At 50.4% G+C, this 115,343-nt stretch carries 105 protein-coding genes and 1 pseudogene (1 of these 106 cut by a window edge); 17 read left to right on the forward strand and 89 right to left on the reverse strand.

Annotation, left to right across the window (positions count from 1 at the left end):
* Positions 1 to 157 precede the first annotated feature (157 nt).
* The 8 genes from ABEA66_RS08325 to ABEA66_RS08360 all read right to left on the reverse strand — a co-directional run bounded on the left by ABEA66_RS08325 (position 158) and on the right by ABEA66_RS08360 (position 13,435).
* The gene (locus ABEA66_RS08325; protein ID WP_345587191.1) at positions 158 to 1,102 is read right to left on the reverse strand and encodes a TRM11 family SAM-dependent methyltransferase; all 945 of its coding nucleotides are present in this window, start codon (positions 1,100 to 1,102) and stop codon (positions 158 to 160) included.
* Positions 1,103 to 1,346: 244 nt separating this feature from the next.
* Positions 1,347 to 2,357 (reverse strand): galactose/methyl galactoside ABC transporter permease MglC, encoded by a 1,011-nt coding sequence (gene mglC, locus ABEA66_RS08330; protein ID WP_079912158.1) that lies wholly within the window; start codon positions 2,355 to 2,357, stop codon positions 1,347 to 1,349.
* A 238-nt stretch (positions 2,358 to 2,595) separates the two neighbouring features.
* The gene (locus ABEA66_RS08335; protein ID WP_345587192.1) at positions 2,596 to 4,113 is read right to left on the reverse strand and encodes a sugar ABC transporter ATP-binding protein; all 1,518 of its coding nucleotides are present in this window, start codon (positions 4,111 to 4,113) and stop codon (positions 2,596 to 2,598) included.
* Between the two features lie 216 nt (positions 4,114 to 4,329).
* Positions 4,330 to 5,391 (reverse strand): galactose ABC transporter substrate-binding protein, encoded by a 1,062-nt coding sequence (locus tag ABEA66_RS08340; RefSeq protein ID WP_079912156.1) that lies wholly within the window; start codon positions 5,389 to 5,391, stop codon positions 4,330 to 4,332.
* 210 nt (positions 5,392 to 5,601) lie between these two features.
* The gene (locus ABEA66_RS08345; RefSeq protein ID WP_345587193.1) at positions 5,602 to 8,706 is read right to left on the reverse strand and encodes an efflux RND transporter permease subunit; all 3,105 of its coding nucleotides are present in this window, start codon (positions 8,704 to 8,706) and stop codon (positions 5,602 to 5,604) included.
* A 308-nt stretch (positions 8,707 to 9,014) separates the two neighbouring features.
* On the reverse strand, positions 9,015 to 9,989 hold the full coding sequence (locus ABEA66_RS08350) for a substrate-binding domain-containing protein (protein WP_345587194.1): 975 nt from the start codon (positions 9,987 to 9,989) through the stop codon (positions 9,015 to 9,017).
* Positions 9,986 to 11,770, reverse strand: a complete 1,785-nt coding sequence (locus ABEA66_RS08355) for a sensor histidine kinase (protein WP_345587195.1) — start codon at positions 11,768 to 11,770, stop codon at positions 9,986 to 9,988. The genes ABEA66_RS08350 and ABEA66_RS08355 overlap by 4 nt, the downstream gene beginning before the upstream one ends.
* 18 nt (positions 11,771 to 11,788) lie before the next feature.
* Complete coding sequence (locus tag ABEA66_RS08360) at positions 11,789 to 13,435, reverse strand: response regulator (protein WP_192703802.1); 1,647 nt, start codon at positions 13,433 to 13,435, stop codon at positions 11,789 to 11,791.
* 176 nt (positions 13,436 to 13,611) lie between these two features.
* Between ABEA66_RS08360 and ABEA66_RS08365 the strand changes: the two genes are divergently transcribed.
* Positions 13,612 to 13,983 (forward strand): hypothetical protein, encoded by a 372-nt coding sequence (locus tag ABEA66_RS08365; RefSeq protein WP_079912152.1) that lies wholly within the window; start codon positions 13,612 to 13,614, stop codon positions 13,981 to 13,983.
* A 102-nt stretch (positions 13,984 to 14,085) separates the two neighbouring features.
* Here the strand turns inward: ABEA66_RS08365 and ABEA66_RS08370 are convergent, their stop codons facing one another.
* The 4 genes from ABEA66_RS08370 to ABEA66_RS08385 all read right to left on the reverse strand — a co-directional run bounded on the left by ABEA66_RS08370 (position 14,086) and on the right by ABEA66_RS08385 (position 16,010).
* Complete coding sequence (locus tag ABEA66_RS08370; protein ID WP_079912151.1) at positions 14,086 to 14,478, reverse strand: cytochrome-c oxidase; 393 nt, start codon at positions 14,476 to 14,478, stop codon at positions 14,086 to 14,088.
* Positions 14,479 to 14,551: 73 nt separating this feature from the next.
* Positions 14,552 to 14,689 carry a hypothetical protein gene (locus ABEA66_RS08375; RefSeq protein WP_179136104.1) on the reverse strand — a complete coding sequence of 46 codons (138 nt, stop codon included), beginning with the start codon at positions 14,687 to 14,689 and terminating at the stop codon, positions 14,552 to 14,554.
* An 80-nt stretch (positions 14,690 to 14,769) separates the two neighbouring features.
* Positions 14,770 to 15,243, reverse strand: a complete 474-nt coding sequence (locus tag ABEA66_RS08380; protein ID WP_345587196.1) for an MEKHLA domain-containing protein — start codon at positions 15,241 to 15,243, stop codon at positions 14,770 to 14,772.
* A 56-nt stretch (positions 15,244 to 15,299) separates the two neighbouring features.
* Positions 15,300 to 16,010, reverse strand: a complete 711-nt coding sequence (locus ABEA66_RS08385) for a Crp/Fnr family transcriptional regulator (RefSeq protein ID WP_345587197.1) — start codon at positions 16,008 to 16,010, stop codon at positions 15,300 to 15,302.
* A gap of 143 nt (positions 16,011 to 16,153) precedes the next feature.
* On the opposite strand from ABEA66_RS08385, the gene ABEA66_RS08390 reads away from it, so the two are divergent.
* The gene (locus ABEA66_RS08390) at positions 16,154 to 16,507 is read left to right on the forward strand and encodes a DoxX family protein (protein WP_345587198.1); all 354 of its coding nucleotides are present in this window, start codon (positions 16,154 to 16,156) and stop codon (positions 16,505 to 16,507) included.
* A 148-nt stretch (positions 16,508 to 16,655) separates the two neighbouring features.
* A complete protein-coding gene (locus tag ABEA66_RS08395) occupies positions 16,656 to 17,813 on the forward strand; it encodes a HEAT repeat domain-containing protein (protein ID WP_345587199.1) in 1,158 nt (385 codons plus the stop codon).
* A gap of 338 nt (positions 17,814 to 18,151) precedes the next feature.
* Here ABEA66_RS08395 and ABEA66_RS08400 read toward each other — a convergent pair whose 3' ends face one another.
* From ABEA66_RS08400 to ABEA66_RS08420, 5 genes are all read right to left on the reverse strand, one after another.
* Positions 18,152 to 18,493 carry a DUF1904 family protein gene (locus tag ABEA66_RS08400; protein ID WP_345587200.1) on the reverse strand — a complete coding sequence of 114 codons (342 nt, stop codon included), beginning with the start codon at positions 18,491 to 18,493 and terminating at the stop codon, positions 18,152 to 18,154.
* 138 nt (positions 18,494 to 18,631) lie between these two features.
* Positions 18,632 to 19,375 carry a glycerophosphodiester phosphodiesterase gene (locus ABEA66_RS08405; RefSeq protein WP_345587201.1) on the reverse strand — a complete coding sequence of 248 codons (744 nt, stop codon included), beginning with the start codon at positions 19,373 to 19,375 and terminating at the stop codon, positions 18,632 to 18,634.
* A 168-nt stretch (positions 19,376 to 19,543) separates the two neighbouring features.
* Positions 19,544 to 20,509 carry a polyprenyl synthetase family protein gene (locus ABEA66_RS08410; RefSeq protein WP_345587202.1) on the reverse strand — a complete coding sequence of 322 codons (966 nt, stop codon included), beginning with the start codon at positions 20,507 to 20,509 and terminating at the stop codon, positions 19,544 to 19,546.
* A gap of 1 nt (position 20,510) precedes the next feature.
* On the reverse strand, positions 20,511 to 21,161 hold the full coding sequence (locus ABEA66_RS08415; RefSeq protein WP_345587203.1) for a response regulator transcription factor: 651 nt from the start codon (positions 21,159 to 21,161) through the stop codon (positions 20,511 to 20,513).
* On the reverse strand, positions 21,158 to 23,476 hold the full coding sequence (locus ABEA66_RS08420) for an ATP-binding protein (RefSeq protein WP_345587204.1): 2,319 nt from the start codon (positions 23,474 to 23,476) through the stop codon (positions 21,158 to 21,160). The genes ABEA66_RS08415 and ABEA66_RS08420 overlap by 4 nt, the downstream gene beginning before the upstream one ends.
* An 84-nt stretch (positions 23,477 to 23,560) precedes the next feature.
* On the opposite strand from ABEA66_RS08420, the gene ABEA66_RS08425 reads away from it, so the two are divergent.
* The 3 genes from ABEA66_RS08425 (at position 23,561) to sda (ending at position 24,431) form a co-directional block, all read left to right on the forward strand.
* On the forward strand, positions 23,561 to 23,773 hold the full coding sequence (locus ABEA66_RS08425; protein WP_345587205.1) for a hypothetical protein: 213 nt from the start codon (positions 23,561 to 23,563) through the stop codon (positions 23,771 to 23,773).
* 206 nt (positions 23,774 to 23,979) lie between these two features.
* Positions 23,980 to 24,273 carry a hypothetical protein gene (locus tag ABEA66_RS08430; RefSeq protein WP_079912142.1) on the forward strand — a complete coding sequence of 98 codons (294 nt, stop codon included), beginning with the start codon at positions 23,980 to 23,982 and terminating at the stop codon, positions 24,271 to 24,273.
* Positions 24,243 to 24,431, forward strand: coding sequence for a sporulation histidine kinase inhibitor Sda (gene sda / locus ABEA66_RS08435; RefSeq protein ID WP_079912141.1), 189 nt, complete (start codon positions 24,243 to 24,245; stop codon positions 24,429 to 24,431). Before ABEA66_RS08430 ends, sda begins: the two co-directional genes overlap by 31 nt.
* 46 nt (positions 24,432 to 24,477) lie before the next feature.
* On the opposite strand, the gene ABEA66_RS08440 is transcribed toward sda, so the two are convergent.
* The 7 genes from ABEA66_RS08440 to ABEA66_RS08470 all read right to left on the reverse strand — a co-directional run bounded on the left by ABEA66_RS08440 (position 24,478) and on the right by ABEA66_RS08470 (position 32,245).
* Complete coding sequence (locus ABEA66_RS08440) at positions 24,478 to 25,038, reverse strand: pyridoxamine 5'-phosphate oxidase family protein (RefSeq protein WP_345587206.1); 561 nt, start codon at positions 25,036 to 25,038, stop codon at positions 24,478 to 24,480.
* 175 nt (positions 25,039 to 25,213) lie between these two features.
* Positions 25,214 to 25,687: a Cys-tRNA(Pro) deacylase gene (gene ybaK / locus ABEA66_RS08445; protein ID WP_345587207.1), complete on the reverse strand. Its 474-nt coding sequence runs from the start codon at positions 25,685 to 25,687 to the stop codon at positions 25,214 to 25,216.
* A gap of 321 nt (positions 25,688 to 26,008) precedes the next feature.
* Positions 26,009 to 27,241 carry an aminopeptidase gene (locus tag ABEA66_RS08450; RefSeq protein WP_345587208.1) on the reverse strand — a complete coding sequence of 411 codons (1,233 nt, stop codon included), beginning with the start codon at positions 27,239 to 27,241 and terminating at the stop codon, positions 26,009 to 26,011.
* Positions 27,242 to 27,354: 113 nt separating this feature from the next.
* Complete coding sequence (locus ABEA66_RS08455; RefSeq protein WP_345587209.1) at positions 27,355 to 28,146, reverse strand: TatD family hydrolase; 792 nt, start codon at positions 28,144 to 28,146, stop codon at positions 27,355 to 27,357.
* A 3-nt stretch (positions 28,147 to 28,149) separates the two neighbouring features.
* On the reverse strand, positions 28,150 to 28,719 hold the full coding sequence (locus ABEA66_RS08460; RefSeq protein ID WP_079912136.1) for an RNA 2'-phosphotransferase: 570 nt from the start codon (positions 28,717 to 28,719) through the stop codon (positions 28,150 to 28,152).
* Positions 28,720 to 28,933: 214 nt separating this feature from the next.
* Entirely contained in the window at positions 28,934 to 31,210 is a 2,277-nt protein-coding gene (locus ABEA66_RS08465; protein ID WP_345587210.1) for a polysaccharide lyase 6 family protein, read from the reverse strand.
* Positions 31,211 to 31,432: 222 nt separating this feature from the next.
* Positions 31,433 to 32,245: a nucleotidyltransferase domain-containing protein gene (locus tag ABEA66_RS08470; protein ID WP_345587211.1), complete on the reverse strand. Its 813-nt coding sequence runs from the start codon at positions 32,243 to 32,245 to the stop codon at positions 31,433 to 31,435.
* A 217-nt stretch (positions 32,246 to 32,462) separates the two neighbouring features.
* On the opposite strand from ABEA66_RS08470, the gene ABEA66_RS08475 reads away from it, so the two are divergent.
* Both ABEA66_RS08475 and ABEA66_RS08480 read left to right on the forward strand, forming a co-directional pair.
* Entirely contained in the window at positions 32,463 to 33,776 is a 1,314-nt protein-coding gene (locus ABEA66_RS08475) for a helix-turn-helix transcriptional regulator (RefSeq protein WP_345587212.1), read from the forward strand.
* Positions 33,763 to 34,590, forward strand: a complete 828-nt coding sequence (locus ABEA66_RS08480) for a WYL domain-containing protein (protein WP_345587213.1) — start codon at positions 33,763 to 33,765, stop codon at positions 34,588 to 34,590. The genes ABEA66_RS08475 and ABEA66_RS08480 overlap by 14 nt, the downstream gene beginning before the upstream one ends.
* A 114-nt stretch (positions 34,591 to 34,704) precedes the next feature.
* On the opposite strand, the gene ABEA66_RS08485 is transcribed toward ABEA66_RS08480, so the two are convergent.
* Both ABEA66_RS08485 and ABEA66_RS08490 read right to left on the reverse strand, forming a co-directional pair.
* Positions 34,705 to 35,589 (reverse strand): HD domain-containing protein, encoded by an 885-nt coding sequence (locus tag ABEA66_RS08485; protein ID WP_345587214.1) that lies wholly within the window; start codon positions 35,587 to 35,589, stop codon positions 34,705 to 34,707.
* Between the two features lie 189 nt (positions 35,590 to 35,778).
* Positions 35,779 to 36,513: an NAD-dependent protein deacylase gene (locus ABEA66_RS08490; protein ID WP_079912130.1), complete on the reverse strand. Its 735-nt coding sequence runs from the start codon at positions 36,511 to 36,513 to the stop codon at positions 35,779 to 35,781.
* Between the two features lie 203 nt (positions 36,514 to 36,716).
* Here ABEA66_RS08490 and ABEA66_RS08495 point away from each other — a divergent pair, with 203 nt between their 5' ends.
* The 3 genes from ABEA66_RS08495 (at position 36,717) to ABEA66_RS08505 (ending at position 38,700) form a co-directional block, all read left to right on the forward strand.
* Positions 36,717 to 37,430 carry a futalosine hydrolase gene (locus ABEA66_RS08495; protein ID WP_345587215.1) on the forward strand — a complete coding sequence of 238 codons (714 nt, stop codon included), beginning with the start codon at positions 36,717 to 36,719 and terminating at the stop codon, positions 37,428 to 37,430.
* Complete coding sequence (locus ABEA66_RS08500; protein ID WP_079912128.1) at positions 37,430 to 38,272, forward strand: 1,4-dihydroxy-6-naphtoate synthase; 843 nt, start codon at positions 37,430 to 37,432, stop codon at positions 38,270 to 38,272. The genes ABEA66_RS08495 and ABEA66_RS08500 overlap by 1 nt, the downstream gene beginning before the upstream one ends.
* Positions 38,273 to 38,493: 221 nt before the next feature.
* Positions 38,494 to 38,700: an anti-repressor SinI family protein gene (locus tag ABEA66_RS08505; RefSeq protein ID WP_079912127.1), complete on the forward strand. Its 207-nt coding sequence runs from the start codon at positions 38,494 to 38,496 to the stop codon at positions 38,698 to 38,700.
* 482 nt (positions 38,701 to 39,182) lie between these two features.
* Here ABEA66_RS08505 and ABEA66_RS08510 read toward each other — a convergent pair whose 3' ends face one another.
* The 33 genes and pseudogenes from ABEA66_RS08510 to ABEA66_RS08670 form a co-directional block, all read right to left on the reverse strand.
* Positions 39,183 to 39,533: a helix-turn-helix domain-containing protein gene (locus tag ABEA66_RS08510; protein ID WP_345587216.1), complete on the reverse strand. Its 351-nt coding sequence runs from the start codon at positions 39,531 to 39,533 to the stop codon at positions 39,183 to 39,185.
* A gap of 601 nt (positions 39,534 to 40,134) precedes the next feature.
* On the reverse strand, positions 40,135 to 41,325 hold the full coding sequence (locus tag ABEA66_RS08515; protein ID WP_079912125.1) for an aminotransferase class I/II-fold pyridoxal phosphate-dependent enzyme: 1,191 nt from the start codon (positions 41,323 to 41,325) through the stop codon (positions 40,135 to 40,137).
* Positions 41,318 to 41,995 (reverse strand): acetyltransferase, encoded by a 678-nt coding sequence (locus ABEA66_RS08520; protein WP_345587217.1) that lies wholly within the window; start codon positions 41,993 to 41,995, stop codon positions 41,318 to 41,320. Before ABEA66_RS08520 ends, ABEA66_RS08515 begins: the two co-directional genes overlap by 8 nt.
* Positions 41,996 to 42,012: 17 nt before the next feature.
* Positions 42,013 to 42,609, reverse strand: coding sequence for a sugar transferase (locus tag ABEA66_RS08525; RefSeq protein ID WP_345587218.1), 597 nt, complete (start codon positions 42,607 to 42,609; stop codon positions 42,013 to 42,015).
* A 165-nt stretch (positions 42,610 to 42,774) separates the two neighbouring features.
* Positions 42,775 to 42,921: a YwzD family small protein gene (locus ABEA66_RS08530; RefSeq protein WP_179136099.1), complete on the reverse strand. Its 147-nt coding sequence runs from the start codon at positions 42,919 to 42,921 to the stop codon at positions 42,775 to 42,777.
* A gap of 100 nt (positions 42,922 to 43,021) precedes the next feature.
* Positions 43,022 to 44,038 (reverse strand): annotated as a pseudogene (gene galE, locus ABEA66_RS08535) (UDP-glucose 4-epimerase GalE); the annotation flags it as partial.
* Between the two features lie 13 nt (positions 44,039 to 44,051).
* Positions 44,052 to 45,119, reverse strand: coding sequence for an EpsG family protein (locus ABEA66_RS08540; RefSeq protein WP_079912121.1), 1,068 nt, complete (start codon positions 45,117 to 45,119; stop codon positions 44,052 to 44,054).
* A 22-nt stretch (positions 45,120 to 45,141) separates the two neighbouring features.
* Complete coding sequence (locus ABEA66_RS08545; RefSeq protein WP_079912277.1) at positions 45,142 to 46,026, reverse strand: glycosyltransferase family 2 protein; 885 nt, start codon at positions 46,024 to 46,026, stop codon at positions 45,142 to 45,144.
* A 5-nt stretch (positions 46,027 to 46,031) separates the two neighbouring features.
* A complete protein-coding gene (locus ABEA66_RS08550) occupies positions 46,032 to 47,144 on the reverse strand; it encodes a glycosyltransferase family 1 protein (protein WP_345587219.1) in 1,113 nt (370 codons plus the stop codon).
* Complete coding sequence (locus ABEA66_RS08555; RefSeq protein ID WP_345587220.1) at positions 47,129 to 48,283, reverse strand: glycosyltransferase family 4 protein; 1,155 nt, start codon at positions 48,281 to 48,283, stop codon at positions 47,129 to 47,131. The genes ABEA66_RS08550 and ABEA66_RS08555 overlap by 16 nt, the downstream gene beginning before the upstream one ends.
* Positions 48,284 to 48,292: 9 nt before the next feature.
* Positions 48,293 to 49,168, reverse strand: a complete 876-nt coding sequence (gene galU / locus ABEA66_RS08560; RefSeq protein WP_192703832.1) for a UTP--glucose-1-phosphate uridylyltransferase GalU — start codon at positions 49,166 to 49,168, stop codon at positions 48,293 to 48,295.
* A gap of 18 nt (positions 49,169 to 49,186) precedes the next feature.
* Positions 49,187 to 51,019 (reverse strand): polysaccharide biosynthesis protein, encoded by a 1,833-nt coding sequence (locus ABEA66_RS08565; protein WP_345587221.1) that lies wholly within the window; start codon positions 51,017 to 51,019, stop codon positions 49,187 to 49,189.
* A gap of 460 nt (positions 51,020 to 51,479) precedes the next feature.
* Positions 51,480 to 53,039 carry a lipopolysaccharide biosynthesis protein gene (locus ABEA66_RS08570; RefSeq protein ID WP_345587222.1) on the reverse strand — a complete coding sequence of 520 codons (1,560 nt, stop codon included), beginning with the start codon at positions 53,037 to 53,039 and terminating at the stop codon, positions 51,480 to 51,482.
* A gap of 27 nt (positions 53,040 to 53,066) precedes the next feature.
* On the reverse strand, positions 53,067 to 53,612 hold the full coding sequence (locus ABEA66_RS08575; protein WP_079912115.1) for an acyltransferase: 546 nt from the start codon (positions 53,610 to 53,612) through the stop codon (positions 53,067 to 53,069).
* A 25-nt stretch (positions 53,613 to 53,637) separates the two neighbouring features.
* Complete coding sequence (locus ABEA66_RS08580; protein ID WP_345587223.1) at positions 53,638 to 54,198, reverse strand: acyltransferase; 561 nt, start codon at positions 54,196 to 54,198, stop codon at positions 53,638 to 53,640.
* 4 nt (positions 54,199 to 54,202) lie between these two features.
* On the reverse strand, positions 54,203 to 55,390 hold the full coding sequence (locus ABEA66_RS08585; protein WP_345587224.1) for a glycoside hydrolase family 88 protein: 1,188 nt from the start codon (positions 55,388 to 55,390) through the stop codon (positions 54,203 to 54,205).
* An 18-nt stretch (positions 55,391 to 55,408) separates the two neighbouring features.
* On the reverse strand, positions 55,409 to 56,590 hold the full coding sequence (locus ABEA66_RS08590) for a glycosyltransferase (protein ID WP_345587225.1): 1,182 nt from the start codon (positions 56,588 to 56,590) through the stop codon (positions 55,409 to 55,411).
* A 17-nt stretch (positions 56,591 to 56,607) separates the two neighbouring features.
* Positions 56,608 to 57,798: a glycosyltransferase gene (locus ABEA66_RS08595; RefSeq protein WP_345587227.1), complete on the reverse strand. Its 1,191-nt coding sequence runs from the start codon at positions 57,796 to 57,798 to the stop codon at positions 56,608 to 56,610.
* A 16-nt stretch (positions 57,799 to 57,814) separates the two neighbouring features.
* Complete coding sequence (locus tag ABEA66_RS08600) at positions 57,815 to 58,975, reverse strand: polysaccharide pyruvyl transferase family protein (RefSeq protein ID WP_345587229.1); 1,161 nt, start codon at positions 58,973 to 58,975, stop codon at positions 57,815 to 57,817.
* Positions 58,976 to 59,012: 37 nt separating this feature from the next.
* Positions 59,013 to 60,047: a glycosyltransferase gene (locus tag ABEA66_RS08605; protein WP_345587230.1), complete on the reverse strand. Its 1,035-nt coding sequence runs from the start codon at positions 60,045 to 60,047 to the stop codon at positions 59,013 to 59,015.
* A gap of 47 nt (positions 60,048 to 60,094) precedes the next feature.
* Positions 60,095 to 61,288 (reverse strand): glycosyltransferase, encoded by a 1,194-nt coding sequence (locus ABEA66_RS08610; protein WP_345587231.1) that lies wholly within the window; start codon positions 61,286 to 61,288, stop codon positions 60,095 to 60,097.
* A gap of 9 nt (positions 61,289 to 61,297) precedes the next feature.
* Positions 61,298 to 62,047, reverse strand: a complete 750-nt coding sequence (locus ABEA66_RS08615) for a glycosyltransferase family 32 protein (protein ID WP_377739901.1) — start codon at positions 62,045 to 62,047, stop codon at positions 61,298 to 61,300.
* A gap of 154 nt (positions 62,048 to 62,201) precedes the next feature.
* Positions 62,202 to 64,016, reverse strand: coding sequence for an ABC transporter ATP-binding protein (locus tag ABEA66_RS08620; protein ID WP_345587232.1), 1,815 nt, complete (start codon positions 64,014 to 64,016; stop codon positions 62,202 to 62,204).
* 11 nt (positions 64,017 to 64,027) lie between these two features.
* Positions 64,028 to 65,218 (reverse strand): nucleotidyltransferase domain-containing protein, encoded by a 1,191-nt coding sequence (locus ABEA66_RS08625; RefSeq protein ID WP_345587233.1) that lies wholly within the window; start codon positions 65,216 to 65,218, stop codon positions 64,028 to 64,030.
* A 12-nt stretch (positions 65,219 to 65,230) separates the two neighbouring features.
* Positions 65,231 to 65,695, reverse strand: a complete 465-nt coding sequence (locus ABEA66_RS08630) for a lasso peptide biosynthesis B2 protein (RefSeq protein ID WP_377739904.1) — start codon at positions 65,693 to 65,695, stop codon at positions 65,231 to 65,233.
* Positions 65,686 to 65,982: a lasso peptide biosynthesis PqqD family chaperone gene (locus ABEA66_RS08635; RefSeq protein WP_345587234.1), complete on the reverse strand. Its 297-nt coding sequence runs from the start codon at positions 65,980 to 65,982 to the stop codon at positions 65,686 to 65,688. The genes ABEA66_RS08630 and ABEA66_RS08635 overlap by 10 nt, the downstream gene beginning before the upstream one ends.
* A 5-nt stretch (positions 65,983 to 65,987) precedes the next feature.
* Positions 65,988 to 66,920 (reverse strand): aldolase, encoded by a 933-nt coding sequence (locus ABEA66_RS08640; protein ID WP_345587235.1) that lies wholly within the window; start codon positions 66,918 to 66,920, stop codon positions 65,988 to 65,990.
* Between the two features lie 112 nt (positions 66,921 to 67,032).
* Positions 67,033 to 67,188: a paeninodin family lasso peptide gene (locus ABEA66_RS08645; protein ID WP_144027929.1), complete on the reverse strand. Its 156-nt coding sequence runs from the start codon at positions 67,186 to 67,188 to the stop codon at positions 67,033 to 67,035.
* Between the two features lie 15 nt (positions 67,189 to 67,203).
* A complete protein-coding gene (locus tag ABEA66_RS08650) occupies positions 67,204 to 69,144 on the reverse strand; it encodes an asparagine synthase-related protein (RefSeq protein ID WP_345587237.1) in 1,941 nt (646 codons plus the stop codon).
* 195 nt (positions 69,145 to 69,339) lie between these two features.
* Positions 69,340 to 71,049: a hypothetical protein gene (locus ABEA66_RS08655; RefSeq protein ID WP_345587238.1), complete on the reverse strand. Its 1,710-nt coding sequence runs from the start codon at positions 71,047 to 71,049 to the stop codon at positions 69,340 to 69,342.
* A 26-nt stretch (positions 71,050 to 71,075) separates the two neighbouring features.
* Positions 71,076 to 72,356 (reverse strand): efflux RND transporter periplasmic adaptor subunit, encoded by a 1,281-nt coding sequence (locus tag ABEA66_RS08660; RefSeq protein WP_179136098.1) that lies wholly within the window; start codon positions 72,354 to 72,356, stop codon positions 71,076 to 71,078.
* A gap of 65 nt (positions 72,357 to 72,421) precedes the next feature.
* Entirely contained in the window at positions 72,422 to 73,096 is a 675-nt protein-coding gene (locus tag ABEA66_RS08665; RefSeq protein ID WP_079912100.1) for a CpsD/CapB family tyrosine-protein kinase, read from the reverse strand.
* On the reverse strand, positions 73,077 to 73,838 hold the full coding sequence (locus ABEA66_RS08670) for a YveK family protein (protein WP_179136097.1): 762 nt from the start codon (positions 73,836 to 73,838) through the stop codon (positions 73,077 to 73,079). Before ABEA66_RS08670 ends, ABEA66_RS08665 begins: the two co-directional genes overlap by 20 nt.
* A 319-nt stretch (positions 73,839 to 74,157) precedes the next feature.
* Between ABEA66_RS08670 and ABEA66_RS08675 the strand changes: the two genes are divergently transcribed.
* Together ABEA66_RS08675 and ABEA66_RS08680 are read left to right on the forward strand one after the other, a co-directional pair.
* On the forward strand, positions 74,158 to 75,012 hold the full coding sequence (locus ABEA66_RS08675; protein ID WP_345587239.1) for a fibronectin type III domain-containing protein: 855 nt from the start codon (positions 74,158 to 74,160) through the stop codon (positions 75,010 to 75,012).
* Positions 75,013 to 75,067: 55 nt separating this feature from the next.
* Positions 75,068 to 77,821 (forward strand): right-handed parallel beta-helix repeat-containing protein, encoded by a 2,754-nt coding sequence (locus ABEA66_RS08680; protein WP_345587240.1) that lies wholly within the window; start codon positions 75,068 to 75,070, stop codon positions 77,819 to 77,821.
* A gap of 68 nt (positions 77,822 to 77,889) precedes the next feature.
* Here ABEA66_RS08680 and ABEA66_RS08685 read toward each other — a convergent pair whose 3' ends face one another.
* Positions 77,890 to 78,252: a VOC family protein gene (locus ABEA66_RS08685; protein ID WP_345587241.1), complete on the reverse strand. Its 363-nt coding sequence runs from the start codon at positions 78,250 to 78,252 to the stop codon at positions 77,890 to 77,892.
* A gap of 224 nt (positions 78,253 to 78,476) precedes the next feature.
* Here ABEA66_RS08685 and ABEA66_RS08690 point away from each other — a divergent pair, with 224 nt between their 5' ends.
* Entirely contained in the window at positions 78,477 to 78,779 is a 303-nt protein-coding gene (locus tag ABEA66_RS08690; protein ID WP_079912095.1) for a hypothetical protein, read from the forward strand.
* Positions 78,780 to 78,938: 159 nt separating this feature from the next.
* On the opposite strand, the gene ABEA66_RS08695 is transcribed toward ABEA66_RS08690, so the two are convergent.
* The 6 genes from ABEA66_RS08695 to adh all read right to left on the reverse strand — a co-directional run bounded on the left by ABEA66_RS08695 (position 78,939) and on the right by adh (position 91,908).
* Positions 78,939 to 83,873: a bacterial Ig-like domain-containing protein gene (locus ABEA66_RS08695; RefSeq protein ID WP_345587242.1), complete on the reverse strand. Its 4,935-nt coding sequence runs from the start codon at positions 83,871 to 83,873 to the stop codon at positions 78,939 to 78,941.
* Between the two features lie 1,084 nt (positions 83,874 to 84,957).
* Positions 84,958 to 86,463, reverse strand: coding sequence for a DUF2357 domain-containing protein (locus ABEA66_RS08700; RefSeq protein WP_345587243.1), 1,506 nt, complete (start codon positions 86,461 to 86,463; stop codon positions 84,958 to 84,960).
* Positions 86,438 to 88,690, reverse strand: a complete 2,253-nt coding sequence (locus ABEA66_RS08705) for an McrB family protein (RefSeq protein WP_345587244.1) — start codon at positions 88,688 to 88,690, stop codon at positions 86,438 to 86,440. The genes ABEA66_RS08700 and ABEA66_RS08705 overlap by 26 nt, the downstream gene beginning before the upstream one ends.
* Positions 88,691 to 88,813: 123 nt before the next feature.
* A complete protein-coding gene (locus ABEA66_RS08710; protein WP_079912091.1) occupies positions 88,814 to 89,770 on the reverse strand; it encodes a 3'-5' exoribonuclease YhaM family protein in 957 nt (318 codons plus the stop codon).
* A 240-nt stretch (positions 89,771 to 90,010) separates the two neighbouring features.
* Positions 90,011 to 90,376, reverse strand: coding sequence for a DUF779 domain-containing protein (locus tag ABEA66_RS08715; RefSeq protein ID WP_079912090.1), 366 nt, complete (start codon positions 90,374 to 90,376; stop codon positions 90,011 to 90,013).
* A gap of 11 nt (positions 90,377 to 90,387) precedes the next feature.
* On the reverse strand, positions 90,388 to 91,908 hold the full coding sequence (gene adh / locus ABEA66_RS08720; protein WP_192703857.1) for an aldehyde dehydrogenase: 1,521 nt from the start codon (positions 91,906 to 91,908) through the stop codon (positions 90,388 to 90,390).
* A 232-nt stretch (positions 91,909 to 92,140) separates the two neighbouring features.
* On the opposite strand from adh, the gene ABEA66_RS08725 reads away from it, so the two are divergent.
* Entirely contained in the window at positions 92,141 to 93,901 is a 1,761-nt protein-coding gene (locus ABEA66_RS08725) for a sigma-54-dependent Fis family transcriptional regulator (RefSeq protein WP_345587245.1), read from the forward strand.
* Between the two features lie 126 nt (positions 93,902 to 94,027).
* On the opposite strand, the gene ABEA66_RS08730 is transcribed toward ABEA66_RS08725, so the two are convergent.
* The 7 genes from ABEA66_RS08730 to ABEA66_RS08760 form a co-directional block, all read right to left on the reverse strand.
* Positions 94,028 to 94,315 (reverse strand): hypothetical protein, encoded by a 288-nt coding sequence (locus tag ABEA66_RS08730; protein ID WP_345587246.1) that lies wholly within the window; start codon positions 94,313 to 94,315, stop codon positions 94,028 to 94,030.
* A gap of 200 nt (positions 94,316 to 94,515) precedes the next feature.
* A complete protein-coding gene (locus ABEA66_RS08735; RefSeq protein ID WP_079912087.1) occupies positions 94,516 to 94,722 on the reverse strand; it encodes a hypothetical protein in 207 nt (68 codons plus the stop codon).
* Positions 94,723 to 95,054: 332 nt separating this feature from the next.
* Positions 95,055 to 96,029 (reverse strand): helix-turn-helix transcriptional regulator, encoded by a 975-nt coding sequence (locus tag ABEA66_RS08740; protein WP_079912086.1) that lies wholly within the window; start codon positions 96,027 to 96,029, stop codon positions 95,055 to 95,057.
* Complete coding sequence (locus ABEA66_RS08745; protein ID WP_345587247.1) at positions 96,026 to 96,463, reverse strand: DUF6508 domain-containing protein; 438 nt, start codon at positions 96,461 to 96,463, stop codon at positions 96,026 to 96,028. The genes ABEA66_RS08740 and ABEA66_RS08745 overlap by 4 nt, the downstream gene beginning before the upstream one ends.
* A 19-nt stretch (positions 96,464 to 96,482) precedes the next feature.
* The gene (locus tag ABEA66_RS08750) at positions 96,483 to 97,685 is read right to left on the reverse strand and encodes a stalk domain-containing protein (protein ID WP_345587248.1); all 1,203 of its coding nucleotides are present in this window, start codon (positions 97,683 to 97,685) and stop codon (positions 96,483 to 96,485) included.
* A gap of 53 nt (positions 97,686 to 97,738) precedes the next feature.
* The gene (locus tag ABEA66_RS08755; protein WP_345587249.1) at positions 97,739 to 97,921 is read right to left on the reverse strand and encodes a hypothetical protein; all 183 of its coding nucleotides are present in this window, start codon (positions 97,919 to 97,921) and stop codon (positions 97,739 to 97,741) included.
* A gap of 117 nt (positions 97,922 to 98,038) precedes the next feature.
* Positions 98,039 to 98,416, reverse strand: a complete 378-nt coding sequence (locus ABEA66_RS08760; RefSeq protein WP_079912083.1) for a winged helix-turn-helix transcriptional regulator — start codon at positions 98,414 to 98,416, stop codon at positions 98,039 to 98,041.
* 248 nt (positions 98,417 to 98,664) lie between these two features.
* Between ABEA66_RS08760 and ABEA66_RS08765 the strand changes: the two genes are divergently transcribed.
* Together ABEA66_RS08765 and ABEA66_RS08770 are read left to right on the forward strand one after the other, a co-directional pair.
* A complete protein-coding gene (locus tag ABEA66_RS08765) occupies positions 98,665 to 99,207 on the forward strand; it encodes an NAD(P)H-dependent oxidoreductase (RefSeq protein ID WP_079912082.1) in 543 nt (180 codons plus the stop codon).
* 101 nt (positions 99,208 to 99,308) lie between these two features.
* Positions 99,309 to 99,614, forward strand: a complete 306-nt coding sequence (locus ABEA66_RS08770) for a hypothetical protein (protein ID WP_079912081.1) — start codon at positions 99,309 to 99,311, stop codon at positions 99,612 to 99,614.
* A gap of 64 nt (positions 99,615 to 99,678) precedes the next feature.
* On the opposite strand, the gene ABEA66_RS08775 is transcribed toward ABEA66_RS08770, so the two are convergent.
* The 16 genes from ABEA66_RS08775 to ABEA66_RS08850 all read right to left on the reverse strand — a co-directional run.
* Positions 99,679 to 101,085 carry a PAS domain S-box protein gene (locus ABEA66_RS08775; protein ID WP_345587250.1) on the reverse strand — a complete coding sequence of 469 codons (1,407 nt, stop codon included), beginning with the start codon at positions 101,083 to 101,085 and terminating at the stop codon, positions 99,679 to 99,681.
* Between the two features lie 118 nt (positions 101,086 to 101,203).
* A complete protein-coding gene (locus ABEA66_RS08780; protein WP_345587251.1) occupies positions 101,204 to 101,896 on the reverse strand; it encodes a Na-translocating system protein MpsC family protein in 693 nt (230 codons plus the stop codon).
* 145 nt (positions 101,897 to 102,041) lie between these two features.
* Positions 102,042 to 102,746 (reverse strand): Na-translocating system protein MpsC family protein, encoded by a 705-nt coding sequence (locus tag ABEA66_RS08785; protein ID WP_345587252.1) that lies wholly within the window; start codon positions 102,744 to 102,746, stop codon positions 102,042 to 102,044.
* A 290-nt stretch (positions 102,747 to 103,036) separates the two neighbouring features.
* Entirely contained in the window at positions 103,037 to 103,729 is a 693-nt protein-coding gene (locus ABEA66_RS08790; protein WP_345587253.1) for a CD3324 family protein, read from the reverse strand.
* An 11-nt stretch (positions 103,730 to 103,740) separates the two neighbouring features.
* A complete protein-coding gene (locus tag ABEA66_RS08795; RefSeq protein ID WP_345587254.1) occupies positions 103,741 to 104,445 on the reverse strand; it encodes a hypothetical protein in 705 nt (234 codons plus the stop codon).
* Positions 104,446 to 104,628: 183 nt separating this feature from the next.
* Positions 104,629 to 105,561, reverse strand: a complete 933-nt coding sequence (locus ABEA66_RS08800; RefSeq protein ID WP_345587255.1) for a C40 family peptidase — start codon at positions 105,559 to 105,561, stop codon at positions 104,629 to 104,631.
* Positions 105,558 to 106,661: a dipeptide epimerase gene (locus tag ABEA66_RS08805; RefSeq protein WP_079912076.1), complete on the reverse strand. Its 1,104-nt coding sequence runs from the start codon at positions 106,659 to 106,661 to the stop codon at positions 105,558 to 105,560. Before ABEA66_RS08805 ends, ABEA66_RS08800 begins: the two co-directional genes overlap by 4 nt.
* Before the next feature lie 13 nt (positions 106,662 to 106,674).
* Entirely contained in the window at positions 106,675 to 107,604 is a 930-nt protein-coding gene (locus ABEA66_RS08810; RefSeq protein WP_345587256.1) for a S66 peptidase family protein, read from the reverse strand.
* Between the two features lie 197 nt (positions 107,605 to 107,801).
* Positions 107,802 to 109,436 carry a peptide ABC transporter substrate-binding protein gene (locus ABEA66_RS08815; protein ID WP_079912074.1) on the reverse strand — a complete coding sequence of 545 codons (1,635 nt, stop codon included), beginning with the start codon at positions 109,434 to 109,436 and terminating at the stop codon, positions 107,802 to 107,804.
* 57 nt (positions 109,437 to 109,493) lie between these two features.
* The gene (locus tag ABEA66_RS08820) at positions 109,494 to 110,531 is read right to left on the reverse strand and encodes an ABC transporter ATP-binding protein (RefSeq protein ID WP_345587257.1); all 1,038 of its coding nucleotides are present in this window, start codon (positions 110,529 to 110,531) and stop codon (positions 109,494 to 109,496) included.
* A 5-nt stretch (positions 110,532 to 110,536) separates the two neighbouring features.
* Positions 110,537 to 111,454 carry an ABC transporter permease gene (locus ABEA66_RS08825; RefSeq protein ID WP_192703873.1) on the reverse strand — a complete coding sequence of 306 codons (918 nt, stop codon included), beginning with the start codon at positions 111,452 to 111,454 and terminating at the stop codon, positions 110,537 to 110,539.
* Between the two features lie 2 nt (positions 111,455 to 111,456).
* Complete coding sequence (locus ABEA66_RS08830) at positions 111,457 to 112,389, reverse strand: ABC transporter permease (RefSeq protein ID WP_345587258.1); 933 nt, start codon at positions 112,387 to 112,389, stop codon at positions 111,457 to 111,459.
* A gap of 15 nt (positions 112,390 to 112,404) precedes the next feature.
* Positions 112,405 to 113,229: a M55 family metallopeptidase gene (locus ABEA66_RS08835; protein ID WP_345587259.1), complete on the reverse strand. Its 825-nt coding sequence runs from the start codon at positions 113,227 to 113,229 to the stop codon at positions 112,405 to 112,407.
* A gap of 123 nt (positions 113,230 to 113,352) precedes the next feature.
* Positions 113,353 to 113,709, reverse strand: a complete 357-nt coding sequence (locus tag ABEA66_RS08840) for a DUF3870 domain-containing protein (protein ID WP_192703876.1) — start codon at positions 113,707 to 113,709, stop codon at positions 113,353 to 113,355.
* A 172-nt stretch (positions 113,710 to 113,881) separates the two neighbouring features.
* The gene (locus ABEA66_RS08845) at positions 113,882 to 115,036 is read right to left on the reverse strand and encodes a serine hydrolase domain-containing protein (protein WP_345587260.1); all 1,155 of its coding nucleotides are present in this window, start codon (positions 115,034 to 115,036) and stop codon (positions 113,882 to 113,884) included.
* A 234-nt stretch (positions 115,037 to 115,270) separates the two neighbouring features.
* Positions 115,271 to 115,343, reverse strand: the end of a protein-coding gene (locus tag ABEA66_RS08850) for a metallophosphoesterase (protein ID WP_345587261.1). The gene runs 2,513 nt beyond the window's last position; the window shows 73 of its 2,586 coding nt (coding positions 2,514–2,586); its start codon lies off the right edge, out of view — the gene reads right to left on this strand; its stop codon occupies positions 115,271 to 115,273.

The following is a 115,343-nucleotide window of genomic DNA, read 5'->3' on the forward strand; positions in this document are numbered from 1 at the left end:
AGCTGCCTATTACCATGTGTATGAGGCTTTGTTGGAGAACATGCCAGAGGCCAAAAACAACAAAGCCCCCGGCGACGAAGAATAAATCTCCATGCCAGAGGCTTGCTCATTATGGCTTTCGCTTTATTAAGCTGGGCTTTTATTAGCTTAGCTGGACTCAGACAGCAACAAGGACATGTCGAACAAAGGCTCCTTTTTTCACCTCGCAGCGGTCGATAATGCGGAAGCCTGCTTGTTCCACAGGCTCATCAATAACCTCTGTAGCAATAATCACCGCTCTGTCGGCCAGCCTTCGCGCGCTTTGCAGCATCTCCAGCTGCTCCTCTGCCGGGAGAACCGAGCATAGGTTGTAAGGCAAATCGAGGACAAGCGCATCGTAGTGTCCCGGTACCGTTCGAATATCATCAATCGCCACCACATCCGGAAAACCGAAATGCGCCAAATTCAATCGGGCTCCTTTTACGGCAAGCGGGTTCAAATCCCGGCCGATCATATTTATCCCCATAGATATAGCTTCAATTAGCACCGTACCAATTCCGCAGCAAGGGTCGATAGCCCGTATTCCTTCCGGATAAGGAACGGCAATATTAGCAATCGCGCGCGCTACACGCGTGCTTAAAGCGGTTGAATAGTTCTGCGGCTTTTGGTTGTGCCGGAGCCATAGTGCCTCATTCTTGGCGCAGGGGCCGAACACCCACTGGTCTCCGGTATAAGCTATGCCGAAGATTCGTTCAGGCTTACGCATCTCGGCCCGGCCGCGAATATGAGAGCCGATCCGTCTTTCTACAGCCCGCCGGGCGTCATAATCCAGCGCGTCTGCCGCTTCGACGAAGACCACCTTGAACGTCTCCCCGTTCAGTTGAATGGCTTCAACTCCTCGCGCAATTTCATCCAGGCTGCCGCCTTGGATATGTATCTCCACGCGCTGCTTGATAAACGGGCTCCGGCTGGCATCAATACCACGCTCGCTTACTATAAATCCGTCGTGCTCCGGGTTGTTCCCGAATAAAGCTCGAAGCTCCAGCAAGCACAGAGGCACCTCGTCCTCATGACAAACGTACGTATATAAGTACGATTTCAACTTCTGTTCCGCATTCTCCATAGCACTTAAGTCCCGCCCTTATTGATGAAAGTACCTAGATTGTCTCATGACCTTCCGCTTCTGTCCAATGTATTACAAAATCCGGCTGCGAGCTGCCTGACACGTTAGAGTCCCCTTGAATATCAAACGTACTCCAGAACAGAGGCCAGCCAAAAGAAAAAGCCGCATAGCCCAAGCTGGCTATACGGCAGAGGATTAGAACCCTGTAGTTTTGAGGAAATAAGGTAAACTGAAGTTGCCTTGCTTATTTTTTCGCCAAATATTTGCGGATATCGAAAGCGACGGCCGCAACAATGATCAACCCTTTAATAATCAGCTGCCAATACGGGCTGACGCCGATAAAAGTAAGGCCATAGTTGATAACCCCGAAGATCAAAACTCCGACCAATACCCCGGGCACCGTGCCGATCCCGCCCGCTGTCGATACTCCACCGACCACGCAAGCCGCTATGGCATCGAGCTCATACATGTTACCGTAGTTATTCGTCGCGCCGCCGGTTCTTGCCGCTTCCAATACCCCGCCCAGACCGTAGAGAGCGCCGGCAAAGGCATAAATGTAGAGCAGGTTCCGTTTCACATTGATCCCTGATACTGTGGCAGCCTGAATGTTGCCGCCGATAGCGTACATATTTTTGCCGAGCCGCGTCTTGTTAAACACGACCCAGACGATTAAGGCCACGATAATGGCGATAATGACGATATAAGGAATGGAATAAGAGCCGCCTGAACCGAAAAAACCTGTCCCGATATTCGTAAAATCTTTGCGCAGACCGGCAATCGGCTGCGATTCGTTGGGCTTCAAATCGAAGTAGATCGAGTTAGCCCCGTACACGATGACCATCGTTCCCAGAGTGGCGATAAACGGCGGAACGCTAAGCCTGGAGACGATCCAGCCGTTAAGCAGGCCGACTATAAGGCCGGCGAGAATCCCTATAACGATAGGAGCCCATAACGGCAAGTCCGGCATATCCGGAAAAAACCGGCGCGGATAATCCGACATTTGCAGCATGGAGGCGGACAGCACAGCGGTTAAGCCTACGACACGGCCAGCCGAAAGGTCGGTGCCTCCGGTAATCAGAATAAACGCCATGCCGAGAGCAATAATGGCTCTGGTTGAATTTTGCAGCAAAATATCGCGCAATATATCTATGGACAGGAACCTGGGGTCGGATATCGCAATCCCGATAACGAGAACGATCAGGACCATGTAGATCGCGTTCTGCGTTACAAAGTTGCCTATTTTGTTTGTGTTCATTGTTGATCCTCCTAAGAGTTTCGCGTTAGCGAAACTTTCTTCGTAAGCGTTGCTTAGTTTTCGTGAGAAAACTTACTTCGTAAGCGTTACTGAGTTTTGCGTTAGCGAAACTTTCTTCGTAAGCGTTGCCGAGTTTTCGTGAGAAAACTTACTTCGTAGGCGTTACTGAGTTTTGCGCAAGCAAAACTTTCTTCGTAAGCGTTGCTTAGTTTTCGTGGGAAAACTTACTTCGCAATCCTTACACCATATATTTAGTTGCCAGCCGCATAATCTCTTCTTCCGTAGCATCCTTGCCCTCGACAATTCCGGAGAGCCTGCCCTCACACATGACCATAATGCGGTCGGACATACCGAGCAGCTCAGGCATTTCCGAAGAGATCATAATAATGCTTTTGCCCTGTTTAGCCAGGTCGGCAATAATGGAATAAATCTCGAATTTCGCCCCGACGTCAATGCCGCGGGTCGGTTCGTCGAGCAGCAAAATATCGGGCTCAGTCAACAGCCAGCGGGCCAGCAGAACCTTCTGCTGATTGCCTCCGGACAAGTTTTTGATCAAGGTTTTGATCGAAGGCGTTTTCACACGCAGCTGCTCTACGCTTTTGCCGACCTCCTCCTTGATCCTCCGCTCGTTCAGCAGATGGAAAGGATTCAGGTACCGGTCCAAATTGGCTATCGCGGTATTTTCCTGAATAGAGAGCACCGGGAAAATGCCGGTAACCCGCCGTTCTTCCGTTAACAGCGCGATCTTATGCTTCTTGGCATCGAGCGGCGACTTGAATTTGACCGGCTTGCCGCGCAGCGTGATAGTTCCCGAGGACACGGCCCTTAGTCCGAACAAAGCCTCGATAAGCTCGGTTCGCTGCGCCCCGACCAGACCGCCCAAGCCCAGCACCTCTCCCTTACGAAGCTCGAAGGACACGTTGCTGAACGACTTGGCAACCGGAGAGGTGAGTCCCTCTACCTTGAGCAGCACATCGCCTGGAACATTCGTCCGTTCAGGGAATCGCTGGCTCAGATCCCGGCCAACCATCCTCGTAATGATCCGATCCGTTGTCAGCTCGCCCGCAGGCCAAGTGCCGATGAGCTTGCCGTCCCGCATAATCGTCACCTCATCCGAGATCCGGAGAATCTCCTCCATTTTGTGCGAAATATAAATGATGGCGACACCGCGGCTTTTCAGTTGATCAATGATTTTAAACAGCGCCTCGACTTCATTCCCCGTCAAGGAGGATGTCGGCTCATCCATGATGATGACCTTCGACTGATACGAAACCGCTTTAGCAATTTCTAGCGATTGGAGCTTCGATACGGACATGGAGCCCGCAAGTGCAGCCGGATTGATATCCATTTCCAAATCCTTGAACAGCTGCTGCGTATCCTTGTACATCTTTTTATGATCCACCAATTGGAAAGGCCCCAGACCTTTTACGGGAAAACGCCCGAGCCATATATTCTCCATCACATTGCGCTGCGGAATAGGGTGAAGCTCCTGATGAATCATGGACACGCCATGGTCCAACGCATTCTTGGAGCTGTTCAATTCCACCTTATTGCCGTTCAAATAAATCTCGCCCCCATCGGGCTTATAGATGCCGAATAAGCATTTCATCAGCGTCGATTTTCCGGCGCCGTTTTCTCCCATTAATGCATGAACCGTGCCCGGACGTACTTTGAGCGTTACATTGTCCAGCGCCTTGACGCCGGGAAATTCCTTGGAGATGCCGTTCATTTCAAGCAAAAATTCATGTTCCGTCATGGTAATGCCCCCTTCGAAAAAAGAGAAGGCAAGGGTACAACGAAAGCAGCCATTGCCCCTTGCCCAATACTACGTACCGGCTTTCTGCCGAGCCATTCGTGTGTAAAACGTGGCATTCCGATAAGGTTTCCCCTCCGGCTGCTGTTACCGGTAATTCCTTGCCACCGCCTATCGGCACATATCTGTCATCGCTCGATTTGCAAGCCTCTAAATCATTTATTTGGCGTCATTCATGTTTTCTTTCGTAATTTTTTTGTATGGAACCCATACGTATTTGCCGTCCGTAATTTCATAGCCTGTGTTCTCTTTATTAGGCGTTTGGCCCTGTGCGAGGACGTTGGCCAGATTGAAGGTCGCTTTGCCCTGGTTCTTGGCATCGTTCAGCACCGTTCCGAGAAGGGTGCCTTCTTCAAGCGCTTTCAATGCAGGCGCCGTTGCATCCACGCCTACTACCGGCATGTATTTGTTGTCTTTGAAATAGCCTTTGGCCTTCAAGGCCTCGATGGCTCCCAGCGCCATGTCATCGTTGTTTGCGAACACGGCTTCGATCTTATCGCCATGGGAAGCCAGGAACGCGGCCATTTTCTCCTGCCCTTTCACGCGGTCCCACATCGCCGTATCTTCCGCAAGCTTCTCCACCTTGATTCCTGCGTCTTCGACGGCTTTGATAGAGAACTTGGTGCGAAGCTCCGCGTCCTGATGGCCCGGCTCACCTTTGAGCATGACGTATTGAAGCACGCCGTCTTTATTCTTGTCCGCCTCCGGATGGGCTTTGAAATAATCGACGACCAGCTGGCCTTCCATCGTGCCGGATTGCTCCGCCTTGGCTCCGACGTAATACACCTTATCCCATTTTTTCATGTCGTCCGCCAGAGGCTCGCGGTTGAAGAATACGACTGGCGTATTGGCTGCCTTCGCTTTATCGATAATAACGCCCGCTCCCGTGCGGTCGACCGGATTGATAGCCAACGCGTTAACCTTCTTTGTAATAAATAAGTCCACTTTATCGTTTTGCGTAGGCTGCGAGTTTTGACTGTCCACAATATCGGTCTGAGCTTTACCTTCCGCGTTCGCGGAAATCGCATTGCGCACGCCGGTCATGAACGTATCATCGAATTTGTAGATCGCAACGCCGATAACCGGTTTCTTGGCGGCGCCGCCTGTCTCTGTCTTTGCGCCTCCGCCCGGTGCCGCCGTATTCCCCCCGCCTCCGCTCGCACAGCCGGCCGCTGTCGTCACTAATGCCGCTGCGAGCAGCGCTGACATAACCTTTTTCATATCCATGACCTCCGTTTGGTTAAAGATTTCCTCTCTCTTGCTTTCTCATTATCGTTTATGTTGAGTCAAATGCACATGCAAAATTCTCATCTGTTCTATTAAAATTCTCATGTGTTTTTTCGGTAGTCCGTTGTTCTGAACATGAAATAAGCCAAGTCAACCCGCTGCCGCGGTTAGCTGACTTGGCTTACTGCTTCTGATTTCTGTTAGTTAGAATGATTCAGGTGAAGGAGGCGTACTAGCTTTTCCCGATTTGAATACTTTGCCCATTCTTAGCTTGGTATTCTCAATCATTTCGTATACAACCGGCACGACGAGCAGGGTGAGCAGCGTCGAAGTGGTCAAGCCGCCGATCACGACTACGGCGAGGCCCTTGGAAATAATCGTTCCCTTGGACAGCCCCAGAGCCAGGGGCATTAATGCAATGATCGTGGCCCCTGCGGTCATAATAATCGGGCGAAGCCGAGTCTGCCCCGCTTCAAGCAGCGCATCGCGGACCGTATAGCCGGACTCCCGGAGCTGCTGCACCCGGTCGATGAGAACAATCGCATTGGTAACTACAACCCCGATCAGCATCAGAAAGCCGATTAAGGAAGTAAGATTCAAGGATTCACCTGTGACCAGCAGGCCCAGCAAGCCTCCGATAGCCGCCAGCGGAAGCGAAAAGAGGATCGCGAACGGAGCGCTCGCATTGCCAAAAGCAAGAACCATGACCAGATAAACAATGAAGACAGACGCTCCCATCGCAACAAACATATTGCTGAACTCTTTATCAATATCTTGAGCCGCACCGGTCACTTCGGTATGAACCCCGTCCGGCAGCTTAAGAGTTTGCAGCTCCTGGGAAGCTCTGGCGCTGACACCGCCCTTGTCCTTGGAATCGATCTTGGCGGTCACTCTCACAAATTGTTCCTGCATATCGCGCGGAATGGAGGCTGGGCCATCGATTTGACGGATCTTTGCTACCTCGTTCAGCTTAATCGTCTGACCAGCCGGTGATTGGATCAAGAGGCTCCCGATTTTATCCACCGAATTTTTAAAGCTCGGGTCAACCATGATTTTGGTCGAGAATAGCGTATTATCGAACTTCAAGTCGCCGATTTTCTGCTCCGCTACCCATGGCTGCAGGGACTCAATAATTTGGGAAGAGGACAGGCCGTATAGACGGGCTTTATTCTGATCTACAGCAATCTCTACTTCCTTCTTCGTCTCGCTCAGGCTGTCTTCCACATCCCGGAATTCAGGAATTTCGTTCATCTTGGCCTTCACAAGCTCAGCGGCCTTAATGAGTGAATCCACATCATCCCCTCTAAGCACATAGGAGAAATCAATCCCGCTGCCGCCGCCGCCCCCTCCAATACTGACAACGCTGCCTCTCACCTCGGAACCCTTGGGAAGCATCTCCGTAATGTTCCTTTTCATATCGTCAACCAGCTTCTTGGCGTCCGTTCCCTTGGTTGCCGCTGCACTGAATTTACTTCTATAGGCCACGCGCTCGCTTCCGCCTCCTAATCCGACATACGATTGCACGTAGTCAAAGGCCGGATCGCCTGCAGCGTTCTTGGTATCGCGCATCATAGCTTCGATTTGCTTCACTACTAAATCGTTAGAATCCATGGAGGTATCCCGGGGCATCTCGATGGATATCGAGATCTGCTTATCCGAGTTGCTGCTCGGCATGAATTCAAAGGCCAGGAAGGGAACCGTTCCTGCTATTGCTGCAGCAAACACAAGAAAGGCGAGCAGCATGCTCTTCTTGCGGTTGTTAAGCGACCATTTCAACACCTTCAAATAGCTTGCGGACACTTTACTGGTTTGATGCTCATCATGATGCTTTAAACGTTTGGAACGCAGCACCATCAATTTCGCCAGCATAGGAATGACTGTAACAGCCACTAACAGGGAAGATAGCAGTGCCGCGGAAAGCGTAATAGCGAATGGACGGAACAAGTCTCCAAGCTCCCCGCCGACAAAGGCAATCGGAGCAAATACCCCCACCGTTGTAAGAGTGGAAGACGTGATAGCGGAAGCCACCTGTGCCGTCGCCGTCTTGATGACCGATTCTCCCCGCTCCTGACTTTTTACCAGCTCACTATAAATATTCTCTATGACAACGATGCTATCATCCACCACGCGCCCGACGGCAATCGCCATTCCGCCTAGTGTCATAATATTGAGTGTAATGTTCAGAGGGGCCATAATGAGCAGAGTGATCAGGATCGATAACGGGATGGAAACCAGAACGATCACTGTCATACGGACGTTTTTGAGGAAAATAAGAATCATAATGGAGGCCAGAATCGCGCCAAGCGCCCCTTCTTTAACCATTCCATGGATTGATTCCTTCACAATGTCCGCATTTTTCTCGATCGACTTGAAGGCAACGCTCGGATAATCCTTCTCCCACTTAGCTATCAATGCATCGGCATGATCGGAAAATTCCACTGAATTGATCCCGTTAGTCTTGTAGAGGATCACTCCAATAGCCGGCTGATTGTTCAGCCGCGAGATGAACTTGGACTCTGTTATCGCCTCGACCTTGGCTATCTGCTTGAGGAGCAGCGTTCCTCCCCCCGGCGTGTTGATTTTTATATTTTCCAGGCTGTAAATGGTATTAATATCGCTTTTTACACGAACCATCTGGTTATCGCCGCCCATATCGATTTCCCCTATAGGGCTCGTTCGAAGGGCCGACTGGATGCCTTGAGCCACTTCAGCAGGCATGAGCCCGTAGCTCAGAATGGCGTTGCCGTCCAGCTTAAGCTTTAACACAGCCTCCTGGTTACCGATAGAATCGATATGGTCGACCCCTTTGATCGTATTAAAGCCGGGCAGAAAAACATCCTTGTATAATTTATCCAGCTCCTGCTGGTTCATATTGCCCACTCCATATACCGCCAAAGAATATTCCGGTATGGAGGCCATACCGTAGGTCATCACCTTCGGCTTCTCCGCTCCCTGGGGAAGCTTCACATTCGCAATCAGCGCTTCAACATCCACCTTGGCTTTATCGGTGTCTTGCCCGTGCTCCAATTGTATTTCTATGGACGAGAAGTTATCGCTGGAATTAGACTGCAAGCTCTTAATTCCTTTCAGGCCTGCGACCGCCTTCTCCAGCGGCTTCGTTATTTGTTCCACAATATCCTTGGGAGGTGCCTGATATTGCGTCTGAATAAATACGTAGGGAATCGATACCTCCGGATAAAGTTCTGCCTTCAATTGGGTAGCGGCATAGGTCCCCACGCCAAACAGCAGCACGATAATGATGATGACTGCCGATATATTTTTCATAGAAAACCGGGTTAATGCGTTCATCTCTCTACTCCTTCATACTTATGGTTACAGACTTAGACGATAACTTCCCGGAAACCCCTTCAAAATCGTGGCATTTTTTGTAAAAACCCAACTTAAAGTGTACGATGAAATACCCTCGAGCAAGGCGGGGCCCCTTAATCTATTCTATAACGCCTCTATAAAGCTAAAATAACCCCACAAAGTGGGGCCTTGGCTTCGAAGCTGATTCAGGTACTTTGCGGGGAGCCCCGAAATTTATAAACCCTATAATAGCAAAAAAAGGAGCCTCCTCTCACGGCTCCCCCGGCAAATCGTAATTACCATTCATATCATTTTACAAAAGGAAACAAGAGCTTCTGGTTATCCGACCAAAACATATTTTCCTGGTCGATCACCTTCGTGCCGGTATCCTTGAATTCGGGTATTTTTTTGCCGTCCAGCGCATCCACGGCGTATTTTACACCAAGATAGCCCATGCTGAACGGGTTTTGAATGATCGTCGCCTGAATGACCCCCTCCTGCAAATACTCGATATCCTCTGGGGTACTATCGAAGGTCACTATCTTAACTTTCCCTGCCAGGCCGGTTTTGTCCGTCTCCGCGGCTACGTGGATCGATGCGGCGGCATCCAGCGCAACAATACCGTCAATGGAGCCGGGTTCGCTTAACAGGCGGGCAGTCAGCTCATCGCACCGCTTTACGTCCATGGAGCAGTCCAGCTTTGTATTCGTCTGGATTCCCGGATACTGGGCGATGGCTGCAAGCAGCCCCTGCTCTCTCTGCACGGCATTTCTTCCGCCCTGTCCAAAGCTGATGACCGCAATTCGTCCGCTCTCCCCCGTCAGCTGAATCAGCTTCTTGCCTGCCTGCTGTCCGGCATCATAGTTCTTTATTCCAATAAAGCTGCGCACCTTGGGGGAATTGACCTCGGAATCTATCGCGATCACAGGGATTCTTGCACCCGCGACCCGGTCTACGGTCTCTCCCAGTGCATCATAGTCGTTGGCCGCCAGCACCAGCGCATCCATGCCTTCCTTGACAGCCTGATCGATCAGCGCAATCTGGCCGTTCACATCGCCTTCGAATTCCGGACCCGTTACCTTCAAATTAACGCTGAATTCCTTGGCGGCAGCCTCCGCCCCCATTTTGACTGTGTTCCAATAATCGCCGGACTCCTTCTTCATTATCAGCGTGACATTCCTTGCCGTCCCGGTCGTTCCCGTATCCCTTGTATCTGTACAGGAGCTCATCAAAGGCAGCAGGCACAACAGGAGCGCCAGCCAAGCGTAACGGAATCGGATCATAGCTCCTTGTCGCCCCCTTCCTGCCGCAGCAGCGGCAGCCAGACCTGGACGGTCGTCCCTTCCTCCAGCGCGCTTTCCACATGAAGCCCGTACTCATCCCCGAACGTCAGCTTGATCCGCTGCTGTACATTACGAACTCCCACACCGGAGCCCTCCTCCGACCGGACCTGGCCTTGCAGCAGCGGCTCCAGCTTCTCCGGCGGGATCCCCAGCCCATTGTCCCGAACCTCGAACAGCAGCTTTCCTTCCCTGATCGAAGCCGAAATGTGTATATGTCCCTCATCGACCATATACTCGATTCCGTGATAGATGGCATTCTCGACGAGCGGCTGAAGCAGCAGCTTCAGGCTTTGGCAGGGCAGCGCCTGCTCTTCCGCCGTAATTTCAAAATCAAATTTATTTTTATAGCGGATTTTTTGGATAATCAGGTAATTGCGGATATGCTCCAGCTCTTCCTGAACGGTAATAATGGTTTTCCCCCGGCTAAGACTGATGCGGAAAAACTTCGATAACGAAGTAATCATCGTAATGACGTCCTCGCTCTTGCCGCTGCCCGCCATCCGTACGACGGAATTCAGCGTATTGTATAAAAAGTGGGGATTGATCTGCGACTGCAGCACCTCAAGCTCGCTCTTGCGCTTCGATTCCTGCTCCCGAATGTTCTGATCCATCAGCTGGCGAATTTGCGTCACCATCAGATTGAACCTCCGCGACAGCCTCCCGACCTCATCGTTGCCGGTGATGGGAATATGGATGTTGAAGTCCCCCTGCTCCACCCTGCGCATCGATTTGTCCAGCCGCTTGATCGGCTGCGAAATTTTGGCCGACATGAAGGCCGAGATCAGCACGACGAACAAAATGACAAAGAGCAACAGCCAGAAGATAAAGGTGCCGATCTCCTTTTTGGTAGCGACAATCTCATCCATATAAGAGACGCCGATGATTTTCCAGCCGATATTGTTCACGGTCTTGATCGTAATGAGCCGCTTCTCCCCGTTCGACTCGTCCAGATAGCTGCCGTAGGTATACTTGAGAGCCTGCTCCACGTTCTCATACTTCAAGCCTATGAAGATAAGCTGCTGCTGCGGATGGTAAATGATATTGCCTGCGGACTCGTCGATTATGTAGACATAGCCCTTCTTGCCCAGGTTCACTCTGCGGAACAGCTCATCCATCGTTTTAAAATTGACGTCGATCAGCAGCACGGCATTGACCGGCGCATTATTGCGCGTAATCGTGATCCCTTTGCTCATGGACACCACCCATTTGTACTGCCCTTTGTAAAGATTTTGGATGTGGGGCAGTGAGAAGGAAAGGTGATTCGGGCTTTCCAATGCGGACAGGAACCAGCTCTGCTCGGTCAGCTTCGTATTCTTCCTCATCTCCGCCGCCGGCAGCCCGGTTATCAGCTCCCCCGACTCCGTAAATAAGGCCATCGATACGATATCTTCACGGGTTTCAAAAATGGTCGTCATCTGCTCCAGCAGCGGGCCGTTCGGAATCGCCGGGCTAGTCCGTATTTTTTGATCGACGAGCTCGAACACTTCCGTCATCCCTTTCAGGTAAACATCCAGGTTGTAATTGATCTGCTCGACGATTTGCTGGTTGCTGAGAAACGTATTTTGCTCCGCGGTGCGCGCAAATTTGTTGTATACAAGGACGCTCACAATAATCATGACCGTGATGGTGATTAACGTAAAGGAGGCGGTGATAATAAACTGGATGCTTCGCGTCCTCCACATATCCGCCAATGCGCGGTACCGCTTCCGAATCGGCTTCATAGCGGGAACACCCCCGATCTATATCTCTCTGGAGCTGCTTTTGTATTCTTTCGGAGAAACGCCGACATGCTTCCGAAAGGAGAAGCTGAAGTAGTTAGGCTCGGCGTAGCCTACCCTCTCGGCGATTTCAAACGTTTTCAAATCGGTTGTACGCAGCAGCTCCTTGGCCGCTTCCATCCGAATATGCATCAGATAATTGACGAAGGTCATTTTCGTTTCTTTTTTGAAAATCCCGCTAAAATAGCCTGCGCTAATATGCAGATGACTGCACACCTTATGAATCGAAATATCGCTGTCCTGATAATGCGCCAGTGTATATTCCTTGGCCTTATCGACCAGAGACTTGTAGGAGGACTGCCGTTCGCTGACGATGCTCGTCATGATTCGCGTGCATAATCCCAGAATCCACTGCTTCGCCTCCTGCGGGTTCGTCATTTTATGAATATCGGCAAAAGGGTTAAAGGCGCTCCCGAGGATCGAATCCAGATCGGCGTTCGAATCCTTCGCCGCCTTCAAAATAGCGGTCAGCAGTTCAAGCAAATAGATCTGGTAATCCTGAAACGAGACCGGCGTATCGGCAATGCCGTAAAACAGCTCGTCCACAAGCTCCTTCATCTCCTGCTGGGTGCCTACCTTGATGCAGCGGATCAGCGAATGCTCCTTCAGCTCGTCGAACCGCAGCTTCTCTACCTGTCTAGTCTCGACATCATCAATGCATATGATCCGGTTATTGCCGAGAACAACCCGGTAATCCAGAGCTAGAACCGCATCGCTGTAGGAATAGCTGACATCCGTAATATCGGATACAACGGTGCCTACTCCGATAGTGACGGTCAGCTTCAAATATTTTTCGATGCTTTGGCGTATTTCTTCCAGGGCGGGGAGAGTCCGCTTCATGACGGCTTCTTTATCCGTCTCCTCCTTGGACGTGCTCAGCAGCACCAGATTGCCGTTGTGGAGGAATACGATGCCTGCCTGATGCTTCGACACTATTTCCTCGGAAATATTTAATATGGCAAACAATTTGAGCTCGTTATCCTTGGAATACTTCAATGACTGGGAGGCCGCTCTTGCTTCGTCTCCCTGCATCTCCGGATTATCCATGCTGAGGACGGATACCAGGAATACGTCCCCTTGCAGAGCGACATGGTAGTTTAACGCCTTCTCTTCGATTTCCCCCTTGGGCAGCTTGCGGTGAATGAGCGAGCCAAGGAACACTTCCCTTAGGACCGGCAGACTTTGCCGGTAATGCTCCTGCAGAGTCTGTACATTCTTCTTGCGGGCGGTTTCTTCGTCGATGAGCTGCCTTATTTTGACCAGCGCCTGGATAAGCTCCTGGGCCGAAAACGGCTTAAGCACATATTCGTCAATATGCATTTTGACCGCTTTTTGCGCATATTCGAATTCATCGTAGCCGGTCAGAATAATAATTTTCGTCGTCGGATATTTGCTGCGGATCCATTCGGAGAGCTGCATGCCGTCCATGAAGGGCATACGGATATCCGTGACGACGACATCCGGCGTCCATCTCTCAATCTGCTCCATGGCTTCTTTGCCGTTTTCCGCCGTATCCGCCACTTCAAAGCCGTACCGGGCCCAGTCAATTTCCCGAACAATACTCTCCCTGACTTCCTGTTCATCCTCCGCCAATATCAGCTTGTACATATATGCTTTCTCTCGCCTCCGGGTGGCTTATTGTAATCCTTTGCAATTCCGTTAGAAGTTGGTGATAATAATGTAACAAAGTTTGATTTCGTTTGAAAGTCTCTGCAGGCCGCATCGGCAGCCTATAGGCCGCGGCTTACAGCATTCTTCATTTCAAAAGGAGGTCCGCCGAAACTGTGGCTCCAGCAATGAAACAAGGACGGCTCATTGCCGCTATTGTCTTCCTCGGTTTGTTCGCGGTATCGTTAGGGGCTTATCTCTATCTGCAGCGCGGTACACCCGCCAGTCCCCAGGCTTTGATGGTTCAGCAGGTTCATATGGATGATGGAAAGCTTCAGCTTACCGGAACTACCAGCCACAGCGCGGCAGGGTTCAGCGGCTATTCCTACAAGAGATCCGGCGGCGATATGTATGTGAAGCTTCGCTATAGTATACTGAGCTCTTCCGGTGACTTTTCCATTACGATCCCTGCCGGTCAGGAGGCTGTCCGCAATGTCTACTTGCAAGGGAGCTCTCCCGACGATCTGCGCTTACTATGGAGTCAATGAGAAGGAGCTCGGAAGCTTATACACTCTATTGGGGCAAAAAAACGGGGTGCGGAAGAAGCAAATTCTTCTCTCGCATCCCGTTTCGTGTTCATATGATCAGGATCAGCGGCCCGAGCCGGTTGTATCCTTGGCTGCGGTGACATTTTTCAATACGTTAATCATGAAAATAACGACTCCGATAGAGGTCAGGGTTCCTCCGACTGCGATGACGGGCTCCGTATTGGCCGCTCCGCTAACCAGCACGAAAAGGCCGATCATCATGATGGGGAGGCCGATATTATGAAGCCAAAAATGAATTTTGCCAAGCGCCGATTCCGCGCTTTTCGGAAATACGTGGTACACAAAGCCGGACAAAGCTAGCGACACCCAACCAAGCAAATTAATGTGGGCATGCACGGATGCAAAATCAAACCTGTGCGATATGGACATGTACATCCCCAAGATAATCCCCACAACAAAATAAATCGAAGCGATCTTAATGAGCTTTACTCCCACGCTTCATTCCCCTCTCCATCATCGGATACTTTATCCTTATAAGGAGAGGAAACGTTTTATGACCGCCGCACTTTCATTTTTTCTTAAGCGCGTCCGCTTTTTTCATAACTGCGTCTATTTCCTTCTGCGCCTTCTCCAGATCCTTGAACATCTTCTGCATTTTCTTGTTCTCCATCATAAACTTGAGGCCCTGCTTGAAAGTGTTATTCATGGCTGTACACCCTTTCCTTGTATTCGTCCCTTTATCTTATGGACAAACAACAAGAAAGGCTTCCGCATGCGCCGAGCGGATCAGCAATTTTCAAATTGCTTGAAGGCTGCCGCCTGCCCGGCATAGCGTCCCGACGCGTCCCTCAGGTTCCATACAACCGCTTCTTTAATATAAAATCTGCGTCCCGTGCTGGAGATCCGGATCCCGGTGTAGTTGTCTATGTACCCCTTCTCGGCCACCGCTTGGAGAAACCGGTCGCGCTCCGACCGTTCCATGGCCTCCGCCGTATAACGGGATGGCGTCCGCGTGAACGTCTCCCAGTCCATCTCCCACAGCGTTAAGGCGGCTCGGTTGCCAAAATTCAGCACGGGATCGGCTTCCGTCCCATGGGATAAAATGACGGTTGGCGAATCAAACAGCTGCTCCGCCAAGCTCCGACTGTCGTTCGTTTCGATTAAATCTTTGCCCAGCAGCTGACGATAGCTGTTCAGAATAAGAGACGCATGCTCCTCTCCCGCTCCAATACCTCGGGTAGGTCTTTGAATGTGATTCATAGGTTCCTCCTGATTTATTAATAATGGCTAAGCTTCTTACTAAGAATCGGCTGTTTTTAGACGCAGCACGTAAGCGCCGACTTCAAGCGCTCCGGCTGGATCTGCAATGGCTTGCGAGGGCCTGCCTTCCTTACAATTCCTTCCATGGACAGCTCGTTTAGCAGCTGCGTTACCGTCTCACGTATGCTGCCCATCATGCTTGCTAATTCCTGATGCGTCAACGATACGTCCAGCTGCATCCAGCCATGCTGCCTATCCGGGTCCTCCGGTTCGATTCCAAACTTATGCAGCAGCTTATCGAGCAAATAAAGCAGCCTTTTGCGAACGCTGCCGTAAGCCATCTGCTCCAACAGCTCCTCCACTTCCTTCAGGCGCTCGGATACGATTTCAATAAATCGAAGAGCGAGCTGGGGCCTCTCTCTTACGACTTGATTGAATTGCTCTTTATCCATAGTACAGATGACGGAATCCTCCAAGGTCTGCGCGAACAGATGGGGCGAGCCAGTCGTAAAGGCCCCGGCTTCTCCGAATAGATGTCCGGTTCCCAGGATATCCATCGTAAGCTCTTTGCCGCTGTCCGATAGCCTATAGAGCCTGACGGTCCCCGATTTAATGAGGAACAGCCTCTTCTGCTCCATGAGCGGAGATAGGATGACGGTTCCCTTCTTTATCTTATTCAATGGTGCCGCAGGCTCCAGAAGCTCCAGCTCCCCCCTATCCAAGCCGCTCAGCCAGTGAATTCTCGATAAATATTTCACCTTGTCCAATCCTGTTCCCTCCCTTTTCGGCTTTGCTGTAGTCTGGACTACTGATTATTAGCATTGTACAAATTATGATTTTATGCAAGAGCTTCAGGACCAAATTAGTCCCGTATTGTGTTGTGGGCCATGTAATGTGATAAAAAAGGAGAGTGAGTCCTGTGCACCAGGCTGTCGTCATGATTCAAATCGTTTTGGCAAGTATGTTTGTACTATCCTCCGTCATAAAATTCGTCCGAACCGCCTCCATGGTCAGACATTGGCGCGAATACCGTTATCCCATGTGGCTGATGAGCGTCATCGGCATGGCGGAGCTGCTGGGAGCAGTGAGCATGCTCGCTGCTCTATGGATTCCGGGTATCGCCAAGTATGCTGCCGCCCTGTTCATCATCTTGATGCTTGGCGCTGTTCATGCTCATCTGATACGGGCAAAACATAAACCGATCATGGCACTGAACGCACTGCTGATGCTGGCGCTATCGGTTATCCTGCTAGGAATCGGTTAGATTGCGGTGCCGTTTTATGCTTTTGTTCCATTCGCGCGATAATCCTTCTCTCACCAATCGCGACCGCCTGTCCGAAAAATAATTTTAAACAATCCGCCAGATAAGGTATACTTCTACTATAGCCAATTTTGTCATGGGGGTAGAAGAAATGAGTCAACAAGAAAATATCGGCGGATTGGGCCGTCATTACTTGCAAGCGGAATCATACGGCGTCGCCGCGTTTTGTTTTTACCGTGCCATTCTGGAGGACCGGGCGAACGGTAATGCTTGGAATGGCCTGATCCTGGCTCTCAGCCTCATGCGAAAGGAACACGACGCGCAAACGATGCTGGCGCGCTACGCGCTGCATCATGAAATTCTGGAATTCGACCGCGATTTGATTACGTTCGCGATGATGCTGTGGCAGCAAAATCCGGGAGCCATGGGTGAATGGATCCTGCTGATCTCCCAAATGAAGGGTGTCAGCCCGTCTGATCAAGAGCTGTTCACCCAAATGGGCGAGGACTTGAAGAAAGCGCATGAAGAGCTGGTAAGCAAGCATGGTCTGGAAACGCTTCAAGAGCAAGGCATGCTGAACCTTGGAGAATATGCCGCACGCCGGATCGAGCTCGACTGGATTCTTGAGGAATCGATCGATAAGATCTATGAGCATATCCAAACCTGGCTCGATGACCCGGAAGCGGTTCTGACAGGGGTAAGGCTGCTCTGTATGCTGCCGGATCCGCGAAGCGAGAAGCTGCTCCGCAGGGTATGCCGCAACGAGGAAATCGACGGCAAGGTAAGAACCCACGCCCTGCTTGCCCTTCGCTGGCTCGGAGTGCGCGGCAATGCCAAACTAAACAAATTTGACGAATCGTTCGTCATCAATCTGGACAACCCGGAGCCGGAATTAACGGTCTCCGTGCCTGCGGCGTTCAAGCCTGCGCTTAATCGGATGAAGCTGTGGATGGCCAAGGAGCAGGGCGTCATTACCGAATTCGAGTACGAAAGCCATGCATCGAATGATGAGGCGGAGCTGCCGGAGTTGCTGGCGGCCAAGCTGGAGAAGGCCGACATCCCGAGCGTCCTTCAGGAAGTCGCGCATGCGCTGATTCGTGCAGCCTATGACAAATACTACCCTCTTGTTCCGGGAGTTAAAGGAGCACGCCAATGGAGCGCCGCGCTGTTGATGCTCATCAAGGAATATGTGGAGGCAAACGGGGAAGCCTGGCCATACGGCGAGCCGGAGCAGGATGAAACTGCTATTCGCCACCGCAACTGGCTTATCAGCGGCAGCCCGAATTACGTCGATACGATGAAAATATAGGATATGCCAAAGAGGACAGCCTTGCCGGCTGTCCTCAGGTTTTTGAGAAATCTATTTTGCGTGAACTATGCTAAATAGGAGGTGGGGTATGCCTCGGAGGAGTGATAACGAGCTATCCGAGCTAAAGCCCTGCGAAGCATAAAACCACCTTCTCCATATGGTAATTGCTGGATAACTACTCATACGTAAGGAGCATCCCGAATGTTGCGCTGCGGACTAGCCTTCTGGAAGGTTTTTCCTGTCCATATCATACAGCAAGGTGCCGAACGCATGAAGCGACGGCACCTTGTAAAGAACGAACGATTCTATGAAATGTTATATTCCTATCTGTCAAAGCATTATTCCGCCTTATCGAAGCAGCGTTCCCCGTTCAGGTAGTAGCTATCCTCCCGATAGGTCGTAAACGCTACTTCCACCTCAGGAATCCCGAGCGCTCTGACATGATCGGCAACCGCCTTGGCAAAGCGGTCTCTCACCTGAAGTCCCCGTTCGAACCAGGCGACCTCGATAAACGGATAGGTGTCTACAAGACTTCCATTATAGACGGATGTGGTATGAAGACAGTCGATCGTAAAGTTATCCGTTCCGCATTCGCAGACGGCAGCTAGCTCCTCCACCAAAGATGTACTGATTTTACACATTTGCTCGGCTGTAATACCTCTAACGATAAGCTGCGGCATATCCATACTCCCTTGTTTTAGTTGTAGTGTACCGCGTTCCAAGCCCTGATGCAAACGCATCGGCCGGGCAGTCTGCATACAACTGCAAGGTTCATGGACTTTCCGTCTCGTTATGTCTTATTTCGTGTTCCCGGTTAGCTAAGCATGAGCCCTCGAGGAGCGAATCTCCTTCAAACGATCAGGGAAGTCGGTAATGATGCCGGAAACGCCCAAATCCATCAGCGCTCGAAGATCCTTCTCATCGTTGGCCGTATAAGGATAAACCTGAATGCCTGCCCGATCCGCCTTTTCAACATCCTCTTTATCCACAATCCGGTAGTCCGGATGAAGGGAATACACATCGACTCCCAGCGTTTTGGCATAGGCTGCAGCGTCAGCCAATCTCAGCTGATACAGCAGACCGATTTTAACCTTAGGCTCCAAACGTTTGATTGCGCACAAGCATTTATGATCGAAGGAAGATACGACCACGCGGTCGAACAAGCTGCGCTCCCGCAGAAACTCGACGAGCTTGCGGTCCATCCTTCCGTCATAGCTGTTTTTGACTTCCACGTTAATCATAATCGAATCGGGAACAAGATCGAATACTTCGCCTAACGTAGGAACCTTCTCCCCCCGGTATACCTCGGAGTGCCAGGAGCCGGCATCCAATGCCTGAATCTCTGCCAATGTCTTGTCAATGATCTTCCCTGTCCCGTTCGTCGTACGGTTGAGCGTTTCATCGTGACATACGATGATTTCTCCATCAGCGGACAAGTGGACATCGAGCTCGATGGCTTCGCAGCCCTGCTCCACTCCCAGCCGGAATGCACCAAGCGTATTTTCGGGTGCGTGCCCTTTGGCCCCGCGATGAGCAATAATAATCGGTTTCTCGTTAAGCATAAGTTTGATTCCTTTCCCGTCTTTGTAGACGTCAGAATTGGGGGTTAACGCAAAAAAACACATAAACTGCTTAATCCTATCCATTAAGCAATCCATGTGTATGTCTCCGTGTCTCCTACACAATTATCATCTTGTCGTCACTATACTACTTCTAAATGATTGCAATTGTCAACCGTTATTTCTTAAGGAAGCCGCAGCGTACCGGTCTAGCGTGACCCGCCGGAAACGCTCCTTCCAATAAGGCGGACCCGGCATCGCTTCAAACAGCTGCTCCGCCTTATCATAATACAAGGCTTGTATGATTCTTGCATACTCCAGACAGCCCGAATCGGCGATTGCTTGAAGACAAGCCTGCTTGTGCTGCCGGATAAAGTCCTCCGCCCCCAGCCTTCCGTCATAGTATTGAGCCAGCTCGGGGAAGCCGTCTTGTTCTTGCGAGAGCATGTACACGATGGGCAGCGTTCTTTTTTTCTGCAATATATCGTTGCCGGGTCCGAGCTGCTCCAGATTTCTCACATCGTTCTCGATTTGAGCTACGACTCCCAGGCAGGCGGCAAGCTCGTCGATCTGTCCGGTAAGCCCGGCGGATGAGGACTCGGCCAAGGAGTAGCCCAGATAACAAGCCAGCTGAATCAGCGACCCGGACTTAAGCTGTACCATCTTGAAATAGTCCGCCTCATTGGCGATATGGGCATGCGGATTCAAGTCCTTCTGCTGTCCGTTGACCGCCGAGAGAACCCATTGGCTGATCTCAGGAAGAAACGGCGTCATCGTACGGCCTGTTTGCCATTGAAGCTGCCCCGCTTCGCCCATAAACATCATGAGAAAAGCAAGCACCGCATTCAAGGTGTAAGCCTCCGGGCAGGTCATCCATATCCGATGCCCTTTATCCCGATCCTGTAGATCATCCACGATATCCAGCGTCAGCATCACAAGCTCCGTCAAGGCGGCTGCCTTGATGATATAGGGCGATCGGCCTTCCAGCATTCCATGGGTGCTCTCCGTCAGCTCGGACCAGATGCTGTCCCCCTCGGCTCTTGCTGCTATAAACGATTTCATCCATCCGTTCAAATCCTCGGCATGTATGGCGCGATCGACCATGGCTTCCATCTCGTCTTGTATTTCCCGATTCAAGCTAATCCCCCCTGTTCGAATCCGTATAATATTTGCTCTGCACAAATTGCTCCAACGCTTGAACCTTGGACTTGACTCCCAGCTTGCCGTAAATTTTTTTCAAATAATTGTCCACCGATCGTTTGCTCACATAGATTTCACCCGCAATCTGCTCGTGCGTCGCTCCTTTGACCAGCATGGACATGATTTGCACTTCGTCCTCCGTCAGTACGACCTCCTGCGCAGGCAGCCCCGTCATCAGCCTCATATTGTGGTACAGCGATAACGGCAAAACCGTGTAATGATCCATAACGCATTTAACCATATGCTGAACGACGCTCTCGCTGGATTCCTTGGAAATAATGCCGCTAACCCCGATTTCAAGCAAATGATTATACATATCCGCCACATCAATTCCGGTAAAAATGATGATATGCGTCTCCGGATAACGGCCCTTGATCTCCTTCGCGACTATGCTGCCGAACTTATCGGGCAAATGGTAATCGAGCAGCACGATGTCGGGGCGATGCGTATCTACAAAGTCCAGGCATGCGGCTCCGCTGCCTGCCGTTCCAATAACTTCAATCCCGTTGATTCGCTCGAGAATTCCTTTGGTCGCATTTGCCATTACCGGATGATCATCAACAACAAGTGCTCTCATTGAGCCGTTCATGCGGTCAGCACCTCCTTTAATGGTACGGAAATCCATATTTGCAGCCCTTTCCCCCTGCCTGTCCTGAAGTCCATCTGCCCATCCAAATACAGCACGCGGCTCTTCATTTGCTCCATGCCCGTGCCGGATGCTCCAATCTCCAGCTCCGCTTCATTCACCTTGTATACAGTAAAGCCGACGCCGTCGTCTTCATACATCAGCAGAATGCGGTCGTTCTCCTGTGTTATCGCTATGCTGACCCGGGATGCCTGCGAATGCTTCTTCGCATTGTTCAGCAGCTCCTGAATAATGCGGAAGAAATGGCGCTTCGAATCCATATCCCACGCTTCAATCTGCTCGGCGCCTTTGGCGATAAATTCCAGCCGGAACGGACAGAGAGAGCTTTCGTTGTCAATCACCTTTTGTATCGTTCGAATCAGTCCGATTTCATACAGCAGATGCGGATGCAGTTCGAAGCAGCTTTGGCGGAGATTCGTATTAATGATTTCCACATAGTCGATGATGTTCCTCATCCGCTCCATGTCTTCCTTGGAAAAATTAAGCTTGTCCACTATCGAGCTGAACCGTTTCTTGAGGAAGAACAAATCCTGCAGCGTCGTGTCGTGCAGATCGGTTGCAATGCGCTTGCGCTCGGCCTCCTGAAGCTCGAACATCAGCTTCCGGAACCAGATGAAGTCCTGTGAAGCATCCTCGTTAGGGATTTGTGCGGCCAACCGCTGAAGCCTCATATGCAGCTTGCTGATCAAATGCATATTTTCCAGGCTCACGGCGAGATACGAGATGATCAGATTCAACCATTGGATCTCTTCCATGCCGAGAAACGTATTGGTCCTTTTCCTGGCGATAATCAAATAGCTGGTATATTCCTCATGGCGGTTGATTTCAAAGCGCCGAAGGAACGGATGCTCCATTTCCGATGAGGTCAGCCATTCCACCTCAGAAAGCTCGATATCCCCCTCCAGAACCGTCTCCATCCGGTCCTTATATTTGAACACGATGGCGGCTCCAAACACCTGCAGCGTATTCACGATATCTACCAGAATGATATCTTTCAGCTCGCGGAAGCTGGAGATCGATTGCAGATTGACAGCGATTTTTTTGAGCGCGTTTTGCAGGTGGTATTTCCTGGGGAACATTACCGCCTCCAATTTTGTAGCGAAATATTCAAGTGAATACATGACGAAGGAGAGCAGCATTAAGATAAAAATAAAGCTGAGCAGCAGGTGCTGCACCGTTACCGCCTGCCGAAAAATGACGGCTGTCAGCAATACAATGACACAGGCCGGGATGATGGAAATAACCGTCGTAAAGGCAAACCGGCGCAGGACCAGATCAATATCGTATAGTTGCTTGGACATTATCAAATAAGTGAAGGCTATAGGGAAGAACAGTACGAACCATGAGGTATACAGCGAGCTGATCCCGTCTTCTCCCATAAGCTGAGGGACAAACGACAAGAAGGCAAACGGAAAGAAGGAGATGGCAAGCGCCCACCAAACCGTTCGGATAATCGTAGATAAGTAGGAGACCTCGTTGCGAAATTTGACAGACACATAGGCAAGAAAAAAGAAGTTAAGCAGCAAGCCGAACAAAAAGAACGTGATAACGAACTGAATGCTGTATTGATAGAACAGGAATGATCTCGGTGTGCTGAAGGTCAATACAGGCAGCAGCAGGATTGCGAAAGTACCGTACAAATACCGCAGAAATCGGAAAGGGAACTGGATTTCTGCCTTCTCCTTTAGAAATACGAACAAAAAATGCAAGAAAACGACGGGAAGCAGCATCATAAGCGAGCTCATGGCTACTTTACCCAATGTATCTCCCCTTTGCGATGCGCCTATACTGGCGAAGATGAAGCCGATGTTTAGAAATACTATCGACAGGAAGCGCGCCGACCGGGAATGCCTCGTCTTCCAGTAGAGCATTCCGGCCAGGGAAAGGCAAAGGAGCTCGACCAGAATCGGCAATATAATCGGAGGATTGGCAGCATTCCCCTTGTTGAGCTCGACGGTCAACGGCTCCCCTTTTCGTTCCAGCTCCAGTGTCCTCGCCTGCTCCACCAATCTCCATTTTTTGACCGTAGGATGCTCGTCTGCGGGTCTTCCATCGATTCGATTGACGACATCTCCAACCTGTATATTCATTTCCAGACTGGCGCTTTCCGTTTCCAGCTTAGCGACGACCCATTCTCCATGCATGCCCTTCTTTAAGGTAATCCCCAAATACGGGTACTGAAAGGTGATATAGGCAAACCATAGGTGAATGATCAGAAACAAAACAACGACCAATCGAAAAAAAAATTTATAAATCACCAAAATTCCCCTTGATTTGTAATTTTTTGTGATATAATAAACCTGTAATAATTGTAAATAATTGTCGGAAGCGAGGTGATCAGCATGCAAGCAGTAACTTACTCTCCTGGATTGCATCAAGTTGTACGCTCGTTGAAACAGATGGACACCCAAGACGTCTTGAACCTGTTTAAGGATGCCAATTGGTTCGAAGCGAAGTCTCTGTCCGCTGCAGAAGGACAAGCCGTCATGAAATTATTTACCCAATCAGCCAGCGACTACATAAGAAAAATCGGTGCTTACGGCCCTTGGCTTTAATTCGCGCTATTTTTCATTATTTTACCAAATCATAAAGAGATTGTATATTATGGATCCTTCCAGGTATGCAGTCTCTTTTCCTATTAGAACCGTTTTTTTGACGAAAATGCAAAAAAGAATGTATACTCGTGCAAACATTTTGCGCTGATCTGATGATCTTATTATACTATAATTGAAAGTATAAAAATGGTAATTGTGGGGATTTCATGAATAATTTTTTCGAAGTTCATCGACCTGTTTCCAGTGCCGCTTTCCATGACGAGGAATGCTTGACTCTTGCCATCCAGACGGTGCTGTTTAATAACAAGGAGCAAATCCAGTCGATTCTGGATTCCTTGTCCAACGAGCAGCTCCTTCAGGAAATGTCGAGAGAAATTATGCGGAGAGCCTACAAATTCAAGCATATTGCCGATTCCGTACACAGCGAAATCCATTTGCAGGCCTATGATGTAAAAGGAGAAGCATCGCAATGTATCCAACGCTTAGAGACAAGGAGTTAATATTTTGCTATTTGGAAGCCGTCCGGCTTCAGCTTGATGAAGAATTTCTTGTGCTGCTCCGCGCCGAGATCAAAAACAGGGACTTGCCGATTACGCTTGATGCGCTGTCGGAAGAACCCTGTACATCCCGGGCGCAGCAGTCCATCGTCCGCAGTTAAGGGCGGGACGCCCCGTCCTATCCCCTTTTTTTGCGTCTTTTCACGCTTATTTATGAAAGCTATGCCCCAATGGAGTTAGGATTCCGTCCATACTGGCGGCATTTTTTTGTTGGCGATAAGCGATAAGTCCCTGTTCCCCCTTTTGCTCCGCCCACTTTTTCAGCGTTTCGCGCTCCCCTGTATAATCGAAGAACGGCACGCTGAAGCCGCAGGAGGTTTTGACTGCATGAAGCTCCGCGTGGATGATTTGCCGTGCGCCCGGCAGCGGGTCGAAGCGCTCCATCAATGGATCCCACTCCGGCATGTCAGGCAAAATTACCCTTCCGCGGCCATACAGACGCAGGATCATAGGCGCCCCTTCAAAGGCAATGAACATCAAGGTTATTCTGCCGTTATCGAGCAGGTGAGCGCTGGTTTCATTCCCGCTGCCCGTTAAATCCAGATAGGCCACCTCCGTAGGAGACAATATCCGCAGCACATCATGCCCTTTGGGGGAAATATTAACGTGGCCGTCAGCACTTAACGGAGCGGAGCCGACAAAGAAAATATGCTGCTTTTTAATAAACGCCTCATGCTCGGGGAGAAGAGAAGCATACATGGTTCCCACAGGTCATCGCCTCATTTCAATAAAATGGAAATCAACCTTTACTCTATAGTATGAAGGGGTTAGCTTAGTTTGTAAAATAGATAAATCAGATTTACTTTATAGGTACAAGCTATAAATGAATAGCAAAAAAGACCGCCCAAGGCTTAAACGGGGCAGTCTGTATTGGAAGCAGGATCTAGTGCGTAAGCTCCGATAAAATGCCCTCGCAAGCTTCGACCAGATCGGTTCCCTTTATGAACATTTGCAGCCCGCGGCGCCCTGCACTGATGCTTACCGGATCTTTCGACACGACAGAACGATCGATATACAAAGGATATTTCTTCTTGACCCCCAAAGGGGAAACCCCGCCGCGAATGTAACCGGTCAGCGTCATGATATCTTTGACAGGCACCATCTCGACCTTCTTGTTCCCGCTTGCGGAGGCCATAGCCTTCAAATCGAGCTCCTTGTCTCCCGGGATGCAAGCCATCACCACGCCTGTCTTATCACCGCGCAGCACCAGGGTCTTGTACAGCTGTTCGCAGGGGAGACCCACCTTCTTCGCAACCGTCGATGCGGCGAGATCGTCCTCGTCCCATTCGTATTCATGCAGCGTGTAGGCGATCCCGAGCTTATCCAGGATACGGCTCGCGTTCGTTTTGGCAGCCATCGTGCGTTTCACCTCTTACTTATTTAGTACAAAAACCCTTGCTGAACAAGGGTCTGGTTGTTGAGAAGCCTATAGAGCTTGAACTATGCCGATATACTCCGGTGGGTTATGCCCCTCCAGCCAGGCTTCCGAAGCAGGCTTTGCTACACAAAGCCCATAGCTGTTGAAACCCGTGAAATGTGATTAGATTTAGCGGTATTTTCACGGGTTTCAAAGGCGGACGTAAACTCCTCCGAGGCATACCCCACCTCCATATGTAGCAAAGTTCACGCAAAACTCGGTTTCTCAACAACCCCCTATAGACAAGGGTTTTTGTGCAGCTTACAACGCCCAGTTGCCTTTTCTGAATACAGGCTCTACCATACCGTCGGCAAGCTCTCCGTCAATCTCCAGCTCCGCACAGCCGATCATAAAATCGACATGCGTCAGGCTGACGTTAGCCCCGCGTTGCAGCAATTCTTCTTTGGACAGCTTCGTGCCGTTTTCCAGCGTGAACGGATAGGCGCTTCCTAGCGCAAAATGGCAGGAGGCGTTCTCATCGACACCCGTATTGTAAAAGATACGGTTCAAATTGGAGATCGGAGAGTCAAAAGGAACGAGCGCAACCTCGCCCAAGTAGTTGGCCCCTTCATCGGTGCCAAGCAAATCCTTGAGATATTCCAAACCAACCTCCGCGGTATAGTCAACGACTCTGCCGTTCTCAAAACGGAATGAAAACCGGTCGACCAATCTGCCGTTCAAATTCAGCGGCTTCGTGCTGCTCACCGTACCGTTAACTCCATCCCGCTTCGGCAGCGTGTACACTTCCTCCGTCGGCATGTTCGCTACGAAGGCAACCCCTTGATCGTTGAGGCTCTCGCCGCCGAACCACAGGTGGCCTTCGGGCAGCTCTACCGATAGATCGGTTCCCGGGGCTTTATAGTGAAGCCGCTTGTACTTCTTGTTATTCAAGCGCTCTCTCATGCGTTTGAGCTTCTCGATATGCTCGCGCCAAGCCGCTACAGGATCCTCCTGATCTACCCGGTTGATCTTGAACAGGGTCTCCCACATAGCGTTCACCTGCTCGTCTTCCGGAAGGTCGGAGAATACCTTGGCCGCCCATGCTTGGGTCGGTGCCTTGACCAGGCACCAGCTGAACGCTTTGTTCCGAACGTAGCTCTGGAATTTTTGCCGTGCTACAGAAGCCGCTTTCGTAGCGGTCGATACTTTGTGCGAATCGATGCCCTTGTACAAATCCGGATTCGGTACTTTAATATTCAACAGCGCCCCGCCGCTTTCGGCCAGCTGCTCCATCATTTTCGCGGTCCATTCCGGGTAGAAGCTGAACGATTCCTCCGGCGCATATTCGAAGCGAGTGCGTGTCACCGCTTCATCGTCCCAGTTGACTTGAACGTACTTGGCTCCGGCCTCGTATGCTTTTTTGACGATATAACGGGTTAACGGTGCGACCTCAAGCGGAGATTCAATCATCAACACTTGTCCCGGTTGAATATTGACCCCGATTTTGACTAGAAGATCAGCGTATTTTTCTAAATTTGTGTCCAATGAGTTCATGCGGCAGTGCCCCTTTGATCATTTTTATCCATTGGTTAATTATCCGGCTTTTCAGAGAAAACATCAAGTTTAATCTTACCATGTCTTCCTAATAGATCAAAGCCCGCCTCCCCCTAGATGCCAAAAAACAGCCTGGCCGTCTGCGTCGTCGCTCGAGCCACTTCCTCCGGACTCCGCCCGATGCAATCCGATACCGCCTTCACCACATGCGGAAGAAATGCCGGCTCGTTGCGCCCGTTTGCCGGCTTCGGCTCCATATCCCTTGGGGTAAGGAAAGGGGCGTCCGTCTCCAGCATCAAGCGATCAAGAGGAATGGATTTGACCAGCTCGCGCAGATGCTTGCCTCGCCGTTCATCGCAGATCCAACCGGTAATACCGATGTGGAATCCCATATTCAAGTAGGTCCGAAGCTCGTAGGAGCTGCCGGTAAAACAGTGCACCACCGCCTTGCCCAGCCGGCCGCGGAACTGCTTAAGTATCGCTGCAAAATCGTGATGAGCCTCCCGCTCATGCAGAAACAGCGGCATCTGCAGCTCACAAGCCAGAGCAGCCTGCTCCTCGAACCAGCGCTTCTGTACATCGCGTGGGGAGAAATCCCGGTTGTAGTCCAGACCGCACTCCCCAATGGCCACAACATGCGGCAGCACCGCAAGCTTCTTCAAATCACGAAGGGTCGATTCGCTGCAGCTTTTGGCGTCATGAGGGTGGACGCCCGCCGTAGTGTACAGCTGTCCCGGAAACCGTACGGCATAGCTTGCAGCCTGCTGGCTGCTGCGGAGGCTCGTGCCGGTAATAATCAACGGCGACACTCCGGCCTGTGCGGCGCGCTCAACCACCTGCTCCCGATCCTCTTGGAAGGAACGGTGCAGCAGATTGACACCTATATCAATCATGTTCTCATTCATGTCTTATCCTTCCCTCTCCTTGCCGTCAAGAGCCTTAAAGCATGAAGCCGGCACGGCATCTGCGAGCCATACTTCATTGCCGGCATAATAAAATACGACGCCCTCAGACTCCGCCTTGCCCGTATCTATCGTCAGTATGACAAGCTCACCTCGGCGGCTTCCAGCCATGGCAGCAAAATGAGTTCCCTCCGACAAATGAACGTACTTCCGGTTCATCGGACGGAGCCCTTCACGCAGAATGGAAGGCAAAGCTTCTGTATTCGTTCCGTGATATAATACGGACGGCGGCGTGCCGGGAGTATATTGAACCTTATCGTGACTATGGCCGTATCTGGCTCTGATCCGGTCGCCGCGGATTTCGAACCGCTGTTTATCCGAATTGGCTACTACCGTTCTTATGTCCTCTGCCGTTACCCGTCTCCAGCGCGGCTCTGCTTGAATGACCGCAACCAGTTGATCGAACGGACACGAGCCATCCTCCGGATCCAGCTTCAGGCCATGGCTCTCCGGCGTATGCCGAAGCAGCCTCGTCATAAATTTGCTCAGGCTGATTTCCGACTTTTGCTGATGCATTTACTTCACTTCCTTACATAACTTAACCTTGAATTTGTCTCCACAAATCTGATGATTCTTATTATACCGATTCCAAGCGAAAAGAAATGGTAAAATTTAAGTATAACGATCTAACTCGCGCCGCTCCGCTGCATCCTATGCCCTTGGAAAGCTTATAACGCTATGAGGGCAAAAAAGCTGCGCAAGGAGATATCCCTCACGCAGCTCATAACCCTTACTTAGACCATTCTGCTCTCAATGCTTCCACATAGCTTGTCAGATCCTGTTTAGCGGGGACGGAAATATGCCCTGCCAGCGCTTTATTGTCCATATGCTTCAGCATCTCTTCCAGAAATTTGATAGCCTGCTTCGCCGATCCCTTATCCTTGTGATGCTGCGCCTGCTTCAAAGCGTTCCGCAGCTGCCCCGCCAGGGGATCTTCCAGCTCCGCTGAAGCCTCATACCGCTCCAGCTTCGCCGTTAATGTCGACAAGGTCGGTACAAGCCTGAACGTTACGGCTTCCTCCCGGCGATTTCCTGCCAAGTCCTCGACACGGACCTTAATACTTTGCTCACCCCATAACCCGGCGAAATCGATAACCCCCTGCGATTCATAGGTTACACCGGTTACGGTGAAGGACTGCTTCGCCAAGCCGGACAAGGCGTCCTGAGCCTGCAGCTTCAGCGTCAAGACCGGCTGGTCGTCGGAAAACGACGCCGTACTCGATACAGGCGTACCGTTGACTGAGAGCTGATAGACCGGTGCTGACTTATCTATAGGGATAGCCAAAGATTTGACCGGCTCTTCATTGCCGGCGGCATCGACGGAACGGTAATACAGCGTATGCTTCCCTTCCTCCTTCAGGACTACGGGAGTCGTATAGGGCGCCCAGTCTGCCTGAGAGTCGATGCGGTACCTAGTCGACACAGCGCCATAATCGGCATCCGGGACATTTAACGCCACCGTAACGTCGGTCGTATACCATCCGTTCGTTCCTCTTCCCTCTGCGTTAGCGATTGTCATAGCATAGGGACCTACGTCGTCCGGAGTGAGTGCTTTGCGTAAGACCGGCGCGGCGGAATACTCATCGGCTCCCACGTCATAAGCTTCCCGGGGCTGCCCGTCAAAGTCGTCCGTGACGAACGGATAGCCGCCTGCGCCTGCCCCTATCGCAGGGCTGGAGGAAGAGAGCTTCCACAGCCCGTCCGCTTCCGTAAGCGACGGATCGATATTCAGAATCTCGTTCGGGGCGTGAGGTTCATTGCTTAGGACGGCTCCGAAGCCGATATTGCCTTCAAACACCGTGTTGGATTTCAATCTTTCGTTGTACAGCGTGCCCTTCGAATTTCTTACGATATTATTGGCAACCCGGCTGTCCACGGGAGGCTTGTCCTTATCGTATTTTCTTCCGATCGTAATGCCGTTGGCGCTGTCCACGATAGTATTGTTAACTACGAGTGCACGGTACACCCGCCAATGCTTGGACAAATCTCCGCTCGTATAGCTGCTTCCATCCGGCCCGGCGTCGAAATCGCCGGAATCGATATCGATAGGAAAATGGGTCAGATTTTGCATGTAGTTGTTATAAATTTTATGGTCGTTGCCATAAATCCGAAACCCTCCTACTCCGGCCTTAACCCCGTCCCCACGAAAATAGTTGCCGTAGAAGCTGTTATTCATGCCATGACGTGAGGTCACCTGCCCCTTGCTGTTCAGAAACGTGTTGTATCGAACCGTGTTGCCGGAGCTTTTCACCGAAACAATTTCATCGTCGCTGTCGACATTATCGAATACATTGTACTGTATCGTAGCGAAGCCCTCCGTCATGGATAAGCCGGACAGGCCTGCACGAATCGTCTCGCCCCCGTTCACAGGCTGAGCCAGCGAATCGTGGAAATAGTTGTATTCGATGACATCATACTTGGACATGACGCTGCCTTGAAAGGCAATCATCTGACCCAGATCGGACCGGGGTCCGAAATCATTATGATCGATGCGGTTATGATGGCTGCTCGCCCCTTCCAGTGAAACCCACTTGTATCCGTTCTTGTTATACGGCTGAGTCAAGGCGAAAGTATTCCGCGTCAGACGAATATGATCGGAATTCGTCAGCCTGACGGCGGCGGGAATCGTGGTGGCGTCTTGAATAAACTTTAATCCTTGAATCGTTACATAAGAAGACTTGTCTACATTAAAGTAACTGCTGCCCGCTATGACAGCTTGTCCTTGGTGGGCCGCCCGGATCACAATAGGCTTCGATTCGCTTCCGCTTTTCCCCGCAATGGGAAAAGCCGTATCTGCGTACGTTCCGTCCGCAAGAACGATCACCGTTCCTTCTACAGCACCGGCGATAGCGGCGTTAAGCTCTGACGGGGTGGCAACGTATACGGCTTGGACCTCACCGGCCAAACTCGCAGTCTCAGCAGGAGCCGACAGGGCCGGAACCGTTCCACCGGGAAAAGCCAGCATACACGCGCAAACGAATGGCAATACAAACTTCTTTTTAGGCACAATATCCATCCCTTCTTTGATCAAATGGGCAACGCGGGTTATGCTAAAAGCCGCAGTCCTCTTCACTATATTTGTATGCGCTTTCAATCGCAATGTCGTAAATTCACATTTATATGTAGAATATTCACCTTCCGTGAGTAGAAAAGGAAGGGGTCACCCTTCACTTTGGCGCTATAGCCCCATTAGCGGATGATCCTCTTCCCATCCTTTCGTAATATCCCTTCAGTCGCTATACTCCTGCCCGGCGACTCCCCAAACTTCCTTCAAAGCGGCCCGGAACAGATCATCCAGCTGCTGATCCCTTTCTGCCGCCGAATCGCTCATCCCTCTAGCCGATTGCTCAAAATGCCCGATCTGCTGCTCCAAAAACGAGTTGATCGGACCGATTCTCGGCTCCAGATCCAGCTCCTCTCCGGATGTCTTGCGCTCGACCAATGTCTGAATCGCTCTGTCCAACTCGCTGCCCCCCGGTATCAGCTCTCTCACCAAGGAACCGAATTCCATCGGAGGCATCGTCCCTGCCCGCTCAATCCATTGACAAGCTAGAATCGGGCGAAGCACGTAAAAATATTTTTTGAGCTTCACCTGCTCTCCCTGCAAATAGTCCCTGTAATTCCGCTTCGCCATATGGAGGTAATGATACAGGCAGGACTTAGGTGAAAACGTGAGCGGCGAAAGGCTGCGGATTTGCTTGGCTATCGTGTAGCTCTCGTAATAAATGATTGGGGATTGAAGCCATTCAAGCAAGGGTGGGTTCGATTTACGGAACAGGTTCAATGCCTTCTTGATATCCCAACCGTTGATATCGAGCATGCTGCTGATGGGCCGCTCGATTACATCTCTTTTATCAAATATAGATAAATACCAGTCAACAGGCCGGATATAGAGAAACCGGACGTCATAATCGCTATCCCTGGACGGGAAGCCCCACGCGCGGCTGCCGGATTCACAGGCGAACAGGATGCGTACCTGCTCCTTCTGTTCGATGAGCTTAAGCTCATCCTGGATTTGCTGTCTTATAGAGGACTCGATCATCCTGTAGTCCCTCCCATCCGATATAAAAAGTATGGAAGACCAGGACGCCTCGTTCGAACGCCTCTTTTAAGGCCCCGGTCTTTTTCTTGTTCCTAGTATCGCTCATTTGGCGGTCAATGAACACGGCGGAAGTATGGCGACCGGATTTTTTCCATTTTCACCCTCCCCTTCCCCTGTTACAATGATAGAATAGCCTGACATCAACGGAGGATCCCTCATGGCCAAAGAAAGCTTCGATAAAGAAATCCAGTTTCTGCGCATGCTTGTGCTGACGAGCGGCGCCTACAACCGGCAGCAATTCGCCGAACGTCTCGGCATTTCCGTTCATACCTATGATAAAACGATACGGCGCCTTAAGGCCATTGTCCAAACCATGTATCAACAGCTTCCGCAGGAGCAAAGCAAGGAGTTCGCCCAGGCACTGCGCTTCAATTATTACGAATCGGCAGATCCTATGCTGCTGTTCCTGTATAGAGCCAAGTCTCTGAAGGACTCGGAGACGTACCGGCTTTCCCTGCTCCTTACGGCGATGCAGCAGGAGCCGATGACGGCCATGGCGCTGCTGGACCTGTGCACTGAACAAATGCCGGCGGACCTGCCGCTGCCCGACGAAAAGACGCTCCGCTCCGACCTCAAGTATCTGGAGGAAGTCGGGGTCATACGCAGAGAGGCTGGGGGACGCCCCTACCGCTACCGTCTCCAGGATGATTTGCTGAAGGAGCTTACTTACGACGAGCTTGTCGATTTATACGACTTTGCGGATGTGATGTCCAACACCCAGGTGCCCTCAGTTCAAGGATATTTGCTGAGGGACGTGCTGAAGAAAGCGCTGCTGCAGGCGGATAACGCTGTTCCTTTTGTCATGCCCTTTTTATATAAATATCATTACCCTTCACGCATTCTGGATGAGGCGCATTTTCACACCTTGCTTCAAGCGATACGGGAGCGGCGGTTTGTCAGCTTCATCTATTTTTCTCCCAAATCGCATAAAAGCTACGCCTCCAAAAATACGAATCCTTTGTTCGAGCGGGAGACGGCAGGCAAACAAGAGCTGGTTCTGCCGATCAAAATCGTCTACGACCATCAATACGGACGATGGTATCTGCTGGGCAGTACCGTCAAACACACCTTGAAAAAATACCGGATGGAGGGAATCACTCAGATCGAGGAGGGAGAGTCGGTGTCGGAGGAGCTCTTCGCTCTTAAGCAAAAAGGCCTGGAGGAGCAAATCCGTTACAGCTGGCTCATCGATACCGGACGCCGAGTGACGGTCAAAGCCCGGTTCTATCACCCGGAGAACTCGAAGAGCAATTTTGTGAAGGAAAGGGTGCTTCTGCAGGGCCAGTGGGGGCGGATAACGGAAGAAGACGATACGTCGTTCCTCTATGAGATCGAGGTGAACGGGACAACCGAAATCAAGCCTTGGCTGCGCAGCTTCGGGTCCAGCTGCGAAGTGCTGGAGCCGCTCTATTTCCGTAACGAAATGATTGAGGAATGGAAGGAGATCCTAAGCTACTATGAATCTGTTTGAGAAAATGTTCAATTACCAAATCATCTCCCGCCTCGAGGATTCCGGCACCTTCACCGTTACGGCCCAGGAGAGGGCATGGCTGAAAAACATGCTGGAGCACCCCGGCGCATCCGACGCCTTCATGCCGTCAACCAGGGAAAAGCTCGGGCGTATGCTGGAGCAAGAGCCTGAGCTGGACTTTGCCGGCGCTTTGATAGAGAAGGCCAAAAATGTGGAAAAGCAGGTCTACCATCCGATGCTTCGCCTTCTTCGACGGGTTATCATGAACAGGAACGCTCTTTCTATCACGTTTCAGGTCAAAGACGGGCGTTCCTTTCATGAGCAGCTCGGCTTTCCCTTTAAGCTGGAATATTCGATGGTCAAGCGGGAATGGTATCTTCTCTGGCATCATTTGAACAAGCGGGCCTTCATGTCCACGAAGCTTCAGCACATCCTGTCGGCTGTCGAAGTGCCCTTCCCGGACGAGGAAGCGGAGAGGCTGAACGAGCGGATATCTGCCCTTCTCGAATCGCGCAGGGAAACGGCCCTGATCGAGGTGGTGCAGGCGTATAATAAGGAGCTTTCGCGAATTCTTTACGCCTTTTCCTGCTTTGACAAGGAAGTCGCTTACGACGCAGAATCCGATACTTATCGTATCACCCTTACATTTCCTAGTGATGAGAGTGAGACGATCCTTTCCAAAATCCGTTTTCTCGGGAAAAGAGTACGCGTTGTTGAGAGCGGCAAGCTGCAGCGGCGCATGCTGGAAACAGCGACGAAGGCATTGGACCGGTACCGGCCTTTGGAAGAGCCACAGTCCGACGATCTTCAATGACTGCGAGACTGCAATCCGGATGGTCCCGCGGAGAAGAAGCGCGTTAGGAAACCATTCGGGGAGGAATGGGTAGGAATGATAACAAATGATGGTGGAGGAGGCGGCTTATGCTTACTAAAAGCTGCCTTTTTTCCAGTTTCTCCGAAAATGCTCGTACACCTCGTAGTTGTACCAGCCAAGCTTTTGCTTAAGCGCCGCGCAGAAGGCGATGACCAGCTCCGAGCCCTCGGAATGCTCGAACTGTACGCCCCTCTCAGCAAGATATTCAGCCATGGCTTGAAACGGCTCATCCTCATGCCGAATGCGATCCCGAAGCGTTAGAATCTCGTCCAGCAGGGATTGGATCTGAAGCTCCCCGGCTTGCTCGGAATGCTCTCCGGCAGGCTTATAGATGCTGGTGAATAAGGCATCGATACGTTCGTTATCGATCTCCGCCCTTACCGTGCCTTCGCTCCGCCCGCTTCCGAACAATGCCTCAATCTCTTGCTCCAGCAGCGTAAGCAGAGGGAAGCCGGACTCATAGCCGAGGCTTTCGATCAGTTGACGATAGTACCAGGTTTGCTGCTCCTTGCCCCTCTTGAACCGTTTCCAGACGGATTCTCCCTCCGCCTCCATCGCTCTTATCGTGCTGCGGACATTATGCAGCTTATCCGCACAGGCGACCATACGGATCGGCCTGGGCGCTGTTTTCAAATATTGGATCGTATGCTCCTTGCGTTCCTCCCAGGACAGCGACTTATCCGGCTCCGAGCACCCCAGCACAATATCCGCCACCTGAGCTCCGAATAGACGGTGCAGATCCTCGTAAGTGGTCTCGGTATCCTCCAAGGTGTCGTGCAGAATGCCTGCCGCTATGACCTCGGGCTTGCATCGAGCCTCCTGCAAAATCATTCCTACCGCAAAAGGATGTGAAACATAGGGAATATCGGTCCCTTTGCGTACCTGCCCCCGGTGGGCTCTTGCCGCGAACTCGATTGCTCTGTCTATGATAGATGACAATGCATTCCTGCCTCCTCTGCGAATAAGATCCATCAGGGACTCCAACGGCTGAACAAGGTTTGTCCTTCCGCCTTCATCCTGATTCCTTACATTGTACCTCTTTAAAAGGTGAAAACCAAGGACAAGCCGGCCGTTAAGCTGCTATCGTGAGAATAAATCCTTAACGATACCAGCCTCCTGATAGCTTGATCAAATTCCCTCCACAAGCTCCGTCAAGACCTTCCCAATGCTGTCATGTATCAAGTAATCGGCACGACGGTCGTAGGCTGTTTCCGAGCGGTTGATCAGCGCAAGATGATTACCGCCGTAGTATCGGATGAGTCCAGCCGCCGGATTGACCGTCAATGACGTGCCGCCAACGATCAGAATATCCGCATGGGCTATGTAATCGGCCGCCTGCTCCACCACTTCATGATCAAGCGGTTCCTCGTACAGCACGACGTCCGGCTTCACCGTGCCGCCGCATCCCTCGCACTTGGGCACGGAATCGCCACAACTAACCATATGTTGCAATGGATAAAATGTGCCGCATTTCATGCAATAATTTCGATGGACGGAGCCATGAAGCTCCAGTACCTTTTGGCTGCCTGCCGCCTGGTGAAGCCCATCGATGTTTTGCGTAATGACCGCCCGAAGCTTCCCTGCCTGCTCGAGCTGTGCCAAAGCCTTATGAGCGGCGTTGGGCTCTGCATCCTGATAAATCATCCGGGATCTGTAAAAGTCGAAGAACAGTTCTGTATGCTCCATAAAAAAGCTGCGGCTCAGCATCGTCTCCGGAGGGTAAGGGAAGCGTTCCTTCTCCTGATACAGTCCGGATGCCGAGCGAAAATCCGGAATGCTGCTCTCCGTCGAGACGCCCGCTCCGCCGAAAAATACAATATTATTGCTTTCCGCTATAACGCTTTTTAATTGATGAAGGTCCATTTCATCCACTCCACTTAGTGATCGTTTGGCATTCCTTGCAAGTCAAAAAAGCCATATTCCTATTCTATACGCAATCTTGCCAAATAAGATTCATAGCAGCTTCGATCCACCCGTTCAGAGGATCATTGGTCATACAGCCGGAAGAGTACTATAATGAGATATAGAGGCTTTCATGGACAAAGAAATCAAAGGAGATTCACCTTATGAGTACAGATTACAGCAAGGAAGCGGCGGAATCGGCCGGTACAGGTGCAGGATCGCTTACCGGCAGCCGCCGGATCCTTATCATGACCGCGGTCGATGCGGAAAGGGACGCTGTGGTAAGGGGGCTTCGCGGGAATCCCCGCTTTGACGTCAGGTCCGCAGGCGTCGGGCCTGTAGAAGCCGCCGTGACGACAGCGACCCTATTGGCAACAGCGAATGAAGCCTACGATCTCGTAGTCTGTGCGGGAATCGCAGGCGGCTTTAAAGGACAAGCCGAAATCGGCTCTTTGGTCGTGGCAAGCGAGATTGTCGCAGCCGACCTTGGCGCACAGACGCCGGACGGTTTTCTCAGCCTGGACGAGCTGGGCTTCGGAAGCTCCCGCATTGCGGCAGCCACAGAGCTCGTCGAGCCGGTTACCAGCGCATTGCGCAGCGCGGGTCTGCAGGCCGTCTCCGCTCCTGTGCTTACCTTATCGACCGTTACAGGCACGGCGGAATCGGCTGAAGAGCTGGCTTCGCGTATACCCGGCGCTGCCGCAGAGGGCATGGAGGGCTTCGGCATAGCAGCGGCCGCGCACAAAGTCGGAATTCCCGTCCTCGAAATCCGTTCTATTTCCAACGCCGTTGGCCCGCGGGATAAAGCCGCTTGGAGAATCGGAGACGCGCTCCAATCATTGGAAGCAGCAAGTACAGTCTTAATGGAGGTATTATGATGAAAATCGCATTTTCACCGTGTCCTAACGACACCTTTGTATTCCACGCCTGGGTTCACGGGCTGGTCCCAGGTGCGCCTAAGCTGGAGGTTACCTACGCCGACATCGATATTACGAATGGTCTGGCTGCAAGCGGCAGCGGACCGGAAGTACTGAAGGTGTCTTACGCTGCCCTGCCCTGGGTCATGTCGGAATACGCTTTGCTCCCATGCGGGGGAGCTCTTGGAAGAGGCTGCGGCCCCTTGGTGCTGACCCGAAATAACGTATCGGCTGCCCAGGACCCGGCCGTATTGTCGGGTAAAAAAGTTGCCGTACCGAGCGAGCGGTCTACCGCTTATCTGCTGTTCCGGCTATGGGCCGCACAAAACGTACCCGGCGGCGTCGGGGAAATCATCGTGATGCCGTTCCACGAAATTATGCCGGCCGTACGTGACGGCCATATTGATGCTGGCCTTGTGATTCATGAAGCAAGATTCACCTACCCATCCTACGGGTTAAGCCTTCTGACCGATTTGGGCAGCTGGTGGGAATCGGACACCAAGCTTCCGATTCCGCTTGGGGCGATCATCGCCCGCCGTTCGCTGGACCTGGCGTCAATCGCTGCATGGACAAGGGCATCCGTCGAATACGCATGGGCGCATCCGGATGTTTCCAAGGAGTATATCTTAAGCCACGCACAGGAGATGGACCCGGACGTAGCTCAAGCCCACATCAATCTGTATGTCAATGAATTCACAGCCAATTTGGGTGAGGACGGTTATGGAGCGGTCTATGCCTTGTTAAGCCGCGCTGCTCAAGAAGGACTGGTTCCCGAGTTCGATCTCGCCTCCCTCCGTTTGTAATTTCGCGGGAGCCCTGATCGTATCGTTATGTTAAACCGCCTGCAGGCGTTGAAGCTGTTGGGATTTTCTTGGCGGCTTGAATGCCTACAGGCGGTTTCTCAATTCCTCTTTGATACGATGTGTATATTTTTTATGTTTAAGGGATTGATTTCACTGGTAAAACGTGTAATAATACATCCATGGATACATTTTGTATCAAACGAGCGATGGAGGGGTTACCTGTGAATGGGAGTATTGTAAACCTGATGAATATGGAAGAACTGGATCGAGAGTGGACCGACCTTATCAGGACGGCTCGCAAGCAGGGACTCAGTGCCGAGGCCATTCGGACTTTCTTGAGAAACCCGGGTCACTTCGAGCTATCCTTGCACCCGTCAATGAAAAGCTACGCTCCGGTCGAAGCGCACGAATACCTCGAAGCCAAATAAGCATATAGCAAAAAAACGAATGTTCACTTCCGATGATCTCGGAATCCTATACATACGGTTGTGGTCATTAAGCCCCGCTTCGGGGCTTTTGCCGTTTTTCATCCCCTTGTCACGGCTGGCCTTGACCAACAGAGCTGCCGGAGCCGGCAATGCTTCCATAGATATCAGGGGATGCTCCCTGAAGCACAGGCGCCCTGCACGGTACCAAGGATAGGTGCTGCTCGTCGAGCGAAGCCGCAAGCACAGTTCCCGGTTATGTGCAGCCGATGCAAGGCCTGCTGATAGTCCGGAGAAGCGCAAAACCCGGCATGCCAAAGACTATGCCCGGTGCAGGCGCATTCACTGCATAGGCATTGTACTCTGTCAGGCCGGTCATACGCTGGATAGGCACCCTGGCGTACCCGCCGGTAAACATTTATATGGTGGTGAACTAAAAGATGGCGGTCAATAAGGCAGCTAACCCGATCCACCTGAACCAACCCCTACTGGTTAAACTTGTTTTTTTCGTTGTGCCATTTCATAAATTCAATCACAATTTTGTACTCATGTATGCGTTCTTTTTCGATACCCGAATTTTTCAATTCACTAATGAAATCAAGCCACTCTTTATCAGGATGCTGTTTAATCTCCGCGTCCGTCGCTATTTTGAGCAGGGTCTTGAGATCGACCTTTAGTACGGAAGCTATTTTCTCCATGACATGTATAGAAGGATTTTGCTTCAGATTACGTTCAATATTGCTTAAATACGATTTGGAAATACCGGTCCGCTCCGAAAGCTCGGATAAAGTAAAACCCCTTTGTTTTCGTATGGAGGATATATTATTACCGATCATGGTCTCTATCACTCCATAACGCTGCACATAAGCTTTCCTGCTGTTCCCGCATCACACCCTCAATGCTCATCATCCAACATTAACCCCCCATGTTATGACCTTCCGCTCCTTACTCCACATAGTCCTTTTAAACCTGGTAAAATTCTTGCAATAGCGATGACAGGAGTCTTTGCTTTCACTTTTCGGACGCTCCTCTACCTTCCCCGCTGCAGAATCTTTCCTCCACAAAATATCCGTTTTCGGATTAAAGCGCTTACTATTCTTATCCTGATCCGTCTTCATGCTTGCTGCCAACCGGCTTGTACCGTCGTTGACGATTCACCTCCCCCAATGACTTCCCTTCAATGAACCTGCAGCCCTCTAACCATTCCCGCCAGAAGCTGAATACATCGGCATGAACCTACATAAATTTTTATAAAAGGGGGTCGTGCGTTATGTATTCGCTGCTAACGGGAACATGGAAAAAGGCACAATATGTTTACCATCAAGTGATGCATGCTTACCATTGCACTCTCTATAAGGATTGTCTCGACATGCAATTGAAAGCGCATTATTACCGGATGGCGAGGCATCATGAACTCAAACTTAAGTCGTCCGGCTGTTAGCTGCTTGCCGCTTTCTCCAATACAGCAGTCCTGGCAGCCGACGCTATAGCCTTCTTGATACATTCGATCACTCTTTGCTGCTCTTCCGCGGTCATTCTGGAACCGGACGGAAGACATAAGCCTGAAGCGAATAGCTGCTCGGAGACACTCTCTTGCTCTCCGTGCCTATAGTACTTACATCCCTCAAACAACGGCTGCATATGGAGCGGCTTCCATACCGGCCGGGCTTCGATGTTCTCTTCCGTCAGCGCCGCCAGCAGCTGGCTGACGGTTACCCCAGCTTCGTCCGGGTCCAGCGTTAATACGGTTAGCCAGCGGTTCGAACGGGTTTGGTCCATCTCCGGCATGAACCGGATACCGGGCAAATGGGACAGCTCCAAATAATATCGCTCGAAGATCGCTCTTCTTGCTTCGACCCGATCGCTCAAAACCTCCAGCTGTGCTCTTCCGATGCCGGCCAGCACATTGCTCATGCGGTAGTTGTAGCCCATCTGGCTATGCTGGTAATGCGCTGCCTGATCTCTTGCTTGCGTAGCCAGGAAACGGGCGTGCTGCAGCGCCTCGATATCGTTAGAAACCAGCATTCCTCCGCCGGAGGTAGTAATAATCTTATTGCCGTTAAAAGAATAGACACCGTACTTACCAAAGGTTCCGCTAGCTCTGCCCTTGTATGTCGAACCGAGCGATTCCGCCGCATCCTCAATGACCGGGATGCTGTAGCGATTGCAGAGCGCGACGATTTCATCCATCTTGGCGCTTTGCCCGTACAAGTTGACGACAATGACTGCTTTTGGCAGGCTGCCTTCCTTCGCCGCATCCTCAAGAGCCCGTTCAAGCGCTTGAGGAGACATGTTCCACGTTTCCGGCTCGGAATCGATGAATACCGGAACGGCTCCCAGATACACAATCGGATTGGCGCTGGCTACGAAGGTGAGACTGGAGCAGAATACCGTGTCTCCTTCCTTGATGCCGATCAATCGCAAGGCCAAATGGATGGCCGCCGTTCCCGAAATGACGGCTGCGGCATCTCTGACGCCGACATAGGCGGCAAGCTCCTTCTCGAACGCATCGACATGCGGTCCTAATGGAGCGATCCAATTTGTATCGAAAGCATCCTGAATATATTTAATTTCGTTCTCGCTCATATGGGGAGCGGACAAATAAATTCTTGGTTTATCCTTACTCATTGTGGAGGATCACGTCCTTTCTCGGGAATATGTCGCTTATTTCATTGCAGCGTGTTACTCTAGCAGGACTTCCCACCGCCGTACTGAACGCGGGAATGTCACTGATCACCGTCGAACCCGCACCTATAATGGACCATTCGCCTATCCATTTGCCCGGAATTATAGATGCCCCCGCTCCAATCAGTGTCCCTTCCCGTACGGTCACAGCCCCCGTCAACGTGGCACGCGGTGCGATATGCGCAAAATCCGATACCCGGCTGTCATGCTCTACTATAGCCCCTGTATTGATAATCGAATGATTGCCGACGACGGCGTCCGCGTTAATTGTGCATTGAGCCATAACAACCGTACCGCGGCCTATCTTCACGCTGGGACTAACCACCGCGGAAGGGTGAATCAGTGAAGCGAAGCGATCCTCCGAAAAATCGAGCGAAGCGGCAATCGTTTTTCTGACCTGATTGCTCCCTATAGCGATAACAAATCTCAATTGGTCGTTTTGGCTCAGCAATTCAGTTGCCGAAGCTACAGGCCCTCTGTACATACCGTCTTCAAAGCATGCAAGCTGCTCGTACTTATCGTCCAGAATCGCCTTCACCTTACCATTATGACTTCGAATGATGTCCATAATGACTTTACTATGTCCACCCTCGCCGATGACGGCAAGCTCCATGCTTCAACACGCCCGTTTCATGAAAATTTGGAACCTGTGAACCGTTCCATCGTGACATGGCTTCCATGGCTGATGCCCTCGGGCTTCAGCACTTTTTTTATAGTCAGCAGCAATATTTTGAGATCGAGAAGGAAGCTTTGATGCTCCACATACCACAGGTCCAACTGAAACTTCTCTTCCCAGGAAATCGCATTGCGTCCATTCACCTGGGCCCATCCGGTTATTCCCGGTCTGACTTCATGTCTGCGGGCCTGTTCTTCCGTATACAATGGCAAATAGTCCATCAGCAGCGGGCGGGGGCCGACCAGACTTATGTCCCCTTTGACCACATTGACCAGCTGCAGCATCTCATCCAGACTGTACTTCCTTAAGAATTGACCGAATGGCGTCAATCTCACCGCATCGGACAACAAATTTCCCTCAGCATCCGTCGCATCCGTCATCGTCCGGAACTTATACAAGTAAAACGGCTTGCCGTGCAGCCCCGGACGCTGCTGCGCGAAGACAACGGGCGAACCCAATTTCCATCTCACCAGAACCGCTACGACTCCAATGACCGGACTGAATACCAGCAGCAGTGAGATTGAAACCAGCAAGTCAAACGATCGTTTCATCGATTATCATGCTCCTACCCTTTCAACTGAAATATATGGCTGCGTTCCAGCCTCTATACGATATAATTCCGCTTAACAGCGATGCAGCCAATGCTTGACCATCTATGGCAACCAGCCATTGGCAGTCCTTCAACGGAGCTGATCCATGTGAGGCAATGCCGCAAATCATTTTCCCCTTACGGCGGATAAAATTTGCTCTTTGATTTCCTCGATGAATTCCTTCACACCCAAATGTTCCGCTTCATTGCCCCTATGATAAGCCCTAAGCATAATTTCCTTCATTTGCTGCTGAGTCAGTTCGGAAAGCTTCATATTACAAAACCTCTTTTACCAGATGTGCGGAAGCATCATTCCATGCGCCATGATGAAGCAGCTGCGGATCCCCGTTGGCACCGATCCCGGTCAGAACACCCTCATGTCCGGCGTAGCCGTTGGGATTGTTGACCTGCCAGCGCCATGCGTCCCGGCACATGTCCTCCAGGCCCAGCTTGGCGACCCAGCCCAGCTCGCGCTCGGCCTTGCGCGGATCGGCATAGCAGAGTCCGATATCTCCGGGACGCCGTGCCGTAATCCGATAAGGAATGCTCCTGCCGGTCACCTTCTCGAAGGCGGCTACCATCTCCAACACACTGTAACCGCGGCCGGTTCCAAGATTATAGGCGTCTACACCAGTGGTCGCGTTTACTCTATCCAGCGCCTTCAAATGCCCTTGCGCCAGATCCACCGCGTGAATGTAATCTCTGACCCCTGTTCCGTCCGGCGTCGGGTAGTCGTTCCCGTAGACCTGCAGCTCTTTGAGCCTGCCTACCGCCACCTGGGTAATGTACGGCATCAGATTGTTCGGGACCCCGTTCGGGTCCTCCCCGATCCGGCCGCTTTTATGGGCTCCTACCGGATTGAAATAGCGAAGCAGCGCTATGCTCCACTTGGAATCCGAATGGTACAAGTCCCTTAAAATTTCCTCAATCATCAGCTTCGTCCGCCCGTACGGATTCGTGGCGCTAAGCGGCAGCTCCTCGGAGATCGGCACCCGCTCCTGCAATCCGTAGACGGTAGCGGAGGAGCTGAACACCAACCGCTTCACCCCGTAGCTTTCCATCACCTTGCACAGCGCCAGGGTCCCGGTGATGTTATTGTCGTAGTAACGAAGGGGCAGCCGAACCGATTCCCCGACGGCCTTAAGTCCGGCGAAGTGGATGACCGCTTCGATCTCATTTTGCGCAAATACCCGGTCCAGCCTTTCCTGATCCATCAAATCGATTTGATAAAATTTGAAATCCTTGCCGGTAATAAACCTCACCCGTTGGAGTGATTCCATATGGCTGTTCGCCAGGTTATCCACCACGATGATTTCATATCCGGCATTCAATAATTCCACACAAGTATGGCTACCGATGTAGCCGGAACCGCCTGTAATAAGTACAGCCAACTGCTCCGCCCTCCTAAAAACTGATATAATCGCTTCGATACAAAAGATTCAGGACTACAACATTTTCATAGTAGAAATAAATGAAGTAACAGAGGATGATTGCGTAATAGATGATCCGTTGACTCTCTTTAGTAAACACCTTGACAATCCAGGACATCAGGATGACGTTGTACAAGCCGAAATAGATGATAAAGCGGGCAAAGATCCAGTTCTGTGTAGCAATAATCATGAATACGAGGCCCAGCAGCGACATATTGACGACATAATCGCTTTCCGGAAATATTTGTCTCAGCTTTTCCCTTCCCATATAAGCAAGAAGAATAGGGACCCCTTGAACCGCAACCCTGAGAAGGTTGGCGCCTCCTTCATTGAAATCCTTATAATTGCCGTATTGGGTCTCCTCAATGGCCGAGAAGATGGCATCGGACAATTGGTTGTAGCCAAGCACCATCAGGATGGCCACAGCCAGCATGGTAAAGGTCGTCGTCGTCCAAGCCTTTCTTCTAACGATGAAATAAATCGGTATCAGGATTAACGCGCTTTGATGAATGGTGGAAGCGAATAAAATGACCAGCATATACTTCAGCCAGCTTCCGTTAAACAAATACTTGGTAGCGGCAAAGATGATCGCGCCGGCCAAAAATTGACGAATCCCATTCATCGATACGACGTACAAGCCCGAAGTGATATAAATATAGATGCTCAGCTCGAACAACCGGGAATACTTATACATCACCATGACAATAAGCGCGTTGGTTATTAAAGCTGTAATAAAAACAAGGGCCTGGGGATTTGACGTATACATTTTTAAAATCATCTGGAAAATCCCGAAGCCGATGTCCTTTTTGGAAATGACGTAATCCCATGTGTAGGGGTCGACGACATACGAATGCATGTAATAGAAGGTATCGCCAATGTTATTACGAAGACCCGAGATCATCACAAAAATGACAATGACGACAAAGGCCATCAGCTTATTCGGCTTTATGTACACCGGCCCTATAGGAGACGGCTTGGCTATTGCTCTCGAAAACAGGGAGACGGCGTAGACGGAAAATAAATTGATCCAAAGTATGGCCATGAGCTGCCTTCCCTTCGTACGGTTAGGAGGTTCTTGTTTTTCTCAATACGTAGCAATAAAGCAGGAAGCCGAACGGAATCGCCGCTAACGTCAGCAGCTTGCAGGGGGTCTCGCTAATAAACCTCCGGTTTCTGGAAAGAAAGCTGCTCGATACATAATGTATCGACTGTTTGAACTTAAAGAGCCTGCCGGCGAAAGGCAGCTTCATCAGCTCTTTGCGGTAAAAAGCGAAGCCCTGCGGGTTCCTGCGGTACTGTCTCAGCATGTTCCTCGAGGACCCGTCCGGCAAATATTCGATGCAGCAGAGCACCTCATTCATAAGCAGCATCTCATACTGCTGGTCCAGCATGTAATATTTGTAGGCAAGCCCTACGTAGTTCTCATTCTTGAACAAAGGGTACGGGTATTGCCTAGTTAATTCGGTCCGGTAGACCAGCTTCTTATCGCCGGTTACCCCGTGCTTGTTGTACAGCTCGAACAGGGAGGAGAGCCTCAGCTGCTCCGGTAACCGGGACCCGACAATCCGGCCGTCGGTATAAGCATCAAGCCCGATGATTCCGCTGACTTTATCGCTGCCGTAACGGTCCCAGAAGGTAATGATCTTCTCTACCGCATCGTCCGGCATATAATCATCCGAATCGATACACACGTTAAGCTCGGTATCAATCAGTTCATAGGCGGTGTTATGCGCCCCGTGCATGCCCTGATTTTCCTGCCAATGATACCGGATTTCGATTTCATTCTCATCTATCCAGCCCTGGACCAAATCCCGGGTCCCATCGCTGGATCCGTCGTCTATGATAAGCCATACAAAATCCTTCGACGTTTGCCGCTTCAAGCTCTCGTAGCAAACGGGAAGACAGTACGCACGGTTATAGGTGGGCGTAAACACCGTCAGTGCCTTCAATCCCATCACCTCGCTATCGAGAAGTAATATTGTTCCGCCCATCGGGCCGTCGTCCGGATATCATATCCGTGCTCCGTTAACGAATGCTGCGGGATACGGCGGGATACAGGCTTCACCATACGGTCCCCGAGGGCTTGAACCCATGACTCCAACGGCTGGTTAAGGGACACATAGTCCACCAAGGACAACCCCATATCCACTTCCCGGGTAATCACGTCGGAGATGACGCAAGGCAGTCCAGCTCCCTGTGCCTCGACAAGCGTAACCGGCAGCCCTTCGTGCAAGGAGGGAAATACAAAGATATCGAAGCCCTGCAGCAGTCTGGCGATATCGCTCCTTACTCCAAGAAACTTTACTCTCCGCTCCAGCCCCAGCTCTTTTACTTTCTCCTCGATCCCGGTCCTTAACGGACCGTCGCCTGCCAGCACAAGAACCGAATTCGGACGCTCCTGATGGAATCGGGCGAAGATTTCAACCAGAAACGAATGATTCTTCGGTGCGGAGAAGCGGCCTACATGTCCGATAACAAAATCGTCCGCCTGGAGCCGAAGCTCCTCCCTTACTTCCGACCGAACCTCCGTAGAAAAGGCAAAGCGTTCGGACTCTATGCCGTTCTTCAGAATTGCAACCTGCCGGTCCTTATTCGGAAATAACCATGCGGCAGCCTTGCCCGAGCAGGCCAGCAGATGGGTCGCACAAGGGCGAATCAGCTGACCCGAAGCCCATTTATAGGCTCTGGCGGCAATCCCGCCCTCACTCCTTGTGCTATGGCTATGGGCGATGCGTGCCGGAATACCGGCCTTCTTCGCCGACCGGAGAACGAAGCCGCTCATCTTGTCCATGTGAGAATGGACGACTCGGTACTCGGGATGGGAGGCAAAGAATTGATCCAGCGCCTTGATGTACCCGGAGTGGCCTACCTCGGTCAAGTAAGGGATCCGATGCACCCTTCCGCCCAGAGCTTCTATTTCCGGGTCAAAGGCCCCTTCCCTGCAGGTTAGAAAATCGAACTGGACCTTCGTCCGGTCTATATTCCGGTACATATTCATGAGCAGCGTTTCGGCCCCGCCGCGATTCATATTGACGACTACGTGCAAAATTCTTAGGGGATCGCCCACAATATCTCCCCCTTTTCATTCATAAATGAAGTGTAAATCCTGCGTTTCTCATCGAGCACCCTATGGATGGAGTAGCTCGCCACAATCATTTCGCGGCCGGCTGTACCGAGCTTATGCTGCAGCGGCTTGCTCAAGGCCAAAGCCGTCATTCGTTCCGCCATGGCCCTGTAATCGTGCGGATCTACAATCCACCCGTTCACATCGTTATGTACCAGCTCTCTGTGGCCCCTATTATCCGTCGCAATGACGGGGAGTCCGCAGGCCATCGCCTCCATAATATTAACCGGCAGGCCTTCACGGGCACTTGATGCGACGGCAATATCACAGAGGGGGAGAAGCTTATCGATATCCGTCCGATATCCGAGAAAATGCACCTTGTCAGCAATCCCGAGACGAGTCGCCAGCTCCCGGCACGTTTCCTTCAAAGCGCCTTCGCCTGCCAGCAGCAGCCGTGTTCCGGGGGCTTGCTCCTGAATCAAGGCCAGCGCCTGAATAAGATACTGCTGATTCTTGTTCTTATTGAACTCAGCTGCGTAAAACATCAGCGTGTCTTCCGGATCATACCCCATAGCCCTTCGGGCATCGTGCTTGGCAGGTTCGGCCAAAGGCTGGAAGCGCTCGGTATTGACCCCCACCCCATGGACGTGATCAATCCGGTTGGCCTTAAACCGATGACTCGTCGCTAATCGGTAATCCTCTTCATTAATGGTGATCAAGCAGTCCGTGTAATGGGATAACCATTTCTCAATCGGGTAATACAGCAGCCAATGAAGCAGCGGCCCCCCCTTGCAAAAGTGAAAGCCGTGTGCCGTATACAGCACCTTCGTTCCCTGCTTGCGCACCCTCCGGGCCGCCAGCCGGGCAAGAACGCCTCCCATTGGGGTGTGACAGTGGATGATATCGTATTGGTGCTCCTCAATAATCGTTCTCAATTGATGAAAGACCTTCCGGTTGCCCGCCTTAAAGGGGGAGCGTTCGAAAGGGATATCGAACTTTTCATCTACATATGGCAGCTCCAGCTGACCGTTGGCAGCGACATGGACCTCCCAGCCCTGTTCCTTGAACCAGCTCATATAAGGCAAATGAAAAGCCTTAAAGTGATAGTCCACCGTGGCGCAAAATAACACTTTTCGGGTCATGTCGGTCACCTATTTAATCAGCTCTTTCTCCAGCACGCGGGACAAATAGTTCAGCAGATCATAGCGCAAATCATCCCGCTGGAGCGCAAATTCAATGGTCGTTTGGATAAAGCCCATTTTTTCCCCTACATCATGCCTTGTTCCGTGGAACTCGTAGGCATAAACCGCCTCCTGCCGGTTCAGCTCCGCAATGCCGTCCGTAAGCTGAATCTCCGATCCGGCTCCCGGTTCCTGACTGCTTAAAATCTCGAAAATGCGCGGGCTTAATATATACCGCCCCATAATGGCCAGGTTCGACGGTGCGAATTCCTTCTTCGGCTTCTCGACCAGATGCTTCACTTTATAAAAGCGTTCATCCATCTGATTGCCGTCAACAATGCCGTAACGGGATACCTCGTCATCGGATACATGCTTGACCCCTATGATTGAGGCCCGGTAATGATCGTAGAGCTCCATCATTTGCTTCAGGCAAGGCTTATCCGCACGGACAATATCGTCCCCGAGCAGAACTGCGAACGGTTCGTCGCCAACAAACTTGCGGGCGCACCATATCGCATGCCCCAAGCCTTTCGGCTCCTTCTGGCGAATATAGTGGATGTCGACGTTCGCCGACTTCTGCACTTCGTTCAGCAGGTCGAACTTTTGCTTCTCCAGCAGGTTCTGCTCCAGCTCAAAGGAGCTGTCGAAATGATCCTCAATCGCCCGTTTGCCTTTGCCGGTTACGATAATGATGTCCTCTATGCCGGACTCTATGGCTTCTTCCACAATGTATTGAATCGTCGGTTTATCTACTATCGGCAGCATTTCCTTGGGCATTGCCTTGGTTGCCGGGAGAAACCGGGTGCCGAGGCCAGCCGCCGGAATAATAGCTTTTCTTACCTTCATCCGTTTATCCGCTCCTTCTTAACCTATCGAAATTAATTTCTTGGTAGGTGCCGGCATCACTCTGCCGTTAGCCAGATTCAGCAGCTGCTCCCGTAGCGCAGTTCCCTCCAGCGTCGTATAGCTTGCAATGACCTTCCGTATTTCTTCTATGTACAAATCCGATGTTTTGCCGATATAAATTTTGGGGTAGACCTGCCGCTCCTCGACCTCGTTAGCCTGCAGCAGCTCCTCGAACAGCTTCTCGCCGGGTCTTATTCCTGTAAAGACGATTTCGATGTCGTCGGTGGAATGACCTGAGAGCTTGATCAAATTTCTCGCCAGATCGACGATCTTAACCGGCTCTCCCATATCGAGAACGAAGATTTCGCCTCCCTTGGCCAACGCCCCCGCTTGAATAACCAGACGGGAAGCCTCCGGTATGGTCATAAAGTATCGGATCATATCGGGATGGGTTACCGATACCGGCCCGCCCTTTTCAATCTGCTGCTTAAACCGCGGAATGACGCTGCCACGGCTGCCCAGCACATTGCCGAACCGAACGGCGACGAACTTGGTCTCGCTGCTCATATCCATGTGCTGGATGATCATTTCCGCCAGCCGCTTCGTAGCTCCCATGACGCTGGTAGGATTCACGGCCTTATCCGTTGAAATCATGACAAACGTACCGACACCGAACTTGCTGGCCGCTTTGGCTACGTTTAAGGTCCCGATGACGTTGTTTTTGACCGCTTCCTCCGGATTCCGTTCCATTAACGGCACATGTTTATGGGCAGCGGCATGATAGACCACCTGGGGTCGGTATTTGTTCATAATGCTCATCATTTTGACGGCATCCTGAATATCCGCTATTTCCGTCACGAACTTAATGTCTGTGTTGCCGCACAGATCGCGAAGCTCCATCTCGATCGAGTAAATACTGTTCTCTCCATGGCCCAGAAGAATCAATTGACTTGGATGAAAGCGGGTGATTTGACGGCAAATTTCCGATCCGATCGAACCGCCTGCCCCCGTGACCAGCACCCTCTTCTGGGTAACGTATCCCGAGATGCTGTCGATATCGAGCTCAATTGGTTCCCTGCCGAGCAGATCCTCGACCTGAACATCGCGGAACTGGCTTACTGATAATTTACCGGTTACGATATCCTCAAGCATCGGCAGGATTTGCGTCTTGGCCGACGTCTTCGCACATTCCCTGAAGATGTTGTTAAGCCCCTTTTTGCCAAGGGAAGGGATGGCGATGACAATGTTGTCGATATGAAGCTCTTCCACCGCTTTTTCGATTTGGTCGATGCCCCCGACAACGGGAATGCCCAGAATGTCCAAATGCTGAAGGTTCGGATTGTCGTCGATGAAGGCTACCGGCAAAAGCTCCACGTCGTGATTTTTAACCAGCTGTCTGGCAACCATCACGCCTGCCGATCCAGCTCCGATGATGAGCGTACGCTTCTTGTTCACATCGTTTTTAATATAAATGCCCCGGATCAGCCGCCAGCAAAAACGCGAGCCTCCGATTAATAAGATGTGAACCATCCACGTGACCGCAAGCAGCCGGACATAAATATCCTGCACGATCATCTCCTGGATGAAGGCTGTGGTAATAATCGATAATGTCACCGCCTTGACGATACATACCAATTCCCCGACGCTCGCATACTCCCAGGCTTTTTTATACATTTTATAAATCATGGAAAACACATGATGACTGAGCAGAAGTGTGATAGAACTGACGACCAGCGGAAGCGTAATGACATGAAGGTCGGCTTCCAGCAAAAAACGGCTGAAGAATATAGCCGTCAATACGATGGCCGAATCAACCATAATTAATAACGACAGCCTTTGATGGTATGACAACAACTTCACCCTCCCAATAAAGTACTTAAGTATAAGGTCCTTGAAGAAAGACCTTATATTTAAACCCTCTAATGTCGGACTGGAACGTGCGCCGCGTTCGATAACATCGAGGGATTCCGTCCCGCAAAGAGGTTGTTCTTTATAAAGAACAACACTTCAAAAAAAAAGAATTTCTCATGAAATATGACACTGCTAAGTCTTCATGCTGTATATTTTGTCGAAATGATTATAGTTCTTATGAAGCAGGTAAAAAGGAGGAGGATTTTATGAATTACCATCATTACGTTCTTGAACAAGAATAATTTTGTTTGTAAATTCTTTATAAAGAACAATCGAAGCAAAAAAAAGGAGCGAACTTTTTCCACTAAGTTAGTGCTCAGTACCTTCATTCTAGTTCTTTATAAAGAATTTGTCAATACAATTTGCGCCATTTTCCCCAATCTGTCACAGGCATCATTCGCTAGCTTTCGGAGGGCAGACTCGGGCTTGGAGTACGCTTGACCTTCCCCAGAACCTTGCCTAGCAGCTGCCGGACAATACCCAGTACGTATTTCATTTCCTCCGTTTTGTAAAAGAGCGCAGCGTACACCATATTGGGCACGATCATGCAAATGATCATCTTGATGATCAGCATCCCTACCGTATCCGCAGCGAACCAATGGCATAACCAGCTCGTAAGCAGGCAGGTCCCAAGCGCTATGGCCGCATAATAAGCGTAAGTCGCGTAGTAGTGGGTTAAAGGCCTTTGAAACACCTTCTTATAAACAAAATACGGCGTCGTCCAGAATGGTACGAGCAGGGCGCTGATTAACGCTCCGATGAATACCCCGGACAATCCGATGACTTGAACCAGCCATATGGAGATGCCCAAATTGATCGCTGCCTGGCATAGGGGAGCATAGCGGTCCTCGTGGAAAATCCCGGCTGTCGTTTTTACCGTGCTGATCGAGTTTCTCATGCCTCTTTCGTAAAAGGTCACCATGAGCACGATTAGGATCATTTTCTCCATAATAAACTGCTTGCCAATCCACAAGGTGATGAACGGCTCAATAATGACGTACATGAAGATGGCGCAAAATGAATACAGCCAGAAATTCATCAGCATGGTGACTTTATATACGCTGTAAATCTTTTCCTTGCTTTCCTTGGCCACCAGATTGCCGACACTATGGTAGATATTGTTGAATACCTGGTTAATGAACGTGCGGCATATTTCTATCAGCATATTATAGTTGGAGTACAGCCCTACGGCGGCAATACTGACAAAGGTCGAGATCATAATATTGCTTGTTCCGAAAATGAAATAGGTCCCTACGTTTTGGAGTATGATGGCCTTCACATTCTTGATAATACCGCTCTTCGTGGCGGCATCCAGCTTGGCTGTCACCTTTTCCTTCAGGAAAGGATACATCCGGTTAACGATCACGAACAGGAGCAGTGAATTGATGAGTATGATCAGGCAATCAATAATAAGGTAATAAACGTAATTTTGCGTCCAATACAGAATTCCGATTTTGAGTAAGGTGGATGCGATGGACAGACCCGAGAATATGGCCGTTGTAATGTAGCTTTTTTGGTACACGTTCAATAAATTGGTTTTGTAGGAGAAGAAGTACGGTATGACAGTGTTGGCCAGGAACAAAAGGTAGATGATCTGTATATTTTGAAGGCTGTGGTCTTTGATGAAATAAGGCAGAAATGGCATGATGGCGAGACCAAGCAGCAGAACAACGAAGGCTATTATGGTATATGCCCTTTTGTATAATTTCATGAGCACATTAATTTTCTCATAATCGTTTTCCGCGACGGGCTTGTAAAGGCTGTAGATGATGCTCGACCCTATCCCTGCCTCAGCCAGGGAAAGCATGGCCAGCACATTCGTAAACAAGCCGTTCAGCCCTAAATATTCAACGCCGAGAGTTTGGATAAATACGGTTCTTGAGAAGAAGCTCAAGAACGTAATGATGAGCTGATTTCCTATGCCGACCGATATATTAATGATAGAATTATTCACTCTCATAAGGATCTCCGCATTCCTGACTCTAATTTATTCATCATAGCCGAAGTCATGGTCAAGCTCTCTTTTGATTTGCTCAATCTGTTCCTGGGTCTTATACGGCCAATACGTATCATATACCGGCTTAACCTTCAGCAGCTCCCTGTGCTTTTCCAAATAATCGGAGGTTTTGCCGATAACCCTTGCTGGATTGCCCGCTACAATGCTGTTGTCCGGTATAGATTTGGTTACGATAGAGCCCGCCGCCACGATAACATCATTGCCGATGGTAACGTTGCACAGAATGACACTGTTATACCCGATAAAGACCCTGTCTCCGATCTTGACCTTGCCTATCTTGGATTTCCCGAAATAATATTTGGTGCTGGCATCATGGGCCAGAATGGTGCTGTTGGTTATCGTTACATCGTCGCCGATCTCAACAAGCCAGCAATGACCGTAATCGATAACGCTGTTAAAAAAATTAAAATTTTTCCCGTAGGTTAAACCTCTCTCCTTCAGCCGCTGCAGCTCTGTTTTGGGATTCAGCTTATTTTGTATCCTCGCTTTTAACGAAGACAGGATCCTTGCAATCATTAGGCCACCCGCTTACTCTAATAATTTATACGACAAAGCCGATCTCCTGAATAAGCTCCTCATACATCTTGAGCTTATCCTCCGAGGATATGTTCCCGCCTAGCGTGAAGCGTTCCCCATAGGTTTTCCTGCTTTGCATCAGCGTGTTTGTTTTCTCGATATATTCCTCCACGGTCAATAGGACCTTCGCCGGATTACCCGCGACGACAACCCCCCAGGGCACCGACTTGGTCACGATGCTGCCGGCGGCTACGATGGAATTTTTGCCGACGGTCACACCGGGCATAATCAAGGCTCTGGCGCCTATGAACACATTGTCCTCAATGGTGACGCTGCCCACCTTCGTATATTGGCTGAGCTGCTTGGTGCTGGCGTCGTGGGCGAGCAAATAGGCTTGCGGCGCTATCGTGACATTGTTGCCGATCTTGATCAGCCAGCAGTGGGAATAATCGAAGACGACCCCGGGCTGAATGGAACAGTTATCGCCTATTCTTAAGCCCATCTTGATATAGTCCTCGAGCCACAGCTCTTCCAATATATATTTCCTCGCCCTGGCTCTAATGAAATGAATGCATTTTTTGATCATTGGCTCACCCAACCCTGGAATAAGAATGGGAATTCATCATTCGGATACAAAAGCCCTGCGTGAACGGAAGCACGTTAAACAGCATCGAGTACACTCCGATATCCTTGGTGTCCCCTTGAGAGAAATCGACCGCTCCGTTCCTGCGGGTGGCCTGCATTAAATAACGAACGGCCTTATCGGCGCTATCCTTGCACAGCTCGGAAATCTCTTCAATTTGCGAAGCCTGCAGCATAAACCAGCCCAACGTGGCTGTGGTAGATGAATCGGGCCTGCATTCCCTGCGGGTAACCGTCCAGCTCCAGTTGCCGGAAGACTGCTGAAACGAGCTGGCCGCTCTCGCAAACCGTTTCACGCTTTCCTCCAGCACGGACTTATAGGGGTGCCCCTCCGGAAGCTCCGTCCATGCATCGATAAGCCCGATGGCAAACCAGCCCAAGCCTCTTCCCCAGCCATACAGCCCGAGAGGAACTTTATTCTCCACCTGATATGCATGACTCGGAATATAATGGGGATCCAGCATGCCGTTCTCTTCATAGGCCTGAATCTGCCTGACTGCCAAATCTACGCATTCCTGCTTTCCGTACCGGACCCCGTATGCGACGAGGAAAGGACAAATGAACCCGATCGTATCCACATAACGGTAATTTTGCATAAACTTCCGGTAAGCTACTGTTCCATCCTGCCCTATGTGATCCTGAATCATTTCCCAAACGGCATCGAACGCGGCTTTGTAACGGTCTGTATCCACACCGTCAAGCTTCATGACCGCATAGGCTAATATGGCGGCATCCACCTGCTTGGGCTGCTCCACCCATTGCCCCCGGCTGTCAAACTTGGAATTCAGAAACTTCGTCATTTCCTGTCTGACCTGAAGGTCGTCGTTACGCTTCAAATACTCGGCCAAGCCCATAACCAGCGCAGCTTCCTGCCAATGCTGGATCGCGCTCTTCGTATAATTTCCTCTCAGCATATCAATCGCAACGAATCTCGTATTATCCGTCACCTTGATTTTGGGGGTATGGTTCAGCCAGCGGGTTCCTATCGTTGTTATAGACTTGTTCCATAGCTGCTTATCCTGGTAACGCCCGATATGAATCCGGCTAAGCCAATCCCGGCATATAGGGATCACGTCTATCAAAATGACGATCGCTATGAGACCTAACAACAGTACGCCTATCGTTTGAAACAGCATGAAATCGGTCCTTTCCTGTTACGCGAATAATTCATATAATTTACGAATTTCTGCTTCGGTGCCGAGCTTCTCCTTTGACAGGTTCAGCGACAATCGGCTTCTTAGAACCTCATCGTCGATTAAGGTCCGGATGGCGGCAGCGATGGAGGAAGGGGTCATCTCGGCGATCAAGCCGTTTGCCTTGTGGCGAATCTGATCCTTGGCCGTGCTGAAGTTGGTAACCACGATAGGCTTATTCAATATTTTCGCTTCATCCACCGCAATGGACTTCCCTTCGAACCGGGACGGCTGCACATAAATATCCGCTTCTTTGATGAACGGATACGGGTTCTCCTGCAATCCCATCAGGACAAACACATCCTGCAGGCCGTTCGCCGCAATCATCTGCTCCAATCTGCCCCGCTCCTCACCCTCGCCGATGATATACCATTTAACCGGGTAGCCGCCCTGCACCAGCTCTTTGCACGCCTCAACGGCCATCTCAAAGCCCTTCTGATGATTCAGCCTCCCTACGGAAACCAGCTTGATATGCTGCTCACTCCAGCCGGACGGCTTTATGGAGAGCTTATGGATTGCGGATGGAGATACGATATTATGCATCACATGGATCTTGCGCTCATACAGCGGAAATCGCTGCTTCAACACCCTGCCGCACTCATCGGAGACCGTAACCAGATGATCCAGCTTCTCAAAGTACGCCGCATCCAGATCGGGATCCATCCCCAGCTTGTCGTAATCGTTGTGGATGAATCCGATTTTTTTATGGGCCCTTACCTTGTCGATGCAAAAATAAATCGGATTTTTTTCCAGATACCCTACAGCAATATCATAGGTCTGATCTATACTCGTCAACGACTTCGATATATATTTCCACACTCTCTGCTCACATCGAACCCTGTTCTTTTCACTTTTGAAAATCATGCCGGCGAGCCCTCTCCACAGGGCGATATGCCATTGCCCCTTCTGCATGCAATCCATGATCGCAGCTCTAACCGACATATCGAAATATTGAAATTGCGGCGGCTCCTCCAGCAGCCGGACGGCTTGCGGGATTTGGCTCATGAACAATCCGTCATGCTGAAACAGAAATAAATCGACTTCATAGGTTGAATAATCTATCGTTTCCAATAACGAGATCAATGCCTTTTCGGCCCCGCCGCACCGCATATTGTTCATGACAAACAAAACCTTTTTCTTCAAAGCAACGACCACCCGCGTTATAAAATTTCGTACAGCTTCCGAATTTCGCCTTCCGTGCCCAGCTTCTCGGAGGCCAGATTTCCAGCCAGCCTCTGCTGCAAAGCCTTATCCTCCAGCAATCGCTCGATCCCTGCGCCGATCGCCTCCGCCGACATATCGACGATAAAGCCGTTGACCCCATGCCGGATTTGGTCCTTCGCGGTTTCAAAGTTTGTTACCACGATAGGCTTATGAAGAATTTTGGCCTCGTCGATCGCTATCGATTTGCCCTCATAGCGGGAGGGCTGAACATAGAGGTCCGCCTTATTCATATAGGGATACGGATTTTCCTTAACGCCCAGCAGCTGGAAATGGGAGCCTAGCTGGTACTTCTCAATCAAAGCCTCCAAACATTCCCTGTCCTGCCCGTCCCCCAGCACGTACCACCGGATCGGGTGTCCTTTGTCTACCAACAGCCTGCAAGCCTCGATGGCCATATCGATTCCTTTTTCATGGCTCAGCCTCGCCAGCGTCACGATATTCGTATAGCCGGGGTCGAATACGGTGCCGTCCTCGATCTCCTTTTGGGCTAACTGATGGATCGTTCTGGGCGATACAATGTTATAGATTACCTTGATTTTTTGATCTAAGTGGCGGAAATAATCGTGCAGCGATCGGGCGCATTCCTCGGACACCGTAACCAGATGGTCCAATTGGTCGAAGTAGGGATGATCATAATGATGGCTCATGCCCGAATTCGCATAGTTCGTATGGATCCAGCCGATTTTTTTGACGGCCTTAACCTTGTCGACTACAAAGTAGATGGAGGACTTCTCCAGGTATCCTATGGCTGCATCGTATACCTTATCCAGGGTGTCGAGAGCTTTTCTGTGATACTTCCAGGTATACTGCTCGGAATAGGCGTTGTTTTTGATTGCGCGGTTCATCACGGTGAACATCAATCTGGAATAGGCCAAGGTCACCTGACCTTTAGCCAGAAATTCCCGGACTGATTTCTTCAAGCCCTTGGTATAGATGTTGTAGGTATACGGGAAGCTCACAATATTGACTTCTCTCGGCAATAAGTTCATGAATACTCCGGTCTGGCTGAACAGAAACAGGTCTACATTATAGGACTTGTAGTCAATTTGGGATAACAGATTCACCAGACTTTTCTCACCGCCGCCGGCTGTCAGGCTTGGCATCACAAAAAGCAAGTTTTTTTTCATCCTGCCGCCCTCTTTTTTATTGAACTAGCTTATCCAGATACTCGACGGCCTTATAGGACATGTCCTTAATGCGGGGGATCGAAGCCTGAAGCTGCCGCTTGATCGGCTCCTCCTCCTTGACCATCTCGTCGAACTTGGCCTTCAGCATAAAACTGTTCGAGATTTGATCAATGCTCAGCACCAGCTTCTCCTCCCCGAAGATATCCTTCGAAATGCCTTTGGACTTGACGCTGTACCCGAGCACCATCGTTGGAACGTAATTGGAGTAAGCCGCAATAGTGGCATGAGTTCTTGCCCCGATAAAAAATCTCATTCTGGCTATGTAGCCCTTATATTGGATTGCCGTCAGATTACTTGGCAGCAGGAGCACCCGTCCGGTGCTCTTGAATTCTTCTTCATACTGCTGAAGAACCTCGTAATCATTGTTTCCGCCTTCCATAACATGGGGAGTCAACGCAATCGTCATGTCGGTCGTATCCAGAATATGCTGGATAAGCTCCCTGACCGCCGTCCGGGACTCCTTATTTTTCTTCCATACCAGCGGACTGAAGTTCAGCCCTACCGTGTTGCCCTCCTGCCATCCGGCCGGCAGCTCCAGCTCTTCCTTCTCCATAGTAAATGCGGCATCGGCGCACAGCTTGACATTGGTCAGCCCTCGCGCCACAAGCATGTCGTAAGTCAAGGTTTCGCGGGCCAGAATCAGATCGAACAGCCGAAGATCCTGCAGCTTTCTATCGGACATATCCTCTTCGCCAATGGAGCAGCCCCATAGCACAAGCTTCTTGCCGTTGGCCTTGACCCTCCGGTTAATTTCGTACCACCCCGGCTGCTCGCCGTAGCAGTAGTTATCCCCGCCGATCGATAAGCAGACATCCATATAAGGAATGTGCTTCACAATATTCTGATGAATTTTACCCAGCGCATAGGTTTCATCCTTAAAGAGCTTCATCCTGGCTGCCGAGAGGAACCATTCGTAGGAATATCTTTTGATTCCGCGGGCGGACCCGTCGTAAATGCCGTCCAGCTTCGAAATGATCTTATCGGTCTCCGGTTTCCCGGATGCAAGATATACTTTGGCTCCCTGGATTTTTTCCTTAATGATCTGGGTGGACGAGCGTACTATCGCCTCACATCCTCTGTTTAGACTCCCGTCATGCGCAAACATCATAATTTTCATTGTCCTGGCTCCTCCTATAGTTCCTGGCGGTGTCCCGCTAAGCTTTGTTCCTTAACCGGCTGTATGTGGCGGCGGCAAATAATCCGAGCGTGAATCTTTTGTTGATCATATCGGCAATAAATTTCTCATAGGTTCCCAACGACGGGTACATCTCGCTATAAAAATAGGGCAAGGCTTCCCTCACGTACGGGTCATTGATCATGTTCCTTACGTACTTGAACCGTTCCCCAAGGCTAATCCCTGCGGAGGATTTAAAGTACACGTAAATATAGGACATGACGCTGTTGATGAGCTTGACGGATCTCAGCTGCTGAATCCTCATCTTATCCATCGTTGTCAAATACATATCCGGAATGTCGAGGGTGTACACCTCCAGCGCCCGCTTGAAATAGTCTTTCTCCAAGATGTTCCGCGTAGCGCTGCCTATGACCTCGCGATAATGGTAGCCGGTGTAATCGATATAGCGAATGCGATCCGCATGCCTGAAAAATTGCATATTAAACAGTCCGTCTTCCCCAAGCGCCACCTTATCGGGAAATTTCACCTGATAGTCCCGGATCTGCTTATGCTTATACAATTTGCTGCAGACCGTGTTCAATTGATCCGATTTGAGAAAATAAGTTAAAACCTCTTGCTCGATATAATCCTTTTTCAAAACGGTACCGTGCGGAAACGGATAGGTTGTAATTACTTTATGGCCTTCAATCTCGCTTTCAAAATTGGAGATCACCACGTCATAATCGCCCTGCACGGCCGTGCTGTAGAGCACCTCGTACATATCCTTATCCACGTAATCGTCGGCGTCGACAAAGCCTACGAAGGCTCCGGTCGCTGCCTGAAGCCCTGCATTCCTCGCTGCGCTTACTCCCTGATTCACCTGTTGGATCAGCTTGATTCTAGAGTCCTTCTTCCGGTATTCCTCAATGACCTGCCCGCTTTGGTCCTTGGAGCCGTCATTGACGAAGATGAATTCACATTCCCGAAGCGTCTGATTCAGCAAGGATTCGATGCAATAAGCCACATACTTCTCCGCGTTATACACCGGCACAATCACACTTACCTTGATACTCATGTCCCCAATCACTCCGCCACTGAAAATCTCTCTACATCCTGCATTTCCTATACAATCAGCCTGTACAGCTTATTCAGCTCATCTGCATTGCCATAATCCCTGCTCCTGGTGTTGGCCGCTAGCCGCTCTCTCAGCTCCTGCTTCTTATACAGCCTCTCAATCCCCTCGGCTATGCCTTCCACATTCAAATCGCATATCATGCCGTCGATTCCGTCCTCAACCTGACTCTTGGCCGTAGGATAGTTGGTGATCAAGATCGGCTTGCCCAGTATTTGGGCCTCCGTTACCGTGACGGCTTTCCCTTCATACCGGGACGGCTGCACATAGAGATCGGCTGCCTGCATATACGGATAAGGATTCGTCTTCTTGCCTAACAAAACAAACCGGTTCTGGAGCCCAGATTCAGCAATCAGCTGACGGACCATAGCCTCATCGCCGCCGTAGCCGACAACATACCAGGCGATATCCTCATAGCCTCTGTCCTTAAGAAGCTTCAGGGCTCTAACAGCATTATCGATTCCTTTGGCATGAGACAAACGGGCTACGGAAATAATTGTAAATCGCTTGTCGTTCTTGATCGGATCCGCCGTGTCCTGATTAGCCATCGTTCTTATGAATTCCGGAGACGTAATGTTCTCGATAACAACAACCTTGGGTTCTAACGAGGGATATTTCCCAAGAAATGACGTCCTGCAGGCATCCGATACGGCGATAATGCGGTCAAACCGGTTCCACATCCTTAAATCCAGCGATATGTCTGTATCAACATTGGAATAGTCGGTATGAATCCAGGCTATTTTGGTTCGGGCTTCGATTTTTTCTGCAACGAAATAATGAGGCCACAAGTAGCTGATAGCCACATCATAGGTTTTCTCCACCTTTGGTAAAAAGGGCAGCGCATACTTCCACATCAGCTGCATTTGGTAATAACCAGGTTCCGAGATTTTGCGCATTTTTCCCAGCAGCTCCGCATTGACCTTCGATGCGATTCTCGATAATCCGATCCGGTAATGCCTTTCCTTTAACGTTTCGGCGATCGACTTGCGGAACGTCGTGTACTCCGGAACCTCTTCCAGCAGCCGTGCCTTTGGGGACAACAAGCTCATAAAATCCCCCTTGTGCCGGTAGAGCATCAGATCCACGGCATACCGTTCGTAATCGAAATGCTCCAGCATACTGGCCAGGCTTCGCTCCACTCCCCCGACCTCCATGTCGTAGGAAGCAATTAATAGGCTTTTCATCTATACCTCCTAAGTTCTCGAAACCAGCTTTCTCAGTCTTGCGATATTGTCCCCGCCAATCCACTGAGCTGCTATCGTTTTCACTTTGCTCTTCAGCCTTGCTTTGGGAGAGAGCCAGCTTTTATGGAAATGGTGCATGGCGTAGGTATGCTCCGTCATGAACTTCCGGCAATTGATATAATCGTAGGGAGAAAAATACGTCTGCGGATAGAATACGCCTATGCCCTCCAATTCCTGATACTGGCCGTCTTGCTGCAGCCCAAGCTCCACCAGCATTCGGGTCACAATGGCCACATTGGTCAGATCGTCGAAGGTTCCGTCCTCTCTGACGAAGCTCTTGCTCTCGTAAGATTCCAGAAACCGCTGAATCAGCCTATTGCCTTTGGCTGCGCCGATCGTGCTTGTCGCTATGTAATTCTCCTGCTCGAAGCCCCAGAAAGAGGCATGATGCAGCAGGTCATCAAAGGATTTGAAGACCTCGACGTCCGTATCCATATAGATACCGCCATAGTGATACAAAGCATGGACCCGGACATAGTCGCTGACAAAAGCGAATTTTCCCGCTTCATAGGCTTGTCGAATATAGGTGTTGCTCTTAATGTCGAAGCTGTCTTCATTCCATTCAAAGATTTCGTATCCCTGCAGATGCAGCTCCCAGCTTTGAATACAGCGTTTTACGATATCGGGCTTCTCTTTGCCCCCAAACCAGCAGTAATGAATGACTCTGGGAATTTGGCGGACTTGGTGGTTCACATTCACTTCGTGTGCCTCCTTATGTCAGAAGAATAATTCTCTATAAAGAACGTCCAGACAAAAAAATGAAGGTGTCACCACCGGTTTAAATCCCGTACAGTACTGATACTGCTTCTTCTTTCATGGTAATTCTTTATAACGAACATGTCAATACAAAATTTTACTTTTGAGAGATCATTGTCGAATCCTGGAGCTGGTTTCCAAGCAAATGAGCGAATACTCTCCCTCTTTCCTTCGCCAGCTGTTGAAAGCCTCCCCGTTGAACGATGGCGCCTTCATCCAATACAAGGACCTGATCCGCATTGCGAATGGTCGACAACCGGTGGGCAATCACGATTATCGTCATCGTCCCCTTTAGACGCTCCAGGGCCTCCTGGATCTTGCCCTCATTCTCCGAATCCAGGGCGCTTGTCGCTTCATCCAATACAAGGATAGACGGCCGTCTCAGTACCGCTCTCGCCAATACGAGCCGCTGGCGTTCTCCGCCCGATAACCGGACTCCCCTGTCCCCGATAAGCGTATCCAAACCCTGAGGCAGCCGGTTCACGAATTCTCCTGCGGCAAATTGAAGTGCCTCCCGCATCTCTTCCTCCGTCGAATCCGGATTCATCAGCAGCAGATTCTCCCTGATCGTTCCGTTAAACAAGAAAGGGTCCTGCGGGACATAGCTGATCGACTTTCTCAGGCTCAGCAGATTATCCTTCGTTAGCGGCACGCCGTCGACCAGCACTTCTCCCTGCTCCGGAATCAACAGCCCCATCACAATATCGATCAGGGTGCTCTTCCCGGCACCGGATCGGCCTATGATCGCCGTCATCTGGTTCGAGGCAATACGCAGATTAATATTGCGAAGCGCATAGCCCGTTCCATTCTGGTTATACCTGAAGTAGATATCACGGCATTCGATGCCTTCCTGAACGCGAAGCGGCTTCACCTGGTTATAAACCTGCGTGTCTATGCTGACTTCCCTGCTTTCTCTGCATTCCTTTTGCAGCTCCGTTAAAGAGGTAAATGCAGGAATGGCCGCAGCAATCTGCTCCAGGTTCGATTGAATGCCGGTGAACCTCGGCCATAATCTGGAGAAGATCATGATGATCAGCAGCAGCTGCTCCCCTTGGGTCTGAAACAAAATAGCGGCCCCGTAAATAAAAGCGGCGATAATCAGCGTAGAAGCCACCTTGTAAAACAGCTGCGATTTGGAGCCGAGCCTGGCGTGCTCGTATCTCTCCCGGGTAACAGCATCGCTCCAGTTCTGAAGCCAGCGGTAACGCGAAGGCTCGAGCATGTTGCTCTTGATGTCCTTGATACCGTTAAAATGATCGGTCATTCCTCCTATGTAATTCCGGGCCACGTCAGATGTCTGAGTCCCCAGCATTCGCGATCTCCGGATAAAGGAACGGGAGAACAGCGCCATCATACCGCCGCAGGCCAAAACGAACAGCGTCATTTTTACCGACAGCCACAGCGCAATGCCGATCTGAATCACAGTAAAGATGATGGATGCCATCAGCTGCAAAAAGACGTAAGTTCCATTCGTCACCCGGCCCAGCTCATTCGTCATCGCGTTGATCAGATCCGACTTTCTTTTTCTCATAAAAAAGCTCCAGTTGGCCTGCAGTAAAGCCTGGTACGTCTCCATTCTCAGATGGTTGACAAAGCCGGTATGGATTCGGGTATCCCGAAGACTGAGATTCCGCTGTATGACGGCCTGACCGATAACCAGCAAAAGGTAGGCTCCCAGGATCACTCCGAGAGCAACCGGTTGAGAAAGCTCCTTTAGAGCATCCAGATATCCCAATCCAGGAATGGCGCTGACCTGCAGATTCAGGATGCCGCTTACACTGAGCAAAGGAATCAACAGAAAAATGCCCAGACCGTCCAATAGGCTGATACAGGTCATTCCCAGCAGATTCAAATACAAAATGCTGCCGGCATAGGAATGTAATTTACGGGTGTAATACAGAACATGCTCCATTCCGTTCCTCCTCATGAAAAGGCTAGCCTTTTGGTTTTTCTCCATACCCATAAGAAGGGACGCAGAGGGAAATAAAGAAAATGCAGTGACTTAGGCAGCGTCAAGGTGTTGGCGTCCTCGGGATACGGATAAAAGAAGGTCAGGATAAAGAGCACCTTGCGCGTACTGGACATCAGGGAGAACAAATGCCTCCTGTGGTATTCCGATACCTCGAGGGGCAGCGGCTCCGAATGTAAATTGACCATCTGCCGGATATAGAACAATGCATCCTGCGCCAACGCTTCGGCGCGCTTCGCCTGCGTCAATGCTCTCAATTCATCCGATAAAGGGGTGTTCAGCAGCTGAGACGTCAACAGCAAGGCTTGCGCACCGATATGCAGATGCCCGTATTGCTGCAGCAGCCGCCGAAGCTTCGGCACATCCAGGTTCTGTGCTGCCATGCGGTCGATATCCATCAGCCAGCGCAGCCGGGACCATCCGTGCCTCGCCCCGTGGGACACCAGAAATAAAAATAAATCCTCTCTCCCCAAATAATAGACAGGATGCCGGGTAACAGCGCTTATCCTTCTTCTCTCCCACAAAGCATCAAAGCCGGGCTCTTTGCCGGGACCCGGGCCCAGCCTCCAATGTACCTCCACCTTAATTCCTTTGTGGCGGTGAAAGAAGGTGACATGGTGATGTCTCCACTTCCAGTCATTCAGCACGGTTTGAATATATTCGTCCTTCACATAGCCGTGTCCGGCCAGCAGCTTCTCCGCCAGCTCCAGCTTGTCGATGGGGACGAGGATATCCAGGTCGCCCGAGGTCCGTAAAGAAATATCTCCATACAGATCCGCCGCAAGCACCGGCCCCTTCAGGACGAGGGTTCGTATTTGTGCATCGGAGAACAGCTTGCATACCGCATCCATTTCCGCGCTTAAATGAAGCATTTGAAACGTGTTCTGCTTATAATCGTTTTTTAAAGCCTGAAGCACCGAAGGAGGAACCGCTTCCTGTGAATCCTTGAGCTTCCTATATAATGCGGGGAATACCCGATGATGGACCGCAAGCTCTAAGAAAGCATCCCAATCGATAGGATCAAGCTCCCCGCTGCTGCCAGAGCGCCTGCTGCCGCTTTTTCCTTCTTCGGTCTTTAGCAGAGAAAGCAAAAGCACCAGTTCCTTGGGAAATTGCGAAAGGTCCAAAGACAACCCAGCTTCCATTTTTACTCACCTTCAATTTCCTTTATGACTAATCCGTTTGGCGAACATGCCGACGACCTGGAACCGGGCCATCTCCTCCGCTCCCGTAATATAGAACGGGCCGCTGCGCAGCCAGGCGTGCGCAATCATTTTGCGCTGCTCGTCTCTTGCCGTCCCCAGGTAAAGCGTGCTTTCGATCCCGCGTCTTTCGAGCATTTTTAACGCCGCAATGGCTCTGACCAGACATTTGCTTTCCCAGAACGTATGCCTGCTCATCACGCGAATGATACTGTTCACCTTGATCAGCTCATCAACATCGCTGTCTGTTTCAAGATGTGTCGTTTCCTCCATGGAGGCTCCCAGCGAAGGCGCCACCTTGGCGAAGGGCATCGCCACAAGCACCCGGGCCCAGCCCAAATAGAACAAGGCTTCGGTTGCCAGCAGCATCGTGGCCAAGTCCAGCCGGAGAAATTTTCTAACGTTACCTGCTAAGCCCACTGAATTAGCCCTTCCTCCAGCATGTGCTCCAAAAAGGCCACGACCTGCTGCTCGCACTCGCTTTGGTCAACCTCATACTGCGACATCAGCTCGGCGACAATTTGTTCCCCGGATGAGGCGGCAGCCGTGCCCAAATAGTTCCAAATTTCACCTCCTACTTCCCCCAAGTTGTAATACTTGCTGTTCGTTATGCTGAGCATCACCTTCTCGCCGCCCATATCGCTAACAATGTTGCCTTTAACTTGGGTAAAGTAATCCTGTAAGCCTACTTTATGATTTTGGACCATCTCGCTTAATCCTCCCTGGACAAAGTATCTAATATCAGGTTTACTAATTGCGGAGCCGTGAACCGGGTTTCCGGCCTTCTCAATTGGTACATGGAAAGGTGATTGGCTATCGCGGACGTCGTTTGGAAATGCCACTCCATCAGTCCCAAACGGGGGATGAGAAAAGGACGAAACGTATGGCAGAATAAGGTCTGCAGCTTATCCAGCTTCCCTATGGGGGCCAGGCGCAGCTCATTCTCCGTTTTGACCAGCTCAATCACTCCAGCAAGCGGCAGGGGTGACGTGACATAATGAGAAGCGACAGGAACGCAAAATTTGGTTTCCCGCCCATAGATGGATCTGTATTCTCCTGCTGCCATCCCCAAGTGATCCAAGCTATCCTGCCACAGCTTCTGCTGGGGGTAGGACGGGGTCACTACGGGCTGCTTGCCCTCCCCGGACAACGTGACGGCTATCAAATCATCACTGACCAGCGAATACCCTTGGCTTAGGAAGGTAGAGGCTAACGTCGACTTGCCTGCTCCCGATTCTCCGACAATGGCATATACCTTTCCGTTAATCGCTACGGCACTGCCATGGAGCGGAAGTATGCCTCTTTGCATCAACAAAGCACCCATACAGGTTCCAAGAACATACAGGCGGATTAAATCCTCGTCAGCTCCGATAACCGGAGAAACCGTGATAAGACGTCCGTCCCGTATGGAATAATAAGCAGTATCCGGCACATAAAAGAATACTTCTCCCTCTTCAACCACATGCATGAAAGGGGACTCATACAGCTTGTCGGCAAGCTTCCCTTTATCGCCCTTGCGAATCTCAATATCAGCTTCCGAGCCATCCATCCTTCGAGTCTCACACGGTAATTCCGGTAGCGGAATTTCGCTTGCAATGCGGAACCCGAAAGCTTCATAGATGACCTCGTGTTTCGTCTGTAACATACCTTCCACTCCATTTGCTGCCGTTTTTGCATTAAAAGCCTTTATACGTGATCTGTATAAAGGCTTTTAACATATGTAATGCCGAAAATGTTAAAACATACTTGAATGCCTATTAGCTGTTGAAACGTTTCCAGGTGCTAGGATTGTTCGGATCAACAGGTTTTCCTGGTACATAAGCTTCGTCAGTGAAATCACCATAAACCGTGGAGGCCATAGTTTGGTTCACGTCAAGCACTTCAAGCACAGGCTTTTGCCATGTTTTTTTCATCTTTCTCACCTCCTCTCAAGTCCATTGTTTAAGAAACCGGTACACAATCAGCCCGCGCATCAAAAACTTCAGCTCGGCATTCGTGGCGTCTTCAGGACGCAAACCGGCTTTCACCTTGTCTATGCCCTTCCTGATCAAAGAGCCGTTCAGAAGCTCCGATATCGCGCTATCCCTGCTCATTTCGTCCAGCTCCCTGATGAGTGAGGAATGGTGCGGAAGGATGCGATGAACCCAATCCGCCCCTTGGACTCCCCGCAGGGTCTGGTTCAGTCTTACGTTATCCGGCAGCAAGTTCTTCGTCGCTCTTCGGATCAGCGCTCTGTCCAGGCCGTTCTGCACGTACTGGCCTTCCGGGAGAGAGAGGCAGAACTGAATGACCCGAAGATCATTGGTAGGGTCCCTCTTCCATACCGAGTATCGCAGTGACAGCTTGGTAGCCAGCGTATTGCTTGCATTCCAGTGAAACAGCTCCTCGAAGTGGCTTTTCCTTTGTTCGAATATATTAGGGGAGGCAAACCATCCGGAGTGGTCCATGCCATGCTGCTTCAGCTTATTGAACACGTCGGTTTTGCGGGCAAAGTCCGGATTGATCAGCATGGGGTAGTTGTAAGACTCGGCCGTTGGAAATAAACGGTCCATGATAGGAAAAGCAGTCCGGGCCACGGCAGGCAGCCTGCGCAGGCGGGCCCCTCCCACATTTTTGCTGTAAAGGTGCAGCTCTTGAGCCAGCCGGATCCATTGCAGTCGTTTCAGCAAGACCCCGTAATAATCCATCGCCGATCCCCAGGAAATGCTCAAATTGCCTCTGCCGCCGTTTAGCAGCACTCCCACATTCTGTTCCTGCGCCTTCTCGAACATCCCCTTCAACCAGAAGGAATTCTCAAAAAATTTGTACGGCATTTCCATCGAGCTCAGGAAGCTGTCGATTTCCGTATAAGGATCGCTTCCGTCAAAATCGTGGTACGCAGCGTTAATCCCTCCGACATGCTGCACGATGGATTGGATGAAGGGCCGTTCATCCGTCAAAATATAATCCGGCGTGAAATCCTCGAAACTCCCCGGAGGAATGTAGCTGAAGGTATGCAGCGGTTTGCCGCTCTTACGCAGTTCCTGAACGGCGAAGCCGGCAATGGACCCCGAATCCAGGCCCCCGCTTAACTGAGCCCCAACCTGCCGGTTCGTGCGCAGTCTGGATGCGACGGCCTCCCGGAAAACCTCTTGAAAGGCCTCTACATAGTCGTCATCGGACTTCAGCTTTAAGCGCTCTTTCACGGATAAAGTACAGTATCGCTTCAGCGTCACTTGATTCCCTTCGATGGAGATGCTGTGGGCAGGCGGCACTTGGGCGATGTCCTTGTAAACCGTAGATGAAGCATCTACCACATCGGCCATCCCTATGATGGCCAGGTATTCGGCTAACCACTGCTCATTGAGTGTCTTCCTGGTGTGTGGCAAGGATAAGAGGGGTTGGATAAGCGTACAGAAAGCGAAGCGCAGATGATCCTGGTAGTAATACAATGTCCGCCCGCCGGAGAAGTCTCTCGCCCCGAACAGCCGCTGCTTTCCCGCATCCCAGATCATGAAGGCAAAATCACCCGCCAAATACTGCGGCGCCTCTTCTGCCCATTTGGCATAAGCAAGCAGGATCAATTCGCTGTCCGTTATCTCGGCTCTCCTGCCGTGATCAATCTGCAATGCGTTGAATAGCGCGAGACGGTTGTCGATGATGGCATCAGCAGTTATGACCAGCTGCCGCTCCGAATCATAATAGGGCAGCCGCTCCCGAAGGGATTCCGGCGTAATATGCTGCGCATGGCATCCGAGAAATATGTGCCCGCTTGACCAGGTATGGACAGCGTCCGAAGGAAAGTGCTGAAGTCCGGACATCAATGTCCGCCCATCTTCCGCAGGTACCGGTGCCTGCTCGAACTGATAAATTCCTGTTATGGCACTCATGCTTTCCTCTTTCCTCCGTAACGCTTTGTGATAATAATCATTTTTGTTCTTAATAACGAATATTAATTGCTAAAGAAAGTGATTCCGCAAGAAAATGCGGAATGTATGCTGCTTTTGTTATCTATAACGATCAGTTTTTGTTCTTTATTAAGAACAATCTCAGAATAGCATCTTGCGATTATTGTGTCAACAGTTTTATTGCAGCGTTGCAATTAATCGTTCCGCTTGGCCATACGGCGTATCGACGGTCTCATAAATACGAAGGGAATTGGAAAATTCGTAAAGAACCGAATCCATGTTCATCGTTTGCGTTCCTGTCCCCACATGATTTTCCCCGTTAAATGAAAGCGTCTTGGAGCCAATCACCTTCCCTTTGTCATCGACAAGCTCAACCTTCATTTTCGGGAAGCTTTGATCGACCACAACCTGCTCCTGAAGATTGACCTCCATATCGATGCTCAGCTTATAGGAATACGGGAAGCTTTCCCGGGCAGCGCCATAGAACACCTCGGCCTTCCAGCTGTTAATCTTTATTTGGAACGGATAGAACGAGAGAGAGGCATCCTCCGACTTTTCCGGCTTCACCATGGTCTTGAAGGTTGCAATCGGAATGCTGTACGGGGCCACGGTTTCACTGTCCAAAATCTCCATGACAAGCTGATCGCCCTTCTCAGTGCTTGGCAGCACAAAAGAATAGTACATGACATAGCTGACATTCGGAGTCAGAGTCTCCACAACGGCATTCTGGCGGGTACCCGTATACTTCGTCCCATCGACTCCCATCAGCTGAGCCTGGAACTTAGGGACAGGCATAGGCCGGTCACTGCGATTGGTCAGCTTGAATTTGGCCACCGCCGCTTTAAAGCCCCCTCCGACGCTTTCATTCATTTGGAGGGATGTCATGGAAACCGAAATTTCAGGCTGAATGACACGATTCAGCGGATCAAACTCAATCGGACTGTTCCATACATAGATCTTGGGCTGATCCCCCGCGTTGGCTTCAGCTTCATTCGGCAAAGAGAGATCGAACTGGCCTATGGCGTATTCGATTTTGGTTTTGTCATCGGTGGCAAAGCTTTCCGGCGTCAACACTGTCAATCCGGACAGCTCATCCTTCTTCCCGGCGGGAATAGCGTAGTGGATATACTGCTGCTCCCCGGGACCGAGCATGATCGGATCTTTCTCCAGCCTTACACCTGCGAACACCTTCTTATCGGATTTTCCGTTGATGCGAAAGTCCGGTATCGCTTTTTTCTTATCGCTATGGTTCGTCGCCAGCAGCCCGAGGATCGTTCTAGGCCCTTGAGGTGTATTTTGCTCGCTCAGGTTAACCGGCTTATACTCCAGCGAGGTAGATAGAACCGGGACCGTAAAGCTTTCCTCCCAAGGCCGCTTGGCGAGCGAGTCGGAGAAGACGGCAGTGTCCCCTCTCCATTCTATAGAAGAGATAGGGATAGACACGATCGTTTGCTCCGATCTCGGGGACACGAACTCATCTACGTCAACCCAAGAAATCTCGGCCAGCGAGAATGCATCCTCACGGTCAATAACGATCATATAGCTGAGTTCTACCGTTTCCTTCGGCTGAATGGCAATCACATTATCGGCACTGGGACGCAGCGTATAGAGCACGCCGTCCTCCGTTTTGACTCTGACATCATAATCAGGCACCCGGGTTAATCGGCTCCCGTCATTCGTCAGGCGGACAACCGCCCCGATTCGGGTCCCTTCCGCCACCTGCTCATTAAGAATACTTTTCACAGCTGCCTTGACTGATGAATTAAGCGAATATTCCTTCGTTATCGGCAGCCCCTCTTCCGCTATGGCCAAATACGATGCGGAGGGAAGGAGCAAGGAGAATAGGGTAATGACCATTAGTAACGTCTGTTTCCATTTTGTTCTCAATACGGTTCACTCCAATTGTATTTTTGCTATTCTGCGACGGTGTACTGCACCCGTTCCTTATCCTTTAGTTGGCCAGGGTTAGTTACTACGACCAGCTCCCCTTCCTTCACGCCGGAGAGAATCTCCTGAGTCGTGTCGTTGAGCCGGCCCAGCTGAACCGGGCGCTTCTCGACAATATCACCGGATAGGACATAAACGTAAGAATCCTGCCCATCCTTAATTACGCTATACGTGGGAACACCCAGGACGATTTGATCCTTCTCATCCGTCAGTTGAAGCCATACCTTCATCCCCGGCTTTAGAGCCATGTCTTTATTAGGGACATCCAGATTGATCTCATAGGCCTTGGTCTCCGGACTTGCTACCTTGGACAGGAAGCTGATCTTGGCCTTGGATTTCGGCGCTTCTCCCTGCAAGTAGTAGGCCATCTCCGTCTTGCCGTCGGCATATTTCCACTCTGCTTCCGACAGCTGCGCTTTAAGCTTGATCGGGTCCAGCTTCTGAACCAGCCCCAGCTTGGTTCCGGCCGAAATACTCATGCCCACCTCAAAAGGAAGCTCGGTTAATATGCCGCTGACCGGGGATTTCACTTCCAGATAAGTCAGCGACTGCTCGACCTGCAGCTGCGCCATTTGCGCGTTTTTCAGCTGTGTCTCCAGCTCCGAGGTTGCATCGACAGGCTCCAACCGGGCGAGCTTTTCCTTAAGCATCTCCAGATCGGTCCGGCTGTTTCTCAGCTGAACCTCCATCTGATAAACCTGCGTTTTGTTCGCCAGCCCGACCTCGTAGTCATTTTTTGTCTTATTATAATTGCGGGTCAAATCATTCAGCGCCTGCTCCTGCTTCTTGATGGAGTCGTTAAGCTCCCGCTTCTGATTCTCCATCTCTTTTCTTGCTCTCTCCTTCGCCTTGGCGATAGCGTCCTGGATCGTCTGAACGGCGAAGGCCGCCTTCTCTTTCTCGAACTTGGCTTCGGTGGAGTTTAAGCGGACGATAACATCGCCCTCCTGAACGACATCGCCGCGGGCTTTTAAAATAGCCTCAATATCTCCTGCCGCTTTGGCGGTAATGTCGAATTGGACAGAGGACTGCACGTCGGCGGCATGAACCATCGGCTCGCCGATTTTTTGCTTGGTGACCTTGGATACCTTGACGCTCTTCAGCCCCTGCGCCTGAACGGCAGCGGCATTTCCATCCGAGCTTATCGGTATCGTCTCCGAGCAGCCCGCAATAATGACAAAGCTCAACGCCAAAATGCAGATCGTTCTTACGTTTCGGCGATGCGGTCCTAACCGTTTTCTTCTCATCGTCGTTCTTACCCTCTCTTCTCGGAACAATGATCTATCTATCGGCACTTCTTTTTTGGATTCCATTAATATAGAAGCAGCTCAGAGTTCTTGGGATGAATTTTATTGAAAACAACCCCCAACAGCCGTGCCTTGGCTAGCTCAAGCTCCTCCTTCACCTTTTTGGCCGCTTGTTTTTTTAGCTTGCCGTGTTCAGCCACCAGCAGCACGCCGTCACACTGGGCAGCCACAATTTTGGCATCGGTTAACGACAATACGGAGGAGCTGTCGATGAAAATCATATCGAACCGGCACTTCATCTCTTCGAGAAGCTGCTTCATGGCTTGGGAAGCCAGCAGCTCCGCAGGATAATTGGGAATGGGCCCGGAAGGAATGACAGAGAGATTGCGGATGGAGGTTTCCATAATGTAATCATCTATGGCATGGATCTCCGGATTCATCAGATAGCCGCTCAAGCCTTTGCTGTTGTCTCCGCCGAATAGGCGGTGAAGCGAAGGATTGCGCAAATCCCCATCTATGAGCAGCACTTTTTTCTCAATCTTGGCGTAAGCGATGGCTGCATTGACGGCTGTCGTCGTCTTCCCTTCTCCTCTTCCTGCCGAGGTCAGTGATACTGTTTGTATCCCTTGGTCCATAACGAATGCTTCCATATTAAATCTTAGGGCGCGATAGGATTCCGAAGCCAGGGAAGCAGGGTTGTTCTCCATAATCAGTTCCGGTTTAGCGGATGGTATTGACATGCTGCATCTCTCCTACTTTCCTTCTTGTCTTTCTTCCCGAGCTGGTCTGAACGTCCGCTCCCTTCATTACGGGGACGAACGCCAAGGTGGATGCTGCAAGCAGCTGGCGCACATCTTCTTCTGTTTTGACCGTGTCGTCCATTGCATCCAGCAACAGCGCAATACCGATAGCCACAACGAGAGAAGCGGCAAAGCTCAGTACGATATATTGATTCGACTTTTTATTAACGGGAACCGGGTAGTCCTGCATCTTGGCTCTATTCAAAATCGTAATGTTATCGACCTTCATAATCTTGGGGATTTCCGATTGAAACACCTCGGAGACTGCGTTGACTATTTTGACGGCTTTCTCATAGGAGGCATTGGTTGTAACGATGGTCATGACCTGCGTGTCGTGCAAGCCGGCCACATTGGTCATGGCAATGAGTTGTTCGGCAGTGAGGTTCAGATCGGGATAACGTTGAACGACCTTATCCATGATGGCGGGGGTTTTGATGATTTCCTTATATGTATTGATCAGTCCGATGTTTACACCGATCGCCCCAAAGTCTATCTGCTCTCTTCCCATTTGATCCTTTTCGCTGGTCTTGTTAACTATCAGCTTGGTGGAAGCCGTATACATCGGCTGATAATTCAGGTTGCTATAGACGGCCGTGAGTGCGGTACACAGAAGTACAAATAGGGCAATCATCCAGATCCGCCTCTTTATGATCAGAAAATACTCTCTTAAATTGATTTCCATAATTCTCCCCCAGCGAAAAATAGTTGCTTGCCATGGCACCCTAAGTTCCAATGATACTATTTGTATCATTGCCTATAGTCAATACTTTATGACACTTTTTGTATCGTGTCAACTGCGTATTTTCAGCCATTCGCTCCGTTTTGTATCAAATTTCACAGAATCTAAATAAAAATTTCTTTACATCTTTCGTCAGGCAGACAGGAACCCAGCTTGCACTACTTTTGTTCTCTTTAGAATACGCTCTGAGGCTCTATTCACAATTCACCATTCGAACTATGAAAACATAGTATAAATAAAAGATTATAAAGGGGTGAGTATAGTGGCAGATTCAGACAGCAATCTTAAGGATACGATTGTTTATTATGATGACTGGTCCAGTCTGGAACCCGTCCGTGTCATTAATACAGTACCTCCGGATAATGTATCGAACTTGACAGCCTCTGACGTACAAGCCATGCAAACGACACTATCGTGGACTGCAAGCTCCTCGGATCATATAACCGAATATAGAGTATACAACGGATCGGACTACGTGGGGAGTACAACGTCAACCACCTATACTGTGGCCGGATTAGAGCAGCAAACCTCTTACACTTTCACGGTGAAAGCGGTAGACCGGGAAGGGCTGATAAGCAGCGGCAGCAGCATAACCGTAGCGACCCCCGTTCTGACCTTCGCTCTGGCTATGAATGGGACAACGGATTATGTCCAGACCCCAACCCTTTCATTTGACACGGTCATTATGGATATTTTGGCAGAACCAAAAAGCATGGGGTTTAGCTCCTATCTCGACGCGACCCGGGGAATTCCGCAATCCGCCTTTGGAAGGAACAGCGCGGGGATCGATTACCTGCAAGCGGCCTGGAAATCGGTCTATGTCAATGGCGAGGATAAAACCGCTTCTGCCAACAAAGCCGCCATCGTTCCTTCCCAACAACGAATTACCGTGAAGCTCGTGCTTAAATCCCCCGGCAAGTCGATTTTGGTCATTTTCGCCAACCAGCTTGGGAGCATTCCTATGAAAGGAATCCTATACAGCGTTAAGATCATGTCCGGCAATATCGTAACCGCTTTATATGATTTTACGGAGCCTTTCGCAGGAACCGCAGTTCCTGACAAGAGCGGGAACAATCAGACGGCCCGATTGCAAGGGGGTACTTGGATCAACGGATAATGTCAGCTGTTGCTGCTGATGATAAGGAATCCAAATCCAACGAGGGGGTGCAGTTATGGATGGGAAGTTGAAGAAGTTGAAAAATGCCCAGAATGAATATATGTATCCAATAACCGTTTCAGAAGCCGTCTATGTCGATCCCGATACCAGCTTGAAAACATTGCTTGCGGAGATGGGCTCCAAAATCGGTTCACCTAATTCCTACGTCATAGAATTGGACCGATGGAATATTCACAATGACGGTACCGATGCCGCCGCTACGACACAAGGAATCAACGACGCTTTAATCTGGGCGAAGTCCAGCGGGTATAATCACGTACTGCTGCCTGCGGGTACGTATAACCTTGTGATTGATACCAATGGGGTTGCCATAAATATGCTTAGCGGTATCCATTTCGAAATGAAAAGCGGCTGTGTGCTGCAGCTGGAGGGGAACTCCTCCCCCAACTACCGCATCATTCAGATGCAGCAAATAAGCCATGCCAAGGTAACGGGCGGACAAATTGTCGGAGATAAAGCCACGCACCAATATGAGCTCTCTATCGGCTTTGTCAGAGGAGGGGTCAACGCCGACGGCTCATTGAACGACGACCCTAACTTTATCCGGAGCGAGGTTATCGACCGGTATGCCCATGCCGGGCTGCTCGCCAATTTCAGGCTGTGGTCCATAGCCGGAATCTCCGCCAGCAATTACAGCTTTTATCAATACAAGGATACCGTATCCAAGGACACACTGGTGAATTTCCGCACCAACGGGGAATTCGCTCCGGCCGCCCCTACAGGCAGAGGCTGGTTCGATACAATCGATAAAGTGAACAAAATGATCTTTGTCATCGACATTTCCTCGTCTCCGCTAACCGATGCCCAGATTGCGCAAATTCGCGCAAAGGTCGACAGCTCCTACTATACTCATGAAGGCGGATACGGGGTTGCCGTAGTGAGCTCGAATCATATTGAAATCGGCGGCATCGAGATATCCCATTGTACCGGAGACGGCGTATTTACCGGGATTGGCGTCCGCTACGAGGATCCTTCCCGATATACCCAGGAAGAGATAGGACAGCACATCTATATACACGATTGCCACATTCATCATTGCAGAAGGCAGGGCATATCGTTATGCGGTCCCAATGACGTGTTTGTCGTCAATAATACAATTCATCATATCGGTTATGCAGACGATGGAGTCACCACCGACTTTCGTAACGGGACTGCACCCATGTTCGGCATTGACGTGGAATCGATGGTCGGGGAAAGCAACATTCCCTTCAAAAGCATTTATTTAAACCAGGACGGGCTCGAGACCAATTATCGCATCTATATTTACAATAACTACATTCATCATAATGCCAAAGGACACTTCGTTAACGTCGACGGAACCCATATTACGCTGCAAAACAATACGTTCGAGGGCTACAACATCGGGGGAATCAGCTCCTATCCTACACAATGGCACATCAAATACCTTAACAATACGTTCATTCAATGCACCTTGGTCGTAAAAGGAAATAACGTGGTCAACGGTGCCGTGTTCCAGAAAGCGAATTTGAATTTGCTGGATGTTCAAGGCGCGATGATTGACAATTGCCAAATCAAAGACGGATTGTTCTATGGCTCAAGCATTTACGGTTATTTGGGAACCCCATCCGCTATTGATACTGCGACGGGAACGTTTACCTACAAAGCTCCTCATGGGATGGGCAACGGGGCCCAGGTCTGCTTCGAGCAATGGTTCGGCAGGGTGCCGGCGGGGATTAGCGTGGATAAAGTATACTATACGGTCAATGTGACAGCGACAAGCTTTCAAGTATCCGAGACAAGGGGCGGAAGTCCGGTCGTACTAACGGACGGCGGTGTGACGGGCTTTAACCTTTCACGCTACAATTACGGCAGATGCTACATTTCCAATATAACGGTCGAAACCGATTGGAGCGATACGACAGGTAACATCGGGTTCATGCCGCTCATCGCCGGGGCTGTCCTTACCAATATTAAAGTAAAAAACGGTTCGGTATCGATTAAAGCACCGGACAACTATGTAGGCAGACCTAATATCGTGACAGGTCTTACCTTGCTGGAAAGCGGCGGTATACTGCAAGCGAGCGACTTAAGCAATATGAAAGTGCTGAAGGTAAGATCGAAAGCCATGGGCGGCGACGTGACCTTAGGCTCCTTAACTCCTTATTCCAGAGTCAATATCGACAGCGCGCTGTTTCAAGGGGTTCAAGTCAATCTGGAGGAAGCCTATCTTACCAACGGCACGTTCATTAACAGTATTCTTTATAAGCAGGACCGCACTAACAAATCCGTTATCATGAGCAGTTACATGGAAAATACGTCTCTCTCCTTACACTGGATAACGAATGAAAATTCGATCACTATAACCAAGTGCTTGTTCAATAATGTGTCTATCGATGCGAGTGCCTCCGTAAAATTTATTGACAATTACAATATCAATACCGGCTTGCCTGATAACCGCATGAGTGCGCCCCCTTCCGGAGGCAGATACGTCCTCGGGCAAATCATCTATAACTCCGCGCCTAAGCCCGGCGGATACGTAGGCTGGATTTGCACGACAGAAGGCTATGCGGCCAATCAAGCATGGGCGGCATCGAAAGCCTTTGCACAGGGGGCCCGAATTCAGGCCGGCGGTCACGTATACGAGGCTGTGACGGCAGGCACTTCCGGAACCGTTCCTCCGGTTTTCCCGACCGCAACTGGCGGTACTGTCACCGATAATACGCTGATATGGAAGGAAATCGGCCTGCAGGCCGTATTTAACACTTTTGGTCCGATAAGCGCCAATTAACCCTTAGGCTGCCGTTAGTACGGCGCCTTTTTTATTATTTAGTGCAACCAATTAGTTGGTCTATATATTCAAATCGAGCAAGCCATTAGTATATTGCCATCAAGGTCCTTAAAATTAATAACATCTTGATTCTTACTAACTATTTCAACTCCAAGCTCGGTTAGGAATTGTATCGTTGCTTCATTATCAGGTGTAGTTAAACTAAAAATAGGCTCAGATAATGGGTTTACATCATCTCGTTTTTTCAAAAAAATATTTGAACAATGGCTGTCACTTAAATCGAAAATATGAATATCTTCTCTAGTTTTTTCGGGCATGGGTAAACCCAGCACTTTACAGTACCATTCAACTGATTTCTTTACATCTGTTACATAAACGAATACAGCAGGAACAATTGGCTTAATAGGTGTTGCTTGAAGATATTCTCCCATAAAGTGCCCCCGTAGTGTTGGAATATATTACCTACCCAATAGTAACTCATTACATCCCGGATGTATACATTAACAATCGCTCATTCCTGCCAGTTAGTTCTAGGAAATCAACAACAGGGCCTACATCTTAAAAACGGATAGTTCTCAAATCAATCCATTTGATGTATGATTCTTAATAACGAACATTTCTTTACATTTTATTTACAAGAGGAGGGTTGGCAATTATGCGGCATATCCAGAGGCTCCTTTGTATCACACTGCTCACCATCGCCTTCGTACTGCCTACAACCGCTTTCGCTTCAACCGGATCGGAAAATCAGAGCGGCATAACGAATCAGAAGCTTTCCAGCCATTCAAGCTGGGAGCAATTCTTCTCGTCCCTATTCTCCCACAAAAAAGATAAAGACGATGATTGGAAGCATGCAACGGATAAGGACAAAGACTTCAAGGACTGGTATGACAAGCACAAGGACGATTGTCCTGAAGGCGAATCCGACGACATTTGGAGAAAATGGTTTTGTTATTAGCAGCTGCCCTCCTTCTTGTATGGATGAAATAACCCCACAAAGCAGGGCTTAGTCTTCGAGGCAGGCCCATTCAATTATTGTGCGGGGAGCAAAAAAGGGTTATCCAGTACAAGTCGTCAGACTTGGCAGGATAACCCTTTCCTGTTTGATAATCAAAATTTATTTGTTCATAAATTCCACATATTGAAGAAGGCGCTTGAGCATAACGGCCGCTTCCGCGCGCGTTGCTTTATTGCCAGGAGCGAAGGCTTTGTCGGTTACACCGTTGACAATGCCCGCATGAACCGCCCCGGCTACGGCCTCCTTAGCCCAGCTGGAAATATCCTTACTATCGGCGAATACTGAGAGGTTGCCGATACTCGAATCGCTTGTTTTGCCCATGAGCTTGATCGCGCGTACGATCATGGCCGCCATCTGCTCACGGGTAATGGTAGCGTTCGGCTGGAAGGTGCCGTCTTCAAACCCTTCGACAAGTCCTGCTTTCGATGCCGCTCCCACATACCCTGCATACCATTCCGATTGGACATCGGAGAATTGGGCAGTCGACTCTGTTGGAAGAGCCGCAGCGCGTACGAGCAGCGCCGCGAATTCAGCGCGTGTAATCGAAGCGTCAGGTGCAAAAGACGTATCCGAGATCCCGTTTACGACCCCTTTGGAAGCGAGCAGCTCCGTATCGCTCTTCGCCCAGTGTCCCTGTAAATCTGCAAAGGTTTTGGATGCCTTCACAATAGCATACATGCTGTTGCCGGAGCGTTTTACAGCCGCTTCCGTCGTTCCGTTAACCGTAGTGAATACAGCTGGAACGAAGCTTACTTCGTTGCTGTCCGGATTGTACAATACCGCTGTCAATTCGGAGAATGGAGCCGTTTGGGTGAGAGTCATTGATCTTGTCACATAAGTGCCGCCGAAGTCGGTGACCGTAACGGACTTGCCGTTCCCCTCCGCTTTAAGGACGAAATCGATAGGACCGGTCAAGACCGTCATTCCCGATTCCTTCGCTTTGGCTGACATTTGGGCAGCCGTCGTACCCGATACTTTCTCGATCGTCAGGCTGATGGTAACCTGGTCGGACGCAGCGCCAAGCGACTTAGCCAATTCCGCGATGCGGAGCACTTTGACCGGCAGATCATAAGCTGCTAGACCGGTTTTGATCGACAGCACCGCATTAGGAGCCGCCTGTGCCCCGGCTGCCAGTACGCTTGCAGGCAATTCCACTTTGACGATGGACTCCGAGCTGGTTACTTCCATCGTAATTCTCTGATCGGCCTTGCCCTTCAACGCCTCAAATGCTTTGGCCAATGCATCTGCTGCTACAGCCCATTTGGCTGTTTTCTTGCCATTCTCGGTCACCACAACAGCTTCGCCTGTCAATCTGGTGCCGTCCTGTGTCGTGCCGGTGCTGCTGCCGCTGCCGCCCGTTGACGAAGAACCGCTTGAGCCGCTGCTGCCTTTTCCCGGGCTGCTGCTGCCATACGTTCTCGCACTCGCTTGAGCGGAATAGGAGCTTTCCCCTGCAGCATTTGATGCTGTGACGACGTAGAAGTATTCCGTGAAAGGAAGCAGTCCGTCGAAGGAATAAGTTGCGCCGGTTACATTGGAAGCCACTTTCGTATAAGGCCCGTTGTTGATCGTGCTTTGGTAGATCGTATAGCTCGATGCTCCCGCTGCCTGCGTCCATTTCAGTGCCACCGCACGATATCCGCCCTCAGCCGTCAAGCCGACGGGTGCTGCCGGTACTTGAGGTTGTACCACGGCTGCTGTCGGAGTAGCGCTAGCTGCATTCGAATAACCGCTCTCTCCGTTCGCATTGCCGGCCGTTACTTTATAGTAATACGTTGTGCCGTTGACCAGGCCCGTGTTAGTATACACGGCGTCGGTCACATTTGCTGCGATTTTTGCATAAGTTCCGTTTTCTGAGGCGCTGCGATAGACATTGTAGTAGGTTGCGCCTGTAACAGTTGCCCACGACAGTGTTACTTGGGTGTCTCCTGCTGCTGCCGCCAAGTCGGCTGGTGCTGCCGGAGCGGTTCCTGGTGTCGGAGCGATAAATGTAAGGAAATCTCCCCAAATAATGCTTCCATCCGCATTTCTTTGATAAGGCACGATCGGCTGCAAGCTTATGAAATTCGCATCTGTCAGTTTGACCCCAGACTTGTTCATGGAAACGGAGCCGTCGAACATGTAGTTCGTATCCGAGATCAAATTCTGCGGATAGTTATCTTTTGCCCCGCTGTTCACATAGTCCTTTTGATAAGAGATAAACCCGTCAATTTTGAAATCTGTAGGAATGCCTGCGTACGAAGTGAAGTTCAAGTTCGCTCTTGCATTGTTAAACCCGATGTTATTTTCTGCTCTTACGCCCGGGTTGCTGTTGCTTGTAAAACCATAAGCTCCATTTCCAAAAGCGATGCTGTTTCGGATGATATGAGGTACGTAGATTCCTTCGCCTCCGAGCTTAAAGCCGTTTTTATCCCCTTTGCCTACATCGCCATTCGTCAATGTGCCGTTGTTGTAGGCAATGCTATCCTCTATGATAACAGCGCCGATGGCTCCGGAGCCGGCTTTCGTATACAGGTCCCATCCGTCATCAATATTGTTATGGGATATACAACCTCTGAAAATATTGCCTTCGCCCACCGTTAATTTGGCGGCAAAACCGTCGGCATTGTTCTCGGACGGGTCACGGTTATCGAACGACTCGCTGTTCAAAATCAGGTTGTAGGACGGCCATTGCGCTTTGTCCTCGGAGTCATCCGTACGGCTGATTTGAAGCCCTGTGTCCCCGTTCTCATAGAATCGGCTGGCCTCCACTATGTTATGGTTTCCGCCTACCGTGAATCCTTTCGTATTATCTGCGGACCGGGCAAAGTCGATGCCTTTTACATGCCAGTAATTCCCGCTCAGTACAACGCCTTCAGATTTCTTGTTAAAGTCGATTACCGGCTTTGCTCCAGGTGCCGCAACAAGGTACTTCATCGCTTGCTCTGTGCCGTCATTGTATTTTTTAATTTCAAGCTTCGAGCTGCGCACATAATTGCCGTCGAGCAGGATGATTTTTTGCCCCGCTCTTACATAAGCCACGGCTGTGTCCAAATCCAAAGGATTGTTTTCCAAGCCGGAGCCGTTCGGTGATCCGGCCGGAGAAACGTAAATATCTCCGTTAGGCACATAAGATTTTTGAATTACGGTGAAGTTGCTGATGATTTTATCGTAAGATGTCAACACCTGCGTATCATCCGGCAAGAAGGTCAAGCTGAAGTTCGTGCTGCTGTTGGCAGCAAGCGAAGCGCGAATGGCTGTATTTTTACCTGCTTCCACCGGCCGGTCTTGAGCAATCATCGTTTGCCCTTGCTTGACCGTTACCGTGCCGTTTACATTGGATTTCACCAGCAGGTCGTAATTGGTCTCGGCGGTTTTATCCAGCGAAAGCACTTGGAAGCTCGGGGTAATTGGCTTCTTGGGAGCCTCAACCTTAGGAGCATCCGTTGCCGCTTCCGATACGGTCAATTGAATATTGCGTACTTCAATCGTCGCCAGACGGGCTGTAAAGAAGCCTACATACATTTTGGAATCCTGAACATTCAGAATATCCGGTTCAAAAATAATCGATTCCTGTCCATTATTGATTTTCCCAGTAAAACCGCTATTCGTTTTAGCCAGTGTCAATCGGTAAGGCGTATTGGATGCAGAAGGCTTCACGCTGTTTAGCATGATATTCTGAATCCCCTTGCTGCCTAACCCTTCCTTGGTTTGAACACCCGTTCTTACAAACAGCTGAGTTCCATTAGGCTTGGTCGTTCCTCCGCTGTAGCCTCCGATAGCTGCTATGTTCGAAGCAAATACCCCGGAATCATTGGTCGTACCAATAGCATCCCTCGCCATGATCCCGAACGATTCTTGGCCGTCATACGGTTCCTTGGCATATTCCAGAACGGTAATATCGGCTGACAGGACAAAGTTATCCTTGGTCGCATCCAGCTCGGTATAGTAGAACGAGATGCCGTCGTGGTCTCCGGTAACCTTGCCGCTTCCTTGAGGAGCCTCAAGCTTTACGCTGTTATCCGGATTTACGGTTACTTTGTTGGAGGCCGACGTCGATTGACCGAAACGAATCGATTTCCACTGGTATTCGGCTGGTTCCCTTACCGTAACAGGAAACACGATCGGAGCAAGAGCTGCGTCCGCAGGCGTAATGATCACATCGTATGTGCCGACTTGCGTAGTATCTACGGCGGAGCTGTCTACCGTGTAATCGCTTCCGGCCAGAACATCCTTATCCGAGTTATCATACAGCTTGGATACTTCCAATCCGGTAGTATCGAATGACTCATTTAGAGCATACGTCGTTTTTGGATATTTGGTAATTCCAATGCCAATCACCTGTTTTTGTTTGACTGTAACCGTGATATTCGCAGATTTTCCCTTATGGGTTATCGTCACCTGCTTAGTGCCCGGTGTGCTCGTATCCAAAGCGCTTACAGAATATTCGCTGCCTAGCAGACGAATGGACGAGTTATCGCTATATTGGGCATAGACCACCAGCCCGTCCAAATCCAGAGCATCGCCTAAATAATAGACTGTTTTTTGAGGCGGCTGCTTCATCTCAAGGCCGGTGAGATCCGCGTCCTTGACGATGACGTCAAACGCTGCAGAGGTCGTCGGCGTTTGCTTCGATGCCACGGTAACCGTTTTGGTACCCGGCGTATCGAACACATAGGTTGCACCGGAGACGGTCGCACCAGGTATCGAAATAGCATATTGATCGCTGCCGAGATCCGCAATTTTCCCTGTGTTAAACGTTGCCGTAACCACAAGACCTGCCGGGTCAAAAGCATCTCCTTTGTAGTAGGTCGTTTTGGCAGGGAAATACTTGATATCCAAAGCATCCACGATTAATGGGGCGATATTTAGGTTCATCGTATACTTTTGCCCGTTAAAATGAACCGTAATCGGATTTACTCCCGCTTTGCTGCTGTCGAAGCCGGAAACGATGTAATCGTTAGCCGTGAGAGCTTCCTCGCTGCTTCCGTACAGCGCTTTCACTTTTAAGCCGGTTAAGTCGAGGCTGTCGCCAACGTAGTAATTCTTTTTCACCGAAGAGTCGTCAACCTTGATTCCGGTTGGGACTCGGGGATCCATTTTTAATTGAATGTTGCTAAAAGTAACTGTTGTATTCCTCGCTGTAAAGAGCCCCGCATAACGAATATTTCCAGCAAAATCATCAATGACTTTCGTTTCGTTTCCAACCCTAATTTTATAGGCACTTCCTACTTTTTTAATGCTTATATCATATACTTTTCCTACGGCTGGCGGTGCCGCATTTGTAAACTCCAATTTTTTTGGCATCTTCTCAGATTGCTGCTTATAAAATGTCTCGATTTTTTGATCAAGAGCACCTACTGCAGCATAGTCGCCTGTAAATGTACTTAGATATTTATTTTCAAGTACATTGCTTCTTAGCATAATACCAAAAGAGACCTGATTGTTAGCTGACCACGCACCAACTGATGCAGTAGCTGACAATTCAAAATTAGCATCTTCAGCAACTTCTTTAAAATAATATGCAATTCCTTCGGTTCCAGTAGTGGAGGAAGAACCTGAAATTTTCCCCCTATCATTTGCACTTTTCAGTTTTACGCTTCCATCGTCTTTTTCGGCAATTTCGAAATTGGTAGAACTGATATTGTTATCGCTTCCAACGTCTCCAAACACACTTCCTTTCCAGTCACTTCCAATACTAATCATATCCCCCGCTGCCCCCAAAGCAGGCACTGGCATCAGAGAAAACAATAACAGCAGTGACATCACCAACGCGAACCATCGTTGTTGTTTTCGCAAAACCGCATTTCCCCCTCATGTTGTATTTGTATGCTTATGCAACGCAGCATCAGCAGTATAAGTAGTGTATGGCAGCCGGTAGGAACACTCAATATGCTTGTTTTAACTTCCTGTGATTTTGAAAATAGTGGAAATCCCTTTGTCCATAAGGATAAAAAAACAACCTCCGGGATAAGAAAGTTGTTTTGGGCTGATGACATGTAAAATATTGTCGAAGTACATAAGAGGTACTTTTCTCGGTATTGTCCAGTATCCCCATAGCATTTCTCCATTTCAAGAAAAACAAGATGCTGCCGCTGGTTGGTTTCATTTTGTTATACAGCGCAAAAAAGCCACCCCTTTATACAAGAGTTGGCTTCCATGCATTGTGTAGGATCCGTTCCAAGCAGGCATGGATTTCTCCCTTGGACCCGCCCGGATTCATGGAGTAGGCGCCCATCATATGCTTCATCCGATACTCGTCCTCAAAGAACCGAACGTTGTCCGTCCCCGACGCCGGAGTGATAATGTACACCTCTTCAACGGCGGGAGCGCCGCCGCATTGTCTCACGATTCCGTCCCGGTATTTGTGCATCTCTCCGAGCGCCATAGGCAGATTATGATCCAGCCGGTACTTGGGATCAAAAATATACAAGCGTTCATTCAGCTCCAGCACGATATCCGGCTTCATCCCGTGTGTGTATGTACCGAACTTCTCCGTTTTGCGTGTGAACCACCGCTGATAAGCGATAGACCCGCCCTGGATCAGCTTCACGCGATGCTCCTTTTTCTCTGACAAGGTCAGAACCAGGCCCTCCCGATCCATTGCAAAAAGAGATGATGCATCCATAACGAGCCCTTGTTCCCTCAGTCTGCCGACCAACTGCATAAATACCCAGATTTCATACAAATGATACGTGTCCTTCAGCGGGATGGAGCTCTTTAAGCCAAGCTTGATGTCATCGAAGTGGTACAGCTCCTGAAACCATTGAAACCAGCCCCGATAGATCGGATGCTTCCGAAACCCTTGGGAGATCGTTATCGTTCCCTTATGAGCGGCAACCTGCTTTAGGAAGCCGGTCTGCAGCCAACGGGTTACGATGTCGCGATAACGGTTCGCCTTGGCCGCAATCTTATCCAGGCCGGAATCCGCATATCGCCCTAGCAGGAACAGCAGCTCCCGAAGCTGCCGGCTGACGACGCGATTCTCATACAAGTCGCAGGATTCTTCCCTCATTCCTGCCAATATCATAGAGGGCACAGGAAGCTCTGGCGTGGCCCCATGGCCGGGATGCCGCTCCGCCCAAGCGATCATGGCAGGCGTCACATGCTTGACCTTGTCCCGCTGCATCCATTGATCCCTAACCTTCAATACCCTCATCGGGCTAGCCTGAATTTCACGGAATAAGTAAGTCAGCCGATGAAAGGAGCGCTCCACATAATCCCATTGGGAAATGGAGACCGAACGGTCCACTCCACTATATTGGAACGACAGCGCAGCGCCATCATGCTGAAAGCATACCTTGGCCTCCTGCAAAATGTCGGTGATCATCCGCTGGTACTCCGCCTCCGTCAATTTGCGGGAATCGGAGTACAGGTATGAGGAGATCTCACGGACGCCATCCCGGTGGATATGAAACGTTATTTGCCCGGATTGGAAGGGCATGGCGAGTTCCCCCTCCCATCCGTCCTCCGATCTCATCATCGGCTGCGGAATCCCGTTCAAGAGCAAACGAAACGGAGCCGGATTCGCCGTACGCCAGCGGTAGGTCTTGGCTTCTTCAAGCCGTATATCGCCGATTTCGACCCATTCAAGCTGATCGGGGCACCACAAGAACAGGTCATCTCCAGAATTGGGCTGATCCATACCGATCCAGCTCCCCCTTCATCCGCTTGACATGACGAAGCGATTCCGAAGCCTCACCCAGCTTGGCTGTCATCCAATCGATCAGCTGCTGAAGAAGGGGCGCGATCCGCTCATCCCCGCGAATTTTGGGCAGTACCTTCTCGGAAGCCGCACGATCTACGGCCTCCACCGGCTCCATGCGGATTCCCGCTTCCAATTGCGCGTTCACGTACAGCTTGCGGAGCATCTCATTCATCGTCCGGTAGCCAAAATGAAGCTCATAGGGGCGAAGCATGCCGTGAAGCTCCTGCAATAGCTCCCACTCCTGGGAGAGAGCCGCTTTGTATTTGGGATTCGCCTCTTTCCAGAAGCTGTCCAAATCCACATCCGACAGCGTCATGACAAAGGCACGGTCCAGCACCTTGTCCGAAATGCTGTGCGTGGTTTCGTCCACGTTGATCGTCCCGATCAAATACAGATGGTTGGGAATATGCAGCGTCTGCGGAACGTCGGTAATATGCTCCTCCGTATGCAGCTGAATCGGCTGCTTCGATTCGACGGCGCTTAAATAGTCGCTCAAATAATATTCCACACGGGCCAGATTCATCTCGTCAAGAACGATGAACATCGGCTTGCCCTCATGAATCGCCTGAAGCAGGGCATTCAGGAACGGCGTCCGCACATATCGCTTCTCCAGCGCACTGTAATAACCGAATAAAGCAGTCGAGTCGGTCCAATCCGGCCTTACAGGGATAACCTTCACATAAGGGTTAAGATGATCCCGCGGCTGGCCGTATACCGCATTGGCATAGAGCAAGCAGAGCTGGGTTTTTCCTGTCCCGGAAATGCCGTTCAAGATAACGAAGTGTTTATCTTCGAGGCTGACCAGGTTCAAGTGGAAATCCCGGATGATCGACGGGGCATAGGTCAATTCGCTCTCCCCGATATTCGCCATGATGACGGACAGATCGAAGTTATGCTCATAACCGTCCTCTATCTCCTCCGCAAGATTCTCTGCGGCCGGTTCCTCTGCAGGCTGCATTCCCGCCGAATCGGCCCTTGGCAAAGTTATCATTTGAGAGCTGTCGGCGAATAGAAGCGCAGCGGCTACAAGCGTCTTTTTCAATTGCTCGACAGGCTCCTTAAACTGCTCCGAATGACTATCGTACGTCCCTACATAAAAAGCATTGTCCCTGACCTGAAAGCCATGGGCCGCCAATGCTTCAAAGGCTTTGAGCTGGTACTCCCGGTTAATATCCTTGCCTTCCTGCTTATGAAACTTGAAGCTTTTCGTGATATACCATTCGTACACCGTTTCCGTCGAAAGCTGACGCAGATTGGTATAAATATGGCCGTAGCTGTTGATGAAAATACCGAGAACCTCATAGGGCTCCCTAAGATATTGATCCAGCATGCCGTCCGCTACTAGCTGGCCTTTCTCATAAACGCCGAACTTTTGACGGCGGTTGTTCGACTTGTAATCGTAAGCCTCCTCGAACTTGATGTCGTACGTTTTCCCGTACAAGGTTAACGGAATATCCTCGTGATGGGCGTTCAGCTGACTCAATACTTTCATGGAGCGTGCATGCTGCTCCGCTTCAGTCCGGATATATTCCCGGAGGGGCTGAAGCTTAGTCCAAGCCGACCATATCGACTCCAGCAGCCCGGCTTCCGTCGTGATAGCAGGAAAAGGAATAAAGATGCCGACATGGAACCAAGGCCGTTTCTTATCTTCAGCCGCCTTTTGCAGGTAGGGGATCCATTCGTCTTTGGCAAGAAACGGACCATCCGCCGCCTGAATGCGAATATCGGAATCCAGCTTGTCGAGCAGATCGCGGAAGCTCTTCTCATTGGATTGACTGCGTACCGCTACCCAAAAAGGATAAAAGCTGCTCGGCATAATGATCTTACATTGCTTTTCCAGGCCATTAAATTCCAGCCGGAGCACGCCGAACTCCGTTTGAAACAGGCTTTTGTCGATCAGCTCGATAAACGCCCTTTTCCCTATATCGCTGTCCTGCTTCTTCGGGGCATATTTCGGATTGCGTGCATCGTGCATGGTCGTCCGCAGCGTCATTTCATAGGTATGTACTTGGTAATCGTGCAGCTCCGGGGCAACTCCCCCATATTCCCCTTTGAAGGCATTCATCAGCTGCAGCAGTACGGGCTGCACTTCGTCATGCACACGCTCGCAGCGCTCGGAGGTTTCGGGAATCGCGAGCAGCTCCTCGATTTTTTGGATATTCATGTAGGCCACCACCGTTGTAACATTGTAGTCTGATCGCTTCAATCATCTCATCAGCTGCTTCTATTAAAGCAAAGCCGTCCGTCAGCAGGATGTCATGGAATATATGTTCGTATCCGATTTTTTTTACAGCTTCGTACGGTAAATCGGCTTGTTCTCCAGACCGCGGATCATTGGCGTCCATTCCTCGGTCTCCGGGGTCGCGTCGAGCGCATCCTCCACCATCTGCAGCTTCGCATCCAGCGCGTCGATATGATGCAGCGCTACCGCTTCCGCCGTTTGCGGCTGTACCGGGCTTCCCCACTCGCCAAGATTATGATGCGACAAAACCAGATGCTGCAAGGCCAGCACCCGCTCGGACTGCAGATCGATGCCGCTTAGGATGGCCGCCTCCGTAATCCAGCTTGAGGCCATTGAGATATGGCCGATTAGCTTGCCCGGAATACTGTAATCCGATACGATGCCCAGCTGGGCGATCATTTCCTCCGGCTTGGCGATATCATGCAGAATGATGCCTGCCTTAATGAGATCCGAATTCAAGAAAGGTCTTTGCTTGCATAAGAAATCGCCGATCTCGAGCATGCGCACCATATGATAAGCCAATCCGGCGCAGTAAGCATGGTGATGGGACTTGGCCGCCGGGTAATGCATCAATTTCTCTTCCACCTTGGCAACGCAAAATGCGGTAATCGTCCGAATCTCCTCATCCTCGATCGTGCCGAGAACCTGCTTGACCGTATAAACGAGATCGACAGGACGAATCGGCGCAGAGCGGATAAAGTCGGTTAACGACACCCCGTCACTCTCCGTCGCTTTTCGGATACGAATGATTTTGGCTTGCAGCTTCTCGCGGTAGGTCTGGACGACGCCCTGTACCTTTACAAGCCCCATAGGGAAAAAGGTTTCCTTATCCGTCGGGGTCACATCCCAAAATTTGGCGGGAAGCTGGCCGCTTGCATCACTTAGAACAATATCGAAATAATCTTTGGCAGGCGTCCCGTTGGTCTGCTTGACCTCCAGCTCCTTAAGCAGGTAAAAGCCGACGAATTCATCCTGATTGGTTAATTGTTTTATTAATGTCATTTCAGTTCCTCCATAAATCTATGTCCAGCTGTTCATTAAACGCTCCTGTTGAACACCAAGCGACGGAATTCCGGCAGCCTTCTGCCGGTCCGTCTATGGATATTGGATTTGGCTGCAGAGCGGCCTTCCATATTCTCTATATAATTCGACACGCGCGGACAATTCCCTACACGGCGGCGGCATTCCATGAAAAAAGCCCTCTTTCAACGGTACAGGACCGGAAAAAGGGCTTCGAATTTCCTATAGATTCAAACTGCGGCGCTCGTCTTCCGTAAACACGCGGGATCGGGTCAAAAAACGCCTTCCCTCCGGATTTTCCAATGAGAACATGCCTCCCCTGCCGGGCACGACATCAATAATAAGCTGGGTGTATCTCCAATATTCATATTGCGCCTTGCTCATGTAGAACGGGGCTCCTCCGATCTCTCCCAGCCATACGTCCTGTTCTCCGATGATGAAATCTCCCTGCGGGTAGCACATAGGCGAGCTGCCGTCACAGCAGCCTCCCGATTGGTGGAACATGACGGGTCCATGCTTGGCTTTCAGGAGCTCGATCAATTCCAGCGCGGCTTCGGTGGCAAGAACCTTCCTGACGTCCTCCGTCATCACCGCACCTCTTAGAAGAAACCCAATGCATCCGGGCTGTAGCTGACGAGCAGGTTTTTCGTTTGTTGATAATGCGAGAGCATCATCTTGTGGTTTTCACGGCCGATCCCCGAGGTCTTGTAGCCGCCGAAGGCCGCATGCGCAGGATAGGCATGATAGCAGTTCGTCCATACGCGTCCTGCCTCAATCTGGCGCCCCATCCGATAAGCTACGTTCATATCGCGTGTCCATAGTCCCGCTCCCAAGCCATAGAGCGTATCGTTGGCAATCGCCAGCGCTTCCTCCTGATCCTTGAAGGTGGTTACGGAGACGACCGGTCCGAAAATTTCCTCCTGGAAGATCCTCATCTTGTTATGGCCTTTGAGGACGGTCGGCTGGATATAGTAGCCCTCTGCAAGCTCACCCTCCAATGCTGCACGGCCTCCCCCGATCAGACACTCTGCACCTTCCTGCTTGCCGATGCTGATGTAGCTCATAATTTTCTCGACCTGCTCCGTGGAGGCCTGAGCTCCGATCATGGTTTCCGTGTCGAGCGGATTGCCCTGCTTGATGGCGGCAACGCGTTTCAGCGCCCTCTCCATGAAAGCGTCATAGATCGATTCTTGAATTAAAGCGCGGGACGGGCACGTACACACTTCCCCTTGGTTCAAGGCGAACAGTACGAAGCCTTCGATCGCTTTATTGAAGAATGCGTCGTCCTTGGCCATAATGTCTTCGAAGAACAGGTTCGGCGATTTGCCTCCTAGCTCCAATGTAACCGGAATAAGGTTCTGGGAAGCATACTGCATAATGAGACGGCCAGTGGTCGTTTCCCCGGTAAAAGCGATCTTGGCAATGCGGCTGCTGGACGCGAGCGGCTTGCCGGCTTCAAGACCGAAGCCATTGACGATATTGACCACGCCCGGAGGCAGCAAATCCTGAATCAGCTCGGTCAGCACCAGAATGGAGGCAGGAGTCTGCTCAGCCGGCTTCAGCACCACGCAGTTCCCTGCAGCCAATGCAGGAGCCAGCTTCCAGGTCGCCATCAGCAGCGGGAAGTTCCACGGGATAATTTGCCCGACGACCCCCAGCGGCTCATGGAAATGGTATGCCACCATATCGTTGTCGATTTGGCTCAAGGCCCCTTCTTGGGCGCGAATGCACCCGGCAAAATAGCGGAAGTGGTCGACGGCAAGAGGCAGGTCGGCAGCCAATGTCTCGCGAACCGGCTTCCCGTTATCCCAAGTCTCGGCTACCGCCAGCAGTTCCAAATTCGCTTCTATACGATCAGCAATTTTATTAAGGATAAGTGCCCGTTCGGCTGCCGAGGTGCGTCCCCAGCTTTCCTTGGCCGCATGAGCGGCATCCAGCGCCAGTTCGATATCTTCCGCCGTCGAGCGGGGAATTTCGCAGAAGGGACGGTTGTTCACCGGTGAAACGTTTTCAAAATATTGCCCTTGCACAGGCGCAACCCACTCGCCGCCTATAAAGTTTTCGTAACGCTTCTTGAATGTCACCTTCGAATCGTTGTGTCCCGGTTGTGCATAGATCATTGTGAACATCCTCCTTCAATTTGGTTTCACTAATTATATAAGCAAGAATCGTGCCAAACCGTTCAGGCCTGCTGCAGAGGCCTTTCGGAAGAATGCCCGGCCGCTTGTTGTTCTATGCTGGTACAGTCGGGCTGTTTCATTTTGATACAACCTTTTTTCGCAAATAGAAACCGCTGAATCTTTTATGGTATCATGAAGATAGAAGCCCGTACGAACGATGGAGGTGTTCACTTTGTCATCTCTGGAAGTAACCGACCTGTCTCAAATGATGGAGAATTCTTGGAAGCGCTGTCAGCGTTATGGATTGAAGCCGTCCGATCCTGTATATGACGACATTATAACCGGGAACCGAATACGGGAGCTCACACGGCAGCATGAGCAGCTAATCCGGCATACGGAGCAGATTTTTGCCAAAATGAATCGTCTTATCAAGCAGTCGGGACAAATGGCGCTTCTGATCGACGCCCAAGGGACCATTCTTCACTCTGTCGGCGACCCTGATTTCTCGAACCGTGCAGAGCGGGTACAGCTTCAGGTAGGGGCCAACTGGGAGGAGCGCCGCAAAGGGACGAATGCCATCGGGCTGGCTCTGACGGAGCATAAGGCCGTCCGCGTCCATGCCGGGGAGCACTATTATACGTCCAACCGTTTCCTGACCTGCGCATCGTCCCCCGTCTTCAATTCCTCCGGACAGCTCATCGGAGTCATTAACATCAGCGGTAAAAAAGAAAGCTACCACGACTATACATTGACCTTGGCTTGTATGGCGGCTGATTCCTTGCAAAACAAGCTGATTTGGGAGGAAACCCGCGACGAACATCTTATTACGCTAAAAGAGCTTGACTACACGGCACAAAACGTACCCATGCCGCTATTATCCCTCGACCGGGACAACCGGATCGTCCGCGCTAATCAGGCCGCGCTGCGCATTGTCGGCCGCGACGCCTTGGGCAAGGAATTCAAAGGAGCCGCGGGCTTCGCCATTGAAACGATCCACGGGGACCGCCACAAGATATGGCGTTCCGTCGCCATTCAGCGGAAAGCTCCTGGCGAGCCACGATGGTATGAATTCCAGGACATTATCGGGACTTGTCCGAAGCTGCTCCAGACGAAGGAGATCGCCAGGAAGGCCGCCCTCACCGACTATCCGGTGCTCCTGCTGGGTGAAAGCGGGACCGGCAAGGAATTGTTCGCTCAATCCATTCACACGGCCAGTCCTCGCAGCGCCCAGCCCTTCATCGCCGTTAATTGCAGCGCCATCCCGGACAGCCTTATCGAAAGCGAGCTGTTTGGCTACGAGCGCGGAGCCTTTACCGGGGCTAATAGAGAAGGCAGCATAGGAAAGTTCGAAGCCGCCCATAAAGGCACGATTTTTCTGGATGAAATCGGAGATATGTCTCTTCGGGCGCAGGCTGCACTGCTGCGGGTGCTGCAGGAAAGCACCATCACGCCGGTCGGCGGCACGAAGAGCAGGCGCGTCGATATCCGGATCGTGGCGGCCACCCACCGCAGCTTGGCTGAGGAAGTGAAGGCGGGACGCTTTCGGGCGGACTTGTATTATCGCCTTAAGGGCATTCAAATCACCCTGCCTTCTCTGCGGGAGCGAAGCGATATCGTGCCACTTGCCGCCCATTTGCTGCACAACCTCGGTTACCCCGCTTCAAGCCTTACCGAGCAGGCTCAGCTTAAGCTTCGGCATTATTCTTGGCCGGGAAATATTCGCGAGCTGAACAGCGCTTTGCTCCAGGCCAGCTTTCTTGCGGAAGGAGCCCCTATCGATGCCTGGCATCTCCAGCTCGGTGAGGATGCAGCCCGCCCGGATGCATCGGGCCGTTCAGATGAAGTCCTGTCCCTGAAGGAAGCGGAGATGGAAGCCATCAAGAGAGCGCTTCGGCAAACGGGCGGCAACTTGAGCAAAGCAGCCTCTCTATTGCAGATCGGACGGACGACCTTGTACAGGAAAATACAGGAGTACGATTTGACTCCCTTTTAAATAAGCATGCCAAACAGCCCGCAGGGCAGGCTTCGTAACGAAGTCGCTTTTGCGGGCTGTTTTATCGTATTTCCGGGAAAGGCTTTCCCTTATGGGCTTGTTTCCCTTTTATCCTGTGCATAAGGTCTACTCGACGATTAGCGCAGCCCACAGGAAGAAAAACGTTAACCCCAACGGACATACAATGCCAATGGCAACGGCTATCCAAAATCCGCGTTCTTTCAGCAAGCCCAGTGCTTTGCTTAGTAGATTCGGTCTGGGGCTCTCCTCGGCATTGTACGCCAAATCCTCCAAACAGGCTTTGAGAAAGCTCTCCGCGAACTCCTCATCCTTCTCCTGCAGCCTGCTCCATAATTCCGAATGCAGCTGCTTGATATCATGCTGCTTGCCGCTTTCTTTTAAAGGAACTGTCATACCGAACCCATCCCTGTTTGCGAAGCCGCCAGGCCTGACACTGCCGTATCCGCTGAATCATAACGTCGCATTCTCATCCAACCTCCGCCCTTATTTTGGCTATTATGTCATCTAATTGATAGACGCAAGAATGGAAACTATAGTTTCAGCTTTTGGGAATTTAATCCAATGCCAACACAGCGTAGGCCCTCAGGCCGGCTTTATTCATCCTCTTCTTTCTTTCGACCCTCTTTCTCCTTGTGATCCGCCGGCTCCTTTTTCTTCGAATCCTTACTATCCTTCGTATCCTTATTATCCTGCCTGGCAAGCCCAGCCTGCCTCCTATTCTCTTTTTCAAACGGCTCCAGAATTCCCAGCTGTTCTGCAATCCGGCGCACATCTACCGTTATAACCTTACAGATTGTCATTCTGCTCCCCCCTGATAACTCCTTATTTATCTTTTCCACCCTTATACCTTACCTGAGCAGGCGGACAACAGCTTGTCAGAGAATGGATGTTCGTGACTCCGTCTCGCTGATCCGGAATCGCCCTCTGGTTGGACTGCATGGAGCATGACCCAAAGCTTGTGCAGGGTTAAGCGCCATTTGTTGATAATGCATCCAAAAAATCCATCTCCTTCTATGTCATGTGTTTTCCTGAAGGATTTATTACAACAGATGGCGGTTACAACCATATAACCGGCTGAAGCTACAGCAGCTTCTCCGGCGAATCTGCCGAAATCCCCGCATAAAAAAAGGAGTCACGCATGTGACTCCCTACACTCATACAGCTTCTGCCATGCAGCGAGCTGCTCCTTCATCATTTCGCGATACGATACAGGCTCCAGGATTTCGGCCGCCGGTCCGTATTGATAAATCCAATTGAGGAACTCCCGGTCATCGTTGATCGTCACCTCGAACAGCAGGCTTCCGTCCGGAAGATCCGTCATTTTCGGCCGGACAAACAGCTCCTCCTCCTTTATGTAACGGGCAATACTGGGGTAGAACTTGGCCTTGAAGCGAATTTGCTTGTCTCCGCGTTCGATGGACCATGTATTTTTCAGATACGATTTGACATTAAAGCTGCCCTTGTCAAAAGAGTCGGATAAAACCGACACCTCCTTGAAGCGGCTGATTCGGAACGTACGGATCGCTCCCGCAAGATGACAATACCCGATCAAGTAGAAGCGATGGTCCCTCGGAACCAGGTAATACGGATCGATCTTTCTTTCCGATTGAGCATTCCGGCTTTGCGTATGATAGACCGCATGAATCGTTTTTTGGTCAAGCGATGCCTGAAGAATTTTAAATAAAAAGTTGGAGCTGTCCTCCCGGTAAGCCGGGGTCCCCATCTGAATCACTTCGGTAATCTGCTGAATGATCTCGGCATGGTTTGATTTTTGCTTGTTATAGGTCGCCATTACCTTCTCATAAGCGGAATCAAAGCCCGGAGGCAGCAGCGGCTTGACTTGATCGATCACCGTAGGAAGCATTGAGAACACCAACGCCTCCTGCTCGGTCCAGTTCATCGGATAGATTGCGAAATTGCCCATGAAGGTATACCCTTTGCCGTATCCCTCCTGGGTCAGCGGAGTGATCAGATTCAACAGCTGCAGATCTCTGTAGATGGTACGCTCCGTCGTTTCACATTTGAACGCAAGCTCCTTGGCGGTGATCCCCGGCTTGCCCTGAATGGCTATAATGATGCGAATTAATCGAATTAATCGTTCGGTCATGGCTGTTCTGCTGTAAAGCTCCTTTCATCCTTGTCCAACAAGCTTGATAGTTGCTCCAACAATGCAATAATTACGCCGCGATCTATCATAGAGGCATAGAATCCTCCATTATAACGGTCTGCCCTAACTATCGTGGTAAAGAGCTTTCTGATGACTAACATATCGGCGGTTCGGATCCGTTCTATGTGATCGAAGTAAGAGTTAGCCTCGGCCTGCCAGCTCATCCAATCAAATTGCAGCAGCATTTGGGTTTCACTAATGGTTTTTACGAAATCAAGGACTGTCTGATCGTACAGGAACGGGTCCCATGATCCATTGTCCGATAGGGCGTACTTGCTGCTATTCGACTTAAAGTAGGGCAGGAAATGAAGCAATGCCTTGTATGGTTGATGATCCTGCATCTCGACCTCCGTATCACTCATTTGATTAATCAAGCCGGGGTTCCTGACCTGTCTATTTACCCTCATCGAACGTCACATTTGCCCTGTACAGCGAAGCATCCCACTGCACCTGCGCACCCAAAGCCTCAGCTACAAAACGAAGCGGCACATACATCCGGCCGTTCACAATCTGCGGTACCGTTTCCAGGGTGACGGCCTGCCCGTTCACCTCTGCCCAGTCATTACCTAGCTTGAGATCGACCTTCACCTTCCCCCGTTCTATATGCAGGCTGGAATCGTCAGAGTTCCACGTATATTCCGCATTCATCCGATTCAGCAGCACGCGAAAAGGTACCATCGTGATGCCGTTCTCGATATAACCGGTCTTATTCTGGGCCAAATGGCCATTCATGCTAAGTTGCACGAGCGGCTTGTCCGCCTGCTGCACAAGCAGTACATTACTGAGCAGCCGTCCCGGCTTGCGCAGTACCTTGCCTTGATAGTAAAGAGCCGAGCTCGCTCCACCGTCCAAATTGATGGCATCCGTCATGCCGGCTTGAACCAAGACGTTCGCCATCTGCTCGATCGTGCTGTACGAGACGGTTCCGAACACCAATTGGCCGTCTTCATCGACCCCTGCAAAGCTCCGAACATTCGCTTGCGACGTTACCAGCGGGTCGTTAAACCGGTCCCGTTCAAAATCAATATCGATTTGGCCGCCCGTCAGCAGCTTCGGCCCGGCTCCTATCGCCATCTGGTATTGCTCCAAAGGCAGCGTTTGCTTCGTGTCTAGATTGGTCACCGTCTGGCTCATGCTGAACTTGTCTCCGGGCTTCACCTGCTTGGAAACCTGCTCCAGGCTGTAGTCCGTGGATAGCAGCAGCACTTTGCCGCCTGATGGGATTCGTACCGCTTCCTCCGAAATGGACGCTATCTTCTGATCCTGTCCGATAACGATTTTAATGCCCGGCTCATCCGCCACATCCCCGTAATCTTTGGTAAACACCCACGCGCTTCGAGCCTGATCTCCATGATACATGTCGACTCCGTTAAGACGGGCTCCCAGTCGGCCTGCCTGGACATTGCTGCCAATAGCCAATCTTTGCACAGAAGCCTCTTTATTCGTCGATACTGTAATGGAGGTTTCCTTATCCCCGCCGTAGAACAGATCGTTGTTGTTCATCACAATGCCATATGGCGTCCGGTACTCTATATCCTCCGTAAAAGCATCAAAAAAAGTTCCGTTAATGCCCGCTACCGCGTCATTGTCCGACATGATGTCCGCAAAATCCTGTACAGTCCCGACCTCATGATTGGCGGCCGCCGCCTTTACCTGTATTGTGGGATCTCCTTAAGGTCGATCCGGATTAGATCCAAGGTATAGCTGCTGCCGTTGTAGCTGATTTTTCTCTGCTCATGATGTATGCCCTGCTCTTCTGCATGAACTATCCCTGCCCCGCTAGCGAATAAGAGCGCAAAGCCTAACGTCATTTGGGCTAACCCTTTTTTCATGTCTGTTCCTCCACCGAAGCTTTGTACACTTTATCTTGTTTATCCACTTTTTAGTACATTCGCTATCGGTCGTGAAAATCCTGTAGAAATTTGTAAAATTGTGCAATTCCTTCGTTCTTAATCCGTATAACGTTTAGTCTCTTCTTGGGTGTCATTGGCAGCGTTCATAAATTCGATATGATGAAACCCCCATCCGCACATGTCGGTCAAAATAGAACTTAGTGTTCTTCCATGGTCGGACAGTGAATACTCGACCTTCGGGGGGATCGTCTGAAACACTTGCCGAACGATGAGCCCGTCTTTCTCCAATTCACGGAGCTGATTGGTAAGCATCCCTTGTGTAACCTCGGGGAGTAAACGTCTCAATTCACCGAATCGTCTAGTTCCTTCCTTCATCAAAATAAATAAGATCAGCGGCTTCCATTTTCCACCTATAGCATGCAAAGTGGTCACTATTCCCTGTGTTCGATACGATTGATATGTATCCGCGTCCATGAGCTCAACTCCTTGTTGCACTAATTCCGAATCTCTTCCCCTGACTTTACCAGAGTATCCCGAATTCTATAAGTACTATTTTTTTGCGTACGTAGTACGGTGAACCGTACTATCCCCTAGCGATCAACACGTTATCGTACGTTTTTCCAGACTAAGTATGAATAAAAAGCGTACTTTTCAAAAATTTCATTCGACTCAATAATGAGGGTGTAACCAAACTAACTAGTACAGCCCAGGAGGTTTATGAAATGAACATTATGGTCATCGTCGCCCACCCCAATTTGGAGACATCACGTGCAAACCGGGCATTCCTGCTTGAAATTAGTAAACATACAAACGTTGAGGTTCGAAACCTCTATCAGGAGTATCCGAATTGGAATATTGACGCAGAGAAGGAACAGCAGCTGCTCTTAGCCTATGACCGGATTGTTTTACAATTTCCATTTTACTGGTACAGCTGCCCGCCTCTATTAAAAAAATGGTTTGATGATGTATTAACGTTTGGCTGGGCCTATGGACCGGGAGGTGATTATTTAAAGGGCAAAGAATTTATGATTGCCACAACAACGGGGGGGACGGAAAATTGCTACCGGGCGGGTGGAGATAATTGGTTCACTATCAGTGAATTTTTAAGGCCAATCCAGAGGACGATTACCAAATGTAATGGGAGTTACCTTCCTGCTTTTGTAACCTATGCTGCCGCCTCCCAAGATAACGATACCTATCTCTCTCAAGAAGCTAAAAGATATGCCGAATATATCCAAGCTCCTTCCCGCTTGCTTGTTCATTAATCCGGTTTATTAACGAGCCTTATTTATCGCATAGGTCGTTAGTACAAGCATTATTCTTCATTGGTTCATAAGATATCCTAAACGATTTAGGGAGGAATCTTATGGCCGCCACAGTCGAACAAGTTTTGCTTCAAATTGCCAGATTATCCGCGAAGTTAGCAAACTCCGTGCAATTCAGAAAGAAATTTGAAGATATCATTGGCGACACACAAACAAGCACTAGTAAAAGAGTCCTGCAAATGAGGGCGTTGTTAAGATCGGCGGGTTTCAGATCACCAACCCGGGTACGAATTTTTAATGATTTGGGAGAAACACCGAGGGTAATCATCTCTTATGATGCAATAGACGTTAAATTACAAACAAGCGTAACCCTTTCCTTTACTTTCCAGTTAAATCCGGGACCATAATGAAGATAACCAAGGACACCAATAAGGTGTCCTTGGTTTGTTGAGAAGCCCACTTTTGCAGGAACTATGCGTTATATTGGGATGGGTATGCCTCAGAGTATATAGGCAAACCTATATGAATGGTCGTTCCTTGGCCTTCGCTGCTTGATATTTTCAAAGTTCCGTTATGGGAATGAATGATCTGCTGTGTGGCCATCATGCCGAGACCTGTCCCGTTTTCTTTGGTTGAATAAAAGGGAGAGCCGATTTGGGAAATATGCTCCTCTGGAATACCCTTGCCTTGGTCTTTGATTTGTATCATAATCAAATCCGGGTTTGGCCTGGATGCCATAATATCGATCTTCCCGCCGTCGGGCATGGCTTCCATTGCGTTTTTAATAACATTAATAAAAACCTGCTTCAGCTGGGCCGCCACACATTGGACGGCAGGCAGCTCCTCCAGGTGGAACGTTCTTATTTCCACATTGTGAATTAAAGCCTGCGAGCCCATGAGCAGAATGACATCCTGAATGATTTGGCTGATCTGCTCGCTTTTGAACTCCTGGGCCTGCGGCTTGGCCAAATAAAGCAATTCGCTGGTAATCAGCTCTATTCTTTTCAGCTCATCCTTCATAATCCTAAAATAATGTTCGCTAACTCCAGGCAAGGTTTGTTCGATGAGTTGGACAAAGCCTTTCAACGAGGTCAGCGGATTCCTGATTTCATGCGCAATCGATGCCGCGAGCTGTCCGACTGCCGTCAGTTTTTCAGCTTGCAGCAGCATCGTCTTGTTGTTATTTTCCTGGGTTATATCCTTGGCGACCCCATATACTCCCACGGTTTCATTGTTGACTATGATCGGCATGTTGGTTACTTTCATATCGATAATAGCTCCGTTTTTGTGGTACGCTCTAGTTTCATAATATTGCGTGATGCCTTTGGCTGCTTTCAAAAAATACATCTTGGTTTTATCCAGCTCTTCCGCCGGGATCAATGGAACAAACGACATGCCCAAAAGCTCATCCGCGCTGTATACTAACATTCGCTCCATGGCCGGGTTCACACGAAGATAATTCCCTTCCAAATCAAATGCAAAAACAGCATCAGGGTTATATGTAAAAAGCGACTCAAAATGCTGCTCCTTTTGTAAGGAAATCCCCTTCCTCCGTGTAATGTCTTGAAAGTAAACCGAAAGACCGCTGGAGGATGGATAGGCCCTTACATCGAGCCAGGCTGCTAAAGGAGGATAGTACGCTTCAAATTCCACCCTTCGCTGCTCACACATGGCTTTCTGGTATTGTGCAAAGAACGTTAAATGAACCGCATCCGGGAATTCATTCCATATAGTTTTACCAATAAGATCATCCGCCTTGCGGAACAACATTCTTGACGCCTCTTCGTTGATGTAAGTAAATTCCCAGGCGTTATTGACTGCAAAGAAGGCATCCGTGATTCGATCTAGAACCTCATTCTGTTCGTGAGAATCGACCATATTATCTCCTCATTTCGCGAAAAGTGCTCGAACAATCAAAGAAGCCTAAATAAGAGCTGCAATCGCAGCTTTTATTTAGGCTGATGTCCAGCGTTCTCTCTGGTTCATTACCGCCAAATTATTGACCCGGATTTAGGATGAACACAATGACGCTTTTATCCAGATGAAAATCCCAGTCAACAAATACATCCATAACCTTCGCATTTAAAAATCCCTGGAAACGGCCATCGTTATGCAGATGCCTTTTTTCCAGATTTCGCTTAGCCAGCTTTAAGCTTTCCTCATGTCCAATTCGAATCATTTCTTTTTCAATACTAATCAGGATCCCATTGCGAATCACCAGAAGGGTTCTTTCATTGATCATGCACGAATACAATTCGTCCGGCAGCTTCTGCACCTGATGACTGATCGTATTAATCTCCCGATGTAGCTCCTCTTTCCCTGTATACCCTGACTCTAAAGGGGTTTGTCCGTGGTCATCCCAGGCTTCGATACCGACCATCACGCCCGATTGGTTATGAAGCCCCCAGTCATAATAAAATTCCCGAATATTCATGCCACCCAGCAGCAGCAGATAGGCTTTGATTTCGGGAATGATGGATTTCATTAATAAAGCTCTCGTCGTTTGAATCGATTGGATCTGCTCCTGCTGAAGAAGGATCATCTCTGTCGGCGATAAGAAATTTCTTAAATACAGAACAACATACGGGCGATTGATGCTGACAAATATCGATTGAGGGCCTTTCCCGAAAGCCTCTCTAAGCAATCTGCCGACGTAACTCGCTATTTCGGTTATAGCCTGTTTATCCAAGATCATTCATCCTCTATTTAGGCAAAAGCATTATTTCTTTCACCCCAGATTCATTGTAATTACTTATTTGGAATAAAACAACAGAAACTTCATTTATTATTCACTTCTGGCTGCATTCTATCCATGATTAGAGCGAATTGGATTGTTATTCCTGAAACGGTTTTAAGATGAACACGATAATGCTTTTGTCCAGATGGAAGTCCCAATCAGCAAATACATCCACAATCCGGCAATTTAAAATTTTTTGAAACTGATTGTTATTGAACAAATGATTTTTTTCCAAATTTCGCTCTGCCAGCTTTAAGCTTTCTTCAAAGCCAAGCCGAATTAACTCTTTGCCAATGCTGATCAGAATTCCCGTTCTAACAACCAGAAGTGTCCTTTCATTAATCAAATATGACTGGGTTTCATCCGGTTTTTTTTGGATCTGATGGCTGATTCTATCGATTTCCTGATGCAGCTCCTCTTTCCCTGCATACCATTCCTGCGGAGTGAAATCCTGCTGGCTGTCTTCGGATTCTATTTCGACAAGTATGCCCGAATGGTTATGCAATCCCCAGTCATAGTAAAATTCCCGAATGTTCATTCCAGTCAGCAGCAGCAAATAGGCTTTAATCTCCGGGATCAACGACCTCATCACTAAGTCTCTAGTATGCTGAACGGAATAAACCTCATCTTGCTGAAGAAGAATCTTCTCCGTTGGCGATAAAAATTTCCTTAAATATATGATAATAAACGGACGACTGATACTGACAAAAATCGACTGCGGCCCTTTTCCAAAGGCTTCTCGCAGCAATCTTCCGATGTGGCTCGCAATTTCGTTTTGAGTTTGCTTTTCATTTTTATCCAAAAAACCCATCCTCAGTTTAGGTAAAGCTAGTCTTTTACCCTCAATTATTTAATAGGAACTAGAAGCAAAAAAAGCCTAAATAAAAGTTGTCATGAACAACTCTTATTTAGGCTTATGTCCAGCGCTATCTCTGGTTCATTAATGCCGAATTAGTGGTTAGGTGTAGTAAATCTGGTAAAGGCGAAAGCTTTATTTCTTTTGCCCTAGGGATTATTTTAATAATTTTTTATCATTTAAACAAGACCCATTTATTATTGTTAATAAAAGCAGGCTGACTTGGACCCGGTCTGTTAGCCTTTATCAACAAAAAATAATACGGTTCCATAGTATTTCATAAATCGTTTATAATCGGCGTTCCCTTTCAATACAATGATCGTCGGATAAGCGTTGACTTTGCGTTGTTTTAACGTGCCCAGCAGCTCTTGCTGTACGATACAATAAAACTTGCCTGCCTCATATTGAATAAGAAGCGGCGGGAGGGCGGCTGTATCCTCTTCCATGCCATGTTCTTCCTCCTGCTCCGCTCCATCATACTGAACGAGACGAAGCGGGAGCTTCACGACGCCAAAATACAAATGATCTTCCTTGATGAAATCATGTAAAAGGGGAGCAGCTTTGTGGGTAAGCAGCAGATAGCATTGAATCCATTCCTCGATCATCCCGATACTGGCATATTGAACCGCTGATCCGATAGTCGGACAATAGGTCAACTTTCTATCATTTTTCTTCGAATAGATGATTTTCTTAATAGAATCCAAGGATAAAAAGTACTCATCCGCAAGCTCCGAAACCGTCATTCCATTAGCATATTTATTGCGAATCATCAGGTTGCGCCGCTGCAGCTGCTCCCGGTAACCGGACGTTTCGCCCCAGGCTCTTTTTTCCTCTCCGGAAGGAATATATAGAAGCTTACCTGCCGCGTATTTCTGAACTTCTCTCAACAGCTCCTCTGGTAATACATCGCAGGCATTCTCGTATTTCATAGCATCACCATCTATAAGGCGTATAGCCGATCTTTCAGTTCACGGATGGATTTCATTATGGACCCGCACGATTCTGTGTCATCGATCGAAGCATGCCATCGCAAGGTGTCGATCCCTTTATAGTAGGCCATACATAAGAATCTTTCTTTGAAATCGGGTATGTTGATGCCCCTGTTCTCGCAATACTGGACCAACAATTCCGGTATTCGCAAGTAAGGCTTATTTAAGTCCATTATGGCAAAATCCAGGAGGAAATCACAAATACCGGATCGGCTCCAGTCAGGGAAACCGACCATCGTCCTGCCATCTGTAATCATATTCACGAAAAACGTATTGTTGTAAACCAAATAACGCTTCCCTTCACAATAATCAATTCTATCTTCCATTTCCTTGAAGTATTGCTCGAAGAATTCTCGCTCCAGAACCGTCGTTTCGAACATTTCTCTCCAGTTATACCAGTAGCCTTCTCCATCCTCTGCGAAGGTATCGATCAGGAATTCTCTGCAGGTCCCATATTCTGTTGTGCATTCATCGTTAAACTCACCATAGCCCTCTACACCCGTTATATCCGATGCACTAATGTCAAAAATCTTGTCAAAAAACAATTCGTGGCACTCTGCAAACTGCTTGGGATTTAATTGGTTTGCCTCAAACCCATTTGGCGTCATACTCACCTTTTCAGACAGCATCGCTCTAATGATATGATCCTTCCCCATTCTTGAAGCCCCTTTCCTTATCACATCGTCCCGCTGCGCAGCAGGTATATGAGCATCATATCATTGGGGATGTCTGGAATATAGGTCATGAATGGTTTAAAACAATATTACATAAATCGAAATTTAGGCGAGATGCCTAAAAAGAACCCGAAGCTTCGCTTCAGGCTCTTCTCATAGTCCGTACTATTCCCAATAACGCCTGGACATGCAGTGCTCTTTGATCAGCTTATAGCTGCTCAGCTCGACCACTTCTATACTTTTTATCGTCTCGGGAGAATGAATCATTCGTCCGCCGCCTGCATAGATTCCGACATGATGAACGGCTCCCTTGCCTTCCTCGTAAGCGAAAAACAGCAAGTCTCCCGGCTCCAACCGGTCCTTCTCAATAGAGGTACCGTAATGAACCTGATCCGAGGCGTCCCTCGGAATCGATATTCCCGCATAGCGGTGCATCGAGTGAGCGAACCCGGAGCAGTCATAGCCAAAGGCTGACATGCCGCCCCATAAATAAGGCAAATCCAAGAACTGCATCGCCCTATCCAAAATGAACTGCCCGACATGGCCCGAGCCTGGTTTAGGGCTTAGGAATCCGTTGATCAAGCGTACTTCTTCCGCTTTTACATACCCGATGCCTTCCGCCCCCGGAATATGTACCTTAATCCAAGGATCGGCAGCTTCAAGTACAGGGAGCGACGACAAGAAGCTTAATTCAATGAGCGGCTCAGCCGGAGTCAGGTAGAGCCAGGCGGTATTGGTGATAACCTCCGCTCTCTTGCTGCTCGCCAGCTCAGTAGATTCGGACACTATTTGGCAGCGGGGAATCCATCCAGGATACCCCCCCGCCTCCTTGCGGGTCCCCTGCTGGGGAATAAGCACTTTCACCCAGTCCCCTTGCTCCTCGACTGCTAATACGGACGTGCCGTATACAGCTTGGGTTTGGATCCGGTTGCTGCTGTATAAATCCAGACGGTCCTCCAACGTCATATTCTCTAACCATGATCTTATAGCTGCAGGCTGCTGTAAGGCAGGCGCATCCAGTGAACGCGAGGATTGAGGATTCGTCCACACCGTGGCAACGGAGACCGCGACAACCATCCGCTCCATGCTCATGCTCATGATCCCACCCCTACGCTTTGCGTATAGGCTACATTACGTATGCCAAGACCCGCTTCGTTAGGGAACGTCATCCTTCTGCCGTCATACTGAACACCGCCGTCTACAATATCGTTCTGCATCATAAGCGGGGAGTCGAAATCGAATCGGGTAATATTTTTTTTGCTTGCCGCCAAATGCGCCGCAGCGGTAACGGCCACGCGGGATTCAATCATGCTGCCGACCATGCACTCTACGCCGAATTCCTCGGCGATTTGGTTAATGAGTTGAGCTTTATAGATGCCGCCGGATTTCATCAGCTTAATATTGATCATATCGGCTGCACGGCGCTTCAGCACTTCAAATGCCTGCGCAGGGGAAAACACACTCTCATCCGCCATCACCGGCGTTTCCACCGCATCGGTAACCGCCTTAAGCCCTTCGATATCATGCGCCTTGACAGGCTGCTCCACCAGCTCAATATCCAGCCCCATGTCCTCCATACGGCGGATGGAACGGACGGCATCCTTCACCTGCCAGCCCTGATTCGCGTCAATACGGATGCGGATACCGCTGCCGACGCAGCTGCGGATTTCCTTGATCCGCTCGATATCCTGCTGAATATCATCCTTGCCTACTTTAATCTTCAGCACATTGAAGCCTTCCTTCACATAGCGGACGGCATCCTCCCCCATCTCCTTGGGCGAGTTGACGCTAACGGTGAAATCCGTCTCCAGCTGATCCTTATAGCCTCCAAGAAACTGGTACAAAGGAAGGCCGCAGTACTGCGCGACCAAATCGTATACGGCCATATCGACGGCCGCTTTGGCGCTGCTGCTGCCGACCATCGACTGATGGATCGTCTGCAGAATTTGCTCGTACGCAAGCAAGCTGCGTCCAATCAAAAGCGGAGTAAACGTATGGGCGATAGCGGAATGGATGCTGTCCAAGCTGTCTCCCGTAATGACGATAGTCGCAGGAGCCTCCCCCCATCCGGTTCTGCCGTCATCAGTCTGAATCCGCACAAGAATCGATTCTGCGTTATATACCGTGCGCAGGGCAGTCTTGAATGGCTTTTTCAGCGGAGTTGACTGCCTCATCACTTCAATGCTTTTTATGTTCATAAACGCTGCCTCCTTATGTCTCAACACCGGGTTCTATACATTCCAGCACCTTCTGCTGCGTGCTCATTCTAGCTTCTATACCGTGAGGCACGGCTATATTCGGGGAACAATGACCGATCTTGAAGCCAGCCATCGTAGGCTTGCCGGCAGATACGACATGATCCTCAATCACCTGCTCCAAAGAAAGCGATTGCTTACGCTTGTTCGGAACACAATTGTTAAAATCACAGATTAAAATGCCGGCAGCATCGGCGAATTTACCCGCCAGCCTTAGCTGATTCAGCATCCGGTCCACGCGGTACGGCTCCTCATCAATATCCTCGATAAAGAGGAGCCGCCCTTTCGTATCCAGCTCATAAGGCGTCCCCAGCGTGCTCGTCAGAAGCGTCAGGTTGCCGCCGACCAACTGCCCGCCTGCTTCTCCATCCACCAGCACCTGCAGCGAGGATATGTCTTCGGTATACCGCAGGACGGATGGACGCAGCATCGTTTCGTAGTTCTGAACCGTAAGCGGGTCGCTGTCCTTTTCCAAATCAATCATCATCGGGCCATGGAACGTAACCAGTCCAGCCTTCTTCAAGATCGCCGTATGCAAAAAAGTAATATCGCTGTAGCCCCAAAATATTTTCGGATTGGCCCGGATGAGATCGTAGTCCAGCTGATCGGCGATTCTGCCTGTACCATAGCCCCCTCGGGCGCAGATAATTGCCTTGATCCCCGGGTCGGCAAACATCCCGTTCAATTCCCTAGCCCGTTCTTCATCCGTTCCTGCAAGGTAGCCATGCTGTCCGGACAGCGTATCACCCAATCTGACTTGAAGCCCCAGCCGCTCCAGACAGGCGGATGCCGCGCGAATCTGTTCCCTGTCTCCCCAGCTTGCCGGAGCCGTAATGCCTACGGTATCGCCCGGAAGGAGATGGGGCGGTTTGACTAGCCTCATCATATGCTTTCCTCCTGCCTTGGAAGGCGCTAATGTCTGCTGAGAAACCTTCGAAGCTTGAACTATTGATAATATATTCCGGTGGGATATGCCCCTCCTCCGAGGCATACCCCACCTCCATATTTAGCATAGTTCCTGCAAAACTAGGATTCCCGGATACTCTAGCACCTTCATGCCGTTATCTCCAATGAATCCGGCGGTTATTTGATATCCGCCCACTTAAAGTCGATGAAGCCGAAGGCGTGTCTGACGACACCGTCCACCTTGTCGCTTTGCAGATAGGCGTTGTTGTAGAAATACAGCGGCAAGATTGGGGCCTCATCCATCAAAATTTTCTCCGCATCATGCATCATTTTGAAGCGTTTAGCTTCATCCGGTTCATTATATGCGTCCTTGATCAATTTATCATAAGAAGCGTTAACCCATCCGGTCCGGCTGAAGGCGTTCGTCGATTGGAAACCGTCCAGGAAGTTGATCGGGTCGGCAAAATCCGGAAGGAACGAGGAACGGGAGAATTGAAGCTGCAGCTTCTTCTGTTCATCCGTTAATACTTTGCCTTCTTTATTAGCCAGCTTGATATCGACGCCCAGATTGTCTTTGAACATCGCCTGGAGCGCCTGCGCGATTCTTTGGCTGACATCGTTCGTGTTGTAAGTCAGCGTCACTTCCGGCAGCGTCTTGTAGCCCGCTTCCTGCATGCCTTTTTCCAGCAGCTTCTTTGCTTCTGCAGCATCGAACTTGATCAGGCTGCCGCCGACCTTGCGGAAATCCCCGCCGGCAGGGTCCTTCAGTCCCGGTGATACATAACCATCGGCCGGCTTCTGCTTTTGCTTGAGCACAAGATCCACCAGCTTCTGTCTATCTACAGCCGCTACGAACGCTTTGCGGATGTTCACGTTGTTAAACGGCGCCATCTTCGTATTGAAACGATAGAACGCCTGTCCCGCGCCATCCTCGACCTTCACCTTATTCTCTGCGAACAATTTGTCGCTTAGATCCGCCGGAATCGCTCCCGTCGTATTGGAGACAAGGATCTCACCCGTCGTGAAAAGCTGGTAGGCCGTGTTGGAATCGTTAATCATTTTATAGGTTACGCCGTCCAGCTTGACGTTGGCTGCGTCCCAATATTGATCGTTTCTGACGAGCTTCAGCTCGCTGTCATGCTTCCATTCGGCAATCTTGAACGGCCCATTGCTTACAATAGTCGATGCTTCGCCCGCCCATTTCGCGCTCTTATCCACCGCTCCCTTATTCACAGGGAAAAATGCCGGGCTCGCCACCATGCCGAGCAGCCACGAAGCAGGATAGGCGAGATTCACCTCGAGGGTTTTATCATCAACGGCCTTCACCTTAACGCCGTCAGCAGTACCCTTACCGGAGTTGTAAGCCTCTGCCCCTTCGATGGGGTAAGCGAGAAATGCTGCGTCCGAGGCTGTCTTAGGATCCAGCAGCCGCTTCCACGCATATTCGAAGTCTGCGGCCTTCACCGGCTCTCCGTTTGTCCATTTGATGCCGTCTCTCAGGGTAAACGTATATTTCTTGCCGTCCGGAGCGATCTTCCATTCCTTGGCCATAGCCGGCTCCGGTGAATGGTTCTTGCCAAGACGCGTCAAGCCTTCGAACGCATTGTTGACGATGTCATAGGACGCTTGGTCGAAGCCGATCGGCGGATCCAGGGATGTCGGTTCCTTCAGGTTGTTATAAGTCAAAATTTTGGCCTTGGCTTCCTTGCCGCTTTCCGTTTTGACCCCGGAGCCTTCATCCTTGGTACAGCCGGCGAGGGCCGTGCCGAATAACAGGGCGCAGCTGACGAGCAATGCGGATACTTTTTTCATAAGCACTTCTCCCCTTCTTCTACATCGTTTATTTATCTAAAAGCCGGCGCAGCCGGCCTATAGAGCCTTTTTGATATCGCCCGTCGGTGGAAAAAGCTTCCGGGCCCGCGGATCCTGCAGCCAGCAGGCCGCTGTATGGCCATGAGAGATGTTCGTCTGCGCTGGCGGATGCAGCTCACATACCTCCATCGCATAGGGGCAGCGGGCGGTGAACGCACAGCCCCGAGGAGGAGCGAACAAATCTGGAGGCGTACCCGGAATCGGCGTCAGCGGCTGCGTACGGTCCGTATCCAGGCGCGGCATGGAAGCGAGCAGCCCCTTCGTATACGGATGCTGCGGGTTGTGGAACAGCTCATGCACCGTGCCGCTCTCCACGATTTGCCCTGCATACATGACGGCTACCCGGTCGGCGATTTTGGCGACGACCCCGAGGTCGTGCGTGATGATGATGATCGACACCCCGGTTTTCTTCTGAAGCATTTGAAACAGCTCGATAATTTGCGCCTGAATCGTGACATCGAGCGCTGTCGTCGGCTCATCCGCGATCAGGATCGACGGATTGCATACCGCCGCTATAGCAATCATCATCCGCTGTCTCATTCCGCCGCTGAATTCGTGCAGATATTGCTTCATCCGCATCTCGGGATGTGAGATGCCGACAAGGCCGAGCATCTCCACCGCCAGCTTGCGCGCCTCCGCACGCGGGAGCTTCCGATGGCGGATCACCCCTTCCATGATCTGCTCTCCGATTGAGATCGTCGGATTCAACGCGGTCATCGCGTCTTGAAAAATCATCGCGATTTCGGCGCCTCTCAGCTCACGCAGCTGCTTCTCCGTGAGCTTCGTCAGCTCCTTACCCTCGAAGCGGATGCTGCCCCGGGTAATCCTCGAGCTCTGCTCGGGAAGCAGACGCATCACGCTGCGGGCCGTAACGCTCTTGCCGCAGCCGGATTCCCCGACGATGGCCAGAGTCTCCCCCTGCCCGAGCTTGAAGCTGACGCCGCGTACCGCCTTCACCTCGCCTCCGTGGGTCGTGAAGGAGACATGCAAATTATCCACTTCCAATCGCATCGTTGAACTATCCTTTGCGGGCATCTGCCCTACCTCCTCTGCTTCGGATTCATTGCGTCCTGAAGGCCGTCGCCTACCAGGTTAAAGGCGAGCATCGTGATCGAAATAAAGAACGCCGGATAAAACAACCGCCACCAGTGACCGGATAAAATCGTCGGCAGCGCGTCGTTCGCCATCACGCCCCAGCTAGCCAGCGGCGGCTGAATGCCGAGCCCCAGGAAGCTCAAGAAGGCTTCCGCGAAGATGGCCGACGGGACCGAGAAGGTCACCTGCACGATAATGACGCCAATCGCGTTGGGCAGCAAATGCTTGCGAATAATGTACCCGGCGCTGCCGCCGAGCGTTCTGGCTGCCAATACATACTCCGAGGTTTTCAGCGTAAGCACTTGTCCGCGCACGATTCGCGCCATGCCGGTCCAGCCGGTAGCGCTCAAGGCCACGATGATCGTCAAGAGACCCGGTCCCATGACGACCATCAGCAGAATCACGATCAGCAGGTACGGAACTCCATACAGCAGGTCGACAAAACGCATCATGATGTTGTCGGCCCTGCCGCCCAAATAACCGGCAATGCCTCCGTAGACCATGCCGATGATCAGGTCGATCAGAGCGGCCATCAGTCCGATAAAGAGGGAGATTCGGGCGCCATACAGGATTCTGGCGTATACGTCCCGCCCGAGCTCATCGGTACCGAACCAATGCTCGGCCGAGGGCTTCTGGTTCGCATCCAGCAGCGACTGCTTGGAGTAGCTATGCTCCGTCAGCAGCGGACCGAACACCGCAAGCAATGCAACCGCCGCAATGATGATGAGTCCCAGCATCGCCAGCTTATTGCGGAGCAGCCGGAGCCAAGCCTCCTGCCAGAACGACAATCTTGGCCTTACAATGGCTTCCGACGCCCCCAACGTCTGGTTCTTAGGGACAAATAATGAATCGGGAACACTCATCGTTATCCCTCCTTCCTGTGCAGCTTGATGCGGGGATCGATCAGTCCGTAGGCGACATCCACCAGGAACATCATGAACACGAGCAGAGCGCTGTAGAATACCGTCGTGCCCATGATCAGCGAATAGTCACGGTTATTGATGCCGTCGACGAAATATTTGCCCATTCCGGGAATCGCGAATATTTTCTCGATGACAAAGCTTCCGGTCAGCACATTAGCGACCAAAGCGCCTAACAGCGTAACAACCGGCAAAATCGCATTGCGCAGCGCATGCTTGAGGACGATCGTTACAGGCGAGAGTCCCTTCGCCCTTGCCGTTTCGATATAATCGGCCGTGAGCACCTCCAGCATGTTGGCCCGCGTCAGCCTTGCGATAATCGCCAGCGGACCGGTTGAAAGCGCAAGCGCAGGCAGGATAACATGCTTCCAGCTTCCCCATGTGGCTACCGGCAGCAGCTTCCATTCCACTGCCACGTACTTGATCAGCAGCGTCGCTACAATAAAGTTAGGCACCGCAATCCCGATGACGGCGAACACCATCGCCGTGTAATCGATCATCCGGTTATGCCGCAGCGCGGCCACCGTCCCCAGAGCAACGCCGCATAGAATGGCGAAGAGAATGGATACAAGACCGAGCTGTAAGGAAACCGGAAAGCCTCGCTCGATCATCGAGTTGACTGTATCGGGAAAATGCCCGATCGATGGCCCAAGATCCAGTGTCAGCAGCGATTTCAAATACATGAGGTACTGAACCGACACCGGCTTGTCTAGGTTGTAAAATTCCATCAGATTTTGCACGGCAGTCGGATTCGAGTTTCTCCCGTCCTTTTCAAAAGGAGAACCGGGAACGGCATGCATCAGAAAAAACGTAACCGTTATGATGAGCCACAGTGTGACCATCATGGATATAAATCGGCGAACCACGTATTGCGCCATGCTATCACCCGCTTTTTAACAGAATGTCGTTTTCATGGCCAGCTCGGTCATGACAATCATGGCCTGATAAGCCTCCAGCATGTGCTTCGCTTGAAACGTCACAACAGGACTATTCGAATCTATGGTCGTACCCGGCATCAGGTGGGCCCATTCCGCCTGGCCGTAATTCGCGAACTCTATCGAAAGCACGGGCTGCTCCGGCGGTTGAAGCGGTTGGACCTTATCCCGGTTGGCCAGCGCTTCCTTCGTCTTTTCCATCAGCAGCTGCCCGCTCTTTTCCGGTGTCAGGCAGACGGCCGCCGTCCGTGAGACCCGCTTCTTGACGACCGCGGTTGTTACCCCGGGAATGAGCTCCTCCGCTTCTAGAGCCGTCTCATCATCCCCGGCTACCAGCAGTACCGGTACCCCGTAATAACCGGCCACGAAGGCATTCAAGCCCAGCTCTCCGACTTCCCGCCCGTTAAGGAACATATTACGCACGCCGAAAATCATCGTATGGCTGAGCACCCCCGGTCTGCCGGCCCTCGAATGATAGCCCAGGAACGCTGCACCCGCATAGGAGGAGTCCAGGCCCTGCACCATAGAATATGGCTTCACATCGCCCATAATCAGCTGTGCTTCCGGATGCAGCTTCTCAATAAGCAAATTGTTCATTTTGGAATGGCTGTCGTTAACGACGACTTCCTTGCATCCCTGCTCGAAGGCGGCGCCGATGACATGATTGGCCTCTTCCGTCATCCTATGCTGACCGCGGGTGTAGTTATACTGCCTGGAATCTACGAAGGTAGCATCCACCAGTCCCGTTATGCCTTCCATATCGATGGAAATATACAATTTCATCCGATTGCCCTCCATTGGTTTTATAGTTGAAAAAACCCAGCAAACAGCATCAGGAACACATCCTGATATCCGTCTGCTGGGTTTTATTTACGGGTATGTTGCCATACGGATAAATAAAGCAGCCTACACTGTGCCGGAAGGCAGATATCCTGACTCTTCCCGGCCGTTAAGTGCTAATTTATATTTTTTTTGCGCGTCTTTGTAGGCGACAATCAATGCCTTCTGGGAAGAGCCGTGATAGCGCCGTCGTATTTCTTCGGCTACCGGATCCAAATTCAGCATATGATGACCGATGAAGATGGACCTTACGAAGTCCGAGGTTAACGGGATCGTGGAGGAGCACCCGGCATCGATAATTTTATGGTTCGTCGTATCGACGACCAGCCCTATGAAGAAGGCGCTGAACTGCTGCGTAATCGGGTTATTCAGCGGCACCTGGGCGTCACCGACAATATAGATCGTATCTTTATCGTACTGCAATCAAGACCATCTCCTTATTAGCCCTCCGCCCATTTTCCGTACGGGATGTCAGGAAGGGGCTCTTCCTGCGACCGCCGGACGCTGCAAAAGCTAATGATGTAATATAGTCTAACATCACATTAACATGTTGTAAATAACCAACCTTTGGCTGTGGAGACGAGCTCTTCGATTGCTATTTCAGGAAAGCTTCGACCATCAGCCCTGCCAGCTCTTCCTCTGCCCGGAAATAAGCTGCGCCTTTGTCGCGGCGCGCTCCATTCAAGATCATGACGAAGCCCCACCGCTCCTGCTCGTGGAAGTACATGTCGCTGAGCAGCCCGTAAGCATCGCCGGCATGGCCTACAAGCCATTGTCCCGGTACCAGCTCGTTCGTTCTATGAAACTGAAGCCCGCTGTGCTTGAAAAAGCCTTCTTGACGATGCCCTGTCCATTGCGCCGTATGCATGAGCTTCGCCGTCTCCGGCTGCACCACCCTTGTCCCCTGCAAGCTGCCGTCATTGGCATGAGCCAGCAAAAACAGGGTAAGGTCGTCCACCGTCGTGCGAAGTCCGCCTTGCGGGCTGAACAAAGCTCCATTCGTTCCGGGCACATAGCTGCTGTAATCAACAGGAACCGGTTGTTTGCCGCCAAAATCATCGGCACCGACAAGGTGCTTGTCGTCTTTCCCGCCATATTCATAGAGGACGGCAATGTTGTCCATCTTCTGTGCAAAATCGCTTATGTTAAAGCTCGTATCCTTCATCTGCAAGGGCTCGAATAGATGCTTGCGGCAGTACAGATCAAATCGTTCGTTCGACAACTTCTCCACTACCGCCGCCAACAGGACCGCTCCCAGATTGGAATACTCGAAGCTGTCCGGATCACCGGGCCTTCCTATACCCCACAGCCGATCTGTGTAATAAGCCCCACCTTCCAGAACAAGATCCGCTAGCGTTAGCGTCGGAGGATTTTCGTTACGGGAATTCGTGACGAACCGGGCGTATTCGTCCTGCAAGCCGGAGGTATGGGTCATCAGATGGCGGAACGTCACTGCCAGCCCCGGATAGCGCGGATTCCGCAGCGGAAAGCCGAGAACGGCTCCGACATCCTGATCGATATCGGACAAGCCCCGCTCCACAAGCTGCATAAAGGCCGTCGCCACAACCGACTTGGTGATGGAGGCGATACGGAATATCGTCCGGCTCGTCACCGGAGTTTTACGCTCCAGATTCGCCCATCCGTATCCGCCGCTCCAAAGCATCCGGCCTTCACGGACGACCGAAGCCGCCAAGCCTGCGATCCGGTGCTTCTCCATCAGCTGCCCAATAGCCATGTCCCATTCCTTCAAAGGCAGCCCACCTTCTCCCGAGTTTGTTAAAAACTCACTCTGCCATTGTAAACCCTTTCAAATGACTCTATTTCATAATACCGAATATTGCACCATCGGTAAATATTTTATGTGAAATAAGCCAAATCCATGATTTGGGTCGTGCAAATTTCCCATTATTTTGGAAAGCAGACCGTTCAGGACTATTTTAAAAAAAGCCGATCAGGATTCCTTTCCTGACCGGCCTCTAATGCTTTACAGCCTGGGGTCCATCTCTTTTTCCTTCGCTACCTCGAACAGCAAGCTCGCCGCAATTTCCTTGTACGTC

Origin of the sequence: Paenibacillus vulneris, from assembly GCF_039543185.1 — a bacterium.
Taxonomy (GTDB): domain Bacteria; phylum Bacillota; class Bacilli; order Paenibacillales; family NBRC-103111; genus Paenibacillus_S; species Paenibacillus_S vulneris.

What these genes read in the sequence shown, in the direction of transcription:
- ABEA66_RS08325 (WP_345587191.1), bottom strand. Translation starts at nt 1,102, where the DNA reads ATGGAGAATGCGGAACAGAAGTTGAAATCGTACTTATATACGTACGTT.
- mglC (WP_079912158.1), bottom strand. Translation starts at nt 2,357, where the DNA reads ATGAACACAAACAAAATAGGCAACTTTGTAACGCAGAACGCGATCTAC.
- ABEA66_RS08335 (WP_345587192.1), bottom strand. Translation starts at nt 4,113, where the DNA reads ATGACGGAACATGAATTTTTGCTTGAAATGAACGGCATCTCCAAGGAA.
- ABEA66_RS08340 (WP_079912156.1), bottom strand. Translation starts at nt 5,391, where the DNA reads ATGAAAAAGGTTATGTCAGCGCTGCTCGCAGCGGCATTAGTGACGACA.
- ABEA66_RS08345 (WP_345587193.1), bottom strand. Translation starts at nt 8,706, where the DNA reads ATGAACGCATTAACCCGGTTTTCTATGAAAAATATATCGGCAGTCATC.
- ABEA66_RS08350 (WP_345587194.1), bottom strand. Translation starts at nt 9,989, where the DNA reads ATGATCCGATTCCGTTACGCTTGGCTGGCGCTCCTGTTGTGCCTGCTG.
- ABEA66_RS08355 (WP_345587195.1), bottom strand. Translation starts at nt 11,770, where the DNA reads ATGAAGCCGATTCGGAAGCGGTACCGCGCATTGGCGGATATGTGGAGG.
- ABEA66_RS08360 (WP_192703802.1), bottom strand. Translation starts at nt 13,435, where the DNA reads ATGTACAAGCTGATATTGGCGGAGGATGAACAGGAAGTCAGGGAGAGT.
- ABEA66_RS08375 (WP_179136104.1), bottom strand. Translation starts at nt 14,689, where the DNA reads ATGAATAACACTTTCAAGCAGGGCCTCAAGTTTATGATGGAGAACAAG.
- ABEA66_RS08380 (WP_345587196.1), bottom strand. Translation starts at nt 15,243, where the DNA reads ATGAATCACATTCAAAGACCTACCCGAGGTATTGGAGCGGGAGAGGAG.
- ABEA66_RS08395 (WP_345587199.1), top strand. Translation starts at nt 16,656, where the DNA reads ATGAGTCAACAAGAAAATATCGGCGGATTGGGCCGTCATTACTTGCAA.
- ABEA66_RS08400 (WP_345587200.1), bottom strand. Translation starts at nt 18,493, where the DNA reads ATGCCGCAGCTTATCGTTAGAGGTATTACAGCCGAGCAAATGTGTAAA.
- ABEA66_RS08405 (WP_345587201.1), bottom strand. Translation starts at nt 19,375, where the DNA reads ATGCTTAACGAGAAACCGATTATTATTGCTCATCGCGGGGCCAAAGGG.
- ABEA66_RS08415 (WP_345587203.1), bottom strand. Translation starts at nt 21,161, where the DNA reads ATGAACGGCTCAATGAGAGCACTTGTTGTTGATGATCATCCGGTAATG.
- ABEA66_RS08425 (WP_345587205.1), top strand. Translation starts at nt 23,561, where the DNA reads ATGCAAGCAGTAACTTACTCTCCTGGATTGCATCAAGTTGTACGCTCG.
- ABEA66_RS08430 (WP_079912142.1), top strand. Translation starts at nt 23,980, where the DNA reads ATGAATAATTTTTTCGAAGTTCATCGACCTGTTTCCAGTGCCGCTTTC.
- sda (WP_079912141.1), top strand. Translation starts at nt 24,243, where the DNA reads ATGTATCCAACGCTTAGAGACAAGGAGTTAATATTTTGCTATTTGGAA.
- ybaK (WP_345587207.1), bottom strand. Translation starts at nt 25,687, where the DNA reads ATGGCTGCCAAAACGAACGCGAGCCGTATCCTGGATAAGCTCGGGATC.
- ABEA66_RS08450 (WP_345587208.1), bottom strand. Translation starts at nt 27,241, where the DNA reads ATGAACTCATTGGACACAAATTTAGAAAAATACGCTGATCTTCTAGTC.
- ABEA66_RS08455 (WP_345587209.1), bottom strand. Translation starts at nt 28,146, where the DNA reads ATGAATGAGAACATGATTGATATAGGTGTCAATCTGCTGCACCGTTCC.
- ABEA66_RS08460 (WP_079912136.1), bottom strand. Translation starts at nt 28,719, where the DNA reads ATGCATCAGCAAAAGTCGGAAATCAGCCTGAGCAAATTTATGACGAGG.
- ABEA66_RS08470 (WP_345587211.1), bottom strand. Translation starts at nt 32,245, where the DNA reads ATGATCGAGTCCTCTATAAGACAGCAAATCCAGGATGAGCTTAAGCTC.
- ABEA66_RS08475 (WP_345587212.1), top strand. Translation starts at nt 32,463, where the DNA reads ATGGCCAAAGAAAGCTTCGATAAAGAAATCCAGTTTCTGCGCATGCTT.
- ABEA66_RS08480 (WP_345587213.1), top strand. Translation starts at nt 33,763, where the DNA reads ATGAATCTGTTTGAGAAAATGTTCAATTACCAAATCATCTCCCGCCTC.
- ABEA66_RS08490 (WP_079912130.1), bottom strand. Translation starts at nt 36,513, where the DNA reads ATGGACCTTCATCAATTAAAAAGCGTTATAGCGGAAAGCAATAATATT.
- ABEA66_RS08495 (WP_345587215.1), top strand. Translation starts at nt 36,717, where the DNA reads ATGAGTACAGATTACAGCAAGGAAGCGGCGGAATCGGCCGGTACAGGT.
- ABEA66_RS08500 (WP_079912128.1), top strand. Translation starts at nt 37,430, where the DNA reads ATGAAAATCGCATTTTCACCGTGTCCTAACGACACCTTTGTATTCCAC.
- ABEA66_RS08510 (WP_345587216.1), bottom strand. Translation starts at nt 39,533, where the DNA reads ATGATCGGTAATAATATATCCTCCATACGAAAACAAAGGGGTTTTACT.
- ABEA66_RS08515 (WP_079912125.1), bottom strand. Translation starts at nt 41,325, where the DNA reads ATGAGTAAGGATAAACCAAGAATTTATTTGTCCGCTCCCCATATGAGC.
- ABEA66_RS08520 (WP_345587217.1), bottom strand. Translation starts at nt 41,995, where the DNA reads ATGGAGCTTGCCGTCATCGGCGAGGGTGGACATAGTAAAGTCATTATG.
- ABEA66_RS08525 (WP_345587218.1), bottom strand. Translation starts at nt 42,609, where the DNA reads ATGAAACGATCGTTTGACTTGCTGGTTTCAATCTCACTGCTGCTGGTA.
- ABEA66_RS08530 (WP_179136099.1), bottom strand. Translation starts at nt 42,921, where the DNA reads ATGAAGCTTTCCGAACTGACTCAGCAGCAAATGAAGGAAATTATGCTT.
- ABEA66_RS08540 (WP_079912121.1), bottom strand. Translation starts at nt 45,119, where the DNA reads ATGGCCATACTTTGGATCAATTTATTTTCCGTCTACGCCGTCTCCCTG.
- ABEA66_RS08555 (WP_345587220.1), bottom strand. Translation starts at nt 48,283, where the DNA reads ATGACCCGAAAAGTGTTATTTTGCGCCACGGTGGACTATCACTTTAAG.
- galU (WP_192703832.1), bottom strand. Translation starts at nt 49,168, where the DNA reads ATGAAGGTAAGAAAAGCTATTATTCCGGCGGCTGGCCTCGGCACCCGG.
- ABEA66_RS08570 (WP_345587222.1), bottom strand. Translation starts at nt 53,039, where the DNA reads ATGAGAGTGAATAATTCTATCATTAATATATCGGTCGGCATAGGAAAT.
- ABEA66_RS08575 (WP_079912115.1), bottom strand. Translation starts at nt 53,612, where the DNA reads ATGATTGCAAGGATCCTGTCTTCGTTAAAAGCGAGGATACAAAATAAG.
- ABEA66_RS08580 (WP_345587223.1), bottom strand. Translation starts at nt 54,198, where the DNA reads ATGATCAAAAAATGCATTCATTTCATTAGAGCCAGGGCGAGGAAATAT.
- ABEA66_RS08585 (WP_345587224.1), bottom strand. Translation starts at nt 55,390, where the DNA reads ATGCTGTTTCAAACGATAGGCGTACTGTTGTTAGGTCTCATAGCGATC.
- ABEA66_RS08595 (WP_345587227.1), bottom strand. Translation starts at nt 57,798, where the DNA reads ATGAAAAAAAACTTGCTTTTTGTGATGCCAAGCCTGACAGCCGGCGGC.
- ABEA66_RS08600 (WP_345587229.1), bottom strand. Translation starts at nt 58,975, where the DNA reads ATGAAAATTATGATGTTTGCGCATGACGGGAGTCTAAACAGAGGATGT.
- ABEA66_RS08605 (WP_345587230.1), bottom strand. Translation starts at nt 60,047, where the DNA reads ATGAGTATCAAGGTAAGTGTGATTGTGCCGGTGTATAACGCGGAGAAG.
- ABEA66_RS08610 (WP_345587231.1), bottom strand. Translation starts at nt 61,288, where the DNA reads ATGAAAAGCCTATTAATTGCTTCCTACGACATGGAGGTCGGGGGAGTG.
- ABEA66_RS08620 (WP_345587232.1), bottom strand. Translation starts at nt 64,016, where the DNA reads ATGGAGCATGTTCTGTATTACACCCGTAAATTACATTCCTATGCCGGC.
- ABEA66_RS08625 (WP_345587233.1), bottom strand. Translation starts at nt 65,218, where the DNA reads ATGGAAGCTGGGTTGTCTTTGGACCTTTCGCAATTTCCCAAGGAACTG.
- ABEA66_RS08635 (WP_345587234.1), bottom strand. Translation starts at nt 65,982, where the DNA reads ATGGTCCAAAATCATAAAGTAGGCTTACAGGATTACTTTACCCAAGTT.
- ABEA66_RS08640 (WP_345587235.1), bottom strand. Translation starts at nt 66,920, where the DNA reads ATGTTACAGACGAAACACGAGGTCATCTATGAAGCTTTCGGGTTCCGC.
- ABEA66_RS08645 (WP_144027929.1), bottom strand. Translation starts at nt 67,188, where the DNA reads ATGAAAAAAACATGGCAAAAGCCTGTGCTTGAAGTGCTTGACGTGAAC.
- ABEA66_RS08650 (WP_345587237.1), bottom strand. Translation starts at nt 69,144, where the DNA reads ATGAGTGCCATAACAGGAATTTATCAGTTCGAGCAGGCACCGGTACCT.
- ABEA66_RS08660 (WP_179136098.1), bottom strand. Translation starts at nt 72,356, where the DNA reads ATGAGAAGAAAACGGTTAGGACCGCATCGCCGAAACGTAAGAACGATC.
- ABEA66_RS08665 (WP_079912100.1), bottom strand. Translation starts at nt 73,096, where the DNA reads ATGTCAATACCATCCGCTAAACCGGAACTGATTATGGAGAACAACCCT.
- ABEA66_RS08670 (WP_179136097.1), bottom strand. Translation starts at nt 73,838, where the DNA reads ATGGAAATCAATTTAAGAGAGTATTTTCTGATCATAAAGAGGCGGATC.
- ABEA66_RS08680 (WP_345587240.1), top strand. Translation starts at nt 75,068, where the DNA reads ATGGATGGGAAGTTGAAGAAGTTGAAAAATGCCCAGAATGAATATATG.
- ABEA66_RS08685 (WP_345587241.1), bottom strand. Translation starts at nt 78,252, where the DNA reads ATGGGAGAATATCTTCAAGCAACACCTATTAAGCCAATTGTTCCTGCT.
- ABEA66_RS08690 (WP_079912095.1), top strand. Translation starts at nt 78,477, where the DNA reads ATGCGGCATATCCAGAGGCTCCTTTGTATCACACTGCTCACCATCGCC.
- ABEA66_RS08700 (WP_345587243.1), bottom strand. Translation starts at nt 86,463, where the DNA reads ATGGATCAGCCCAATTCTGGAGATGACCTGTTCTTGTGGTGCCCCGAT.
- ABEA66_RS08705 (WP_345587244.1), bottom strand. Translation starts at nt 88,690, where the DNA reads ATGAATATCCAAAAAATCGAGGAGCTGCTCGCGATTCCCGAAACCTCC.
- ABEA66_RS08710 (WP_079912091.1), bottom strand. Translation starts at nt 89,770, where the DNA reads ATGACATTAATAAAACAATTAACCAATCAGGATGAATTCGTCGGCTTT.
- ABEA66_RS08715 (WP_079912090.1), bottom strand. Translation starts at nt 90,376, where the DNA reads ATGACGGAGGACGTCAGGAAGGTTCTTGCCACCGAAGCCGCGCTGGAA.
- adh (WP_192703857.1), bottom strand. Translation starts at nt 91,908, where the DNA reads ATGATCTATGCACAACCGGGACACAACGATTCGAAGGTGACATTCAAG.
- ABEA66_RS08730 (WP_345587246.1), bottom strand. Translation starts at nt 94,315, where the DNA reads ATGACAGTTCCTTTAAAAGAAAGCGGCAAGCAGCATGATATCAAGCAG.
- ABEA66_RS08735 (WP_079912087.1), bottom strand. Translation starts at nt 94,722, where the DNA reads ATGACAATCTGTAAGGTTATAACGGTAGATGTGCGCCGGATTGCAGAA.
- ABEA66_RS08740 (WP_079912086.1), bottom strand. Translation starts at nt 96,029, where the DNA reads ATGACCGAACGATTAATTCGATTAATTCGCATCATTATAGCCATTCAG.
- ABEA66_RS08750 (WP_345587248.1), bottom strand. Translation starts at nt 97,685, where the DNA reads ATGTCGGACAATGACGCGGTAGCGGGCATTAACGGAACTTTTTTTGAT.
- ABEA66_RS08755 (WP_345587249.1), bottom strand. Translation starts at nt 97,921, where the DNA reads ATGAAAAAAGGGTTAGCCCAAATGACGTTAGGCTTTGCGCTCTTATTC.
- ABEA66_RS08760 (WP_079912083.1), bottom strand. Translation starts at nt 98,416, where the DNA reads ATGGACGCGGATACATATCAATCGTATCGAACACAGGGAATAGTGACC.
- ABEA66_RS08765 (WP_079912082.1), top strand. Translation starts at nt 98,665, where the DNA reads ATGAACATTATGGTCATCGTCGCCCACCCCAATTTGGAGACATCACGT.
- ABEA66_RS08770 (WP_079912081.1), top strand. Translation starts at nt 99,309, where the DNA reads ATGGCCGCCACAGTCGAACAAGTTTTGCTTCAAATTGCCAGATTATCC.
- ABEA66_RS08775 (WP_345587250.1), bottom strand. Translation starts at nt 101,085, where the DNA reads ATGGTCGATTCTCACGAACAGAATGAGGTTCTAGATCGAATCACGGAT.
- ABEA66_RS08790 (WP_345587253.1), bottom strand. Translation starts at nt 103,729, where the DNA reads ATGAAATACGAGAATGCCTGCGATGTATTACCAGAGGAGCTGTTGAGA.
- ABEA66_RS08795 (WP_345587254.1), bottom strand. Translation starts at nt 104,445, where the DNA reads ATGGGGAAGGATCATATCATTAGAGCGATGCTGTCTGAAAAGGTGAGT.
- ABEA66_RS08800 (WP_345587255.1), bottom strand. Translation starts at nt 105,561, where the DNA reads ATGAGCATGAGCATGGAGCGGATGGTTGTCGCGGTCTCCGTTGCCACG.
- ABEA66_RS08805 (WP_079912076.1), bottom strand. Translation starts at nt 106,661, where the DNA reads ATGAACATAAAAAGCATTGAAGTGATGAGGCAGTCAACTCCGCTGAAA.
- ABEA66_RS08810 (WP_345587256.1), bottom strand. Translation starts at nt 107,604, where the DNA reads ATGATGAGGCTAGTCAAACCGCCCCATCTCCTTCCGGGCGATACCGTA.
- ABEA66_RS08815 (WP_079912074.1), bottom strand. Translation starts at nt 109,436, where the DNA reads ATGAAAAAAGTATCCGCATTGCTCGTCAGCTGCGCCCTGTTATTCGGC.
- ABEA66_RS08820 (WP_345587257.1), bottom strand. Translation starts at nt 110,531, where the DNA reads ATGCCCGCAAAGGATAGTTCAACGATGCGATTGGAAGTGGATAATTTG.
- ABEA66_RS08825 (WP_192703873.1), bottom strand. Translation starts at nt 111,454, where the DNA reads ATGAGTGTTCCCGATTCATTATTTGTCCCTAAGAACCAGACGTTGGGG.
- ABEA66_RS08830 (WP_345587258.1), bottom strand. Translation starts at nt 112,389, where the DNA reads ATGGCGCAATACGTGGTTCGCCGATTTATATCCATGATGGTCACACTG.
- ABEA66_RS08835 (WP_345587259.1), bottom strand. Translation starts at nt 113,229, where the DNA reads ATGAAATTGTATATTTCCATCGATATGGAAGGCATAACGGGACTGGTG.